The organism is Paenibacillus konkukensis, assembly GCF_023523925.1.
GTDB lineage: Bacteria > Bacillota > Bacilli > Paenibacillales > NBRC-103111 > Paenibacillus_S > Paenibacillus_S doosanensis.
In genome coordinates, this window is sequence record NZ_CP027059.1 from 2,419,819 (window position 1) to 2,535,161 (window position 115,343).

Genomic DNA, 115,343 nt, shown 5'->3' on the forward strand with positions numbered 1-115,343 from the left:
GCCGCGCGCCGTCTCTCCCTTCGCTTCGGGCAGCGTCTTGCCCATTTCGCGGGTCATCGCCGTCGCCACTTCGTCCAGACGCCGCTCCAGCGCGTTCGCCGCCTTGTATAAGAACTCTCCCCGCGCCGCGCCGGACAGTCTGCTCCATGCCTTCGCCGCTCCCCGGGCGGCCGCCGCCGCCTCGTCGAGATCTTCGCGCACGGATTGCTGCACAAGCCCGACCGTCTCCAGACGGTTCGCCGGATTGATGCTCGGCACCGTCTCGCCGGATATCGAGGCTTTCCATTGCCCTCCTATATAGTTAAGAAACGTACGATCGGCTGTTTCCGTCATTGTCCATCACCCTTTCCACAGTTTGAACATAATTCACCAGCGTCCCGATGCCGCTGATTTCAATTTCGATCCGGTCCCCGTCAAGCAGAGTAAATTCATTCGGCGGCACGATGCAGGTGCCCGTAAGCAGCACCGTTCCGTCCCATATCTCGTTGTCGCGCAGCAGAAACCCGACCAGCTCGTCGAAGCGCCGCTTCAATTGGCCCGTGCTCGCCGAGCCCTCTACGGCCAGCCGATCGCCGCGATAAATCCGGCAGACGATATCGAGCGCGTAAGGATCTTCGACCGTATCGGCGAGCCGGATCGCCGGGCCGATGGAGCAGGATCTGCGCCACATTTTGGCCTGCGGCAAATACAGCGGGTTCTCGCCCTCAATATCCCGGCAGCTCATGTCGTTGCCGACCGTATAGCCGATAATCCGGCCGCGCCGGTCGATGACGAGGCCGAGCTCCGGTTCCGGGATTTGCCACGACGAATCGCTGCGCAAGCATACCGTGCCGCCCGGTCCGACGGTGCGGGCGGCCGTTGATTTGAAGAAAATTTCCGGACGCTCCGCTTCGTACACTTTATCGTAAAACGTCGTAGCATCCAGCCGTCCGCCGGTCGCTTCGTAATTGCGCGCTTCCTTGCTTCGCTCATACGTGACTCCGGCCGCCCAAACTTCCGGAGCCGCTATCGGAGCGAGTAGTGTGAGCGCTTGCATACGATCGGCAATAGCGGGCCGCCGCTCAATTTCCCGGCTGAGCCAGCCGCTTACGGACATCCCCTCGGCGTCCGCCTTCTCCACCAGCTCGAACAGCTCCCGCTGCTCCAGCGGGTGAACCGCCTGCTCCTCGGTAACGGCTGCCAGAATGGGCTCGCCCTGCTGCAAATAACGAATGATTCTCATGAATTCGCCTCCAATTTGTTTTATAATATAAAACACAGTTTTGATAAATGTATACGAAAAACGTCCGTTCTTCCCTGCCTGGCTGCCAACCGGCACTGCCATAACCCTGCGAATCGCTATAGGCCGTGCCGCTATTCAGCCGGCCAGGCAAAGGACGGAACGTTAGATCGTCCGAAATATTCGTTTCCTCGCGAAACGGCTTGCTTTTACATTTTCACCAGACCGTGACCCAGCTGCTTCGAGATATCCTCTCCGGCGCGCTTCAGCACCGGTATCAGCGATTCGAGCTCGCGGTCGTCCACGCTCGATACGAGCGTCGAAATGCTGACTGCCGCGGCCGCTTGACCATGGTGATCGTACACGGGCACAGCCAAACAGCGCACTCCTGGCTCGTTCTCCTGATTGTCGAGAGCGTATCCTTGGCTCCGCACCCGCTCCAGCTCCTCGACGAAGGAAGCTTCGTCCGTGATAGTTCTCGGCGTGTGCGAGGTATATTCATAATGATGCAGCAGCTTCGCAAGTCTGGCCTGCGGCATGAAGGCTGCAAGCGCTTTACCTACGGAACTGCAATGCAGCGGAATTCTTCTGCCGATGCGCGAGTAGCGAATTACCGCCCGCGGTCCCTCTACCTTGTCGATATATACGCCTTCTTTGCCCTCCAGTATAACCAGATGCGCCGTTTGCCCCGTCTCGGCCGCCAGCTGCAAAAGCTGCTTGCGGGCTATTGTGCGAATGTCTAGGCTTTGCAGCAGCAAATGCCCTCTCTCCAGCAGCTTCATACCGAGCCGGTATTTGCCCGTTTCGGCGTTTTGTTCGATATACGCATGCTCCTGCAGCGTTTTGAGCAAAGAGTGCACCGTGCTTTTATGCAGCTCCATCCGGCGGCTGATCTCGGTAATTTTCAGCTCCGTGTCATGCTCGTCGAACAAATCGAGAATTTTGAGCGCCCGGTCCAGCGATTGTATGATAGGCATATGCCAGACTCCTTCGTCGTAGTTGTTATCATTCAAGTTGTTTTATATTATAAAACTGAGTTTTGCATATATATTAACTATAGACCATCTTCCATAGTTTGACAACGCTTTTTTCTCCCGGAAGCTCTTATCAGCGCGGTGTTTATGCACGGTCTTCGACCGATAGGGGTTTTCCACTCGCCAGTTAGCATAAATCCAAAGCCGCCATGCCAATATAGAAAGGCGATAAAAAAATCGCTGCGATGCCCGTCTGATCTTTCAGCTAGGAAGGGGCACCTGCAAAACGCCGAAAGGAGGTTGAAGCTATGAGCAAATCGAAAGCGCGGCGCGAAAATGCGGACAAGATCCGCAAGCAAACTCCGCATCCGCACGGCCATATTACGTCTTTGGAGGAATACGCCAAGGAATACGAGGCCGGGCAGCAGACAAAGAACGGGAAGTAGGCCTGTCCCATACCGGTATCTTCCTCTCCCCTCCCTCATAAAATGAGGTATGAACGCATAGAAGGGGATGAGTGCATGGCACCTGTGCAATGGGCTGAGCTTTTTCTCTGGATGGTCGCTTTGGCCGGTATTATAGGCGTTTTCTGCGCCTGTATGTATCGCTTCATCAAGAACGATACGACCGAATACGACATGGAATTCCTATGGGATCGCAAGTATAGACTGAAGGACCTGGAGCTAACCCCCAAGCAGCGCAAATAACGGCCTCTCCCGCTTTTCACGCCTTATAAGCCCCCGAGCCCAATGGACCGGGGGCTTACTTTGCGCCGTAACGACGCGTCCTTTCGCCCGCTACACCCCCCACCGGCTTTTCAGAAAGCGCAAGGAGGCCGGGAGCTCCTGGGCGCGGTCATGCACCGTGCATTCCACCGACACGCCGCCGTCATATCCCGCGGCCTTCAGCCGCTCCACGAACGCTTCGTACGGATACTGTCCCGTTCCCGGCGACAGTCTCCCCGTATCGGCCACATGAATATGCGCAAGCCATTCACGGTTTTCCTCCAGCGTCTCCAGCGCTTCCCGCTCTTCATCCATATGATAAAAATCGGCCAGCACTCTGATCGGCGCCCGATTCACCAATCTCGCATACTGAACGCCTTCGGCGACGCTGTTAATGATGTTCGACTCCTTGGTATTTAAAGGCTCGATAGCGATCGTAAGCCCCGTCCCCTCGCATTCGTCGGCGAACCATCCGAGCAGCTTCAGCAGCTGCTCCTCCGCGCGCGCCCGCTCCCAGCCTTCCGGCACGTGACGGGCACGGCCGCTTCCGAAGACGGCGACCGAGGAGCCCGCGCGATTCATCGTATCAACGGCTCTCGCTACATAGCCGCGGATGCTTTCTTCGTCGGCGTCAGGACCTACGAGCCGCAGTTCTCCCGGAAACAACACATTCCACGCTCTTACCGGAATGACGCTGTCCATATAACTTGGCAACGCTTTCTTTATTTGCTCTGGCGGCTGCTTCATCAGCGGCGCCAGCGCGCATTCGATATAATCGTACCCCGCAGCCCGGAGCTCCTCCGCCTGCTCAATGCCCATGCACCATCCAAATGCCGTCATCTTCCATCCTCCTAAGCGTTTGCCGTAATCAGCTGCCTTAACAAGAGAAGGTTTCTGCTTCCATTGTACTGCACCCGGCTGCCGCATTGCAGGACGTTTATTGCGCAATCGCGCTCGTTTTCCACGTATCTTGCTTATCGACGACAGAAAGCCCGGAGCTTTTCCTTAACGGAAAAGTCCCGGGCCGTGACCGTCAACGCAGGGCTTCTACATTGCGCTTCGCCGCGCCGCGTCTTCCTCAGCCGCCATTTGGCGTATTTCCAGCTCGTACAGCGGTTTGCTGATCAAATAGCCTTGAGCGTACTCGCAGCCCCAGGCCCGCAAGCAATCGAGCTGTTCCTGCGATTCCACCCCTTCGGCGATGACCTGAATTCCCATCCGGTGAACGAGACTGACGATCGATTCCACGAGCGAATCCTCTACGGATTCATTCGTAATATCCTGTACGAACGATTTATCGATCTTTAATGCTCCGATAGGGAGCCTCTTCAAATAGCTGAGCGATGAATAACCGGTGCCAAAATCGTCGAGTGCGATCAGCACGCCGTAATCGCGCAGCGTCTCCAAATTGCCTATGGCCGCTTGGAACGATTCCATCAGAATGCTCTCCGTTATTTCGAGCTCCAGATCATGCGGCGCAAGCTGCGTCTCATTCAGGATGCCGATCACCATCTCCGCAAAGTCTGGCCGCTGCAGCTGGATAGCCGAGATGTTCACGGAAATGATCGATTGCGGATAGCCGATATTTTGTATCGATTTGTTCCGCTCGCACGCGGTGCGGATTACCCATTCCCCGATCGGAACGATAACTCCGCTCTCCTCCGCTACCGGGATAAAATCGTTCGGCGAAATCGTCCCCATCTCCGGATGCACCCAGCGGATTAGCGCTTCAAATCCTCGAATGCGTCCGGAACGCAAATCCAGCTGCGGCTGAAACTGCAAGATCAGCTCGTTATGAATCAGCGCTTTGCGCAGCGCCTCCTCCAGCCTGCTTCTCTTGATCAACGCTTCCCGCATTTCGGTATTGTAGAACCGGTAATGATTTTTACCCAGCTCCTTGACTTTATACATCGCCGTGTCCGCATTCTTGATCAGCTCTTCGCACGTTTCCCCGTCGGACGGATATAAAGCGATCCCCATGCTTAGCTTCAAGTGAATTTGCTCGGAGCCGATGGCCTGCGGATAACGAAATCCGTCCTGGATCGATTGTATGCGCGCCATCAGCGGCTGGAGCTGCTCTATATGTTCGAACAGCAGGACGAATTCATCCTCGCCGATCCGCGCCAGCGTGTCCTTCGGCGTCAAATACCGCCGCAGCTGCAGCCCGACCCGGTTCAGCAATTCATCCCCGAATGCGTAACCCCGCGTATCGTTAATCAGCTTGAAGTTGTCCAGATCGATGACGACGACCGCGACCATCGTCTCCTGCTCCTGCGAAGCGGCGATCGCTTGACTCAGCTTCTCCATCAACAGCTTGCGGTTCGGCAAATCCGTCAGCGTATCGTACAGCGACAGCTGCATAATATGCCGCTCCGAGTTGCGGATTCGTGTAATATCGTAGCAAGTTCCGGTGATCGATTTGACCTGCTGATCCATTCCGATGACGGGGGACAGCGTCGTCACATAGATTCTTGCGCTGCCGTCCGCATGGCTCATTTCCTTTTCGAAGGACACCGTTTTTTTGCTGTACACCGTTTCCGTCAGCAGCTCCTGCCAAGCGGCCAAGTTATCCTTGAAGCCGAACAGGTTGAACAGCCATTGCCCCTCGGACTGGCCGGACGCAATGCCGAAATCGTTCATAAATCTCCGGTTAGCCGATAAGAGCATCCCCCGCAAATCGCAGCTGAATATCGAATCGTTGGAATTTTCGACAAGCGTGCGGTATTTTTCTTCGCTCTCGACGAGCCGGACTTCCGTTTCCTTTTTATGGATTTCATCGGCGAAAAAATAACGGATCAGCAGCATGAACAGCGGGAATAAAAGCAAAGTTGGCAGCGAATACCGGCTGATCATCATGAACGCGATAGGCCGCGGCAGCGCCGTAAACCACAGCATCTCCTGAACGGCGACAAGCAGGCCGAATACGGCGTAAACGAGCGATTGGCTGCGGAATTTGGCGCCGACGCGGTGCACGAGCAGCCCGATCGCCAAAGCCGTCACTGTCGTGCCTATTCCGACAGGCATGCCTGTACCCCCCAAGTAAAACCGGTACCCCCCGACAAAAAGCATGGCGATCCATCCTGTAATGCCGCCTCCGAACGCTCCCGCCATCGCAACGAGCACAGCCCGGAAGTCGATGATAATTCCGTCCGCAACGGTTATCGGCAGCTGCATCACCGCAATCCCCGTCAAGCCGAACAACAAGCCCCATATGACCCGCAGCCATACCGGCGGAAGCTTGAAGATCAAGGGATAGATCCAATGAAACAAGAAGATAAACGATAAAAAGATCGAAGCGTTGCCTGAAATTTCTTTTAACGTATCCAATTCGACCGGGATCACTTCGTCCCCCCCTTTGGCTCCGTGAGGCTCATTGTTTGATTCATGCTGTTCTGAAGCATCGGACAGGCTGTTATCCGCTCAACCGTTCGTAAAACCGCTTTGGGTCGGCAGGCATTCCGGAATCGCAGCACAACGTCTGCAGGAGCATCGAATACAGCTTGCGGGTAGAATGAATGCCGAGCTTCTTCATCATGTTGTCCAAATGATTTTTGACGGTTTTGACGGAAATCGTGCAATGATCGGCCAGCTCTTGATTGGAATAACCGTAGAGCAGCAGCAATGCGGCAATTTCGGCCTCCCGCCTAGTTAACCGGTTACGCTCGGCAAAAATGTTCATCGTTTTTCTTACATATTCCAAATAGTTTACTTCATACTTCAATGACGCTCTTTCCAACATCGCTTTGCTTGAACCTCCAATACGTTACGACCCGCCTATACTGTTCTGCATAAAATGACAAAGAGCCGTATATTATGGCAATATCATCCACTCCTTGTCTAATTATGCGCGAAAATTGTAAAAAAAGTTTATGGATGAATGTTAGCGAAAAGCATGTCAGATATTCATAAATTTATATCCTACCCCCCAGACCGTCTTGATGTACTTAGGCTGTTTGGAATCCTCCTCGATTTTTTTGCGCAAATTTCCGATATGTACGTCGATAGCTCTGTCATTCACGAACGAGTCGAACCCCCGCACCGCATTGATCAGTTCTTCCCGGCTGTACACCTTGCCCGGATTGGCTATGAACAGCTTCATAATTTCAAATTCGGAGAACGTCGTATCCACTTGCTGTCCGTTCACATATAGCGATCTTTTGTCAAAATTGAGAAAAATTCTGCTGACGGCAGGAACATTCTCCGGTTCCAAAGCTCTCATCTGGCGGTTATAATAGGTTCTTCGAATCATAGCCGCTATTTTGGCCGACAGCTCGCGCATGCTGAACGGTTTGCACAAATAATCGTCCGCCCCGGCGTGCAGCGCGTTGACTCTGTCCATCACGTCGGTTTTCATCGAAATGACGAGAATGGGCACCGTCGACCGCTTGCGCAGCTCCCCGCACAACTGGATTCCGCTAACATCCGGCAGCACGATGTCCAGCAGGACAATGTCCGGATTGTAGTGTTCCAATATAGCGAGCGCTTCTCTTCCGCTCTCCGTGCGTTGAACCGCGTATCCCTCCTCCGACAAGTACATCGAAAGCATGTCCCCGATAATCGTGTCATCTTCAATTATGAATACTTTGTGCATCAGCGCCCACCTTCAGCAACTTAAATAGAAATCGTCCTAATTCCAAAATGGCAAATGGTTCCTCAAACTTTCCTTACATTTTGCGTCCATTCGTTCAAGCGGTTCCCGTTTGAATCCAGCGATTGCAAGATCGACTTCAACTCCCGGTCAAGCGTCTGCAGCTCCCGTTTCAGCTCTCCCGGCTCCTTGGGTCCGCCGCTGTCCAGCTTCGCTTCGAATTTGGAGGCCGCTGCGAACAAGCCGTCCGCCGCCAAGTTGCCCGCAACTCCCTTCAACGTATGAATGCTCCGCCGGACCGCATCCCACTGCCCCTGGGCAAGCTGCTCATACAGTTTATCGGCAAAACCCCGGTATTCCTTTTGGAAATGAGATAAAATATGCAGCAAAATCGGTATTTTGCCGTTTAATCGTTGGAGCACCCGCTCCAGATCGATGCCGCTCAACCGGTCGAACATCGGCGGCTGCGCTCCCGCGGCGGGAGAATGGCGGCGCTGCTGCGGCCGCGCCGGCTTATCCGCCCATGTCTTCATCACCCGGATCAGCTCGTCGAAATCGACCGGCTTCGTCAGTATATCGTTCATCCCCAATTCCAAGCACAGCTCCCGCTCCTTAACGAGCCCAGTAGCCGTCAGCGCGACGATCGGCAGCTTATCGTACCGGCGCTCGGCCCGCAGCCGTCTCGTCGCCTCATATCCGTCCATTTCCGGCATATGAATATCCATCAAAATCAGGTCCCACTCGGCCGCTTGCGCGTAATCCAGCGCTTTCCTGCCGTTACGGGCGACCGTAACGGAGTAGCCCTCGCTCTCAAGCAGCTCCGTAGCCACCTGCTGATTCAGCAGGTTATCTTCGGCGAGCAGAATCCGCCCTCTGCATTCCGCCCGGACTTGGACCGGTGCGGCAATCGCCGGAGGCGGCGCGGCCGCGGGGAGCTCCAGCTTCTCCAGCACGGCGCGAACCGCCTGGAACAGCCCCAGCCGGCTCACCGGCTTCACAATCATCGTGTCCGGCCGCTTGTCATGCGGCATCCCCAGCATCTCCTCGCGACCGTAAACCGTCGTCATCGCGATCGTAAGCGAGCCCTTCTCCAGCGCCGCCGCTCTGCATTCGAGCCACGTCTCGGGACCGTACATATCCTCCGCTTCCATATCCAGAAGCACCAGATGGAAGCGATTGTCCGCCTGCTGCGCTTGCAGCAGCGCGCAGCCTTCGAGCCAGGAATCTACGGCATGCACTTCCAGCGAATACGAGCGGAGAAACTCGCAAAGCTTGCCGCGGATGACCGCGTTGTCTTCCACGACCAGCGCGCGGCGTATGGCGCCGCCTGCCGGCACCCTCAGCTTCTCCGCCCTGGCGTGCGCAGCCAGCGCGAACGGGATTGCGAAGGAGAAGCGGCTGCCCTTCCCCTCCACGCTGCTGACGGCCAGCGACCCGCCCATCATCTCGATTAAGCTTTGCGAGATGACAAGACCGAGTCCCGTACCCCCGTATTTCCGGCTCGTCGAGCCGTCGGCCTGGGTGAACGGACGGAACAGCTTTTGCAAATGCCGCTTGTTGATCCCGATGCCGGTGTCCTCGACCATGAACTCGATCCAAATGTTCCCCGCAGTTTGGCCCGCAATCGTTAATTTTACAATAATGAAGCCCTCGGATGTAAACTTGATCGCATTGCTGCACAAATTGAGCAGCACCTGTTCGAGGCGCAGCGGATCGCCGATGAGGGCGTCAGGCAGTTCCTCGGGCGTATCGACAATAATATCGATCGGCGATTTGCCGAGAAACACGCTCATCATATCCGATACGTTCCGCACGATTTCATTCATGTTGAAGCTGACCTTCTCCAGCTCCAGCTTGCCCGCCTCTACCTTGGCGAAATCCAAAATATCGTTCAGCAAGCGCAGTAAAGTGTTGGACGAGGCCAACATTTTGCTGCAGTATTCCTTCTGCGTGGCGCTCATCTCCGTCCGCAGCATCAGTTGGGCAAAGCCGATAATTCCGTTGAGCGGCGTCCTGATCTCGTGGCTCATGCGGGCGAGGAACAAGCTTTTCGCTTCGTTCGCTTCATCCGCTTCATGCTTGGCCAGAAGAACCTCCGACTGAATCCGCTTCTGCTCCGATATATCCCGCGCAATGACGGAATAGTAGATCACCCGCCCGGCCTTATCCCTATGGGTAACGAGAACAAGCGACATCGGCACCTTCCTGCCTGCGGTCGTCAGAAGGAATGATTCGGTTTCCCAGTATCCTTTTTCACGGACCCGGTCCAATCCCTTGACATAATACTGGAACGTCGCGCTGTCGAGGTACCGCTTGGCCCATTCCGTGCGCTCATCCAGCCGATCGATGCAAAGCAGATCCATCCCGGCCGGATTCATGTAAAAAATTTTCCCTGTGACGTCTATGGAAGCGATTAAATCTTTGGCCGCGTCCAAAATGCTTAACAAGCGGTTACGGGCTTCCTCCGTCTGCTTGTACAAGCGAATGTCGTGCGCTATGCCGACATATCCCGTGACATAACCGTTCTGGTCGCGCATCGGGCTGACATTCAAATTGACGGGAAAGCGGGTGCCGTCCTTATGAATGTAGGTCCATTCGTATTCCTCCGAAACATGATGCACCGACCGGGTCAAAAATACGGAAATATCCGGCTTTACCGGAACGCCCAGCTCTTTGGACAATCGTTCGGATCTTTCGGCGATTTCCCGCTCGTCGTGCCAAAGAAACATCCTTTCTTTATAAACGATTTCTTCCGACTCGTAGCCGAGAATTTTTTCCGCCGTTCGATTGAAATAAGTCACTTTATAATCGGTGTTAATGACGACTATGGCGTAATCGTTCTGATTAATGATCGCATTGAGCCGTTCAAACGCGTTTCTCAGATTGTCGACCATACCGTTGACCGACTGAGCGAGAGCCCCGATCTCATCCCCCGAGCGAAATAATATCGGCGAAACCTTGAGGTTGCCGCCCGCCACATTCTCGGTCACGTTCAAAATTTGCCTGATCTGATTCACTACTTTATTCAATAAGATAAACATAATGATGCCCAGCAGCAGCTCCGTCACGACAACCGTAAGCACGGTGCGCCAAAATAGCGATTGCAGCGGCTTCTCGAACGATCGGTATGAAACCTGCACCGCCATATACCACTTCGTTCCGGGTACCTCGGAATAAAAGAGCAAGTAAGGCTCTCCCTTTACTGTGGTTTCTACGAAGCCGTACCGTTTGCGGGCAAGCTCGGGAACGATCGGCTGAAAAGGGGAATCGGAATCGAGCACATTCGAGCGCAGAATTTTGTCGTGATCGGGATGATAAATAATCGTTCCGTCCCGTTCGAACAGCACAGTGACATCCGAAGGTCCGACCATAAAGTCGGTAAACCTGCCCAACACCCGGTCCGCCGCCAAATCCGCATTCAATACTTCCTTAATCCGGTATTCATTGTCGAAAATCGGAACTCGCATCGTAATCATCAGCTTGCCTGGCGTCTGGCCGGGCATAGGATTCGATACGACATCGTCGCCCTGCAGCGCATCGCTGAACCCCGCTTCCCCGGCAATCGGCGTGACGGAGCCGTCGATCTGCTTCAGAATGCCCCGCGTATCGCTAATGCCGAAGGAGGCAAAATTGCCCGACGACCGATTCCGCTCCCTTAATAAATATTCCAGCCGCTCGTTATCCGTTCCGTAACGGATCAAGTCGGTATGGCTGATCACCTTGACTTCGGCCAGCCTTGTCGAAATCCATGTCGAAAGATCCTGCGCCTGGGTCTGCACTTTGGCCCTGGCATTGTCTTTAAGCGATTGGAGGATGGTCAGCTTGGCCGCACGGTAATTGCTGGTCCCTACCAGAGTCAGTGAAATACTCGTTATTAGTAAAAACAACACACTGATTCGCACTCGCAGCGACGCCCTCATCGGCCCCTCCCTTAAATAGCGGGTCCGAACGGACCCTATATGTAGCTCGAACTTAGCCGTCCGGCCTTTTTATTATACTCTTAGCCTGTGTCGAATCCTACCTTTGCAAGTCAATTTCGACATGAAATTCGGGAACTTTTTGTTCCGGCGCAGCGCCAAATAGCCGTTCCCGTCCCGCAAGGGACAGAAACGGCCGATTAACGCCGGCTTAAATCGACTTACGGCTCCAGCTGCTGCCGGAGCAGACTCAGATCGTCCAGAGCCGCCTCGTACAGCTGTTCCCGCTGCTCTCCCTGCCCGGTTCCTTCGGCAAATTCGAGAGTGAACGAGCCGCGGAAGCCGGCTTCTCTCATCTCCTTAAGGATGCCGGCGATATGGGCGGGATTGCGGTTCAGCCGTTGAAACGTCTGGCCCGACAATCGGTACTGCACATGAGCGTGGGTAATCGACGAACCCAGGCGGCGAAACCAATCGGCCAGCGGGCCGAGACTGTGAAACGGATGCACGATCGCCTCACAGCGGTCCATCGCCAAAAGCGCCGCGGCGGCCGCCTGCGGCTCCTCCATCACCGTGCCCGGATGGCATTCGCATAGCAGGCGGCAGTCTGCCGGCAAGAGCCGCGTCCACTCGTTCCAGTTGCGGATATATGTCTGCAGCTTCTCCGGCTCCGGGCCGAAGTTAAACTTCACCGCCCGCGCCCCGAGCCGGCGGATCAGCCGGGCCGCTTCCGCCCGCTGCTCCTCCGCGCCGTCGTCGAACGATATGTAGGAATTGTAGACGGCGATAGGCAGCTCGGATCGCTCCAGCCGAGCAAGCTCCTGCTCTTCGCAGCGGGCGGCATGATTCTCCCATAGCTCAACGCCGTCAAACCCGTCCCGCCGCCAACGCGGGAGCCAATCGCTGACCCGGTAAGAAGGCTCCTTATCCGCCGTCCAGCGGTTTTGCTCCAGCAATATCGTGCCCAGATAGATTTCTCCAGTCTTCCATGTCATGCGCGTCAGCTCCTTTGGCGCAATTATACGGCTTGACGCCGCTTTCAGCATTCTTCCCTCCCATCATAGCAGAAGGAAGATGGCAGGACTACTGCAGTTTTACCGCGCCGGCCGTCACTTCCTCGCCGAGTATGACGGCCGCCGGCGCTCCAGCGGATACCGCTCGCAAGTCGATGCCCGCAGTGCGTTCGCCGGTCGCATGCAGCAATACTTCCTGCCGCGCGGGGCAAGATAGCTTCTCTATCAAGATGTCGCGGCTGTTGTGGATACGTGCCACAGGCCCCTCCTCTTTCGGCACGACGGTAACCTCGCTCATCGAGATGTTCTCCGCGTTCGAACACTCGATCGCCCGCTGCGCCTCGATGCATACCCGCTGCAGATGAATGCCGCGAATCGGCATCTCCGGCAAGCCCTTGAGCTGAATGCCCGTCTCGGCGCCCGCGCATACGGCGTCTTCAATGAAGATGTCGCGGAACCGGGGCGTTCCTTCGTTCACTTCCGCCGCCGCGTCCGTATCGGCCTTCACCTCGTAATACATATTGAAGGTGATCGCTTCGCGCGCGATATCCTTCATTCGGATATTGCGGATATACACCTGCTCGACGACGCCTCCCCGGCCGCGGGTGCTCTTGAAGCGCAAGCCGACGTCGGTGCCGACGAACGAGCAATCCGATACGAGCATATGGCGCACGCCGCCCGACATCTCGCTGCCGATTACGAAGCCGCCGTGGCCGTGGTAGACGGTGCAATGACGGACGACGACGTATTCGCAAGGCTTGCCCAGTTTGCGTCCCGCTTCGTCTTTGCCCGATTTGATGCAGATCGCGTCGTCTCCGACATCGAATACCGAATCCGTCACCTGTGCATATCTGCATGATTCAAGATCCAGCCCGTCTCCGTTCTGGGAATACCACGGATTGCGCACGGTAACACCGCGAATCGTAATATGCTCGCTCACCCAATGATGCAAGCACCAGCCCGGCGACTTCTGGAAGGTGGGCCCGTCCAGCAATACGCGCCTGCACTCGCGGAAGCTGAGCAGAACCGGACGCAAGTAAGCTTTGACCGGCTCGTAGTCAGCCAGCGCCGCCGTGCTTTGCTTGCGCAGCCGGTTTACGGTTGCGGCTCCGTTCATCGCCGCCTCGGAAGGCCACCAGATTTCGCCGTCGGCATCGACGACGCCGCCCGAGGCGGTTAATTTCCCCCATTGCAGCTCGGTCATTTTGAACTTTTTCACCGGGCGCCAAGCATCCCCGGCTCCGTCGAAAATACCGCCGCCGGTAATCGCGATATCCTCCAGCCGCTCGGCGAACAGCGGGGACATACAGCGAACGGCGGGAAGCCCTTCGAAATTCGATTCGATTAACGGATAATCGGCATAGTCGCTGCTAAAGCGAATGACCGCGCCGGGCTCTGTATGTAAACGAATGCGGCTTTTGAATACGATGGGACCGGTCAGCCAGACGCCGGACGGAATAACGACCGTTCCTCCGCCCGCTGCGGCGCAAGCCTCGATCGCCTTCGCGATAGCCTCCGTATTTTTCGTAATTCCATCGCCGCGTGCCCCGAAATCGGTAATTATAACGTTGTATTCCGGTATATTCGGAAGCTCAATCTCGGGCATGTCGAACGGCGGATTGCTCTCGTAAGCTGCATCTGAGTGCACAGTATGATTCACTTCAATTTCCTCCTGCCTTAAAATTACCGGGTATGACCGGATGTCGTTGCATTGACGGGTTTATCATAGCAACGAGTGCCGATATCCACAATAATCTTTAGCTCACATATCGGATTTAACGCCGCTGGAAGACTTTGTCCCATGAAATCGGGCAGGACACGTGCTACAATATAATAGCTCAAGGACAGCCCACCGGGATCCGATACTAGAGTCGGGCAACAACGAGCACAAGTTTCAAAAAAAACTATAAAGGCCGAAGCTTCTATATAAAGCACGGGGGACCCATTCCATGGGGTGAAGCCGCTTCTTGCGGCAGGGTGATTGCTCTTTGACCCGAATCCGTCAGCTAACCTCGTAGGCCGCGAAAAGGAGAGATTTTTCTTGAATCGTTTTCAAAAAGTGTTATTGACAGGTGTACTTACCCTTAGTCCAATTATCGGCGTTAGCGCCGCTTCCGCTGCTCCAGCGAATACGGTTACAGGTAACGATGCATTGAACGCTTTGACGCAAAAGTACGGCGTTGATCTGAATTCCTTGCTTAAAGGACAGCAAGGCAGCGGAATTGACCTGAATTCCTTGCTGAACGGCCAACAAGGCAATTGGCAAGTATTCAAGCCGGGCAGTAACAGCAACGGCAATATGTGGGCAGGCATGTGGAAGCAAGTTCCAGCTCAAACAACGAATCCCGGATGGGGATGCGACAATGGCAGCACAGGCAATGGCGCAGGCACTGTAGATAACGGTACGGACACTTCCGATAACGGAACTGGTACTGTAGATAACGGTACGGACACTTCCGATAACGGAAGCGGTACTGCAGATACAGGCACTGGCACTACGAATAACAACGGAAGCGCAGGCTCGGATCAAGGAACGGCTAACAGCTCGCAATCCGACTATGCCGCGCAAGTGATCAACCTGGTCAACCAAGAACGCGCAAAAGCCGGGCTGAGCGCCTTGACGGAAGACAGCTCCTTGTCCAATATGGCTCTTGTCAAAGCTAAAGACATGTACACGAACAATTACTTTGATCATAACTCGCCGACTTACGGTTCTCCGTTCGACATGATGAAGCAATTCGGCATCAGCTACTCTTACGCCGGCGAAAACATTGCCAAAGGTCAACGCGATCCGCAAGAAGTGATGAACTCTTGGATGAACAGCCAAGGGCATCGCGAGAATATTTTGAGCCCGAATTATACGAAAATCGGCGTTGCTTATTATAACGGCGAATGGGTTCAAGAATTTATCGCCAACTAATTTTTATAACGTAGTATGCCACAGCCTCCGGTGCGCCATGCATCGGAGGTTTTTCCTTTTATGCAGCCTCTTTTTTGCAAAATCCCGAACGTTTTGAAACCGCTTGCATATACATATGATAAGGCTTCCTCCCGCCGCTGGCTCGACAAAAGCGGGTTGCCAAGCCGGTGCGCGCCGCTTCAACGTTTTTCATCATTCGGGAGGTGTAATCAAATGGCGGTTAAAAATTTGCTCGCTGCATTGATTGGTCTCTTGTTTGTTTTTGCTCCGCATTGGATTCAATTCGCTCATGAAAGCGCTGTCGTAACCAGTGTCGTCTTCGGATCGATTCAGTTTATTGCGTCCTTGTTCGCCTTTTATTTGAAGAAGCCGGGCTGGAACTCCTGGTTCAACTGGCTGTCGATGCTGTCGGGAATCTGGTTCGTCATTTTTCCGTTCGCCTATTTGTCCGGCTTGGCAGAGTATATCATCTATATCGCGCTCGGCATTACTACGGTAATGCTGAATTATTATACGATGAACGAAGACTTGTGATGCGGCTTTGATGCAAAGTTAAGGCGAAGCTGATGCCTCCTCGAAAACGTCGGTTATTCTCCCGATGAATAAAAAGTGTATCGACGTCGATAAAAACATTCGAATGTACTTTTTGCGTACGATCCCTTATCGTAAAAGGGTGACACGATGAGAATGAGGAGGAAGAATATGGAATCCGCAGCTTCGGTATCCGCATTGTTTTTGGAAGAGAGCATTCAGGCGTTTCACAGCATGAAAAAACTGGCTGACCGCGCGATGGCTCAGCTGGGCGAAGAGCAATTTCACGTAACGCTCGACGATGAATCCAACTCGCTGGAAATTATGATCCTGCATATGCACGGCAATATGCTGTCGCGCTGGACGGATTTCTTAACCGCCGACGGCGAAAAGCCAAGCCGCGACAGAGACGGCGAGTTCGAAGCCAAGGGGCTCGGCCGCGAGAAGCTGCTGGAGCTTTGGGAGGAAGGCTGGTGTACGCTGTTCCGAGCGCTGGAGGGACTGACCCCCGGCGATACGACGCGGAACGTAACGATCCGGGGCGAAGCGCATACGGTCGTGAAGGCAATTCAGCGGCAAGTATCCCATTACGGTTATCATGTCGGCCAGATCGTGTTCCTCTCCAAGCATTTGGCGAGCAATCATTGGCAGACGCTGAGCATCCCGCGCGGGCAATCCCGCCAGTTCAAGCCTTAAACGCCCAGACAAGCGTCAAAGCCGCTACTCCACTTGCGAATAGCGGCTTTGCCTTTTGCAACTGGGACGGGATCTAGGCGTACGCTCCGGCGAGTAGATGCTTCGTGAGCATTTGCCGGAACCTGGCCCTTAAGTCAGCGGCTCCGTAACTTCCAGATCGACGAGCAGTTCTCCGTTGCACTGTCCGATGGCCGGCAGCGGCAAATCGCTCGCGGGCGAGACGAGCCCGCAGCAGCGATACCGGATCAAGCCGCCGCGAAGCTGCGCTTCATCGGATTTCCGGCGAACCAGCGATCGAATTGCGTCCAGCAGCGCTTCGTACGCTTCCCGCCCCTGCAGCTCGGACGGGTAAATATTCGCTTCCGCAGCCGACGCATCCGCCTTCCGCCTGCCGTACATCCGCGGAAATAACGTCCCAAATCAGGAAGAAGCTGCAACGAACCCCCTCCTTCAGCGTAGTACATACTAATGATTTGTAAGGAGGTGAACGTTCATGAAGCTGCTTACGGTTCAAGACGGCATAACCATCATTGAGCAGCGTATCGGGATTCCCGCGACGCATGAATTGACAACCGGCGGAATTTACCGCAACTCGTCGCCGCAAGAACAACCTTTTTACAAGATTGAATTGGAATGGAACCGAATCGGCGAACCCGAGCTGGACGAGGAAGGGCTGGTCAACCGGCATACGATCCGGGCCGAGCTGGACGCTCTGACGGGAAGGCTGGCCGCTTATTACAGACATGATCGCCGAAGCGAGGAACGGGAGCAGCGAACGGAGCTTCATTCGGAGCTGTATAATGCCGTCTATCCCCATGTTATCGAATGGATTGACAAGCTTCAGCTGCCGATTGCCCCAGAGGAACTGCAGCTGAGGAAAAAACAGGCGATCGGCAAAAATCGCTATAAGCTCGAATATGCAAGACAGCACGCAGGAATTTCCTTTGCCGCTCATCAGGCTTTCCATATCGAGCTTAGCAGCCGGTTCGAGCTGCTCCACCTCTTCTGCGTATGGGACGAATGTTCGTTTACCGATCCCCGGCAGGCCAAACCTGCGCAGCAATTCCGGCAGATGATCGGCGAAAATCAGCTGTCCCTTTGCTATTTGACCTTATTCCATCCGTCCTCGCACCCTCATTATATGTACCGGGAGGATATATTCGACGCCGAAACCGGGCAGATTCTGTATAGCGATAAAGCGGAGGTGACTGAGCTTATCCGTCTGGACCGGCCCGAGCCGGAGTACAATCAGCTTATTCAAATACATCGCAAACCGGTATTTTCCGCTGCCCATTACGATGTTCTTAAGCTGGACGACGCGGTTACAGAGGCGGATTTAACAGCTCCGCATCCTTTTGCACCGCTTCTCGAAAATTCGGAAATCGCCGCCGCCCGTCAGCTGGCCGTATCTTATTTGAAGCAATGCTACGCCCATGAGCCTTGCCAGTTCGCCTTCTTGCGAAAGGACGGGCATCACCCGATCGAAGGCATGCAGGGCGGCCAAATCAAGGTGGAAATTCACCGCCTGCGTCACGGCATTCCGATCATCGGCGGCAAATTGAATTTGTTCCTCGACCGCCAAACCCGGGAAATGACCAACGTCATGGACGCGCTGAAGCTGTTTCAATCCGGCAAGGAGCGGATAGATACCGCCGGCCTTCTTCCCCCCAGAATTACAGCCGCCGAGGCTTGGGAGCAGCTGCGAGGCTGCTTTCAACTAAGCCTGCAGTATATGCTGAAAGCCTCCGATTGTCTAACGGGACCCAAGCGCGCCGTTCTTGCTTATAAGCTCGTCGATCACGACGAAGTATGCGATGCCGTAACCGGCATGCCGTTGAAGCTGGCTTCGGAGCAAAATTAAAAACAAATAACCTGAGAGCTTTATGGAAGCACTCAGGTTATTCAGGTTCGCAGCGCCGCCGCCGACTCCTCTACAAGGAGGATCGTTTGCCCGTTGTACCGGAATCTGTAGGCCGCGGGATAAAACTTAGACGGGCCGTCAGCTTGCCATATACGCCGATGCAGAAATTGGCCGCCGGCTCGGCCCATCTTCTATATTTGACGACCAGCATGCTGATTAGCAGGCCAAGCACGAGTCCGCCCGCAATATCCGCCGGATAATGAACGCCGACATACACGCGCGCAATTCCGATCAAGCAGGCGAGGATCAGCAGAAGGCCGCCCGTGCGGCGCTTCAAGAACCATATCGGGAAAGCGAGCGCAAACGCAAACGTCGCATGGTCGCTCGGGAACGACGGATCGGCGTCATGAGACACCAGTTGATGCACCTCATGATCGACAAAAGGTCTCGGATGATCCACGATCGGCGAGATGATCCAGCCTGCGGCGACAATGGCTATCACCACGGACAAGCAAGAGTAGAACACCATCCTCTGATTGGCCGCTTTCCCGGTAATCCACAGTACGGCCAATACCGCTATCATGACATACACTAAATCGCGGGCGAAAAAAACCATCATTCCGTCAAGCCAACCCCAGCTGCCGGCCGCATTATTAATCAGTTGAAAAATGCCGTAATTCAAGCCGTCACCCCATCCAACATATTCTTGATACTGATCCCCCATTATAACCGATAAATCTTAATAATTCCTTAATATTTGCCAAATATCATGAAGTTATCATTAAGTTTCCATAAAAAAACCGCCGACCTGTCGGGTCAGCGGACGATGACGAACAAAGCTTGCTAATGAATGCTGTTTTTATCGAAATTGCCGCCCAGCACATCGGAAACTTGCTGAATCGAGATAAACGCTTTCTCGTCGATTTCCTGCACGATGCTTTTGAGCTTGGAGAGTTCCAGCCTGGTGACGACGCAATAGATCATTTGCGTATCCTCTTTGGAATAACCGCCTTTGGCGTATATGTATGTCGTATTTCTGCCGAGACGGCTCATAATCGCTTGTGAAATTTCTTCGTATTCCGAGGAGATGATCGTAACCGATTTGGACTCGTCCAAGCCTTGCACGACGATATCCATGACCTTCGAGGCTATGTAATAAGTAAAGATCGAATACATCGCGGAATCCCAGCCGAAGACGAAACCGGCAATTATAAAGATGAAGACGTTGATGAACATAATGATTTGCCCGACGGGAAGCCTGAACCGTTTGGACAGCAAGATCGCGACGATTTCCGTTCCGTCCAGCGACCCGCCGAATCGGAGCACCAGACCGACCCCGAGACCGAGAATCAAGCCTCCGAATAAAACGGCCAATATTTTTTCATTGGTAAAGGGTTCCACGTGATGCAGCAGCGCGGTGACTACGGACATGAGTGCGATGGCGTACAGGGTGGTTATGGCGAACGTCTTGCCGATTTGTTTGTAGCCGATAATGAGGAAGGGCACGTTAATGAAGAAGATGAAAAGACCTAAGGGAACTGCCGTTACTTTCGATAATACGATGGAAATCCCCGTAATGCCGCCGTCGATGACATCGTTCGGTACGAGGAATATTTCCAGAGCGACGGCCATCATGACCGCTCCTATGGAAATGAAAATAAATTTTTTCAAAAAGTCTGCAAACGTCATTTTCTTATGTTTTCGAACCATTGCCCTATCCCATCCTTTGTCTCTGATTCTCCCCGTTTAAAATATGCCCCAAAATAAAACGTTGTATAAGAACAACAAAAAACCCTTGAAAATCAAGGGGGATTACCTGTGGACGCGAGGATTTCTACGTATTCACTTTATCATTTATCGAAAAGGGCGTCATCTATTTTTACATAATAAACATACCCAATCAATATTCCATTGACAGTCGACGCTTACAATGAAAGAACCGTCCGAACCAAACAACGAAAGGCTGATGTGCTTATGAGGAAGCTATTTCTGAAAAGAACCCGGCTGCTTGTCGTTATGCTCCTGCTGGCCGTATCGATTACCGGCATGATGCAGTTTAACCGAAAATATGTTATCGTCAATCCCATACCGGCCGACCGCTTCGAATACGAATTCGACCTGCTGAACGGCTCGGTCATCGTTAATCCTTACGGTATCGGCAAATAAAAACAGCTTCAAGCAAACCCATTATAAGGACGGTAGAGAGGCAATGAGAACCGAAAGTCAAATCAAGCGAAAAATGATCGAGCTGCAAATGCAAAAACAGTCAGCGGAAGAGCGTTTGGCGGAAATCAAGCGGACCTCGCCCGAGGATGAAGCCGCAATCCGCCGCATCACCGGCGAGATCACTCAATTGGAGGACAAAATCACACTGCTGGAATGGGTCATCAACCCGCCTACGGGAAGCTATCATGTCTAATCCGTAACTTTCGGCATTCTTCAGCGGTTTGTAACCGTTCCAGCCGTCAGTTGCCGTTCCAAAAAAGGGATAAAAGGCTCCCGCCGAACGGATTCGGCGGAAGCCTTATGGTCGTCTGTATCCCCTATCGCACTTCAACGGCCACTTCATCCGGCCGGTATACAGCTACAAGCTTGCCCTCCCTGTCTGCGGCGAACAGCACCGACCGTTCGCTCTGCAGCATGAACTCGTATGTGCGTCCGGTAACCGGATCTTTCACCCGGATGGCGGCGTTTCTTGCGTATTCCGAAACGAACACGAACAATGAACCGTCCCGAAACGCCAGCTTGCGTCCGTATATGCCAGGCAGATCGCCGCCTTGTTCCCAGTCAAGCTCGGTCGTCACGCCGCACTCGGCGAGCACGTGCGCGTACAGCGCCCGTACCGACTCCGCTCTGTCGTTCAGCTCGACAGGCAAGCCCGTCCACAGCAGCTGCCCTTTTCCGATCCGCGCCTCAGTCAGGCCGTACGGCTCGTCTCCGTCCGCCTCCCGTACTTCCTTGCACAGCTGCGCTATTTTCCGCGCGCCGAACGAGAGCGGCAGCGCCTGGCCGCCGATCATGAGTTCTTCCTCACGCAGCACGTTCGTAAGCCGCCTTGGCCCGAGCTGATCCGTCAGCCGCTCTATAGGCCGCCAATGCTCGTCAAGCCCGGCCGGTCCGGTCAGCAGCAGCGTGCCTCCGTGTTCCCGAACGTGGTCGAGCAGCTGCTCCAGAGCCTGGCCGCTGAAGTTGTGGGCGCTCGGTACGACGATAAGCTTCGGCGGGTGATCCGCCAGCGCGCTCAGCTCGTATTCGCTCATGGCGCGGAAATGGACGTTCAGCTCGTAGCAGAGCACGCGCGTCAATACGCTTGTCGCTTCTACGGCCAGCCGGCGGTTGGACAAATCATTCGAATACGGGAAAACGACGGCGACGTCCTCCAACGCGCGGTCCTCGAACAAATGGCCGATGCTCCCCATAAACTTGCCGAAATCGTAAGATACGTCCGCCTCCGGCTTTTGGGTGCCGTCCGCCCGCAGCGCCCCGATATTCGATTCGTTGACATTATTCATATACATATTCGTATGCCACAGCCACTGCACCGCTCCGGCGCCGCCGGTTGAGAACGCGTAGGCGTATTTGCGCTCCAAAATGCTGCGCAGCTCCGTCTCCGACCGTTTCGCCCGTCCGTCCGGCGTTTCTACGTACATGATGCCCGTTTCCCGGATCAAATTCGGCTTGCGCGGCGTCTTCGCGAAAATGCCGTCCCATACGAGCTGATCCATAAGCCACCACGAATGGTTCGTCGTATAGTCGACCGCGCTCTCGTACAGCAGCGGAGACGGCCGCTGCGCTCCGAGCGCTTCGTCCTGGCCGACCGTAATCAGCTGGCCCGGCGCAATCGCACGTATCGTTTCGCTGAGCGCTGCCGCCCACCGGTTCAGCATGTCCATGCCGAACAGCGAGTAATCGAGCCAGCGCGTCCCTTTTTTCCCGGAATGCATATCTTGAATATCGAAGTTGATTTCGCCCGGCTCCGGCGGCGAAACGGCTTCGAAGTTCGGCAGCTCCGCGGGCGTATACCCCCACTTCTCCTGCAGCTCGCGAATTGAACCGTAGCGGGCTTTCAGCCAGTCGATATAAGCCTTCTTCTCGAAGCGGTCCCGGCTGCTGCGCGGCCCTTCGAAAATACGCTTCGGATCGAACATCGACGGCTCGTTGATCAAATCCCAATGCACGTTCGCCGTTTCACGGTGCCTCGACACGATCGCCGCGATAAACCGTTTCTGCGCTTCCACACTGCGCGGATCGAGGTACGGATTCGAGCCTTCCCACTGCTCCGGAGTAAACGCGAAAAAATTGAACGTCACCTCAAGCTCATGCCGCTTGCAGGTCAGAATGAAGGCGTCGATCGCACGAAGCGCCGCTTCCGACGGATGGCCGTCCTCGTACATGACATGACGGTAGCCGGTCCAGATGCCGGTCCGAATCATATTGATCCCCGCCCGCTTCATCTCGGCCATATCCCGATCCCATACGGATACGTTCGGCATAAAAATGAATTTGCGCGCCACGTCGGAGGTCATGTACGTCATGCCGACGATCGGCAGCGGCTTGCCGTTTTTGCGGAAATAGTCGCGATCGCAAGTGAGCGCCTCTCCCCGGGCGAGCAGCTCGCGATCGAAGCCCCATACCGCTTGGCGCAGCAGGCGGACTTCGCCCTTGTCGGAGACGGCCGTGAGCTGTGCCGTATACAAGCCCGCTTCCAGCTCGTCGGGTACGGTAACGGGAAGTAGGGTCAGCTCCTTGCTGCCCGCGATCGCAAACGTATGCGTCCACTCCGGCTCGCTTCCGTCCGCCGTCTGTTTGCCGAACTTGAGCGTGCAGCTCCAGCTGCGATTCGTCTCGACGGCCCCGTCCTCCCACGCCGCACCGCCCATTTGTTGAAGCTGGAAGCGGAACTTTGCCCGGTCCCCCGGATCGTACGAAGCATAGAGCGGCAGCAGCCACATCTCGGTGACGCCGCGGGAGCAGAAATCCGCCAGAGCGAGAACAGCGGCCTCTCCGTCCTTCGACCAGAACAGCGAGGTGAGCCGCTGATTGACGAACAGCCAGCGGGCTCCGGCGAACATCCCCTTCGCGTGCTCGATCAGGACGACAGGCGCAGCCACTTCCCGCTTGTCCGCGGATATGCCTTTGACGAGCGGATACAGGCGTACGTCCATCGGCCCGGCAGAGCCGCTTTCATGCGGAATGTCGCTGGAGCGCGTTGCGTGCATGATCAGGCTGTATGTCGGCTCCACGGTAAGCAGCCCGGTATAGGGCGCAAGCAACGGAATGTCGTCGTGCGCGGCCAAGCCTCCGATCGGAGCCGGGTCGACCGGCATCGCTTCATGAATAAGCAGCTGACGGTGATAAGCCGTCTGCTCCGATTCGCAGGTCCAGCCGTCTTCGCTCCGGTACACCGGAATCCGGAACGGGGCTCCTCCGGCGCTTATCAGTCCGCCGCCCCGCTGTAAATATTCCAGTATCGCCGGCCAGGCGTCCTTCGGGAAGTACGGCGCGTGCAGATTGACGAAGCAGCCGCCCTGCGCCGACCGCAGCAGCTCTTCCAGCCGCTCGCCGTCCGCGATCGCCGCCGAAGCGGCCAGACGTTCCACTTGCGCGGCATCCGGCCGATCGGAGCCGATCGGGAACTGCGGGTCGTAAAAAACGATCATGCGGTTCATATTCCATCTCCTTCGCGTCGCTTTTGGGGGAGTCCTTATTCCATTCTCAGCCTCTTGTACTGTCTCAGCAAGCCGTCATCGTGCAGCACCATCCAGTCGGCGAGCGATTGCCGCATTTCCGCCAATGCGCCTGCGTAACGCGCATCGCCGATCAGGTTCGTCATCTCATGCGGATCGATGGACAAATCGTAAAGCTCGTCCAGATCGCCGCAGTTGAACACGTACTTGTAATGCCCCTTGCGCAGCATGCGCTGGGTGAACATGGCCGCCTCAAGACCGGCCCCCTCCGTAACGATGCAGTCCGGCCAATCTTGCACGGCTTCGCCGGCCAGCATCGGAGCGAACGAACGGCCGTCCGTTCCTTCAGGCGGCGCAACGGCTCCCGCCAGATCAAGAATGGTGGCGTGAATGTCGCAAGTACCGACAAAGCTCGGCTCCGTGCGCGAGACTGCGGACTCCAACCCCGCGGCCGGCTTGACGATAAGCGGGATGCGGCAAGTTTCCTCGTACATGAAAAACGACTTGTCGCACAATCCGCCGTGAATACCGAGCGATTCGCCGTGATCGGCGGTGAAAATAATGACCGTGTTATCGTATAGATCGTGCTTTTTCAAGTACGCGATCAGCCTGCCGATCTGCTCGTCGATGCTGCTCATAAACGCATAGTAATGTTTAATATACGGGACGAAGTCGGCCCATTCCTTCGTATTGCCTCTCTTGATTTGGTGAATCGACGGTTTGTCGGCCCCGTCGTCGTAGAAGTTCGGCCACGGCTCCAGCTCCGCGTCCCGGTACATGTCCAGAAAACGCGTCGGCGCGACATAAGGCTCGTGCGGCCCCCAGAAGTTGAGCGAGAAGAAGAACGGTTTGTCTCTCCGGCGAAACTCGTCGATATAATGAATCGCGCGCTCCGTCAAGAAATATTCGACCGTCGACTCGATCGGGGACGTCAGCTCGGAGGCGTAATGCCATTCGAAATGGCCGGTTATTTTGTTTTCCTCCTGCCATGTCAGGCCGTTGTCCTGCAAATATTGACGGAACTGCGGGTACGTCATCCCTCCGCCGCCGTGTCCGGCAAAATCGTCGCCCTCGTAGCCGACGTCGGTCGGGAGCGACTTGAAGCCTCCGGCAATATCGGCAAAGCGGACATGCGCGAGGTTGCCCCGCAGCCATTGTCCCATCTCGGGTCCGAAGCCGAGATGCCATTTGCCGGTGTAGCCGATGCTGTACGATTGCCGCTCCAATTGCCGGCTGAGCAGCCGCGGGGTGTCGGGCAGCTCCTGCACCATGCTGCCCATGCCGTAGCTGTTCGTCTGCATCCCGTGCTTGAACGGATACAGTCCGGTTTGCATGGACGCCCGGGCCGGCGTACATACCGGGCAGCTCGCGTAGGCGTTCGAGAATACGACGCTTTCTTCCGCCAAGCGGTTCAAATGCGGCGTCCGGCATACGGCGCCGCCGTAGCTTTTCAGCGTATCGACCCGCTGCTGGTCGGTCTGGATAAACAATATATTCGGTCTGCGCCGATCTTTCCCGGCTTGTTGCTGCGTCATACGATCATCTACCTCCCAAAATGATAGTTCTTTATGTGTCAGCGGGCCCCATACCAAGCAAGGCCCATCAGCGCTCCAGCTCCATCCAATGGTACACGCACTCGGCAAACAGACTGTTCGCCCAGGCGAACCACGACCGCGTAAACCTTGCGGGGTCGTCTACATCGAAGCCTTCGTGCATATAGCCGGTATCCGCGTCGGTTGCCAGACATGTTTCGATGAGCGACCACATCTCGTCCGGATCGCTCGAGGTCAGCGCCTGCATCGACAAGGCGATATGCCATATATAGCGGCGGGGCGTATGCGGGCTGCCGATTCCTTTCGCCTTGCCGCCCTCGTAGTAGTACGGATTATGCTCGCTCAAAATAAACCGCCGCGTATTCCGTACGATCTCGTCGTCCTTATCCTTGTAGCCGAGATAAGGGATCGACAATAGACTCGGCACATTGGCGTCGTCCATCAGATTATGGTTGCCGCAGCCGTCCGTCTCGTACGCGTATATTTTACCGAAGACCGGATGCAGCACGGTTCCGTACGTTTCGATGCCGTACTCGATCTCTTCCTTCAGCGCGAGCGCGTCCCGTTTCAAATAGTTGTCCTGAAACACGGCCTCGGCAATTTCCGCCACATGGCCGAGCGCGACGGCCGCGAACATGTTGGACGGAATCAAATAGCCGAACGTGCACGCATCGTCGCTCGGACGAAAGCCGGACCACGTCATGCCCGTATACTGGACCGGCATGCCCATGCCGCCATTGCGCAGCGTGTCCGATTTCGGACCGGTGAGGCGGGTGAACCGGTAAGTCGACTGCTCAAAGTGGCGCTGCTCCGTGACCCACAGCCGGATAATGGAGCGGGCGGCCGTGCGGAACGACTCGCCCAGCGCTTGCTTTCTTCCCGTCGCTTTCCAGTACGCATAGGCGAGCTCGATCGGGTAACAGAGCGAATCGATTTCGTATTTGCGCTCCCAAACCCACGGGTTCAGCTCCGTCAAATCTTCCTCGTAACGGCGATCGTTCGCCTCCTCGTTAAACGCATTGGCATAAGGATCAATGCCGATATAATAAAACTGGCGGCGCAGCAGCCCTTCGATCAAGCTCTTCAGCGTCTCGTCGTCTTTAGCCAGCGGCACGTAGTGGCGGACCTGCGCGCTCGAGTCGCGCAGCCACATGGCCGGAATGTCGCCCGTAAATACGAAGGTCGTGCCGTCCGGCATCCGCTTCGTCGTCGTTTCGAGCGTATTCACATAGCATTGCTTGAACATGTGCAGCAGCTTCGGATGGTGCGCCAGCTTGCGATCCGCTGCTTCAAACAGCTTCTCGACTGCGTGTGGGAGTTGCATCGTCATAGTCTCCTTTGTGCGTTTGTGCAAACGGCTTGGCCTGATGGCCAAGGATTCCTGCTTAGTACGGTTGACTCTGCTTAGTACGGTTGACTCAAGCGAAGCTGACGCCCAAGGTGACGATTTCGCTGCCCCGCACGGCAAGGCTCGCTGCCGAACCTTCCACCTCGATCGCCTCGCGGCGATCCTCCAGCACGCCGCTCTTGTAAAATCCATTGGCCCCGGACGCCAGGCATCGCAAATTCCTCTCGCTGCCGGACATGTTGAACCAGCGAACCATCCAGTCTCCCGACTCTTCGCTCAGCTTCAAGCTGGAGAATGCCATCGCCTTGCCGCTCCATTCGAAAAATGAATGCACGGACGGCAGCGTTCCGGCGGCAGCTTCGGTTTGAACCGTTTGCCACGGAATCTGGTACCGGTACGCTTCCTCATAGGCGGCGTACGCATGCTCCTCCCCGCCTCCGGCGTGAGGGATAAGGCACAGCTCGGCCGTACAAGCCCTCAAGCATTGCGCCTCCGGCGTATGAAATACACCCCAGTCGCCCAGCTCGGCCGTAGAACGCAGCAGCGTGACGGCAATCGTCGAACGTCCGTCGCGGAGCACCTCATACTCCTGAAGGCCGTGATTCGCCACGGTCATGCCGCGCGCATCGTCGTATACGCCGGCAAAAGCATGCTGATGCTGGCAGTTGCTCGGATTGTTCCATTCCGCCGCAGGCTCGGTATCCCGCTGCGCCACCTCGAAAATCGAGTCGGCCCGGTGAACGGCTGTAACCGCGTCCGTCGGAACGAGCATCCGCAGCCTATGATCCTTCGCTTTGTTATCGAACGCCGCGCTGACGAGCACCCCGCGTCCTTCCGCTTCGAGCCGTACCGTCACGCGAATGTCCATCCGCACCGTCTCTTGGCTGCGGCCCGCTTCCCGCATCGTGAAAGGCGTCATTTCTTCGATTTCCGTCTGCAGCCTCTCGTCGGCCGAAACCGGAATATCCATCCTGTGCACGATCTCGAACGAAGCCCTGTAACCGGCATCCTCGATCAAGCGAATGTCCGCCGCTTGCCCTTTGGTCGTTACCGTCGCGCCGTCGGCGGTTTGCTTGTAAATATATTCGTTGCCGACGTCTCCCGTATCCTCAAGGATGCCGAGTCCGGCAAACACGAGACCGCTCGTCTTCTCCGTTACGGTCAGCGAGCCGTCGTTCTCGATCTCCACTTTCAAATACCGGTTTTCCAGCCCGCGGCCGCTTGCAGCCACCGGCTCGCAGCCGCTGCCGGATGCGACGGCGGCGGAGATGCCCGTTACCCATGCGAACGATCGGTATCCGAGCGACGGCACGCCGCTTGCGTGGAATGTGAGCCGGATTTTGCGTCCCATATAAGGCTGGCGGAAACGGTCTTCCGGCAGATCGTAACCGAACTGTACGCCCAAATCTTCGAGCGTATGGGGAACGGCCGCGCCCCGGTCGTCGACGAGCGAACCGGCAGGAAGCGGCTTCGCCTTCAGCTCGCGCGCGAGGCGGTCCGGCGCCCCGGCGCTGAAATATTTCCGCTCGATCGTAAGCTCGACGGAAACGGTGCCCGACCGTACCCAGCCGGACGTATTGAACACGACGAACGGGTGAGCCCCGCCGTCGCCGTACTCGGCGAACTTGGACGTATCCACATGCGAGACGATCGCCTGTAAACTGTCTCCCACGATATTTTCCGCCACTTGGCCGCTTTTCTCGAAGCGGGTGACCATCTCGCGATGTACTTCGTCTACGCTGCAGCCGCATATGCTGTCGTGCGGATGATTTTGCATCAGCGTCTTCCATCCGTATTCCAGCCAATGGCCCGGATACGGGTGACCGAGCGAGGAAGCGAACGCCGCCAGCGGCTCCGCGACCTTCTCAAGCAGCGTCTGTACGCGATGGTTCATCTGCTTTAAATAAATGCGCGACGATGCCGTATTGACGAGCGTATACCAGCCTGCCGTCCGCTGGCTCCGCAGCTCCCCGCGAATGACGGACAGATCGGCAGGCAAAGATTCCTTGACCGCCTTCACGTAGTCCTCGAAATTCGAGTGCACGAAGCTCACGTCGGGGTACAGTTTTTCCGCCGTACGGATCGCTTCGGACAAATCGGTTTGCACCGGCTGATGGTCGCAGCCGTTCATGAACAGCAAATGCGGCGTGGAAGCGTACTTGCCTGCGCCGCTGAGCTTCGCATCCCAGTATGCTTTCGCCGCTTCCGGATCGGTCGGCACTTCCATGCCGTTGCAATACCAGTTCGCGAACAAAATGCCGAGCACGCCGGACCCGTCCGGGGATTGCCACATCATTTCCGAATATGGCGACTCGTACTCGCCCGGTTCTCCGACCGTATTGTTGAACCCGGTCGGCGTCACGCCGCGGCCGAATACGGCCGTATCGATTCCGGCCTGAAGCAGCAGCTGCGGGGCTTGCCCCATATTGCCGAACGAATCGGGGAAATAACCGATTTTGCAAAGCGCTCCGTACTTGGCCGCATCGCGGTGTCCGTATTGCAAATTGCGGACGTTCGCCTCGCTGCTCGTCAAAAATTCGTCCTGAAGCACATACCACGGTCCGATGACGATCCGCCCTTCGGCAATGTGCCGGGCGAGCCGTTCCTTCCGGTCGGGCCGTATGGCAAGATAGTCGTCCAATATGATCGTCTGTCCGTCCAGGTGGAAGCTTCTGAACTCCGGATCGCGCTCCAGCGTATCCATCAGCGTATCCATCAGCTTGACGAGCAGATGGCGGTGCGTCTCGAACGGCAAATACCATTCTCTGTCCCAGTGGGTATGCGATATAATATGGGCCGTTTTCACTTAATGTATATCCTCCTTCGTATCCTGATTGATCCTCTGTTTCCTTGTCCGCTTTGAAGCAGAAAAGAGAGGAGAGGCCCCCTCTTTTCTTGTCGCCGGGCGATTTTCGCCGGCGAAACGGCTCAGGCTCACGCCTGTTGTCCTAGCTCCGCATACCACCGGCGAACGTCCTGCTCCAGGCGGCTAGCGATATCGGGATATTGGTCCTTCAGATTGACACGCTCGCCGGGATCGGCTTCAAGATCGGACAAGTGAATCTCGTCCGGCTGCGTCCGGTTGAAATCGAGCTTGCCTCCCAGCACAAGCTTCCATTTGCCTTCGCGCACGGCAAGCTGGCTGCCGTACTCCCAAAATATTTGCCCATGCGGCGTGGCTGCTCCTTCGGTCGCCATCTTCACAACGCTGGTGCCGTCGATTTCGCCGGCCGCCGGCGCCGGAAGTCCGGCAAATTCGAGCACGGTCGGCAGGATGTCGGCCATCATACCCGCTTCGCCGCATACTTGAGCGGACGGTATCGCCTTCGGATAGACGAGGATCGCCGGCTCGCGAATGCCGCCCTCGAACAAGGACGCCTTGTGACCGCGGAAAATGCCGGCGCTGCCGCCGTAATAAACATCCTCCGTGCCGTCCAGGAAGTTGCGCGATTCCGATGAAGGCCCGTTGTCGCTGGAGAAGAAAATAATCGTGTTGTCGTACACGCCCGCCCGCTTCAGCGCCGCAACGATGTCGCCCACGCCGTCGTCGACGGCGGAGATCATCGCCGCCATCAGCTTGCGGTCGGTCGGCAAATGACTATAGCGCTTCATATATTTTTCCGGAGCGTGCATCGGATAGTGCGGCGCGTTGTAGGCCGCGTACAGGAAGAACGGCTGCTCGCTGCCCCGTTCGATGAAATCGACCGACTTGTCCGTGATAATATGAGTCATATACTCGCCGTCGCGCCAAACCTCTTCGCGGTTGCTCCACAAATCGTGCACCGGGTTCACATTCGGTACACCCCAGTAAAAAATATGCGAGTAGTAATCGATACAGCCGGCATGGAAGCCGAAGTAATCGTCGAACCCGCGCGCGTTCGGCTTGGCGTCGTCCGCGGACCCGAGATGCCATTTGCCGTACAAGGCGGTCCTGTAGCCGGCCCCCTTCAGCCGCTCGGCAAGCGTCTTCGTTTCCTTCTTCAGCCCGCCGGTTCCGCGCTTGCCGCCGAGAATATGGCTGACCCCGGCTTTGGCCGGATACAGTCCGGTGAGCAGGGCGGCCCGGGACGGCGAGCAGACGGGCGAATTGGAGTACCAGTCGGTAAATCGCACCCCGTCCTGCGCGAGCGCGTCCAGATGGGGGGTCCGAATGACATCGGACCCGTAGCATCCCAAATCTCCATACCCCAGATCGTCGCAATAAATGATAACGACATTCGGTTTCGTCACAGCGATCACACCTTTATACGATTATTTGTTTTGGTTCCAGCGGTCGTAAGCGTCCTGATAAATTTTCAGCATTTCGTCGAGGCCCATTTTCTTAATCGTATTCACGTAGTCGTCCCATTTTGTCAGCGATTCTTGACCGACGATAAATTTCGCTTCCATTTGGTCGACGTACGTTTTGATGTCGGTTTTGACGACGTTCAGGCGCTTCTGCTCTTCGTTGCTGAAGTATACGTCCGGATAATCGCGTTTAGCGTAAGGCTCGAGCTTCTCAAGCACCATTTTGTTATAGTCCGGCGCCTTGCCGTTATCGCGCTTCGAATCGAAATCTCTTTCCTTGATAAGCGACAATTGTCCGCCTACGTCCGGAGTCAGCTTGCCGCGATATTCTTCCGCATTCACGCCGTCCGGGGCCACGAACGTCCATTTCGTTTTGGCGTCGTCGAGCCATTTGTAGCTGTTGCCGAGGAATCCGAGGCGGCTTCCTTCATCCGAATACAAGTAGTCGACCCAGCGAATTGTTGCCTCCGGGTATTTGTTCTGGTTCGTGATCGCGAATGTGCCGCGGCGAATATTCGATGCGCGCAATGCGAGCTTTTCGCTGTTGACCGGGCTTGTGAGCGGCCCGAGCATCGGGTGCTTCAGGTTGTCTTCCGGTTTTGCCACTTTCAGCACGAGGTCCGGAGCCGAGCCGGCGAATACGCCGAGCTGGTTGCTATTGCCTTTGGCGGCCATTTGCTGCGACGTTTGCACGAACATTTCATTGTCGAGCAGCTTTTCCGAGAACAGCTTGTTCAAATAAGCCAAATATTCTTTATATTGCGGCTGAACCGGATTGTAGCGGACTTTGCCTTCCTTCACCTCTACCTCGCGGCCAAGCAGACCGAATGCCGGAAGCAGCACGCCGTCGAAGTTGTTCAGCTTGACGTTGGACATCGGAATTTCGTCGGCTTTGCCGTTTTTGTTCGGGTCGCCGGTTTTGAACGCTTTGAGCAGGTCGTACAGCTCGTCGGTCGTCTCCGGCACCTTCTTGATGCCGAGGCTCTCCATCCAGTCGCCGTTGATCCAGAACCGGTTCGGCACGAAGGCGCGCGGCTGGTCGATGATCAGCGGCAGCGAGTAGATGTGCCCGTCCATCGCCGTAATCGATTTTTTAATATCCGGGTTCGCTTCCATCCGCTTCTTGAAGTTAGGCGCATACTTGTCGATCAGTCCTTCGAGCGGAATCAGGTAACCCTGGCTTCCATAAGTCACTTCGTCGTCGGGAGTCAGTCCGGCATTGAAGAAAACGTCTGGCAGCTGACGGCTGGCAAAAGCAAGGTTTTTCGCTTCCTGGTAATTCGCGGCCGGAGGCGTGTTGAACTCGAAATGGATGTTCGTCATTTTCTCCATTTCCTTGAACAGCGCCATTTCGTTCCAAGGTCCGTGAATCGCCGCTTTCGCCCCCATCATGTTCAGCGTAATCTTGTCGTTGACGATCGGGTAATTTTCGGCATTGAAATTTTTCGGCGCTCCGTTACCTTCCGTTTTTGGAGCCTCGGCCGATTTGCCGGAGCAGCCGGATAGCAGGACGGCGCCGCTTACCGCGGTAACCATGCTTACTTGAAGCCATTTCTTCATCTTCGTTTTCCCCTTCCCTTTTTGGCGAAATGATTTCATAAGATCATTCTTTGTCTATGTGAACCGTTCCCATTAGCCTTTGACGGAACCGATTAACACGCCTTTCATGAAAAACCGCTGCATGAACGGGTACACGATAATAATCGGCAAGCTCGATACGATCATGACCGCATACTTGATAATGTCGGCGATTCTCGCCTGCTTCGCCATCGCTTCCATATCGTCCCCGGTCATCATCATCGTGTCGCTCATCTGGTTCTGGACGAGAATTTCGCGCAAGATGAGCTGCAGCGGGTACAGGCTTCTGTCCTTCAAGTAAATGATCGCGCTGAAGTAGCTGTTCCAGTGGGTGACGCCGTAATACAGCGCCATGACCGCGATGATGGGCGCGGATAGCGGCAGCACGATTTTCACAAACAGCATCGTATTCGAGCACCCGTCAATTTCGGCCGACTCCTGCAGTTCTTGCGGAATATTCATCTGGAAAAAGGTGCGGCATATAATCAAATTGTAAACGGCGACCGCATTCGGGATAATCAGCGCCCAAACCGTATTCAGCATGCCGAGATTGCTGACGAGCAAAAACGTCGGGATCAGACCGCCGCCGAAAAACATCGTAAAGACAATCAACCCCATCATAACGCCGCGCCCCTTCAAATCTTTGCGCGACAGGGCGTATGCCCCTGGAAGCGTAAACAACAGGTTGATCAACGTGCCGAGCACCGTGTACATAATCGTATTGCGGTACCCGCTCCAAATTTCCGGATTTTGAAACACCCGCTGGTAGCCTTCGAATGTGATCCCTTTCGGAAACAGCCACATTTGACCCTGGTTCACATAGACCGGATCGCTGATGGAGGCGCTGATTACATAGACGATCGGATATAAGACGATAATGAAAACGACGAACAAAAACAGTTTGTTGACGCCGCCGAATATCCGGTCTGACAAAGCTTCTCTATTCATGGTTGACCACCTTCCCTTACCACAAGCTCGTTTCGTTCAACCTTTTGGCAATCCGGTTGACTGTAAGCAGCAAAATGAAGTTGATGACCGAGTTGAACAAGCCGATCGCCGCCGAGAAGCTGAACTGTCCTTGCACGAGACCGCTTCGGTATACGTAAGTGGAAATAACGTCGGACGATTCCAGGTTGAGCGGATTTTGCAGCAAAAATACTTTCTCAAAGCCGACGGACATGAAGTTGCCTACGTTCAGAATGAGCAAAATAACCATGGTCGGCACGATGCTCGGCAAATTGATGTGCCATACCCGTTGAAGCCGCGTAGCGCCGTCAATCATCGCCGCCTCATGCTGCTGCGGATCGACACCGGCCAAAGCGGCCAAATAAATGATCGTTCCCCAGCCCATACTTTGCCATACGCCGGATAAGACAAATACCGACTTGAACCATCCCGGCTCGGTCAGAAACGGCACCGGCTCTCCGCCGAACGCCTTGATCGCCAAGTTGATGAGCCCTGTTCCCGGCGATGCGAAGGCGATGATCATACCGGCCATAACGACGACCGAGATGAAGTGAGGCGCATAGGTTACGGTTTGCACCCATTTTTTAAATGCCCCGTCGCGCAGCTCGTTCAGCGCCAGCGCCAGCAAAATCGGCACGGGAAATCCGACGACCAGCTCGTACAGGCTGATGCCGATCGTGTTCTTGATCAGCGTCCAAAAATAGTAGGAATCGAAAAACCGCTTCAAATGCTCCAGTCCGACCCACGGACTGCCCCATATGCCGAGGCTGGGCGTATAATCGCGGAAGGCGATCTGCACGCCGTACATCGGAAAGTAATGAAAAATAATAAAATACGCCATCGTCGGCAAAACGAACAAGTATAGCTCCCAATTTTTGCGTATCGACTTCCATCCTCTTCGCCGCTCCGCTTGTTTCGATAGCTCCGGAGCCGCCACCCCCGTCTTGAATGTCATAGACTTTCGTCCCCCCTAGCAACTTGCGGTTTATGGGGTTTATGTTATCTCGTGTTAGCGCTTTCGTAAATTTGTTGTTCGTGTTTTGGACTTGTCGTATTTGACAATCCCGCGCGGCTCTAGGCATCCGAGGCTCCGATATGTATTTCTTGCGGCAATTGTTGTTTTTTGTTGATAAAAAAAATCCGTAAAAAAGAGACCTGCCCCGGCCCGCGCTCCCGTTTGGAACGGCCCCTGAGACAGGTCATTCGTTAAATTGTCGGAATCGGACCTCCCCCGGCAGATTGCAACTGCGGAGGCTGACTTCTGCAATTGAGTACCGGATCGCGCTTGGACGATTGGGTGCCGCAGCTTACGTATGAAGCTTGCGGTATTGCCCGAGCGTAATCCCTTCCGAATTTTTAAATTTGCGCATAAAGTTGGGCACGTCCGAGTAGCCGACGCTGGCGATAATATCTTTGATCGCCATATCCGTAGTCCGCAGGAGGCGCTTCACTTCCTCCATCCTCAGATGGGTGACGTACTCCGTAAACGTATAGCCGGTCTGCTCCTTCATGAAACGGCTGAAGTACGACAACGACATTTGAAAATGATCCGATATTTTCTCCAGATTCAGATCGTACAGCTTGAAGTTGTCGCCGATATATGCCAAAATATCGCGTCCGAGCTCGCTGTTTTTATTTTCCTTGCTGGCGTTCGCATGGTCGCAAATATCGCCGATCAAGCCGTGCATTCCTTGGCCTAGCTGTTCGAGCGACGTAAATTCGGTGAGCATTTGCCGGTGCTCCGGCTGGATCGTCAACTGCAGCTCCTTCATCGTCCGCAAAAACGTATTGATTAGATCGAAGCACATGCATCGCAAATAGAACAGCGACACTTCCTTGCCCTTCAAATCGCCGAGCAGAGCTTGCAGCGACTCTTTCGCCGCCTCCTTGTTTCCCTGCTTCATGCTCTGCACAAGCCGGATCTGCTCCTCCACGGAATACCAGTCGCTGCTTTCCTGAAGCTGCGAAATTCGGTCGAAGAAAATAATGTCGCCCCTTCGCCCCCGAACGCTGTATTCGATCGCCGCCGACGCCTCGATATACGACCGGTTGACATAGAGCAGCTCCGTTACCGGATTGCCGACTCCGATCGTCGGACGAATGCCGCTGCACCGCTCGAACAGGTCCGCTATATCCTGAACGGCCTTCTCCCGGTAATCGCGGGTGCAGTCGCAGCCCGTCTCCGTGCCGAAGAGAATGACGATCGCGTTGTCCTGGATCATCTCGACCCCGTATCGCTCCGCGTGCGGCAAAGCTGCGGTGGACAGCACTCCGAGCAGTTCCTCCCGGCTTTGTGTGGATATATATTCTCCCCCTCCTACAGAGGCGACGGCCACGAACCATGCCGCTCCCGCGAACGCAAACTTTTCCCGGGCAATAAAGGCGTCAAGCTCCTGCCGGCTCTGGAACGCTCCGGCCAGCAGCTTGACGAAAAACTGCTCGCGGATAATCGGCCGCTGCTGATCGATCTGCTCCTGCAAATGCTCGGTCGCCCGGACCGAATCGCGGATCAGATCGAGCTCGCTCACTTTGCGCCCTTCCGCTGCGGCTTTACCGCCCTGCATCGAGCGGACCTGATCCGCAATGCTGCGGATCGGCCGATACTGGCGCGACGACAGCAGCATGGCGATAACGATGCCGACCACGATGACTGCGAGACATACAAGCAAAATAAACGTCCGCATCTCAAGAACGCGGCCGAGAAACTGTCTGGTCGGCATCGCTGCAACGTAAGACCAGCCGGTGATCTCGGACTTCATGCTCATAAGCGAATAGGACTCTCCCTGAAACGAAACATCGTGAATGCCCTGCTCGCCGTTTTGCGCGAGAAACTGCTTCGCATCCGGCTCGGCCAGCTTCGATTCGCGGCTGCTGGACACGATGATATTGTTTTGCGCGTCGGAAATGTAAACACTTCCATTAAAATCGCCCAAAATCGGCCCGACCAGATCGGCCAGCACCCGTTCGCGCACAAGGAAAACGACCGTTCCGTAAGGCGACTGGCTATTGCGCGGGATCGGATACATGAAGGCGAGCAGCGTCTGCTCGCCGTCGCTTCCGGATAGGCGGGTGTCCACCCGCTGAATTCGCGGCAGCAGCAGCTCGTTCATCTGCTTCGCAAGATCCGCCGAGTCCATATCCGCGAATTGGTACGTACGCTGCGTAAACGTATCGAGCGAGTTCAGTCCGATCGACGTATAAAGCTGCGAGTCGCCATGGAAATATAACGCCAGCTCCTCGACGATCGCGTTGTTCGCCTTATATTTGGCAAGCTCCTCGATCGCTTCGATTTCTTTGTATGTGCCGTTCTTCACCATGAACGGCGTCAGCTTCGGATCGATCGATAACCGAGACGCCGTATTGTCCAGCCCTTTGGCGACCAAGTCAAACGAGTTCATGACCTGGTTGAGCTTGTACATATTGGACGACTCGATTTCGCTTTTGAACTTGACGACTGCATTGTAATAAACGACAGCGCTCAAAATGATGAACGGAATCGCGAATATGAGCACATGCGACAAAAAGATCTGCTTGAACAGGCGGGACCGGCTGAGGCTTGTTTTCAAAAGGGCTGCCCTCCTTTTTGTCTGTATTTGTCGATGTGTCTATTATAAGCGTAAACTTTCCTTTTAGTAAAACCGGCATTTGTACCTGCTCCTTACCGGACAAGGCCTCTCCCCGGTTACCGGGCTTCCCTTATGAAGGAAGCCTTCATCGGCCATGTGATCGAAAAAATTTTTATCGGTTACGGGTCTGCCCGCCGTCCTTGCATGGAACAAAAAGCCAGCGCATCTCGTTTGAATGATTATAGAAAATAAAGGAGGCTTCATCTCGCCATGCTCATTTCAAAACTGGTTGCCGCCATTATCTCCCTGGGCTTATTAACGGTAAACTGCTCCGGTAACGCGTTGATCACGCCTTCCCCTGGGATCGCAACGGACCCGGTCCATAATGCCGATGTCATTAATATTCACGGAAGCGTGAAGCATCTTGAGAGGCTCGATGCTTTTATGGATCAGATGCAGCGGCGGCAAGACGCGTCCGTCGTCATCTCGCATTATACGATTGAAGGAGATCCGATCTACCATCGCATCGAGTACCGGAACGGTGCCATGAATGTGGAATACGACACGACGCAGGACAAATTCGGATCGGGCAAAATCATCTCTTATACTTGTCAAACCATGGATAAGTCGGAGACGGACACCGAAATGAAATACTCGCTGCACGGCTGCTCGGGAGAAGCTCCCGATTGGGATGTGCTGCACCTCTCCTATGACGTGTCCAAGAGGATTACTTCGCCTTTCATCTGAAATACGGCGATAAGCTGACCAATGAAATCGATACGATTGACATGAAGCTCGTGAAAGACCTGAATAACGGGCAAATGCAGGCAGTGAGCGATTTTCAGCTGAACCGGGAGGAAAACCAACAGATTTACAAGAAGCTGGTGCTTGCGAGTTATTTGACGGAACCGTCGTTTGCCGCTTGCGGCACGCAGCCGAAATATGAGCTGAAGGTAAGGATCAACGGAGGGGAGCGGCAGTTTCAATGGTCCGAATGCGATAGCGCCGACAATAAGAAGTTCACGGAGATTGCCAAGCTGATGATCGGCATCGTAGAATCCGGTCCGATATATAAAGCGATGGAAGGAGCCCAGTAAGCCGATATGAAACGATGGATGACGATGATGACGATCATTCTGATTTTTGGTATCGCAGCGGCCTGCGCGAAGCCGGCGGATAAAAGTCTTCCTGCGTCGGCCCCGCCTCAAGCGTACGGCATGGTCGGCGAGCAGAGAATTCCGTTCATTTTGGGATCATACCATTGGAACAACACGATCGCCGACGCGCCTCCGCCGTATAAACTGGTCAACAGCGAAACTTCAGCCGTCGAGCTTGTCGGCGATGAGCTTCTGATCGAGTTCGAAGCCGAGTCGAAGCCGGAACGCGTCGCCGCGTATACATGGGAGAACAAGACTGCCGCGCCGGCGGCCGTTTCCGGAAACCGCCTCTTACTGCCCCGCGAGCCGGGAACGTATATTTATGAAGTGGTGGGAACATGGCCGCAGGGCGATGCCCGCTATGCGTTCGCAATCCGCAGATGAAATCAAGCCCGGGACGGGTCTTGACGGAATAAATTTCGTCGAAGCCTTCTTCTCTGCTGGGAGGCTGCAGCTTGCATTCCGATCAATATGACGCACTCCATGAAGTCACCCTTCTTCTTCGGCAAGAAGCTGCAGCAGCTCCTGCACAGCGGGAGCAAGCCGCGCGTTATTGTCCTTAATCGAGGCAAACATCGGCTCCGCCCGCTTCAGCAGCGCGTAGCTAAAATAATAATATCCGAAAAAATGATCCGGATCATACCCACGCGGTTCCTCGTCCTCCCACAGCAGCTCGTCTTCCTCTTCGTCCACCGGCCATAGGCAGGCTTCGTCCAGCAGACTGCCCATCGTTCCGGGCGGCTGCTCCGCTCCCAAATTTCTACCGGCGAAAGCGGAGGTTACGCTTAAGTACAGCTCGATTTCGTCTGCGTCAACCTCTTCCGGTTTCCGCCCGGCAAGCTCGCGAAGCAGCATAAGAAGCGCCCACGGCGTTGCTTGCCACAATGTGCTCTGATGCTCGATCAACCCGGCCAGCTCTTTGTATTGCCGATTCCTAATCAAACGGGGAATGTCCGTGCCTCGCCCGTACGCGGTCGTCAGCCTCCTCCATGGAATTTGATCTATCGTTTCCAGCATACCATCCATCGCACACTTCTCCTTCCTTGATCTTCACCGACTGTACATGCGAAAGCATCTTCCGATCGCTCTTGTTCCCGGATTTCTTGAATGGTTAAGCCCGTGAAACGGTTGAAATCCGGAACAAAGGCGAACGCTTCGCTTGTGCAGATTGCTCTCGCTGCTTCGTCCGCTTTTTCCCCTGACTTTTAAACGGGCCGCGATTCAGCGTGCCCTGCGGTCGATAAGTGTTCCACTCGCTATCATCTCTCCTTCCCGTTTGTCACCGCGCTTCTAAACGTTCTCCCCCGTAATGACACAGCCTTCGAGCACGAGCCAGAGATGCTCCTCGTCATAGCCGGCGACGACTCCCTCGATACGATAACCCGGGTACAAATATTGCGGAGGCGTCCTTTCCCTCAACCCGGCATCCCCGGTAACGGCATAGGCTTGCTCCCCGCTTAAGCGGATAATTGTCCCGTGCGGGTAAAACATCGCTATAACGCCCGAAACAAAGTCCCCCGGCGAATATTGCCGTTTGACCCGCTGCCAGTCCGCCCGGTAAGGCTCGGTCGCCTGAAGCCACAGACGTTCAAACTGCTCTTTGGGAATTTCGCAGTCTCCCTCCATCATTTCAACTTCCTGATCGGTCAAAAAGAAATCCGGAGCAGCGGATACCCGATACCGGTTCCCGTCAAAGACGGTGATTTGCCGGTAAGCCGTACCTTGTCCGTCGGTTTCAAAATAGTACCGCTCTCCCTCTTCCACTCCGACCGCTTGAATATATTTCATACTCCTTCACCTGCAGTATTCGCTATTTGCGGGCGGCTGGAATGCTGCCGTGCCCTAATCCAAAGTATATAGAGCCGGTTCCCGCAAAACAACCGACCGATCGGCCTAGAAAAATGGTGAAAAAGTTCGCTGCAGCACCCATTTGATCTTTCCCATTGCTGTTAAGATCGTATGGAAAAGAGGGCTTAATCCCATGTTTCATAGGAAGCCCTCTTTTTCTAGAAATCTCTAAAAGTGTGGTGAAAAAGTCCCTGTTATTACAAAATGAAGCCGTCAAAGTTACCAAAAAAACGGAACCCTGAGCATGTAGTGGAGCAAAGATACTGGGGACAGCCTGTTATCTTGGCGAGGACGGTGCAGGAAAGTGCACCGGCCCGTGGCCTTCTGGCTTTGAATCGGCACAGTCGCTTTAAATTCTGGACCATGGCCGTAAGTGTAGCTTGCTCTTGCATGCGATCAAGACCGCGGCTGCGGGCTCGATCGAGTCCATGTCTTCCTTTGGCCTCCGCAAAGGCATGTTCAATACGCGCACGCAGGGCTTGGATGTGCCGGTATGCACCATGACGCTGAATACTTTTTGCAAAATTGTAAGCCTGGATCTCCTTCTGTTTGAGACGGCGTTTGGCTTTTCGAACGGGATGCAATGCTCGGGTCTTGTAAACCGGGAATTCTTGCAGCTTGAGACTACGCAACCGGATGAGTGGGATGATGCCAAGTTCATGGAGCTGAACCAGATAGTCTGCTGACTCATACCCTTTATCTGCCGAAAGCGTTCGGATTTGGAGATGAGGATGACGAAATCGAATCGCTTGCACTTGCTTCAGGCTGACTTCTCTTTCTGCTGTACCGGATGCTAAAGAAGCCCGGGTGTCCAGGATCACGCCGGAGTGAACATCGATCAGATCATGCACCAAATAACGCAGATGAGCTTCCTGCCCTTTGCTTTTCTTATACAAACGGGCATCGGGGTCGCTGGTACTACGGTGCGTACGGTTGGAAAAGGTTTTGCCATGAAAATCTTCGTGAACAGCCTGTTCCTCTACCTCCGAATGATCGTTCCTCGTAGAGGGAGGTTTAGGGGCATCCTCCTTGTCGGTTTTCGTGTCTTCGGTATCCTCCTTGGCTTGGCGTACTAAATACGCCTCGATAGATTCGACAGGGGCCAGTTGGATTTCTGCCAAACTGTGAATGGACGCATTCGCGCGTACTTGTGTTCCGTCCACGGCCGCATCCATTTGCGGCTTAACGAGTCCTGCGATGATGCACTGGTCAACAATGTCGCGCATCAGGTCGTCAAACACCTGATGGTCCCGCCAAAACTTTCGGGTTTTCACCAGAGTGGTCCGATCCGGCAAGGCCAGCTCGGCTTCTTCGGGATGCAGAACGGCTTCAAAGTCGAGGCCGCAAAACCACAAGTAGCCCGCATGCATAGGCAGCAAATTGTACAGAGCACGCTCACTGTGGTTGAACAGATAACAAAGAACCATCAAGCGTAGCTGAAGTTCAGGATCGCTCACGGGACGACCCATATTTTCGGAATACAGAGCACGTGTACGTTCGTGAATCATGCTCCAATCAATAACACGATCCAGTTGACGAAGAAGATGGTTTTGGGGAACAAGCGCCTCCATCTCGACCATTTGAAATAGTCGAGGTTGGGTGCCTTGGCGTTTGGAAACTAGCATAAGTTTTGGCCTCATTTCTCATCGATCAGTTCCATTTATTTTACCATTTCTATTGTGTCATGACTGTACAATGCCACTTTTTCACCACGCTTCTAAGAGTCTGTCCGACGAAACAGGAAAAGCATAGTTTCGTCGCGAAACTTAACTGTAATCTGTTTATCTGGTAAAAAAGGGTGTGTGGTTTATGGCAAAATTTAAATCTTACTCCACGGAACAAGGTGAATTGTTTCCGATGTATTTGAGCGATTGGATCCCTGAAGATCATTTAGTGCGGCTTGTTAGCGACATCGTGGATCAGTTAGATCTCACGGTCATGACAAATCGGTATTCCCATCGCGGAGAAGAAGCCTATCACCCCGCCATGCTTTTGAAGTTATGGTTCTATGGCTATGCTACGGGTGTGTTCACCTCCCGGACCCTTCGTCAGGCTATGGATGAAAATATTCCTTTTCGTTGGCTATGTGGCGGCCATCGACCGGATTTCCGTACGCTCAGCGATTTTCGAAAGGATCACCTCGAATCATTACCGGGACTTTTCAAACAAGTGGTACACATCGCCATACAGCTAGGGTACGTGTCCCTCGGTCATGTCAGCATCGATGGTTCGAAGCTGAAAGCCCATGCATCGAAGCATAAGTCGATGTCGCGAGATCGGATGAACCAGGAAATCGAGCGTCTGGAAAAGGAAATCCGCGAAGCTCTCGAGCAAGCCGGCCAGATAGACGACCAAGAGAACGAAGAGCCCCTTTCGCTGTTGCCGGAATCGGTGACCAATCGCCAATCCCGACTTGAAAAAATCAGAGAGGCGCTCAGACAGTTGGAAGCTCGCAAACCGGTAGAGGAATCGAAGACACCGGACAAAGATCAATTTAACTTTACCGATCCAGATTCCCAAATCATGGATACGAAAACCCAAGGCGTCATCCAAGGATATAATCCGCAAATTGCCGTAGATGCGGATCAGGGATTCATCGTCGGACTGCAGATGAACCCTAGCAGCAGCGACCAACACCAATTCCAGCCGGTGCTCGGTTCCATCCGCAACATAACGGGAAAGGTGCCCGAGAAAGTGAGTGCGGACGCAGGGTACTTTAGTGCGGACAACATTCAGGCGGCGACGAAGGCCGAGACCGACGCCTACATCGCGGCAACCCGTGAAAACAAGCAGCACGGGAATCCGTACGATAAAACCAACTTTACGTATATCCCGGAAACGGATACCTATGTGTGCCCAGCGGGACAAACGCTGATCCACAAGTACACATACTATGAAAAGGATCCTCAAAAAGCGACTCAATGGGTGTATATGAGCGATGCCTGCCTGACCTGCCCGTTTCAAAAGGACTGCGTTAAGTCCGGATCCGGTAAACGAAGGGTCAAACGCAATGAAGGCGATCCGATCCGAGAAGCCATGAGAACCAAAGTGCAAAGCGATGCCGGTAAAGACATTTACCGGTTACGTAAAGCCATCGTGGAACCCGCGTGGGGGCAAATGAAAGAATGTCAGGGCTTTCGTCAGTTTCACCTCCGTGGCGAAGATAAGGTTGAGGGTGAGTTCGTCCTTTTGGCTTTAAGCTATAATTTAAGAAAGCTTCATTCTGCCAAATATCCCAAACCATCCACGGTGTATAAACGGGAGAGGTCTGCCCAAAAACGTAAAAAAGCGGCGTAACTCCCACAAAGGCAAAGAAAGACACAGTGATTATACTCAAATCGTGATGAAAAATCATTTGAAAACCGAGTCTTACTCCGAAGGGACCTACAAAAGTAACTCCGTCGGACAGACTCCTAAAAGTGTGGTGAAAAAGTCCGCTGCGGCGTCCATTTGATCCTCCAATCGCTGTTGAAAACGGATTCTTTGGATTATTTTCTCGTTTTTCTGCGGAGAGAATCCGTTTTCAAAGGCGAACGCTTACGCTTTTCCAGATTCAAATGGCCCCTACGCTCGTTTTTCACCGGGCTTCTAAAAGTGTGCTGAAAAAGTCCGCGCGGGAGCGCGCTCCGCGGTGCCGAACGGACCGCGCAGACGCCCCCCAGCTTGTTGCGGATAAATCAAGCATGTTCCATTCCCTTGTTCTTGCTGCCGCAAGCTCCCCTGCCCCTGCTTCGACCAAAGCCGGAGCCATTCCTGCCTTTACCCGATCGGCATCACTTGCCCGCCCGTCATTGCGATCAGCTCCTCCGGCTTCAGCTTGAACACGGCCTTCGGATGGCCGGCCGCCGCCCAAACTTGGCCGTACTGCAGCAAATCTTCGTCGATCACGGTCATAAGAGCTTCTTTATGACCGATCGGCGATACGCCGCCGATAACGAATCCGGTTCGTTCCCGGACGAAATCCGCATCCGCTTTGCCCAGTTTGAGATCGAGCGCCTTGCCAAGCCGCTTCTCATTAATCCGGTTTACGCCGCTCGCAACGACCAGCAGCGGCCGGTCCGTTTCTTTGACCCGGAAAATGATCGACTTCGCAATTTGCGCCACCTCGCAGCCGATGGCGTCGGCGGCTTCCTGGGCTGTCCGCGCGCTGTCCGGCAGTTCTACGACGGTATGGGCAAACCCCCGTCTCGATAATTCGTTTTGCACCCGGTCGGCGCCTTCGTTTAAACCGTTCATAGCCTTAAATCTCCTTTCTTAGCTTAAGCCCCGGCTCCCGCCGCTTCGACCGAAGCGTCCAGCAAGGCGGCGTTGACCGCATTCAGGAACGCATTGGCGCTCGCCTTAATAATATCGGTATCCATCGCGCGGCCGGAATACGTTTTGCCTTGATATTGAATCCGGATATTGACGCGGCCGATCGCTTCCTTGCCCCGGGACAAGCTGTTGATCTTGTAATCCTTCAGCTCGACGTCCAGTCCGGCAAGCGATTTGATGACGCTGTACAGCGCATCGATCGGACCGTCTCCGACTTCGCTGCCTTTGAGCACTTCGTCCCCTTTTCTCAACTGGACGGTAGCGGTCGGACACAGGTCGTTGGTTACGATCTGGAACGATTCCAGCTCATACAGCTGTTTGTCGCTGTTGCTGACGGTCCTGTGGCTTGTCACCAAGTAGAACACATCGTGATCGTACACTTCCTTCTTGGCGTCGGCCAGCGTCAGGAATTTCTGGAACAGCGCTTCGAAGTCCGCTGCGTCGCTCGTGTCAAAGCCCATTTTCTCAACGGCGTTCTTGAACGCGTGGCGGCCGGAGCGGGCCGTCAAAATCAGCTCCATGCTATCGGCTCCGACATCCTCCGGAGACATAATTTCGTACACCTGCTTATCCTTCAGCAGACCGTCCTGATGGATACCGGAAGAATGGGCAAACGCATTTTCGCCGGTGATCGCTTTGTTCACTTGCACGTCGAGACCGGTCAGATGAGTCACCAGGCGGGAGGCGCGCAACAGCTCCGTCGTTCGGATGTCCGTATACGCTTTATAGGCGCTTTCCCGTACTTTCAGAGCCATGACGACTTCTTCCAAGGAAGCGTTGCCCGCGCGTTCCCCAAGGCCGTTGATCGTGCATTCGATTTTATCCGCTCCGTTACGAATTGCGCTGAGTGTATTAGCCGTAGCCAAACCGAGATCGTTGTGGCAGTGCACGCTCAAAATCACTTTGTCGTCCAAGTTTTTCAGACGCTCGTTAATCCGGCGGATGAGGTCGCCGAACTCCTCCGGTACGGCAAAGCCCACGGTATCCGGTACATTGATCATCGTCGCGCCCGCTTTGACCACGGATTCGATCGTTTTCCACAAGTACTCGAAATCCGATCTCGAAGCGTCCTCCGTCGAATACTGCACGTGAGGCAGCAGCGTTTTGGCGTATTTGACCGCATCGACGCCCATTTGCATGACCGCTTCCTTCGAGCGGTTAAATTTTTTCTCCACATGAATGTTGGAGGTGCCGAGCACGATATGGATCAGCGGATTTTGCGCTTCCTTGATGCTCTGATAGACGGCGTCGATATCGTCTTTGACCGCGCGGGCCAGCGCCGTAATCGATACGGCATCCCCTACGGTGCGGACGATTTCCTGCACGGCCTGAAAGTCTCCTTGAGATGAAGCGGGGAAGCCGGCTTCGATAATGTCCACATTCAGCCGCTTCAATTGCACGGCCATTTCTATTTTTTGATGCACATTCAGCTTGGCGCCGGGAACTTGTTCCCCATCGCGCAGCGTCGTGTCCAATACGATAATTTTACGGTGCGTCATCTTCAATTCCTCCCAAATAACGGATTTTAATCATATATATGTGAAGCGGTGTTGACTAAACCCGGACTTTAGCCAACAAAAAAACCCCGTCTCTACGTATAGAGACGGGGTTGAACCCGCGGTACCACTCTAATTCATTTCCTTACCGGAAATGATCTTCTTCGATGGCAATCACCATCTATCCCTGTAACGGTGGAACTCCGGCTTACCCTACATGATCAGGCAGCTGTTCATAGACGAGTTCGAAATGACGGACGCTGCCGTTTCGCACCTGCCAACGGCTCTCTGAAAGGTCAAGTCACTTCTACTATTTCTAATCGTAACATTTGGTTTTGAAATTAATGGCTATTATAGGGCATGATTTTCCGTTTGTCAACACCCTATGTGGGAATAAATTGCCGGCTTATCTTTGCGCCTGCTGCCCGCGAGTTCTCGCGGGTAAGCCCGCCCCGCTTCCGTGCGGCTTCCGGTTTACGAAATAAATGCTGCAAACAATCAGCACCAGTCCCGCCAAGAGCGAGACGGTAAACGGCTCATGCAAAAATAATGTTCCGGTCAAAATCGCTACAAGCGGGATCAGGAAAGTGTAGGAAGCGACCTTGCTCGCTTCGCCGGAATCGATAAGCTTGTAGAACACCAGCCATCCCATAGCAATGACGAAAATCGAAATAAACAGCAGGCTGACGATAAAAGCAGGCTTCCAGCTAATATCGGACCAGCGCTCCACGCCGCTGCCGAGCAGCGTCATGAACAGCCCGCCGGTCATGAGCTGAAGCGTGACGAGCCAGATCGGATCAACGCGGGAGCCCTTTTTCTTTACATAAACCGTTCCGAGAGCCCAACTGAGCGCCGATCCGAGCGCAAGCAAGATGCCGGCGACGGAAATATGGCCCGAGAGGCCGCCTGCTCCGCTGCAAATGACGCCGACGCCGACGAATCCGAGAATCAAACCGGCAATTTTCAGCCCGTTCATCGATTCGCCGAGCCAAAGCCACGAGAAGATGCCGACCAGCACCGGCTGCAGAAACACGATCGCCGAGAACAGACCGGACGGCAAATATTCCAGTCCGATCGTTTGCAGCCCGTAATAGAGCACTACGTTAACCAATGCGGATACGAGATAAATCGGCCAAGTCGCCCGGAAGTTCAGCTTGCCCAGCCGCGGGATCGCGACGAAGAGCAGCAGGACTCCGCCGAGCAGCGTTCTTACACCGGAGAACAGCACCGGCGGCATAAAGGAAAGCGCATATTTGGATAACGGCCAATTGATTCCCCATACGATAACTAAAAATAAAATCAGCAATACCGATTGCAGCTTGCTTAACTTGCGCACATCCATTTCCCCTTGTAAATCGTTCATATGCTTTAGGCTAATAAACTACTATACGCCTCTTCCCACGAGTTATCAATGCCATTTATTGCAGGCGAAAGTCCCGTTTCGAAGCTCAAGCCTCATCCCCGCCCTAGCTCCGCAAATAACAAGCGAGCTGCAGCTTCAGCATATGCTCAGGCTCATCGAAGGAGAGCCCGAGCAGCTCCTCGATCTTCCGGAGCCGCTGGTACAGCGTATTGATATGAATGTGCAGCCGCTCCGCCGTCTGCCCCGCCGCCCGGTTGCACGCCATATAAGCAAGAAGCGTTTCTTCCAGCCGGCTGCCCTCCTGAGAGCGGAGCGGTCCGAACACTTCATAGATAAACGTATGCAGCTCTTCCTCCGGCTGATGAATAAACAACCGGTTAATGCCGATCTCCGAATAGCTGAGCAGCCCGGTCCGATGCTTCGAGGCCATGTACGACAACGCCTTGTCCGCTTCGTTATAGCTTTTGGCTACGGCCGTCAGCCCCACATAACCGGAACCTGCCCCGCCGCGCAGCGCCGAGCCTCCTGCCTTCCCCCACTCCTGAATCATCCGGCGGCATGCCTCCAGCGCATCCCCCGGAGCGCCGGACGCAGGCAGCTCCATCAGCAGCGTTACTTTGTTGCGGAATCCGAACACTACGGGAGCGCGATGCCCCAGCTTGCGCTTCGCAGTCCCGACTAACCGGTGTACCTGTATATTCATCAGCTGCATATCGGTCACGGAGGCAAGCTCCAAAATGACGACCGTCAGCAGTTGTCCGTCCTGTAGTCCGAGCTCTTCCCCTTTTTTGCGCAAAATACCCGCGTCTTTTTGCAGCAGCAGCTCGTTGAACAGTTCATTCGTCTTTTTATAATAAAAATCGGAGAGCGATTGCTTCCGCACCATTTCCAGCGCAAGCACGGCGCTGCCCTGCTCAAGCACAAGCTGGCCGATCGTCGTCAGCTCCGTTTGCAGCTCGACCAGAAGGAAACCCAGACAAGCGTTCATCGCCACGATCGGATATACGTAATGAAGCTGCTTGCCCCCGTCCGACTCCAACGTATCGTATAGCGGCGAGCGAATCGAGCCGAATCGTTTCTCCAGCTCGTCGATTTGGAATCTGTTCCGCCATCGCTGCCGCTTCGGATAATATTCGGCCTCCAGCAAGTCGACAAACACGATCGGAAGCCCGATCATTCTCCCGAGCTCGCTGACAATGAAGTCGGCTCCTTTGTTTTGCAGCGTCAGTTTCATCAGTGTGGCGTGAATTTCGTCGCGCTTGACGAGCGTCCTGTTTTGACGGCTGACATTTTGGAACAGGCGCGCGTTGGTGATCGCAATCGACACCTGATCGGCGAAGCCCAAAAGCAGCTTCAGATCGTACTCGGTAAGCAGCGGGTACGCTCCGTTCTGATACACGATCAGCACGCATTCCGTTTGACCTTCCACCGCTATCGGCACGCTGATGATCGACCGGGTATTCGTAAAATTATAGGAGCCCATCAAGTAAGCCATGTTTTGTTCGGAAATGGATGCCGAATCCTTGAGAATATCTTGTTGATTCGTATACAGCCGCGGCTTGCCGTCCTGATAAGTCATCCCGATGATTCCTTCGCCGATGCGCATGCGCATAAGACGCGTTCCCTCGCTTAATTGGCCGACGGAGGTGCGTGCCGTCAAGGCGCCGAGCTTCTCGTCGTACATCCAGAGAACGCCCATGTCGGTCGACGGAATGACCGCCATGGCGTTATTCAAAATTTGCATCAGCAAATCGTCGAGTTCGAGAATCGAGGTGATCGCCCGGGTGCTCTCCGCCATTTTGAGCATAATGTACTGCTGCCTCTCTATCATCAGCTCCGCATAATACGGGTACACGGTTATGAAAAGCCTCGACCGGTCCAGCTCCGTAAGAGACACCGGACGGAATCTGCGAAATACGAGGCATCCCCGGTTAGGGTAGGTGAACCAGGTTTCGAGCACCTCGCCGTCGCTCCTCTCCTCTATAGCTCCTTCCGTTTCGGAGGGAATGCCGAGAGGCGGGCTTTCCGCTTCTCCCCCTTTGCTGTGCAGTAAGCGAAACGGTTCTCCCCCCAAGCTGAACCAAAGCTGGCATGAATCTTCGGGTAAAATTCGTGTTATATTTTCTATCACCGTGTTTAGCGCTTCCATTCATTTCATCTCCGTTTTCAATGTATAAACTTCTATATTAATTAGAGTAATTATATATTTTTATACATTGAGTGAAAAGTCTGAATTATTGTATCTTTAGTTTACGGAAGTTTTAGTAACATTTTATTACACAATTCCGCCAAGGAAGGAAGAAGCCCATTATGACATCCGTAAACGCTGGAAAGTGGAAGTACATTATCCTTCTGCTGCTGTTCGCGGGCTGGTCGCTAGGCAATCTTGACCGGTCATCAATTATGCCGTGCTCGGCATTACGAAAGATTTAGGTTTGAGCGCTTCGGCCACGGGCGTGCTGCTCAGCAGTTTTTTTGCCGGGTATGCTCTTATGCAAATTCCCGGAGGGTATTTGGCGGACCGTTTCGGCTATCGAAACGTGATTCTGATCTCGGTGCTTATGTGGTCCGTCTTCACCGTTCTGACGGGCAGCGCCTGGTCGCTTACTTCCATGATCGTCATCCGCTTCTTGTTCGGCATTGGTGAAGGCGGCTACTTCCCCTCCGGATCTAAAGCCCTTGCCAGTTGGTTCCCGCAAAACGAGCGGAGCCGCGCCATGTCGTTCATGCTCGCCTCCGGAGCGATTATGGGCGTAATCACTCCGATTTTATCCACCCATCTGATGACTTCCGTCGGCTGGCGGTCGATGTTCTACATGATCGGCGCCTGTGGCATCGTGATCACGCTGCTGCTGTTCTTCTTCCTGAAGGAACGGAAAGCGGATGCGCTGCCGGGGATGGCCACAGAGCAGGCGGCCGTCAAACCGAAGGCCCCGCTCAAAACCGTGCTGAAAACGCCGATGATTTGGAACTTGTTTCTCGCTTATTTCAGCGTATACGCGATTAACTGGGGACTGAATTCCTGGATGCCGACGTATTTGGTTAAAGCCCGCGGCCTCGATATGACGTCCGTCGGTTACTTGTCGGCTATCCCGGCCTTCGTAGGCATATTCGGCATGCTGCTGAGCGGTTACATTCTCGATAAGCTGCCCGCCGGCAAAGACAGGCTTGCCGCCGGCATTCTGGCGCTCGTTACCGGGGGCCTGCTCTATCTGATGGGATCGGCTTCGAGCATTCCGATGTTCATTGCGTATCAATGTTTGGTCGGCGTCTTCTTCGCCTTTATCTCGACGCTGATCGCTTCGGCCTCGCTCAAATCGATGCCCGCCGAGCTTGTCGGCTCCGCCAACGGCTTCATTAATACCGGGGCGCAGGTCGCCGGCGTGCTGACGCCGATGCTGATCGGCTTCATGGTCGACGCCTTCGGCGGTTCGTACAATGCCGCCTTCATTATGCTCGTCGCTTTCGCCGCGCTTTGCGCCGGAGCCTTGTTTACAGCCAGGGCGAAACCTGCGGCTTTCTCCGGCCTCCAAGCGCGTACGGCGGCTTATGAGGAATCGACGGGCGGCACGAATATTTAAAATATGAGCTTTGTTTTCGCCAAGCTTATAAAACCACCTTGGGAGGGTATATCTGATGGAAACTTTAACGCAGCTTATTTCCGAACTTGTCGATCGTAAAAGCGCCGTATTTACCGAGGTCAGCGACCGCATATGGGAATTCGCCGAAACCCGGTTTGAGGAAGCGCAATCCGCTGAGCTGCTGGAGCAAACATTGCGCAGCGAAGGATTCGAGGTCGAGCGCGGCGTCGCCGGACTAGATACCGGCTTTATCGCCAGCTTCGGCAGCGGCGCTCCGGTCATCGCGATATTGGGCGAATACGACGCTTTGGCCGGGCTCAGCCAACAAGCCGGCAGCGCGGACTACTCGCCGATAACGCAAGGCGGCAGCGGACACGGCTGCGGGCATAATCTGATCGGCGGAGGCGCCTTAACGGCGGCCGTCGCCGTCAAAGACTACATGCGGCAGCACGGTATCGCCGGCACGGTGCGCTACTACGGCTGTCCCGCGGAGGAAAGCGGCTACGGCAAAACGTATATGGCCCGCGAAGGCTTGTTCCGCGACGTCGACGCGGCGTTCTCCTGGCATCCCGGCCCGGTAAACGCCGTCATGCACGGCTCCTCGAACGCCGTCACTCATGCGACGTTTCACTTCCGGGGGCGCAGCTCTCATGCCGCCGCATCGCCGCATCTGGGGCGCAGCGCGCTCGACGCGGTGGAGCTCATGAACGTAGGCGTCAATTATATGCGCGAGCATATGATCAGCGAGGCCCGGGTGCACTATGCCATTACGAACAGCGGCGGCTTGGCCCCGAATGTCGTACAGCCTGAAGCGGAAGTCACTTATTTGATCCGCGCCCCCAGAACCTCGCAAGTACGCGAGCTGTACGCCCGCGTACAAGATATCGCCCGCGGCGCAGCCTTAATGACGCAGACGCAGATGACCTGCCGTCTGGAGGGAGCCTGCGCCAACCTGATTCCGAACGCGGCGCTGGAGCGCGTAATGCACAAATATATGACGGAGCTGGGCGCCCCGGCCGCTACCGAGGAGGAAATTCGCTTCGCCAAGGCGATCTACGATTCGACTTCCGCCGAGGATAAAGCGTCGGCCGCCGCGCAAATCGGCAAACAGCTGGCTGCCGAGCTCTCGGAACGGCCTATCGCTGAATTTATTGCGCCTTATGTGGAAAAACTGTCCACCATGGCCGCCTCCACCGATGTCGCCGACGTCAGCTGGAATGTTCCGACCGCTCAGTGCACCACGGCGACGTGGGCGTTCGGCACGCCGTTCCACACCTGGCAGGCCGTCGCTCAGGGACAATCGTCTTACGCTCATAAGGCGATGCTGCTCGCAGGCAAAGTAATGGCCTGCGCCGCAATCGAAGCTCTGCAAAGCGCCGAGCTGCTCGCGCAAGCCAAAACCGAGCTGCTGGAGAGGCTGGACGGCGAGTCTTACGACTGCCTCGTGCCATCCGACTGCAGGCCGCCGCGGCTTGCAGAGCTGGCCGAGACGGCAGCCCGTCTGTTCGCTTAACGAAAATCAAATTCTTCTTATGTTTCGGAGACGATGACTCATGCGATTTAAAGATGTCTTTTCCATTATCGGTCCGGCGATGGTCGGACCTTCCAGCTCGCACACGGCGGGCGCCGCACGGATCGGCCGGGCGGCCCGTCAGCTGCTCGGAGAGCCTCCGGGACAGGCGCTCATTACGTTCTACGGCTCCTTCGCCGCAACCTATGCGGGGCACGGCACCGACCGCGCCATCGTCGGCGGGCTGCTCGATTTCGCGCCTGACGATCCGCGGCTGCCGGATTCGCTCATCATCGCCGAGCAGCAGGGCATCCGCATCGCCCTCGAGCAGGGGAAAGGCTTGTATCCCCATCCGAATACGGCCAAGCTCGCATTATCGTGCCCGCTGAACCAAAAACAGCTGACGGCGGTAGGAACGTCGATCGGCGGAGGCAATATCGAAATCGTGGAGATTAACGGCTTCAGCGTGAAGATGACCGGCATTTATCCGACGCTGGTGCTGCGCCATTACGACTGGACCGGCGTCATCGCCGACATTACGCAGCTGCTCCGGCTTACCGGCACCAATATCGGCTATATGTCGGTCGACCGCAAAAGCCGCAGCGGCGACGCACTCACCGTCCTGGAGCTGGACGGCGAGGTGCCGCCGGAGCTGATGGAGCAGCTGCGGCGGCTGCCCGCAGTCCAAACGATCCAGCTCGTCAATTTGCAATAAATGATAGATAGGAGGTCCTCATCATGAATTTTCGTACCTTGCAAGAGCTGGCCTCCCTGTGCCAAGCCAGAGGGCTCGGCATCGGACCGTTAATGCTCGAAGAGCAGGCCGCCGAATCCGGACGCGACGCCCGTCTGGAATTCGCCAAGATGGCCGATTACTACGCGGTGATGAAGGATGCCGTTCAGCGCGGGCTGCACGAGGACACGACCTCCCGCAGCGGCTTGACAGGGCTTGACGCCCAGCGGGTCATGGCCTACCGCGGCATGTCCGATCCCGCTCTCGACGCCGATGCCAGCCTGGCGATGGCATACGCGCTCGCCGTCTCGGAGGTGAACGCCTCGATGGGCCGCATCATCGCCACGCCGACGGCCGGCTCCTGCGGCATCATCCCCGGCGTCTTCGTCAGCTGCCAGCAGCGCTTCGGCTGGAGCGACGAGCATATGACCTAGGGCTTGTTCGCCGCGGGCGCCATCGGATATGTAATCGCCAATAACTCGTTCGTATCGGGAGCGGAAGGCGGCTGCCAAGCCGAGGTCGGCTCGGCCATCGGCATGGCAGCGGGTGCGCTGACCGAGCTGCGCGGCGGCACGCCCGCGCAAGCGGTGCACGCCGTAGGCCTCGCGCTCAAAAACTCGCTTGGGCTCATCTGCGATCCCGTCGGCGGGCTCGTCGAAATTCCCTGCATCGTACGCAACGGCTTCGGTGCGGTGACGGCGCTCGCCGCCGCCGACATGGCGCTGGCCGGAGTCCGCAGCGTCATCCCGTCCGACGAGGTGATCCAAGTCATGCTCGAGGTCGGCTCGGCCATGCCGGAGAAGCACCGCGAAACCGCCGGCGGCGGTTTGGCGCAGACGCCTACCGGCCGCCGAATCATGAGTGAGCTGAAGGGCAAATAGGCGAAGCCTCTTCCGGCTCCTCCCGCAATACAACAAAAATAAGCAGACCGCTCCCTCGCTCAAGGAACGATCTGCTTCTTTTGTTTATTCGCGAAACTGCGGCTTATGTAATCCAATATATAGGTTTTCATAGATTCATTTAATAGATTTGGGCGATGGTATAATCCGCCGAATCTTTGATCATCTCGGGGGCTTGTCCCTTTTGCACGCGGGCCGCATCATACGTCGTGTCTATCGTGACCCATTGCCCGCTGTCCTGCAAATAAATTTGATTCCAGGCGTGATATACATCGGGAGCATCGGCGGCATATCCCATAACCAACCGGGTCGGAATATGCTGGCTTCTGGCCATCGCCGCAAACAGCGCGGCATAGTCGTAGCAAATACCTTCCGCCGTATCGTATACGGTGTCCAGGTCGGGGAGATAAGCGGTTGTAACGGAACGGGCTTTCTCATTATCATACCGGATGGTATGCGTAATATAAGAATAGATCGCCTCCGCTTTCTCCTTATCCGTCACGGCGTCTTCGGTCAGCTTCGCCGTCTCGGCGACAGCCCTCGTCTTTCCATTCCAGTCAACGAGCTGAATCGGCTGTAAAAACACTTCGTTTGCGTCGGTCATCTTAAGCTCAATGCGTTCTTGCCCGACGACTCTATATTTATTATCGCTTATGAACTGGGCGATCAGAACGTTATACACCCCGTTGCCCCATTGCAGCGGGTAACGGGCTCCGTTCGCCAGATTGTAGTCGGATGTATCGTCGCCTTTCGTTATTCTAACGATGGCTTTCGTATCGGTATTGCCGGTATAGTGAATCGTTATGATCCCTTTGTCCAGAGAGCTCCGGTCAATGACATAAGGTTCGGCGGCGGCGTAAGCTCCCGTTGGCAATGCCATCAGCACAACGGCGATGAACAGCATCGCCAGCATCTTTTTGAACATAAAAAAGCTCTCCTTTCGGTAACTGGCTGCCAACTTAGCGAATATCGCTAAGGAAGGCCCTTTAGCTTTGCGTCTCCAGCTTTCGCTGGATTTGCCTTTATCGGTTGAAAGCACCGAAAAAATATTTAATATAGTAAAATTATAGCATAGTTGCGCAGTAATGAATAGGCTTCACTGCTTCTCTATTAATGTTCCCTTAACCACAAGACGATGCGTCGGGTTTTCCATAGGATGACAGGTGAGCAGCGAAATTTCTTTATCTTTGCCGTTGCCCTTCAGTACCCAGACATCCTCCGGGAGCACGTACAGCTTCTCTTGAACTTGATATCTGTACTTCTGCTTGCCCGTATCGACCTCGATTACATCTCCCTTATCCAATTCGTCCAGCCTGTTGAAATTTTTCCCGTACGTCAGGTTTCTATGGCCGGCGATGGCATAGTTCCCTACGGCTCCCGCCTTTCCCGTGCCTGCAATGCTGGCTGCGGAAAGCTTCAGGTGGCCGGGAGTCGCATCCGTTATTATCGGCAGCTTCAGATCGATCTTGTCGATGATCAAAATTCCTTCGACCTGCTCCTTAAGCAGCGCGTCCTGCAGAGCCTCCGGCTCGTTCTCCGAAGATTGCGGCTGACGGCTCGCTTCCGTTTCGTCCGCCGGCGTTCCGTCTGTGGTCGCCGGAGCCGGAGCGATAACCGCGGATATCGGAACTGGGGCCGCCATAGGCTTCGTACTGGCCATATCGTCCGCCTGATCGATCTGCTTCATCGTTTCCGTCCACTGCTTCAAAAGCTGCTGCTGCCGGTAAGTCTCGTAACGATCGCTCACCGTCGGGTACAAAAAAACGATTATTCCGAGGCAGATGCACAGCGTGGGCAGCATTTTTTTGATCATCCGAGCCTCCTTTCCGGAAAGCCTGCGGTTTATTACGCAATAGGCGTTGCTCGCTAGATGTTCTTAGTCAGCTTGCGCCGCAGCACCAATCCGACAAGGATTAGGATAAGGCCTGCAATTTCAATGAAAACGGGACTTGCTTCGCCTGTTTTCGGAAGCGTTTCTTTCGGTTTCCCATCCTCCGGCGGATTGCCTAAAGGCACTTTCTGATTGACCTCGATCGTGCCGTTCGTATCGCTGCCGTCCGAATTGTCCGGCTTGTCCGAGTTTGCCGGATTGTCCGGTTGGACCGTCTCTTCCCCGCTATCCGGCTGCCCGGTCACCGACGGACCGCCCAAAGGCACTTTTACATCGCCGTCAATCGTGCTGCCCGGCTGCGACGGATTGGGATTGGCCGGATTTTCCTCCGCTGGCGTCGGCGTTGGCGTCGACGGTGTTGGCGATGACGACGAAGACGAGGACGACGATTTGCGGATTCTCAAGTTCGTTACCGTCAGCGAATAGTTATCCGACGTTTGAAGCGTCACCGGGTACTCCTTGGCATCAAGCACATATCCTGCCGGAGCCGCCGTTTCCTTCACTACGTATTCCCCTGCAGTCAGCTTATCGAAGACGATCATGCCGTTTGCATCCGTCGTTTTTGCGCCGACCGGGGTTAAACCTGTCCCTGTCTTAGCGTACAGCTCGAAGACCGCTCCGCTCAGCAGCAGATCGCTTCGCACCGAATCCGTCTTTTTCACCGTGATTGAGCTTTCCGCAACCGGCGTTGTCGGCGGATTAGACGTAACGTCCTTGTTATTCATGACGGTGAATTGCACGCTGCCCGACGTTTGAAGCGTCACCGGATATTCCTTGGCATCAAGCACATATCCTGCCGGGGCCGTCGTTTCCTTCACTACATATTCCCCTGCTGCCAGCTTATCGAAGACGATCGTGCCGCTCGCATCCGTCGTTTTCGCGCCCATCGAGGCTAAGCCGCTCTCCGTCTTCGCATACAGCTCGAAGGTCGCTCCGCCGAGCAGCAGATCGGGTTGCTCCGAATCTACTTTTTTCACTGCGATCCAGCCGTCCGAAGCAGGATTCGTCGGCGGATTAGGCGTAACGTCCTTATCGTTCGTAACGGTTAGCTGAACGTCGGCGGCGGTTTGAACCGTCACCGGATGCTCCTTGGAATCAAGCACATATCCTGCCGGGGCCGCCGTTTCTTTCACTACGTATTCCCCTGGCGCCAGCTTATCGAAGACGATGATCCCGCTTGCGTCCGTCGTTTTCACGCCGGCCGGGGTTAAACCTGTCCCCGTCTTCGCGTACAGCTCGAAGGTCGCTCCGGCGAGCAGCAGGCCGCTTTGCTCCGAATCTACTTTTTTCACCGTCAGCTTGCCGTCTGTGTCAGGCGGGTTAGGCTTAACGATCTTATCGTTGGCGATTGTCAGCTGATAGCCGTCCGCGGTTTGAATTTTCACCGGATATTCCCGAGAGTCGAGCGCATATCCCGCCGGGGCCGCCGTTTCCTTCAGCACATAATCCCCAGCCAGCAATTTCTTGAATACCGCCTCTCCGTTCGTTCCGGTTGTCAACGTGCCGACCAGCAGCTGTTCCGAGCCGGTTTTGCGGTATAGTTCGAATGTAGCTCCGGCGAGTTTAACCGCAGGGGCAGCTCCGTCTACTTTCGTCACGGTGAGAGTGCCTCTGATGCCGCTAATCGTCCCCGAACCGCTGGTCACTCCGACCACGACGCTCGTTGACGTATCCTTCGTTACCGTAATTTCGTTGTTGCCGCTAAATGCGATTTTGTTGGATACGGTATCCTGGTCCTTGGCGACAATTAAAGATTGATATTCCAGAATCGCCGCCGTAGCGAGCTTCTTGAGGAAACTTAGCTCGAAGCTCTGCTTTCCGTCGTCATCCGTCTTGATTTCCAACTTGTAATCCTTATCCTTAACGAGCTCGGCCGCCTTGTTCACCGTGCCGTTAGCGTCCACTTTGGTCGTAAACAGCTTGAACGTGCCAGGCAGCAGAAGCTGGTTGTCCGACGGCGTATCGATAATTTTGGCGTCGGTCACCGTTGACTGCGTGCGGTTGATAAGAACGGTCCAGTCGATTTTATCGCCGTTTTGCTTGCCGTTCTTGTTCACGTATTCGCCGCCGTTAGGGATGCTGACGGAAGCCGTCAAAGGATTCGATACCGGCGTAACGCCGTCCAGCAAGCCGGCCGTATTGCTTACTTTATTATCAATAATTTTCCCGTCGAGGCTTGTCTTAAAGACAACATAGTACGGAGCCGAAATCGGCTTCTGGAACGTCACGGTCAGCTTATTGTTCTCGTCGACCGAGTAGTTGTAATACGTGCTGTCGACGACGGAGCCTAAAGACGGATTGCCGTTTGACGCGATGTTCATCCCGTATACGGCAAGCGAGTCTGCGACCAGCTTCTGACCGGATTCAAGCGTATCTTCAACGACCGCTTCGGCCAGCGTCTTGCCGTTATAGTTCACGCCGACCGTCCATGCAATCTGCTTCGACGACGCATCGTAAACTCCGCTTTTAAGCCCGTTGTTTTTCGCTTCGTTCCGCGGATCGAACGTTGCGGTAACCGTCTTCGTCTGTGCATTGGAAGCACTGTCGATCCAATCGACCACGGCCTCGTTCAGAAAATTTACCGCTCCGGCGCTGAGCCAGTCCATATTGAACTCGGTGTTGTAATAGATCGTCACCGGAGAGTTGATCGTCCGATGGAATGTAACGGCAAAGCCTTGATCCGGCGCTATGGCGGGATCTACCGTATAATCGGAAGGGCTCATCCGTTGGCCGCCTTCATACACGGTGAATGCTTCGGGAATAAACCGGAGTCCTTGATGAAGGAATTTATCCGTAACGACCACACCGCTCATCGTTTCGCTGTCGCGGTTGATCGTAATGCTCCAGGCTGCCGTTTTGGCCTTATAGTCGACCAGCCCGACGCCCTTGGCGATCACCACCTGATTAATGCCCCGCGTCGCCGTTTTACTGCCCCCGCTGCCGGAAACGACCTTATTCGTAATGACAGCGTTATCGATGACGCGATGAACGGCCTTCGTTTGGTACTTGATTTTATAAGCGGACGAAATCGGGTGTGCGAACTGCAGCTTGAAGCCTGTGCTTCCGGCCGCCGTCTCCGGCGTCACGCTATATTCCGCTGCGGGCAATTCAGCGCCGAGCGTCTCTGCTCCCTTGGCATCGACCGTCACCGGGTAAACATGGAGCGAACCGGCGACCAGCTCCTGCGAATCATTAAATAAATCCGCCAAAAAAGCTTCGGTTTGGGCAATGGTTTTCTCGTTGTAATTGTACTTGATTTCCCAATCGATCGTTTGCGTATCGGCATCGTATTTCGTCGACACCTTGTCCAGCGCCGTACCGCGCTGTACCGTAACGGTAGCCGTCGCGCTTACCGGCGTTTGGTTGCCGCCTTGAAGCGTAGCCTTGTTCACAAACGAGGTTTTGTCCCCATCCGTTACCGGCGTCGTGTACTGAATGCGATAGGCCGTTCGGATCGGATTGTCTGTGAAGCTGAGCGTAAGTACATTGCCTGCCGTGTTGACGATGTATCGACTGCCGTCGACCGGCGCTCCCTGAACGACGGTGCCGTCCAGATTGACGCCCAGCTCGTATACGGCAACGGTCACCGGAGCTCCCAGCCCTGCGGGAATCGGGTCGGTTACCACCGCGTTCTGAACTGCAGCCAGCTCCTTGTTCACATCAACGGTCCAATCGATTTGCTTGGCGTTGTAGCCGTCCGGCACGCCGCTTTTCCCAATGGTCGAATCGACGTTCGGTTTAAAGCGGAGCGTAAAAACTTGTTCCCCGCCGTGAACCGGAATTTTAATAATCTGCGTCGTGCTTCCTTGGATAACATCCATATCGAACACGGTCTGGAACGTCAGCGTTCCTCTCACATCCGACAAATTTTCAATCGACTCCATCGTCATAACCACTTCATGGGAGTCTTTATTTAATGTAAATTTGCCTATCGCTTCGCCGCTGGATATGAGGGGCTGCGCGGGAATATCGTTGTAAAACTTGAACTCATCCGGCAGCTTGAACGTGAAGGTGTCCCCGTTCTTGTAATCATGTCCTCCAGGCAGGGACCATGTGTAGTCCAACTGCACCTTCGAGCCCGGCTCATACACATTTTCCGTCACGACGTGGCCGGATTTGTCGTACACCGCCATCGACACGCTGTCGATAATATTATCGGTAATCGCCGCTGCGTTTGCTTGAGGCGAAAAACCGAAAGCAGACAGCACCTGCAGAATCATCAATAGACCGATGAGCAGCGTGCTGATCTTTTTCTTGGCCATATCTTCTCAGCACCTCCATTCTGCATAGATTTTCAACCGAAATCCAAACCCTGTATTCCACCAGAATTTCAATAATTTACCTATAGAGAACGAACTTCCCCCCTTTCCGTATCGTTGCACTTCATCTATCAGCCCGCACAAGCCGTCTGCATAGTGAAGTGTGGTATGAATTCTTTCCGGACATTGCAAAAAAAATCGAGAGCCCGGCGCAACCGCAGACGGATCGCACTATCTCGATGAACCGGAAAGTCTTCCATATCAGTTTACCATAATTATCTGAACAAAATCTAAACAAATTTGCAGGCATATCAGCAACGTCGTCGCCGTCTATGTTGGATGCCTTGACCCCATTCGCCAAAACGCGGGATTTGATAGAAATGCTTAAAAAGGCCGAAGGAGAGCCTGCTGCCGCTCCCGCATTCGACCTTTTTGATGGCTAGTTTTTATGCTTAACGGGCAAACGGAACGTCACTGTCGTCCCTTGACCGGGCACGCTGGCCGCGGTTATGTGCCCGCCGTGCCGGACGACGATCCACCAGGCGATCGACAGTCCGAGGCCCGTGCCCCCGCTGCTGCGGGTTCGGGCCTTGTCGCCGCGATAGAAGCGGTCGAAGATTCGCGGCAAGTCTTCGGCGGCAATGCCCGGGCCGTTGTCTTCTACCGCGACCTCGACGCTGTGGCCGCTGCGTCCGGCGCGAAGCCGGATCGTCCCCTGCTCCGGCGTAAATTTCACGCTGTTGTCGAGCAGGATGACCAACAGCTGATGCAGCCGTTCGCTATCTCCCATAAGCTGAAGACCGCTTTCTACTTGCAGCTCCAGCCTCTGCCGCTTCAGCTCGGTCAGCGGTTCGAATTTACGCGCCGCCTCCCTGATCAGCGAATCGAGCCCTAGCGGCTTAAGCTGCAGCTCTTCCTGATTCGAATCGGCTCTGGCCAGCGTAAGCAGCTGATTCGTAAGTTTCCCCATCCGTTTCGCTTCCGCAAGCACCATGGACAGCGGTTCGCTCATGTCCAGAATGGAACGGTCCGGATGCCGGAAGACGAGCTCTGCGTTCGCCTGAATGATCGACAGCGGCATCCGCAGCTCATGGGATGCGTCGGCGACGAATTGCTGCTGACGATCCCAGGAACGCCGGATCGGCTGAAGCGCCTTATTGGCCAAGTACAGCCCAGCGAGAACCGTCAGCGCGCCTCCTCCGAAGATGCCGAGCAGCATGATTTCCAGCAGTATGTTCAGCATATTTTGCTCGGAATCGACGATACTGACGGCTTGCGCGGATACGATCCGGACCGCTTCCCCGTCGTCTGAGGGATAAGGCGGGAGGATATCCCCCTCTTTCGGCGGTAATTGCCCCGTCATGATCTTCACATTCATCGAGACAGGCTGATCGTAATCCAACGTATACAAACGGTAGTAATGACCGTCGATTTTCACCGTCTCAGGCTCGCGTAGCGGCCGGTACGGCCGAAAAGCCTCGGCGGTTTTGCCGTTATCCGTTCCGAGCATAAGGGGGATGCCTTTACCGCTCTCATCCCAGAGCACCAGGAAAACCCGGGGATCGATCCCTTGAATTAATATCATGCTTTTCTTCATGCTTTTATCATCGCTCGCCGGGTTGTATTCCGTGAAAAATTGGGCCTTCACATTGACGGACCGGAGATCCTGCGCTCTCGTCCGCAGCGATTCATCGACCTTAGCATATAACTGGTGGCGCAATTCGCAATAAACGATCAAACCGATGCAGGCGAGAATAATGAATAAGACCGCCGCATTGAGCACCGTCAGCCGGTTTCGGATGCGGTTGAACATGAGGCTTGCTCCTTTATCATATAACCGACGTTTCGGATCGTTTGAATGATATGATCGCAATCGAACGCCTTTAGTTTTTTACGCAAATAATATACGTAGACATCGACGACATTCAATCCGACATCGGAATCGAGACCCCAGACGCGCGCGCAAATCTGCTCGCGGGTCAGTATTTGCTCCCGGTTGCGCAGCAAATATTCGAACAGCTCGAACTCCTTTTGCGTAAGCTCTACAGGTATTTCGCCGATTCGCGCCTGCTTGCTTCGCGTGTTCAGGACGATCCCGCGATAGACAATCGTTCCGTCACGGTCCGCCGGCGAGCGTCTTCGCAGCAGCGCTCTTACCCGGGCGAGCAGTTCCCGCACTTCGAACGGCTTGGTCATATAATCGTCGGCCCCGCTATCGAGGCCCTGAACCATATCCTCCACCGTATCTCTGGCCGTCAGAAACAAGATCGGCGTCGCCGCCTGTTTGGCCCGAACGCTGCGGACAATCTTCAGTCCGTCCATCCCCGGCAGCATCCGATCGAGCAGCAGCAGATCGTAATCGCCCTGCTCCGCCATATAACAGCCTTCTTCGCCGCAATCCGCAGGATCGACTTGGTAACCTTCTTCTTCCAGCAAGGTTCGGATCGTTTGGAGCAGATGAAGGTCGTCCTCCACAACGAGAATTTTCATCGAAGGCAATCCCCCTTTTTTCACGTGCGAGTCGAAATGATTATTTGTAGTATAAAACGAAAAGCTGAAGGACAGATGAAAAACCGCCGCCCGAACCGGTTAATCCGTCGTGGCGAACCAGTCGATCTTCTTCGCCGCAAGCAGCTTGAGCTGTCCGTTAAAGGAGTCGTATACGCTTAACTTATAAGTTTTGAGCGTCTCCAGTTTGTAGATCAGATCCTGATCGGACTCCTTGATCTCGAACCGGGTCTTTTGGCCCGCGCGCAGTTTCATATCCTTCGTTCCGTCATTCGGCTTAGCGGCTTCAAAGTCTTTGAAATCGTATTCGCGGGTAAATGTTTTATTACCGTTCTCATCCTCAAAAGCGATGACCAGCTTGCGGCCTTCAATATTGGTTTCCATCAGCCGATCTTTCTTCAATTCATAGTCGAACGAAAGATTCAGCTCGCCGAGAACTATTGCCGTCGTAATGCGATTCATCGAGAGCTCGTAAGGCACCAAGTCGATATGGAGCAAGTCGTCCTGCACAGTAAATCGTTCCGTGGGCAGCCAGAAGGCGGCGGCACCAATATACCCGTCCGCTTGTTCATCCCGGGAAGCCAGCTTGCCGCCCGCAATCGCTTCGCCGATCATGACATGCATAGTTGAGGTCGGCGTCCCCTTCGGCAAGGATGCGGTCAGGAACAGGAGCGCTTTGCCCCCGGGGCTTAGTTTCCCGCCGATAGCGCTAACGACAGCCGGGAAGATCGTCCCGTCCGCCGACTGAACATTAGCCGCCAGCCGGGTCACATCGCTGTAGCGTTTCTCCAGATTGGACGCCTCCAGCATAATCATGAACGTATCCGAGCTATCCCCTCTGTAAGTCCGGACATCGCACACCTTGTAGCCGGCGCTCCGACCGGCATGCTCTGCCGTGTACGTCTCGCCTTCGTTGTAGTACGGGACGTTCAGCAGCTCGGCGCCGCTCGTGAAGGAAAGCAGCTCGCCGGTCCCGGTGTCGCTTTCTTTTTCTTCAAGTACAAGTTTGACTTTGGAAAATGCGTACGTATAAGGCAGCTTCCCGACGAGCTGGAAACGGGTCGATGTCCCCGGAGCCAGCCCGATCAGCTGATCGGGCTGAATCAGCGTCGCCTCTATTTTCACCGCATCGTCCAGCTCATAATATCCCGTCATGTCCGGGATCGGCAGCGACAGCTCGCTATTGTTGGCGACGACGATCTCCGCGGTCAGCAAATCCTGATCCTCCCACGGCAGACGGCGGATCGAGGCAATTTCCGCGGTATATACTCCCGCATCGTTCGCGAACGTATACGGTTGTCCGAAGCTTCCCCCGCTAGCGGAAGAAACGGCGGGCAGCTCGTAAACAGCGACGGAGACGTTAAGCTTTAGATCCTGCGGGTATTCGCTTAACACAAGCTGCCACCCCTCGGATGACACGGAAACCGGAATGGAGCCGGTAAGCTCGATTTCTTGAGTGACCTGAGGATCGATCGTCATATCCTTTCCGTTTTTCGAGTCCAATGGATACATAAAACCTTCGAGCGTGCGGATCGCAAAGGAATACGCAGGTACGGCTGCGCTTTTCGCGCCCGCATTGGTCATTTCATATACGATCGTCGTATGATAGTTTTTCTCATCCTGGCGCATCGATCTTTGTTTGATGACCGTTCGCACAGGTATGTCCCCCATTCGAACTTCGCGGGATGACCCGGCTGCGGTAACGTAGCCGGCGGGAACGGCAATGGCTCCGAGACGCCGCTCAAAATTCGGCCGGCTGAAGTCCCACTGGATGAATTCTACGCTTAGCTCGGATAAATTCGTTTGATCGCCGACCGTCGCATAAAACCGGATATTTTGCGCCGAATGCGGCGCAATCCGGTCTATCTCTTTGTCTTGAAGCCATACGTTGAGCGTAATCGGGCTGCCCGACGGGGTCAGCAGATGCACCCAATAGTCATGAAACATCAGATCGGCGGCGCTATCGTTATGCACCGACACGGTGAAGGTAATATTGTTCGCTCCGTTATCTGCAAGGACGCTCCAATCTTTCAATTCAAAATACCGGTTATCCGCAAGGCTCACGGTACCGACGGAGGGAGAAGCCGCAGCTTCCTCCCCTTCGGCTGCAGTCTGGTCTATAGTCTGATCTGCAATCCGGTCTGCGGCCTGAATAGCGGCATTCGCCGGCAGGGCTATGCTGAAGAAGCAGCACATCAAGATAAGCAAAAGTTCGGAAAGGCGCCGCTTACGCTGGCACGGCTTCATGATGCAGTCCTCCTGGTAACGAAAATATTTTGCATGCCGGAACGGTTGAATCCTCTAGGTCCGGACATTATTCCTGCAAGTAGATGCTTACTTTGTTTTGGATTGTCTTGGCGGCTTCCTCCGCCGTTTTCTGTCCTTGGAAAAACGGCCCGGTTTCCGACGATACGATATCGGAAATTTTCAAGTCGCTTTCGGCATACTGCTTCACGTTATCCAATGCATTCATGATGGCGGCGATATCCTGATCCGCAGCCGGCTGAAGCGCCAATTCCTTGCCGTTGACGTTGAGACGCATTCCTTTCCCTCCTCCGCCTTCTCCTGTCCCGAGCGTCTTTAAGCTTTCCGCTTGAGCCTTTGCCCCATTGCGGTTAACGGGAAACCCGTTCAATTCCCGGACCGACTGCATGTCATCGGTCAGCAAAAATTTTACGAATTCCCAAGCTTCTTTCTTATTCGCCGATTTGCTATTGATCGAGACCGGCATGTTCGTCGTAAACGAAGCTCCTCTACCGTCATTCTCGGAAGGCGGGTTATAGTACGCCGCTTTGCCGTCAAAAAACATTTTTGGCATGGAATACATATCCATTGCCATCATAATGTTCGATTTCGGGTTAAAGACGACATTGTTATTGTCCGTATTGTCGGCGGGGATGATCTTTTCGTCATACATCGACTTGGCCAGCTTCAGCATTTGAATAAATTCGGGCGAATCGAATTTCGCTTTCTTGCCCGCATCGTCGACGAATTTGGCGTAATTTGCACCGAGCATCATGGCGATCAGCGCATTCGGCTCGATATAACCAAGCGGGTATACGTCCGGCTTGCCGTCGTTATTGCGGTCCGTCAGCCATTTGGAGGCAAGCGATTTGAAATCCTGCCATGTCCAGTTGGCGTCGTCAATAGTCTCATTAGCCAGCAGGGCTTGGTTCCCCAGCCACTTGTTCAGCCCGAACCGGATCGGGACGGTATACAAAGCGCCTTTATATTTCATCGCATCCAGGATGTCGGTATAATAATCGCTCTGCTGAAAAGATTTGTCCCGGCTCATCAGGTCGCTTATATTTTCCAAGAGCTTCTTATCGGCATATTTCTTATAAGGCAGTCCGTTCATGACGATGATGTCCGACGCTTTGCCGCTCATCAGCTCCGTGCCTACCGTACTTACATATTTCTCCGTATTCTTCGGGTCCGGCTTGGTGATGATCGTCGTGTTCGGCCCCTTCATCCCCGTATCCGGCGCCGCTGCATATTCTTTGATGTCAATGTTGATATCCGGATGGCTTTCTTCGAATTTTTGCTTGGCAAGCTCCAGGAAACGATCGGAGGTCATGACCGATAACGAGACGGTTTTCGTTCCGGAGCCCGCCGCTCCGCCGTCTCCGTCATTGGCAGAAGGCGGTACGGCTCCGCTCCCCGTGCAGGCGGTCAAGCTTAGAAAGGAAATTATCGAAATTACGGCCAAACAAGGCTTACCTAAAATTCTCGACATGGGAAAGCTTCACTCCTTCAAGTTCAGATCGGTTTGCAAGGCTATGAGCATGAATCACGGCGACGATAAAGAAAGCGCCGGTAACCGCATATTCCTGCGGATCGATCCGGTAATCGACTCCCGCCCAGCGGGCGGCGCCATAGGCGATGGCCGCCACAACCGGAATGCAGAGAAACAAACGCTGCAGTTGTACCGGCAGAAGCACCCGCTCGGCCGCCCATAGACGGGCGCCAAGCAAAAACAGCGGCAAGCCGAGCAGACTGCCGGCAAAACATAACGCGTCCGCCAGCCGCCCTGTCGCATGCGCAAGCCGTTCATGAGGCGCGGGAACATATCCCGCTTCCGCCGTCTGCTGCTGCCACAGCTCACGCAGCTTATCGATATAAAACGATACGTCGATGATTTCCTTCGGCACCCAGTCCGGCGGAATGTACAGGCGAAACCGGATCATCTCCCACAATCCGGCCGCGCCTATTGCCGTCGAGGCCGCGGCAAGCGCACAGCTTAGAAGCAGGCGACGCTCGCTGCGAAGCGCATCGGGCCAGTCCTGCGCCGCGAGCCGGGCCTGCATGGCCGTGCAAGCCTTGGCCAGCCGCCGGATCGTCAGACGAGCAAGCCCGTAAATTGCGATCGTCCCGCATCCGAACAACAGCATCAGCCGCAGCTGCGAAATCCGCGTATGAACGAGCACATCGTTTGTAATCCGAAATGACGACGGATTCAGCCCCGCCTCCGTCATCGCTTGCTTGACCGCAGTCTCCCCGCGGATCGCCGCATCGGGCTTCGCCGCCAGTTGGACGATGCCGATTCGCGCATCGGGATACACATCCAGCATCGCCGTGACCGGGATAAATACATCCACCGAGCCGTCATCCGACATTTGCTCCACCAGGGAGCGTTCATCCTCGAACACGCCGATAACGGTAAAGGGAACTCCGTACAGCTCGATCGTTTTACCGGTGACCCGGGTCGAATGAAACAGCTGATCGGCGAGCTGCGCGCCGATTACCGCGACGCGGCTGCGCTGATCGACCGCAGCTTGCGAGAGCGCCGCACCGCCGATCATCTTGAATTCGCGGAAATCGCGGTAAGTCCCGTTCACACCGAACAGATTGCACGAAACCGACAGCTTGCCCAGAACGGCCTGAGTTTGCATCAGTGCGGCATAAGCGACAGACAGCGGGTTCCACCTCCGCGCCAACCGCTCCGCCTCCTCAAGCCGCAGCCCGCCCGTGCTTGAAGAATCGGCGGTACGGTCGACGATTGCCGTCAGCTTTTGCAGCCGGTGGGAGCCGTTCTCTTGCTCCCAACCGGTCGTAACCGACGACAGAAGCCCGATACCGCCAAGTACAAGCAATACTCCTGCAAACACCATGAACGAGGCTAATCGGGAACGGCCCCTGAGCATCCGCGCTCCCTCCTTTCCTATGAAATGCTAAACGCGCTCAGCTGCCGGGCATTACCCGATCCCCTTCCGCAACCGGCTTGCTGCTGGAGACAACCACTTTGTCGAGAGGCGTCACGCCGTTCTCTATCGATGTCTTCCAATCATCCGCGTCGCCGGCCTGTACGGAGGCGCGCTGCAGGACGTATTCGCTGCCGAGCGGCCCCTTCTTCTCCTTCATAACGAGGACGTATTTCCCTTTATCGTCTTCGCGGACCGCATCGCTCGGCAGCAGCGAGCGGAATGCGTCCGTCTTCTTAATGATCCCAAATTCGCCGGTTTCGCCGCCCTTCAGTCGGCTGTCGTTCAGCGAGAACGTAATTTCTTTGCCTTCGCGCTTAGACGGGGCGGACGATCCGGACGCCGACGTCTGCGAAGACGCTTCGTACAGATCGCGGATATCGGTAACTGCGGCCTTCACCCGCGCATTGCCCAGCGCGGCGAAGATTAGCTCGGTTTCATCGCCCAATTGGACATAAGGGGCCTTAGTATCCGGGATCGTCGCCTTAAGCCGCTGTCCCTTGGCGGCGTCGGCGATGCGCACGGCCGCCTTCCCGCTTGGCACCGGCGCTCCTTTCGCCGCGTTCACTTCAATGACGGTTCCGGCGACCGGAGACGCCATCCGCCCAAACTCGGCGAGCTGGCGCTGCAGATTGGCGATTTGCCGCTCCAGAATCTGCAAATCCAGCTTTGTGCTGTCAATGTCCCGCGCTATGCCGCGCATCTGCTTCTCGTCGCTGCTGCGGGCGGCATCCATGTAGCTGTCCTGCAGCTTTTGCAGACTCAACTGCTTCTGTTCGTACCGGGCCTGATTATCTTTGAGCGAATCATCGGCATCTCCGGTTTTCAACGTAAACAGTTCTTGACCGGCCTCCACGGTATCGCCGGTCTTGACGGCGACATCGCCGACCGGCCAGTTGACTTCTACATAAATATCCGCCGTCTCCGCCGCTTCTACCTTGCCCGAGCCGGTCACCTCATGCGACAAGGGGCCGCTTGCCGGCTGCTGAACCGTCACCTCCGCCAGCGAGAGGGTCAGCAGCGTATTGGAAAAAAACGTTAAAACGATCATGACCAGGACAAAGACGAGGATAGCCCGCCGGATCGCTTTTTTCTTGACGTCATCCTCGCGCGAGGCGGCGATCGTGCCGTCCATGGAGCATGTCCCCTTTCTCTTGCTTCCCTTACCCTTTGATTCCGGAAAGCTGGATACCTTCGATCAAATATTTTTCCGCATACAACGCCACTAACAGCAGCGGCAGCATATACATCGACGATGCGGCGAAAGCGATTCCGCGCTCTCCCTCGCCGATCTGCGACAAGTAAACGGACAGCGGCTGCCGGCTCGCCTCTTGCAGAAAGATGAGCGGCTGCTCCACCATGTTCCAATTGTCGATGAAAACGAGAATGGAGAGGGCCGCCACTCCCGTCCCGCACATCGGCAGGACAATTTTTGCAAAAATGTACGCGTGGCTCGCGCCGTCCACTCGCGCCGCCTCGATATAGCTCGCCGGCACGAACATCATGAACTGCCGCAGCAGGAATACCCCGAAGGCGCTGAATATGCCCGGCAAAATAATGGACCAATGCGAGTCCAGAAGCCCTAGTCTGTCAGCAACGATGTAATTCGGCACGAGCGTCACCTGAAACGGCATCAGCATCGTCACGATATACATGAAAAAGAGCGGCTCGCGAAACCGAAAGCGCAAATGCGCGAACGCATAAGAAGCAAGCGATGCGACGAGAATTTGGCCGGCAATAATCGGTACCGTCATTTTTACGGAATTCCAGAACATAAATAAAAATTGCGGCCTCCCTACCAGCACTGCATACAGCTGGGACAGCGTTACGCGGTACGGAATCCACTGCAAGCGGACGAATTCGCTCCCTTCCCCACCGTCGCCCCGGCCCTCTGTAAAAGCGGCATAAATATCCGTAATCTCGCTTTCCGACATGAAGGATTGGATTAACGTCAGAACCATCGGAAATAAAAACACCGCCGTCAAAAGCGTAAGCAGACCGACCAGTGCGATCTGCCCGGCTCTTCGTCCTACACGGGCCATAATGACCCGAGCATTTCGGACTGCCGCCCGAGGCTGAAATTTAGCATGCTTCCGCACAGCGCTTGCGTCCGGCTCCGGTTGCGGCTCGCCTGCTGTCATAGAGCGTTCCCCCCTTATCTATTGACCAGAACGTCGGGCCGGATATGCGGCCGAAATTTCGCCTAGCCGAGCGATTTGCCGATACGCCGTTCCGTCAGGAACAGAATCCAGACCAGCACGACGATGACAAGCGCCATCAGGAACGCCGCCGAGGTCAGCTTTTGATAATCCAGCGATTTGAACATGTTGTTCATATAGTGCTGCAGCATATAAATGCTCGGGTCCGGATAATCTCCGGCCAGCAGGTACGTTTCTCTGAACACCTTGAACGAGTTGATGATCGACATGATGAACACGAAAAACGCTGTCGGCGTTAAATACACCAGCGTAATCGACCGCCACTGCCTGAATTTCCCCGCTCCGTCAACCGACGCCGCTTCGTAATAATCGGCCGGGATGTTCTGCAAACCGGCGAGAAACAGCACCATGTTGTAACCGATGTTTTTCCACAAGTAGACGACGAGCACAACCCCCAGCGCGGAAGAGCTCTCCAGCCAATCTTTCGGGGAAGCGCCCCGGCTCCAGCCCCAATCGGCGATCCATCCGTTCAGAACGCCATGCTGATCAAACAGTGCCTTCCAGACTAACACCACGGACGCTACCGGTACGACGAGCGGGCTTAAGAACGATATGCGGAACGTTTGACGCAGCGGCAGCGGCCTGTTGAGCGCCATCGCCAGCCCCAGGGACAGCAGCATGTTCAGCGGGACACAGATAACGGTAAACAGGAACGTGTTGGCGGCCGCCCGTCTGAACACCGGGTTCGCCAGCAGCTCACGGTAGTTGTCCAGCCCGACGAACGTCCCGTCCACAGGGCTGTCCATCAGCGAGAAGCGCAGACCCATCGCAAAAGGAATCGCGAAGAAGACCGCGAACCCCGCAAGGCTCGGCAGCAGAAACCATAGCGCCGTCATCCCTTCGTGATTATGTAGACGTCTCAGCACAAGCGAATCGCCTCCTTTCGTCTGAATCCATTTTCGCATCGTTAGATTAGAATTCGATTAGAAATGACGCCGCGCAAGACGGTCGGTCACGAATTTGGCTTGCCGACGGGGAAAGGCTCGGTTATCATGGGAAGAAAACGGAGGCCGGCGATACCGATGATTTACTGAAGCTTCAGGAGGTGCAGGTCTAAGGCAAGAAATAATACAGACGGGGAGGATGTATATGCAAGGAACCAGATTCAATCCGGAATTTCGCGAGTACCGGGATCGGCTTTCCGGGCGACGCATCGTGCAGCTGACCGATTATTTCGCCCACAGCAACCATCTGTACTTTACGAACGAAACGTTCTACCGCGGCGACATTATCTTCAAATCGCAGCGGGGCAATGCGAGCAATCTGTTCCGGCTGCACATGGATACGATGCACATCGTGCAATTGACCGATCTGCCGCAGCCCTCCTACGACGACCGGTATTTCGACCGCCTGCTTCTGTCCTATGTGCACGAAGGCAATGAGGAAGTGTACATGTTTTACCTCGGCCAGGTGCTGGCGCTGAATCTGAAGACGCTGCGCCAGCGCGTGCTGTATACGGCTCCGGACGGATATTATTTAAGCTCCGGATCGCCCAGCGCCGACGGCAAATATGTCGTGGCGTCCATCAACGAAAACAAGGTGCACCGTGAATTCGAGGGGGGCTTCTACGAAACGTGGGCCGCATATCCCGAGACGCGGCTGATCCGCATTGATATCGAAACCGGCGCTGCCGATACGGTCTATTCGGAACGGTATTGGATCAAGCACGTCAATATGTCGCCGGCCGTGCCGAACTTGCTTACCTTCTGTCATGAAGGTCCCTGGGACAAGATCGATCATCGCGTATGGCTGCTCGATACGAACACCGGCGCAGCGTCCAAGGTCGTGCCGGATCAAGGCCCGGACAAATCGGTCGGCCACGAGTACTGGTTCGCCGACGGAATCCGTCTCGGCTATCACGGCCGCAAGGTGCGGCCGGACGGGCAAATCGACGGCTACTTCGGCTCGATCCGCTATGATAATACGGAGCAGACGGAGGTTGACTTCCCGTTCCAAAGCCATCATTTTCACAGCAACGACCTGGAGCTGATCGTCGGGGACGGACAGCCAATGACGAATCCGCATGTGCTGCTGTGGAAAAGAAACGGCGCGGGCTTCGATCAGCCCCGCGTCCTGGCGTATCACGGCGGCATGGCGATTAATGCCGCCACCCACGTGCATCCGCGCTTTACTGCGGATACCAAGCAAGTGCTGTACACGTCCGACCGCGGCGGGTACGCAAATCTGTACCTCGTCGAAGTGGGAGACGTGGAGGAGCTGCCCTCGCTTGCCGAGGTACAGGCAGGCAAGCGGTTATAGCCTCGTAGCTGGACAATACGATATATCGTTTGGCAAAAAAAGGGTTATTCCCCGAGCAGCCCTATTCGGCTGCCTGGAGAATAACCCTTATGTCTTGCAAGATCATTCCATACGCTGCTACTTGCCGCTTTGGGCCAGCAGGTTCAGCAGTACGGTGACCGCCTCGGCTCTCGTTGCCGAGGCCGCAGGCCCAAATACGTTGCCGTCCCGGCCTTCAATCAGCTTTTGCTGCTTCATGGCCGCAACGGCGCCCTTCGACCATGCCGGAATGTCCTGATCGTCGGCAAAGCCGGCTGCCGCATCCGCTTCGATCTTGAGGCTTGCCGCTTTAGCGATCATCACGGCCATCTCGGCGCGCGTAATCTCGGCGTTCGGCCGGAAGCTTCCGTCTTCATAGCCTTGAACGACGCCCGCTTGAACCGCCTGCGCGACCGCCTTCTGCGCCCAGTCTCCAATCTCCGCGCCATCGGTGAAAGTGAGCTTCGCTCCTTCTCCCTGCGCCTTCCGCGCGTTCATCAGCATGACGGCGAATTCCGCCCGCGTCACCGTGCGGTTCGGCTTGAACGTGCCGTCCGGATAACCGCTCACTATCCCTCGGTTCACCGCCTGCTTAATATTCCCTTCCGCCCAATGTCCGGCAATATCGCTTAAGGCGACAGCCGGATTCGGCTTCTCCGCCGCCGTGTCTACGGCGAATACGGCAAACTTCGTAAAGTGATCGACCTCGACGGAAATCTTATTTCCGTCGATCTTGCCGCCGGCCACTTCCACCCAAACCTTCTTCGCTTCATCGTAGTAGAAGACGGCCGCCGTCTTGCTCTCCGGCAAACCGGCCGTATCGAATGTGAAGGTCAGAGTGACCGGGCTGCTGAAGTTTTCCGAAATATTTTTCAAAATTTCAAATATCGGGCTGACCAAAATCTCATGATTCGCAAGCAGCGCTTGCAGGTCGGTTACCTTCTCGATCGTTATTTTCAATTCCTTGTTCGATGCGTTGGCCGGAATGGAGACGACAATCCCGTCGCCCAGGCTGACTTCTCCCTGCTTACCTGCCGGAAGCGTCAGCTTGCCGTCCGTTCCCGTCACCTTCGCATCGCCTGGAGCGGTACCTGCACCGCCGCCGCTGCTTCCACTGCCGCCGCTGCTGCGTTTCACGAAGCGGGTCACGGTTACGTTGTACGTCTTCGTCGTGCCGTCCTGCGCCGTCACTGCGATCGTCACCGGATTACTGCCGAACTGCAGCGGAACGGCTTGGCTCGCCTGGCCGCTTGCGACCGGCTTGCCGTTCACGGTCACTGCGGCGCTGCTGTCGCTTACCGCAGCCGTTACCGTCAGGCTCGATACGCCGCTGTCCACGTTCGCCGTATACGCCGTCGTACCGGGTGCAAACGCCGGGCTCAGGCTCCCGCTCGACAAGGTCAAGGAGCTTAAATCCGCGTTGCCGCTCAGAGCAGCCGCACGCTGCACGGATACGGTATACATTTTCGTCGTGCCGTCCTGCGCCGTCACTACGATCGTGACCGGATTGGCGCCGACCTGCAGCCGGACGGCTGGACTCGCTTGACCGCTTGCAACCAGGTTGCCGTTCACGGTCATCGTTGCCTGGCTGTCATAGACGCTGGCCGTTACGGTAATATTCGATACGCTGTTATCTACAGCTGCGGCGTAAGCCGTCGTACCGGGCGTGAATGCCGGAGTCAGACTGCCGCTCGACAAAGCCAAGGAGCTTAAATCCGCATTGCTGCCCAGAGCAGCTGCCCGGTTTACCGTCAGTCTGTACGAATTGCTCGTGCCGTCCTGCGCGGTAACCGCAATATCAATCGGGTTGGACCCGAACTTCAAACCGGAAGCCTTATAAGCATATACATCGCCCGTTACCGTGCTGTATACGGCTCCGGTAACGGATATCGACGCCTCCGGCTCGGCCTTGGTCACATAAAGATGGAGGCTGCTCACGCTGCTCGGCACATCGACCGTATAACCGAATTCCGCCGGCGAGAATGCCGGAGAAAGCGTGCCTTGATCGACAGACAAGCCGGACAGCTTGGCATTGCCGCTGTAAGCGACCGTAATCTCATGCGTGCCGGAAGCTTGCTGAAGCATGCCGGAGGAAACAAAGGCACCGTCGACCGTCGTTGCCGTAATGGTAACTTGCCCCGCCGCTACAGCCGTTACTTTGCCGGTTGAATCTACGACCGCAACAGCCGGATCGCTGGATTTCCAGATCACATCCGTCACCGTCGCCGTGCTTGGCGTCAGCTGCGCCTGAAGCCGCGCGCTGCCGTTCGGGCTTAAGGATGCCGGTCCGGATACGGCGACTCCCGCAGGAGGCGTATACGGCGGTTCCGTCTGCGGGAACAGAGGGCGCAGACGCCAATAATTATTCCATGCGTTGCTGGAAGAACCCGTCATATTGCCGTTGCCGGCGATTCTAATAAACCGCGCCTGTACGGGCGTATCAAAAGTAAACGTCTGCAAAACGTTCTCTCCGGGCGTTCCCGCAAGCACCGTAAGCGAGTTCATGTACGTATCCGGCTGCGTTTCCCAGGCGACCGGCGCCGCCGAAGTTTCGCTGACGACCGTACCGCTCGGAACGGCCGACCAGTTCTGCCCGTCCGTTGAATATTCGATTCTCAGCTTATACGTACGAGGGTTCGACGCATGCTGGACAAACCCGATCTGCACGCCTTGAACCGTCTTCGCCGTTTCTCCCAAGTACATGCGAATCCACGCCGCGCCGCTGGCTGCCCAGCGAAGCGAACCGGTGCCGGCATAATCGCCGGGGTTCAGCACGTTGACCGCATAGTTGGAATTGCTCGAATCCACTTGCTCGTCGCTTGCCGTGACGATTGGCGATTTGGGAATGACGGCAAACGCAACATTATAAAAGTTTTTCACGCCTTCGGCATCCGTCAGCGTAATGAGCGCCGTTCCGCCGCTCATCTCTTGCGGATAAGCTACATCGACGCGGACCCCTTGCTCCGCTTGAGCGGTAATCTCCGCTTTCTTGGAATAATCGTAATCGAGAGGAAGCGTCACCGTATAGCTGTACACATCCGGCGAAAATCCGGATACGGCCCGTCCGTCTACTTGAAGACCGGTGAGCTTGGGCCGTTTGTCGCTCGATTGATCGTCCATCGGCGGAACGGTATTCTCGGCGATGATAGACGCCGCTTGCGGGCCGTGGCTATTGATCAGCTGCTGAACATACAGGCTTTCCGGCATATGATCGGCCGCAGGCGTCACCTTTTGCGTCACGCTGTATTCATATGCATCAAAGTTAGGTACCTTGCCCCCGTTCAATCCTGCGGCGGCCATATTCGCCGAATCCGACTTGTCCGGTTTTTGCCGTCCGGTCGATGAATCGGTGGCCGATCCCAAACGGTTGCTGGCATTGTCGAATTGATGCCCGATTACATAGTTCGGCGAAAGCTGAGGCTGGGTCGCTATGAACGGGCCGGTGAAGTTATACAGCATATAGTTAACCCCCGCCCAACCGTGCGACGTCCCCATGTCCCAGCGGTTTTGCAAGTAGATGCGCGCTGCGACATTGTCGTACAATCCGCCGGACGACCAGCGGAAATGCGGCTCCGACGCATTGGACGTGTACTCGCTGGAGTTATTGTAAAATACGTTAGGGCCGGAAGTATACGAATCTACGATGAAAGCATGCCGCATATACCGGGAATACACGCGCTGCGTAAACATGAACGCGGATTTTTTATAATAGATGGAATAACGGCGTTCACCGGCATTCATAAGGCTCACAGGGTCCAGAACGCTGCCGTCCTGCACCGTAATATTCCGCGAGCTGCCGTCCGTTACAAAGGCGCTGTCAATATGATATGTCGTAAAATTGCGCAGCCATCCGTCGCGGACGTTGACCATCGCCACAAATACTTCCGCGTGGTTCTCATCGTTATACGACTTGAAGTTGACTCCGTATCTGGATAAAGACGGCTTGGTCGTATTGTAGAAATGCGAGATGCCCTGGATGTTTTCTGCGCCTACGTTGCTGATGCGTCCGCCTTCCGCCGTCTTGACGATTTTGGAGACGCCCCAGCGCATATCGAGATTATCCGAAAGCGGCTCGGCCAGCGTGATCGTGCGGGTTGCGGCGTCGATGCTCTTGATCGTACGCTCCGCCGTGAACGGCGTGCCGGCAAATCCGCTCTCCAGATTGCCGCCGGGCAGCCAGTTGCTCGCTCCGTCCACTTTGTCCATGTACATGGCCTTGACCCAATTCGCATTGATCGCCTTCTGTACGGTGACCAGATCGCCTACGGAGAAACCGTCCAGGCTCGCCACATGGATGGAGTACTGCCCGGCTCCCACATACTGATCCGTGATATCGGTCGATACGGACTTGCTTACGCTTTGTCCGGTAAAATTGATTAAGGTGCTGCCGGATTCTTTCGTATACGGACTGCCGGTCGTCGTATCGTGATTGGCCGGAGGGGTATACGACTCCGCAATTTTCCATGTGGAAATCAGCTTCGTCACTCCGGGCTCGGCGCTCTCGCTGGCGATTTGCTCGTCATACGGATTGCCGGCCGTACCGTCTCCGACAACGGGCGTAACCGTCCCCGCTCCCGCTCCGCGAATGACGACGCCGGATACGTTAACGTTCAGCGGCTTGCTGATGCGGAACACGCCGGCTTCCAAATAGACGGCTCCCCGGAAGCCGTCTTCCTGGACGGGATACAAGGAAACATAATCGATCGCGTCCTGGATCGTCTGCCACGCATCCTGGGTATCGTCGGCAAGAGGCGCTACTTTGACGCGAACCGGCACATTCGGAATCGCTGTGCCGCCGCCCTTATAACCGACCGCCGAGTAATCCATCACCTGATTGCCTTTGTAATCCGGCACATAAGTGAGTTGGCCGGAGCCGTCCATCTGGATTGCCGGATAAGCGCTGTCCGCCCAATCATCCGGACTCTTATTAGCCACGTCGGCATTATTCGAATTTTGAACGTTAGGGATCGATCGGTAATTCGCAAAATCGTCGATGGCCGTAAAATAGTAGTTGTCATACAGCGTATTTCCGCTGTTGGTCAACGTGAACGCCGCCCTGTACGTTCCCTTCGCTAGCGCGACGGAATCGGGAACAGACATGACCGCATTGCCGCCCGCATCCGCAGCTGTCGGAGGGAAGCTGTAAGCCGCCGAACCGTCAGGAGCGATGAGCGTTCCGGCAACTGTCGTTCCTGCAACCGCTTTCGTAACTTGGAAAACAGGAAACTTGCCGGATGCCGATTGAGCGTCGATCACGGCCGGACGGCCGATCGTAAGACTCATTCCCGGATAACTCGGCGTGATGATGGCGTATCCGCTGCCCGGATCGTTCAAGTACGTATCGGCAAAAGCGGGAGAATCGTCCGTCGCAGTGTTCAAAATTTTCAAATTCGACATGCCGATAGCGCCCGGATTGCCGGGAATAACCGTGAAATGGATCATCACGTAGCGCGCCGTCACAGGAGCCGTGAATGTTCCGGTGGTTGCAGCCGTCCATGTAGATTTGTTGTCATTGCTGGGAATCGATGAATTCCAGTTCGGATCTCCCGCATCGCTCGCCGGAACACCGATTTGCTTGGCAAGCGACCAGTCAGCGCTCCACGTATAAGCGGTCAGTCCCGAGTTCGACGTCCCAGGAAGCGAAGCCCAAGCGTTATCGGCCGACGTATAGAGCACTTCATAATCCGATATCCGGGTTTTCACGTTGGAAAAGCCGGCGGGAATATCGAAGCTGACTTCGTCAAACGTCTTCTCCCCTCCCAAATCGACGGCTATCCAGAGCGAACCGGTCCCGTCAGCCGGAAACACCGCTGTCGCGTTTCCGCCGAATTGCCAGTAGTCTTTTCCGTTATGAGCGGCCGCAAACGCCGCTTTTTTAGTGCTATTTTCCGAGCTTACCTTCACATTGCCGCCGGCGCCCGTCTCGAGCGTCCCCGGCACAACGTCAACCTTGGCTGATGCCGCATGAGCGGCCTGTTGAGGTACAAAGAACAGACCAATAATAAAAGTGAACACCAATAAGATAGACAGAGCCTTGTTCAACGTCTTTTTCAATAGTAGGACACTCCTCCAAAATCACTTTTGTTACCGTTTTCATACCAAGCCAGAACCGTACTTGTTTCTGCTACAGCCGTCGCTCACCCCCAACTCTCATATGCTTTTACATTAACATAAATTGCAAATGTCCAGTGTCGATGCATCATGAAAAAATGTCGTTATATTACGATACAAATCAAAAAAGCCCTCAAAGGCCGAAAACGCCTTGGAGAGCTACACTGATCATTGATGAAGCTGCTCTTGCGCCGCAACGGTATGCTCAGAGCCCGAGCTTTCGGTCCAATTCGCTCTTCTGGCGCAGATGATGACGGAAATGCATGTCAACGAGACTGTACCACTCCCTCGCATTCAACCATCCGAATCCGCCGTGCTTGACTTTACAATCCGGGTTCGTCTCATCCAGCTTTATTACCCATTCCGCCATTCTCCGCTGAACCTGCTCAAGCCCGCGCAGCAATTCCTCTTTACTGTCCGAATTGCTCGGCGAGTTTGCGGGACCGTCCGGCAGCTTGATCTTCACCGGAGGAAAGCCTCCGTTTCGGAACACCTGCTCGCCCGCTTCGGTCTTCCCGAGCGTCTGCTCCGCCACAGCGGTGCAAACCGCCGCTTGATCCAGATAATCCAATGCGGCCAAGATCAAATGATTGTACATCTGCGATAGGGACCAGCCTCCTTCCGCCGGTTGATACCTTAGCTGCTGAAGCGAATAACCGGATAAATATTGTTTGTACGCCTCGATCACATCGCGTTCGCTCATAGGGATCACACTCCTTGGACGTTATCGCTTCATTGCGCGGAACATTGCCATTCATCAATGCGTTATTCGCCGTCATTATTCGCCGGCAGCTGCCCCAAGATGCGGTTCAATGCTTGAATGACTTCGTCCGGCTTGCGCTCCTCCGCCAAAGCGTCATGCAGCCCGATCTGCAAAACGGACGAAATTTCCGAATACTGCGCCACCCTCGGCCGAAAGCGCGCGTGCTTCAGTACGGATTCTATTTCGGGATAGTACGGATTAAACGCTAGGACATCGGGATCATGATACGGCCGATTGGCCGCAGGCATTCTGGAATCGTTCATGGCAATTTGCTTCTGAGCCTCTTCGCCAATCAAAAATTTAAGAAATTGAATGGCCGCCAATCGGCGCGGCTCCGTAATATGGGCGTTCATACCGATGCTGAACCCTCCCAGTCCCGCTCCGCCCAGCGTTCCGCGCGGCCCGACGGGCAGCGGCGCAATGCCGATTTTGCCTTGAACGGGATAATTCCCGTTTTTCGCCAAGCCCCATACGATAGGACCGCTGCGCAGAAAAGCCGACTTCCCTTGCAAAAACCATTCTCTGGACTCCGTTTCCTTTAAGCTCAGCACTCTTGGCGGGGAAATCCCTTCCTTCAAGAGCCGCTGCATAAACGCCAGCGCTTCCACAGCTTCGGGATCGTCCAATGTCCAACGGCCCGCGTTTTCAACAATATCCCCGCCGTTATTCCACACTTGTTCCAAGAAGTTGAGCGTCAAGCCCTCATATGCATTTCCCTGGAATAAATATCCATATTCTGCAAGGCCTTTTTGCTGCAGCAGCTTGGACTGTTCTATCAGCTCCGACCAAGTTCGCGGCGGCGGTTGCCCGATTTGTTCCAGCAAATCTTTGCGGTAAAACAGCATCCCCATATCGGCATACCACGGAAGGGCGTACATCGTTCCTTGCGAATAGACGCTTTCAAGCGGAATATCGCTAATATCCTTCAGATCGTCTTGACTGAAATAAGGGGTTAACGGGGCCAGCCATCCGGCGGAAGCGAATTCCTTAATCCAAATGACGTCCATCGCGAACAAGTCGATATCTTTATCGCCGCTTACCAGCTTATTCACATACTCGTCATGCATGGAAGAAACCGGCGGCAATTGCGTAATGTTCACTCTAATCTCCGGATGAAGCCGCATAAAGTCTTCCGCCAGTCTTTGCGCGGTTCCCGTCCCCGTCTCCGGCGCGGAAAAGGCAATCGTCGTCACTTGCTCCGGTGCAGGCGAAGCTTCCGGCCTGCCCCGGGATTCGCAGGCGGTCGCTGCCGCCAGCAGCAGAAGCGACAAAGCGGCGGCGAAACCGAATCGTACGTAAAGCCGGCGCCTTAACCTCATCCTTGCCTTACCTCCGTTTCTTGAGCCGAACCGGCCATAGCTTCATAAGCAAGCCGCTCCCGCCATTCCTTCGGAGTCGCTCCCGTGTGCTCCTTGAAGCAGCGCGTAAAATATTTATAGTCGGAAAATCCCACCTCGTAGGCAACTTCATACATTTTTTTACGGCCTTCTCTTATGAGCTCCATCGCCCGTTCCATTCTTTTTTCCATCACGTATTCCAAAAAGGTCTTGTCCAATGCTTGCTTGAACAAGGCGCTGAAATGGCTCCGGCTGAGCTCCACATGCTCGGCTACATCCTGCATCTTCAATTCTTCTTGCAAATGCCGCTGAATATATTGGACGGCCTTCTGAATTTCCGGACGCAGCGAGAAGCCGCCGGAAGCTTGCACCCGCTGTTCCCATGCGTCGATTTCGCGCCCGATCCGGCTAACCAGCTCGGACCGCTTGCTCATCCCCCGCAGCTCGGAAATGGCCGCTCCCATAGGGGAAGATTGCGGATCGCCGCATTCCAGCCGGATCATGTCGATCATGGCGGCCGCCATCTCCTTGACGGAAGCGGACGACACGCCGGGCTTCCATAGAGCGGATAACTGTTGGAGCTCCGCTCTTACCTTTTGCGGCGAGCGTGTTCGAAGCGCCTCAAGAAACTGCTGGCGGCGGTCGGCGGTAAACATTGCGCCACTCATTGCGCCTCTGTCCTCCGCTGCGGCGTACGGCGCTTCACCGGTATAAAAGCTCCTTTCTCCCTCGTCGTAAAAGAAAGCTTCCGCGCCCCGGCCCGCTTCTTCCAATGCTTGCCGGGCCGTCGCCAACGATACGAACGGGGCCGATACGCCGACGTACAGCTCCTCCCTGCCGCAATCGAACAGCTGAAGCAGACGGCCCGACCATATGTGCCCCGTCCGCTGTATTTCCAACGAAGACGGCGTTCCGGAATACTTCAGCACGGTCAGCAGGCAGCCTTCCTCATCCAAGGCGCCGTACCAATCGCTCTCGCGGCCGTACAGCTGCTCAAGCTGACGGCAGCCCGCGAACAGCGCGCCGCTTCCCGCCGAATGTACGGGCTTCGCCATAAGCAGCAGGAAGCAGCCCGAATCGCCGGCAGAACGCCCGCTTATTGCGGCGGCTGACGCGGACGGCAGGTCGCTTTTGAATGCGGCGCGCAGCCCGGCCTGCCTTTCCAGGCTGCGGACCTGTTCGGCCTGCCGCAGCAGCGCGTCCACGCTTTTCCGCTTTTCCAGGCTTTGCCGTACTTTGCTTAAAGCAAGATCCACTTCCGTTTCGTCCATCGACGTTTTCAATAAATAATTGACCGCCCCTAAGTGAATCGCCTCTTTGGCATAGGCAAAATCGTCATGACAGCTTAAAATGACCGATACCGTTTCCGGATAAGACTCGCGGATCTTTTTGAGAAAGGTCAGACCGTCCATATGCGGCATGCGGATATCCGTGATGACGACGTCGGGCTGAAGATAGGCCATAGCTTCCAGCGCTTTCGCGCCGTTGGAGTAGTCGCCGACCACCTGCATATCGTATTTGGACCAGGGGATGGTCAAAGAAAGCCCCCGGCGCACAAGCACTTCATCGTCCACGATAATAACCTTCCACATTCCTCATCCCTCCTTTACGGGCAAATGGATGATAATCTTCGTTCCTTGCCCGATCTCGCTCATAATGCTGATTCCATAAGGACTTCCGAACAGCCGCTTGATTTTCTCCGCCACATTATGAATGCCGATGCCGCTGAATTTTCCGGGGAATGCATCGTCCTTGGCCAGCAAGCCTTCGATAGCTTCGGGCGTCATTCCGACTCCGTCATCCATAACGGATACCATCAGCGTCTGCCCTTCCCTGCGAGCTTGTATCCATATATGCCCGATTCCGTCTTCCAGCCCGTGAAAAATGCTGTTTTCCACCAGCGGCTGCAGAATCATTCGCGGAACGATGCAATGCTCCGTATCCGCGTCCGTGTCGAAGGCAACGGATAATTCGGGCCCGAACCTGTACTGCTGAATGGAAATATAATGGCGCAGCTCTTCAAGCTCTTCGGACAGCGTCTGGAAAGGCCCCTTCTTGCCTAAGCTCGATTGCAGCAGCTTGATTAACGAAGTAATCAGCTCTTTAATTTGGGGGACGCCGTGCAGGACGGCGAGCCACTGAACCGAGTTCAGCGTATTGTACAAAAAATGCGGATTAATTTGATACTGCAGCGCTTTCAATTGGGCGTCCTTTTTGGCGCGCTCCTCTTCCTGAACCCGCTTGAGCAGCGATTCCAGCGTGTTCAGCATTTCATTATAGGAGCTGCTGAGCTCGCCGATTTCATCATTGGCCAGCACCTTGACCCGCGATTGAAAAAAGCCGGTTTGAATGTGACGAATCGAGTGGCTTAACAGCTGAAGCGGTTTCAGCACATGTTTGGAGAGGGCGACGGCAAGCGCCAGCCCCAGCAAGCAAGCGATCGCCGTAATGGCGAGCGTGACGTCGCGCGTCTCCCGGGTGGACCGGTACAGCTGGTCATACGGGATGCTGGCGGTCAGCGTCCAGCCGGTAACGGGCGAAACATGAGAGATGATCAGGCTCTCGGGCGACGGGGCCAGCACATCCCGGGAGCCGAGTATTACCTTGCCCTCCTTATCGAGCAAGCCGATCTTCTCCCCCGAAAAGCCGATGCCGTTGGAAAATTCGCCGAGCAGCAGGTCCGCGGACATATGTACAAAAACCCACTCTTTATCCTTCGCTTTCAAAGGATACGGAATGGGATAGAACATATCGATGCTCTCGGATACAGGGACGCCGTAATCAAAATAATCGGCCATATGCGGCGCGACAAAAACGCTGGCCGTCTCTTCCCGCAGCACTTCCGGCCACCACGGCTGTCTGACGATCAGATCCGGCTTCAGGTCGACATTGGTCCCTGAGCGGACCAAGAGCTGCGACCGATCGTTCATGGAAAGAATATGAATGCCGTCAATATACGGGCGGCTGCCCTTCTGCGCGGTTAAAAAATGACGGATATCCAAATCGTCTTTGTACCGTTTTTCCAGATTGGCCGCCGTTTCCCCGGACTTCTCCAGCGGAGCCTGATGCAGCCAATCGGAAATGGAGCGGTTGAGCACGACGACTTTGGCGATGGACTCCATATCCTTCATATAAGTATCTACATTGCTGCCGATTTGCCGCAGCGACGCCTGGGCGGAAGCCGTCGCCTGACTCTCGCTGCTGCCGGCGAATTTATGATAAACAAATACGTTTACAACGCTTAGCGGCACGATCGCCATGCCGAGAAAAGACAAAATTAACCTTACGCGAATTTTCACGCGAACCTCCACGCCCGGATGTCATATGCAATGCTGTATGTCCAAAGTCTATCCCTTTACGGCTCCCGAAGTCAATCCGGAAATAATTCTCTTTTGGAACAGCAAAACCATGATGACGAGCGGAATTGTAGAAATGAAGGAAGCGGCGGAAATTTGCCCCCACGGCACGTCGTAATCGGACGGCATCCCGACAATCGCGACCGGCATCGTTTTGAACGCGTCTTTGGAAATAAACGTAACGGCAAACAAAAATTCGTTCCACGCCGATATAAACACAAGAATCGCCGTCGTAAACATGCCGGGAGCGACGAGCGGCAGCAGTATTTTATAGAAGGTTTGGAACGGCGTGCTGCCGTCCACCTCGGCCGATTCGTCCAGCTCTTTCGGAAGCTTCCGGAAAAAGGTCGTCAAATTCCACAGCGAAAACGGCAGCGTAAACGCGATATACGGCAAAATCAGCGCCGCGTAAGAGTTCATCAAGCCAAGCTTCTGAAGCAAAAAATAAAGCGGCGAAATGATGACCATTGCCGGAAACATCGAGATGGCGAGCACAAAATAAAGCACGAATTTGGCCCCCGGAAATTTGATTCTGGCAAGCGCATAGGACGCTATGGAGGAGACGGCAAGCGCGATCAGCATGCTCATGCTCGCTACCATAAAGCTGTTCAGCATATTTCGCAAAAAATTTCTTTTTTGAAAAATATCGATATAATTCGTCCAATAGGTGAAATCCGGGAACCAATGGATATCGTTAACGTTATACAGCAGCCGTTCATTATGAAATGAAGCGTTCGTAATCCAATAGAACGGAAAAACCGTAATGAGAACGGCTGCGGCGACAACGGCGAATAAAGCTGATCTTCCCCAAATGTTAGTCTTCATGTCCGTCCCTCTTTTTCCGATAAAGTCCAAATGTACACGCTGCTGATGAGCGCGATCACAATAAGAATCGATACGGCGATCGTCGATCCGTATCCGAAATCTAAATTTTTGAATAACGTCTTGTAGGCGTACAAGCTGGTGACTTCCGTCGCATTCCCCGGCCCGCCCATCGTCATGACGTAGATCAAATCGAAAACGCGGAAGCTGTCGAGCGTCCGGAACAGAACGGCGACAAGGATGGTCGGCTTGATCATAGGCAGCGTGACCGCCATAAATTGACGAAACCGCGAGGCCCCGTCTACGAAAGCGGACTCGTACATATCTTTGGGAATCATTTGAAGCCCGGCCAAGATGAGCAGCGCCATAAACGGAGTCGTCTTCCAAACGTCGGATATAATTACCGCGCCAAGCGCGCTGTCCGTATTCGAGAGCCACGCGTGAAACTGGCTGATCACTCCGATCTTCTCCAAAAAGATATTGATAAAGCCCCACTGATCGTTATACAGCCACAGCCACATCGTCGCCGAAACTACGGATGGGATCGCCCACGGCACTAATGCCGCCGCCCGGACGACTCCGATATAACGAAACGGCAAATTCATGATAAGCGCCAATATTAGACCGAGCACCAGCTCGCAAAATACGCTGGCCAGAGAAAACAGGCATGTATTGAGAAGCGAATTCCAAAACCGGGTATCGTGAACGAGCGTATCGTAATTTTTCAAACCGATAAATTTCTGATCTTGAACGGCGAGCAGCGAATATTCGTAAAAGCTAAGTTTTACCGTCTGCACTAAGGGGTATACCGCAACGAGCAAAATCAGTATGATCGCCGGAGCTACGAATACGCAGCCCCATAATGCTTTTTTCCTCTCCAAATGAGTTAACGAGGCTTTCATCCTATCATCTCTTTCTTGCCAAAGATGTCCCCCCTGCTATCAGGCAGAGGGGATAGTTCATAAATGCTATTTCTGAATTTCTTCCAGCTTCTTCTGCATATCGGCAAGCGCCTGCTCCGGCGTTTTTTTATTGTTAAATGCAAGGGACAGCTCCTGTTGAATCGTTTCGCTCACCTTGCCGTAATTGGCCGACTTAGGACGGGACACGCCGTTAATCAGCACTTGATAGAACGGGATGAACGAAGGATTCTGGGAAATGATCTCCTGATCCTGGTACAACGTAACGTCCGTCGGAAGACGGCCGCCTTCCATCGCTTTCACCTTCTGCTGCTTGGCGTCCATCAGCCACTTCATAAATTCGAACGATTCCTTCGGATGCTTGGAGGTTTTGGTAATCCCCAGATTCCAGCCCCCCAGTGTAGAAGCCGGCTTGCCGTTATCGCCCTTAGGCAGCGGAGCAACGTCCACTTTCCCCTTCACCGCGCTGCCCTCCTTCTCTACGAGCGGCCATGCGCTGTTCCAGGATCGCAAGAATACGGCGTTTCCGTTCAGGAACGCTTCCTGGCTTTCTTTTTCCACATACGTATTTACCCCTGCCGGCATAACATCCTTAAGCTTCAGCATCATCTGCAGCGCTTTGAGGTTCTCGGGCGAATTCACGACAACCTTGCCGCTCCCGTCCAGGAAATGGCCGTTGTAGGATTCCATAATCTCCAGCGCATTGGTGACGATCGCTTCATGCTGCTTGAACTGGCCTACATATCCGTTCATCTTGTATTTTTGACCGAGCTGCTTGGCCTGATCGTACAGCTCATCCCATGTTTGCGGCGGCCTCAGACCTTCTTTCTCCAAAATATCTTTGCGATAATACAGCATTCCCGCCGTGGAGTTCCACGGGAGAGCATACCAAGCGCCGTTCACATTCATCGCTTCCGACGGCCCTTTCAACAGCCCGGTTGTCGCCTTGGTCTTGAAGGCGTCGTCCATCAACGGGTCAAGCGGCTGAATCCAGCCGGCCTTGGCAAACTCGCTGATCCAGACGATGTCCAGCCCGATCACGTCCAGCGAATCGTCGCTCGCCGCCAGCCACGTCGTCAAGCGGTCCTTGTATTCGGAGTTCGGAACCGGCTTATAGGTCACCTTCACCTCGTTTTGCGATTGGTTATACGCATCGACCAGCTTCTTGTCGACCCCCAGGCCGTCGTCGAAGATGGTAAAAGTAATTTCCACCGGCTTCTTCCCGTCCTTGCCGGCTCCGGAAGCGCCCTGATCCTCCGCATTGCCGCATCCGCTTACAACCAGACAAGCCAGCAGCGCTGTTGCCGTCCATTTTTTCATAGCTTGTACTGCCCCCTTCATAGTATGTGCAATCGCTTACAAAATGGATTATAACCGTTTTGGCGGATCGCTAACACGGAGCAATCATCCGATTTGGGGGAACAATCATCCAATCGCACCCCGCTCGGCACGCCGTGCTTCCCGCAAAATGGTGACGATCATCCGATTTCGGGGGTTAAATGTCCGAATTCAGGGCAGGCAAAAAAACGCTTGGAAGCCCAAGCGTTTCATTGGCAATTAGCCGTTCATATTCCGCTGTCTACTGTTTCATCGAAAATTTCATCTTATCCAGGTTACCTACATACATGAGGCTGGATGTCGTCGATCCCTTGAATACGACGCAGACGGTTTGCTTGCCGCTCACCAGCTGGTTCAGCCGGCCGCCGGCCGTATTGTAGGTGCCCCAGCCCGAGCCCGTATTGGGCAGGCTCAACGTGCCGATCACCGGGCCGTCCTTATCGTTCAAACGGATTTCGGCTGCAACATCGGCAGGCGCTTTCTGCGAAGGCGCGTCGTAGACGATCTCCAGGTAATTTTTCCCTTTCGTCCCGAAATCGACGTCGTTGTAAGCCATCCAGGCGCCGTTAAACGTGTTGCCGACGGTCGTCCCGCCGTTGTTGCTTTCCGTTTTTAACGGGTTGTTATTGAACGTGTTCACCGCCGTCGTCCAGGCGGAACGGGCTTCAAATTCCACGGTCACATCCTGCTCCGGCGCCTGCTCGCTTAAGGTAAAGCTCGCATTGTCGAAATTGCCGATATATTTATACGTCGAATCCGTCGTACCCGTCAGCACGAAGTAAACGTCCTGCAGTCCGGTGACGATTTGCGTCAGCTCTCCGGTAACCGTACGGTAAGTTCCCCAGGAGGCAGCGGTCGGAGGCACGGCAATCTTGCCGACCAGCAGGCCGTCCACGCCGCCCAAGCGAATTTCTACAGCGGAATCGGCCGCGCAATTCGTACTGTTGCCCGAATACTCGATGGACAGCTCGTTCACGCCGCCGCTGCCGAAATCCATCCTCTTATAGGCAAGCCAGGCGCCGCTGAACGTATTGGCAACCTGCTGGCCGCTCTTGCCGTTCTCCGTTTTCAGCGGACTGTTGTTCGCCGGATTGGAAGCGGTAGACCACTCATCGTACGTCTCCAGTTCAAGCTTGGCGAAGTCGGTTCTGATTTTCTGGTAGCCGAAGGTCATCCGGTCAAAGTTGCCGATATAAGGCAGCGCACTCGTCGTGCTGCCTTTCATTACGATCACCAGCCGCTGCTTGCCGGTAATCGTTCTGCTTAGCTGGGCTTGCGTCGTCTTATACGTTCCCCAGCCGCTGCCCGTATTCGGCAGATCCACAGTTCCGACCAGCTCGCCGTCGACCGCGTCCAGACGAATTTCCAGCCGGCTTCCCACCGGCACTTTATTCGTCGGCGCATCATATTCGACCGTCATCTGATTGGCACCCGGAGTGCCGAAATCAAAGTTATCATAGGCAAGCCAGGCGCCGGTAAACGTGTTGGCGACGACCGTCCCGTTATTGCCCGCTTCGGTTTTGAGCGGATTGTTATTGAACGTGTTTACATCGGACGACCATTCCGTGCGGTTCTCGAACTGAAGCGTCAAGCCGTCATCCCCAGGCTGGCCGGGCACTTCCGGAACCTCCGGAACGTCCGGCTCCTCCTCCGGGAGCGGAAGGGGTTCCGGCAGCGGCTCTTCGACCGGCGGCTTCGGCTCCGGTTCGGTTGCCGGCTCCGGCTGCGATACGACCGGTGCCGCGAGCCACAGCGAGTCATAGATGTTGCCGTTATAGGCGTCGACCAAATACACGTTCATCTGGTACTTGCTCGCATTGACGTTGAACAGCTGAGAAAGCTGGAAGCCTCCGGTTTCCACAGGCACGGCATTGGACATCAAGGCCCGTTCGTTGCCGTCCATTAATTGAAACACGACCACGGCGGAATCCGCATATTGGCCTGTCAATGTCCCCTTGACCTGAACATCCATATTGCCGCTCCGGTTCACATCCACCTGCAGATCGTACACATCCCACTGAATGTCCGAAGTGTATCCGGCATTCGAGATCAGTTCTTGACCTGCCGTGCGCCCGGAAGCTTCGTCCGCCTTCACGCGCACCTGCACCTTGCCCGCTGCAAATTCGAGCGGACCTACCGTTTGCGGGTTCGCCGTCACCGGCTTCCACTTCAAGCCGCCGTCCGTACTGTACTCGTATTCGGACGGCTGCTCGAAGCCGGGAACGAACGTCCACCCGAAGGTATTCGCCTTATCGTCCACGACCGGTTCGGTCGGAGCGTCCGGCTTCATCATCCGCTTCACCGCTTCCAGGCTGAACTCGAAGGCGATGTCCGAGCTCGTCGCATTCACCTGATGCACCTCGGCGGAAATGACATTCGTCCCCGGCACCAAATACGCAGGATCGATCTGATACGCATTGCGGTCCCGCTCGTCATTGACCGTCGCGTTCGCGTACGTATTATAGTTCACCGGACCGGCGGGCATATTCGTACGGATCACTTCATGACCGTTCAAGTAGACGATAGCCCCGTCGTCGCGGATGAGACCGGCGTCCAGCTCGAGAATATCGCTCGCATCGGATACCTCGAAGGTTTTGCGGAAATACGTCGTCGGATACTTGTTGTTGGCATCCGGTCCGTAGCTTACCTTCGTCTTGACCTTGCCGGTATTGTCGTAGCCCAGCATAGCCTGGCCTTCCGCCCAGCGGCTGTCGTCGTATTCCGGGCCGTTCCAGCCGCTGCCGGCGTATTGGCCCTTGTCGTAATATTTCCATACGGATTGCTCGGCGATCAGCGTTTGGCGCGTCAAGGCGTTGTCCGCTTCAGCCGTAAAATCCATGGTCGGAGGCGCTGCGCTGGGCGTTGCTCCCCAGCTCGTATTCGGCACGGCATCCATATCGAATTCCAATGTGCCGCCCGACATCATATCGCTGTACTTGATCCACGATTGGTTCAGGTTATTTCCGTTCAAATGCGCGGATTGAATAAAGCGGTTTTTGCTGGACACATGGTTAGCTTTAATCGTAAACGTCTTGCCGTTGTCCAGATGCAGCTTCACCTCCGAGAAAATCGGAGAGCCGATCAGGAAGCTCGCTTCGCCCGGATTGCCCGGGAACAAGCCGAGCGCGCTGTACACGAACCACGAGGACATGCCGCCGGCGTCGTCGTCCATCGATTGCAAGTATCCTTCCGGATCGTCGCGGTACACCCGGGATTTCATCGGATAGGCGTAAGGCCCGTGGTTATGATATTTTTGCGTAACGACTTCCGTCGTATACTGTCTTGCATAATATTGGGTTAAATACGGATACCCCAAATAATTGAACAAATAAGGGACATGCAAATCCGGTTCGTTGATCGCCATATACTCGTTGATTTTGAAAAAATGCTGCAGCTGCTCGGCCATTTCTTTTTTGCCGCCCATCAGGCCGGCCAGCCCGTTAATGTCTTGGGGCACGGACCAGCGGTACGTCCACAGATTGCCCTGATAAGCATATTTATCTACTGCCAAAATATCTCCCTTGCTCACCGTCTGTCCGTTCGGAGTAAAGAAGCCGCGCTTCTCTCCGTTCTCGTCGACCTGATTCGGGTTCCAGAGCTGCTTGTAAGACAGCGCAAGCCGTTTGTACTTCTCGTACGTATCGCGGTCCCCGATCAGCTGGGCGAGCTTCATCGGGAACGAGGCGCTGTTGGCCTTCTCCAGCTTGCCGGAAATTTCCCCGTCGCTGATCGAGAAATTGTCCGCGTCAACGGCCATCCCTTTGAGCGCTTTGTACACGTCAAAGTCCGTAAAGCCTTTGGCGTACGCATCGAGAATGACCGCGCCGTTGAACTCGTTTCTCACTGTAGGACTCGGCCAATAACCGTCGCCCCATTGCGTATAGGAGCCTCTTGTACTATACAAATCGACAAGAGACTTGACCATGTTCTCGTATTGTTTCGGAGCCAGCACGGAGAACAGCGAATATTTGCGGAAGTCGTCCCACGTCGTCCAGCCGTTATAATACTCGAAATCGCCGCCGAACTCGGAGACTTGACGAATCGTGTTCTCGTCTCTTCCCGCTTTGAAGGTGTCGTTCGAACTCGTCACATTATTCGGATGAAGAAACGTATGGTACAGCTGCGTATAGAAGACCCGCTTGTTCTGTTCATCCGCATCGGTGATTTCCACCTTGCTCAGCAGCTCGTCCCAAGCGTTTCTCGACTTGGCCTGCTGCGCGTCGAAATCCCAATTCGCGATGTCGTGGTCCCGCTCGTACTTCGCCTGTTCGACGCTGATCGTCGAGAGGCCGACTCTGGCTTGAATCACTTGATGATCCCGCGTATTGAAATTCACCCATACGCCGCTGTTCGAGCCGCTGCGCTGAGCGACCTCTCCTACCGCGTCTGCCTGCCAGGACGTGTAGGAATCGAAATCATGGTCAAACTGGATGGAATAATACATCGTATAGTATCCGTGGCCGCATACATTTTGCGATTGGATCATCCCGGAAATTTCATCGCTGCCTTCCACCGTCAGATTGGCGTCCACCATGCCCGCATAGGAATTGGACAGGTCGACCAGCACCGATCCGGTATCGGCGTCAGGGAAGGTGTAACGATGGAAGCCTACATTATGCGATGCCGTAAGCTCGACGCCGATGCCCGACGCCAATTGAACGCCGTAGTAGCCGGGCGAAGCTTGCTCGCTGTTTTTATCGTACCGCTGCTTGTACTCGTCCCGGTTTTTCGTAAATGCGCGGGTTTCCGGCATCATTAGGATGTTGCCGCCTGCGCCGCTGCAGCCTACGCCGCTAAAGCGCAAATGGGAGAAGCCCTTCAAATATTTATCCTGGTAGTAATACCCGCTGAAGGCTCCGCCGTCGCTATCGGGTCCCAAGGAAACCAGACCGAAAGGCGTCGTCGGCCCCGGGTTCGTCTGTCCGTTGTCCCCCAACGTGTTAATAAACGGGTCTACATAATCGACGGGAGCAAGGTTTGCGGCCGGGTAGACCGGCTGCTTGTCACTGTCCGTTCCGTAAATTTCCAGCTCGTACAGACGAACCGTATTGTTGTCGTAGGCTCCTTTATCGACGTACAATCTTACGTACTGAGCCGTAAATGTCGGCACATAGCGCTTAACGATCGTTTGCACGTTATTTTTGACCGTATCGACATCGAGCCATGTCTGCCCGTCTTGACTCATCTGCAAACGAAAGTCTTTGGTGTTCCAGAACGGGCTGTTCGTCGATTCGCCGATGGCGGCGTTTTTGACAACCCATTCGTTCATATTGTATTCCTGGCCCAAATCGAGCATTAACCATTTGTTCGCCGTATTCGAATTGTCGCACCACTTCGTATCGTTCTTGCCGTCAACCGCTGCGCTTGCGCTCTCATTGGCGTTGCACTGCCCCGATGCCGTGACCTTGGCGTTGAGCGCCACGTTTCGGGTCTCGGCGACCGGAAGCGCATTGTCGGGCGCTGCCGATACGGTTCCCATGGCAAACGGAGTCAGCATGCTGTAAACGAATACGCCCGTCATGACAACTGAAATGATTTTTTTCCACATTGCGATGGGGTCCTCCCGCTTTCGATTTATAAAGATCCTTTCGGCAGCAGCCGGTAGATCATAACGGCCACCTCGGCCCGGGTAACGGATTGTTTCGGATGAAACCGAACGCCGTCCCCTTCAATTAATCCTTTGGACCAAGCTTCCTTCACGGCCGCCTCCGCCCAAGACGCTACCTCGTTCATATCCGCGAAGTCGGGCGCCGCTTTCGCCGCTGCGGTCAGATTGAAGTAAGGAGCCGCCTGCACTAAAACGATGACCGCTTCTTCTCTCGTGATCTTGTCGTTCGGCCGGAAGGCGCCGTTATAGCCCGACACGATGCCGAGCCATGCCGCTTCCGCCACGGACCGGGAATAATACTCGCTCGACCCTACGTCCGAGAACGGATTCGCCGCTGCCGCCGGAGACGCGGTTCCCTGCCATTTCAACGCGCGCATGATCAAGGTCACGAATTCCGCCCGCGTGATCGCCCGGCCCGGCTCGTAATGACGGTCGTCGACGCCGTCCACAATGCGCTTGGCAGCCAGCGAGAGAACGGCCGGCTCCGCCCAATGCCCGGATACGTCAGCAAATGCTTTGTTATATTCAAGGAGCGTATAATACGAGAAATGCGCCGCCGCAAATGTGAGAACGCCCTGACGGATCGTGCCGCCCACATATTCGGCTTGCTTGCCGTCTACGTAATAAACTCCGGCCCGCTCGGTCGAAATCGCCCGCTCCTGCTCCGGCGTCAGCCGGATCATCACGGCGGCGGGCTTATCCAGCTCGTGGATTTCCGTCATGCTATCTCCGGATATCGCCTTAATGACGACGGACAGAATCACTCCGGTACCGGTATAATCCGGCTGGTTCTTCAGCGAACGGCTCAGCAGGTCTTTCGCTTCTTCCGTCCACGCGAAGTTCAGTTCGATGCGAATCCGAGACTGAACTTCGTCCGAGAAAGCGGCAATGGAGCCCGCCGGAAAACGAACGGTATGATCGCCGTCTTGAATGATCAAATCGAGGTTCTTGTCTTGAAGATCCTGCAGCGATTTGGCAGGGAACTCCAACGCTTGGCCCGATACGCCGGCCTCTGCCGGAAGCTGAATCGTTACGGCATCCTTCGCTTGCGCTATCGCCTGCGCCAGCGTATCGCTGCCGAAAACATAACGCCCGTCTTCGGAGCTGTCCGGCTGTACGACGCCGTCAGATGCTTTCCCTGCGCCGGACGGAATGCCGCCCCCATCCGCTGCCGTTTCCGTACCGCTCGAACTCTGATGAGGACGGTTCGGCTTTCCTCCGCTGCCTGGCGTTTCCCCTCCGCCGTTGCCCGGATCGGTACTGCCACCCTCGCCCGGATACGTGCCGCCTCCGTTACCCGGGTCGGTACCGCCACCATCGCCTGGATTCGTGCCGCCTCCGTTGCCCGGGTCGGTGCCGCCACCATCGCCTGGATTCGTACCGCCTCCGTTGTCCGGATCGGTACCGCCTCCGCTGCCGTTCGGGTCCACGATGACAAACGTCCGGCTTTCCGTCCGGCCCTTACTGCCCGCCGCTACTTTATACTCGCCGTATGGAGCGAAATTTTCGTCGTCCGGAATCTTCACCTTGGCGGAATAGCTCCCCATAGAAGGAGCTACGGAATCGATATATAAGATCGTTTGGTTCGGCCTGACAATCTTCACCACGACATCGGTATCATCGCTCTCCGTCGTCCCGGAAAGGATGATTTCACCGCCTCGCTGCACTTCCTTCGCGCTCAAATTGAGCGTAAAGGAAGCCGAAGCCGCGTAAGCCGGCAGCGTAGAGAGCATGAAGATCAATGCCAGAAGGGCCGCAGCTATTTTTTTCAACGGATTCCATCCTCACTTTCATTGCAGCGTAATAGGTCTTGCCAGCTGATTCGGCACATTCAAATCGCTTGTAAATCGGTCGATCACGAATACTTTGACCTTATAATTTCCGCCCGTCACATTGAAGTACTGAGTGAACGTCAGCTTGTTTTGCTTGACCGGAACGGCATTGACCAGAATCGGCGTGTCTCCGTCCAGCAGCTCGAATACCGTATAGGCGTCTGCTGCGTATTCGGCCATCGGCTCCAATGCGACGTTAACCTGCAGCTGCCTCGCCCGCTTGATCTCGCCTGTAATCTTGTACGTATCGAGAATATGATTCACGGTGAACGGCTTGTTCGAGACGAGCGCCAAGCCCGCCTCCGCTCCCGTGGCGGCGTTCGCTTTCACACGCACCTGCACGGCTCCGGCAGGATAGTCGTCATCTCCGACCGGCTGCGGATTGGCGGTTACCGGAAGCCATTGCTTGCCGCCGTCGATACTGTACTCATAGTCGGCCAACTCGCCATACCCGGGGACATTCGTCCAGCCGAACGTATTGTATCCGTCATCCACAAGCGGAGAAGTTGGCGCCGCAGGCAGATTGCCCGAAGTGCTTATGATGCTTGCCTCCGAATTGTCCCGTTTATCGACGGCTTTGACTGCGAACTCATACGTTTCGCCGGGAACGGTGCCTGCCGCAATGTATTGATAAGCGTCCCTGCCCTTCTCGGCCGGAACATAGTCGCTCCAGTTCATACCGAGCTTGCCGCTCGTTTCATAAATTCTAAAGCCTCGCACTTCGTCCGCTTCATCTGCGGGCTGCGGCCGGTTCCAGGAAAGAACCGCTTTGCCGTCCCCCGTCTTGCCGGCCGTCAGTTGGCCGACCGGGTTCGGCTTACTGTCCGTTCTGACGATGGTATACGTGTCGAACGGTTTGGCTTGTCCCGATTTATAGGACTCGATGGTAAAGCTGTTATCCGTCATTTTGATTCCCGAATAAATCGGTTCGTACGGCTGCTCGTATACCGCCGCGTAATAGCGGTCAACGCCGTTTTTCAAATCGTAATATTTGGTCCCTGCGGAGTTGTTGATCATATACAAGGTGCCGTCCGGATTGAGCGCGTTCCCATTCTCGTCCTTCTGCACGTCGGCGACCGGCTTATCGTTATACATTTGATAAGATCTCATAAACGTATGGTCATGCCCTTGCAGCACGACGTCGATCCCGAGTTGATCGAAGACAAGGTACAGCATTTGTCTCATATCCAAAATATCCGTATCCAGCGCGTGGTTGCCGAGCGAGTAGATCGCTTTGTGGAACGCTACGATCTTCCACTTCTTATCGGTTTGGGCCACTTCCTTCTTCAGCCACTCGACCTGCTGGCGGAACGATTCCTTCTGGCGGTCGTCCCAGCCGATATCCATCGTATTCAAGACCATAATATGCGCATCGCCGTAGTCGTACGAATACACGCTGCCCGGAGGCAGAGGATTCTGAATCGAGTCGTTCGGGTAGTTAAAATGGTAATAATAGTTATCGTTATAGGGACCTTCATGATTGCCTACTGCGGCCATGATAGGCAGCTTGAGGAACATGTTCTGCGGCTTGCCGAAATAATCGAGCCACTGCGATTCCAGAGAGCCGGCATCCACCTGATCCCCGGTCATCACCATAAACTTGGCGTTCGGGTAATGCTCAAGACCTTGCTTCAGCGTGTTAGCGAACACTTCGTAATCTTGCGAATTGGAGCCTTGAGAATCCGTCATATACAAAAACTCATAATCGTTCTCGTTCTCCGCTTCCGTCATAAAGCTGCCCTCGGGGCTCCAGTTGCCGGCGCTGCCCACCCGGTACTTATAGGCTGTCCCCGGCGTCAGCCCTTCCGCCAGCACTTTGTGGCTTATGAAGGAACCGCTTGTCGAATTCGTAATTTTGAGATTTAAAATTCGCGTATCTTCCGGTTTCCCGGCAAATCGCTTCACGGAGGCCGAGTTAAAATCCTGATCCGCCGCCACGATCTCCACGATGCTGTCCGTCGCGTTCGCAGGTGCGTTCTGCGGCTTCTCGTAGCTTGTATACCAGGCAAACGAGCGGTTCGTCTTCGGGCTGCCGTAGAACGACATAGCAATGGCGATCGGCGCGTAATTGACTACTTCGGACGCATTCGCCGGGTTGAACTTAAAGCTTGCGACAGGGGTGCCGCTCGCATATTGCAGCGCTCCTTGTCCGTCGTAGGCGACGTTCACTCGCTGACCCGGCTTCACGGTGTCGGCCAAATTCAATCGGAGCACCGCAGAATTTGCACCTTGCTCTACCGATTGAACTGCGATGGCTTGACCATCCGCCGTTACGGCCCAATGCGGCGCTAAACCTGCGGGTATTGCGCCCAAGTCCGCCGTCATCGCGAGCGAGATGCTTGACCCTTCCTTCGGAACGGCTGCCGATGCCGGGCCGGTATATCCTTGCGGCAGGAAGAGCGCATCGCTTGGAACGATGGACTTGCTCATGCCGGGCGCCGCCCAGCGCAAATACAAGTTCGAACCGCCTGAATCTTCGAAATATTCAATCTTCAAATTGTATTTCTTACCGCCTTCTAATGAAACCGGGCCGCTAGTTTGTTCTTTATCCCAATCGTTCACCCAATGGTCAATGACCGGCTTGTCGTCGACCCAGAGGCGGAACCCGTTGTCCCCGATCATATAGAACGTGTAATCATCCGTTTGCGGCGGCATGATTTGACCCGTCCAACGAATGTTGACATGATCCTGCTGGCCCGTCCAGGTTTGCAGCGCCGGTTCCAGATTGGTGAAATTGATCTCTGGATCGACCGTCGTCGCTTTATAATCCCCGAAGCCAAAATCGCTTTTGCCGGTGTAATATTCGGCAAGCAGCCCCTGATCTTGCGTCCGGGCGGCGGCCAAAGATGCCAGCGGCGCCGGCGCTGCCGGGGATTCTATCGTGCCGTATGCCTGAAATTCATAGATTTGGGCCGTATAGCGTCCAGTCGATGCATCCGCGTCGCCGGGGTTCGTAATGTTCAGCTTGAAATATCTTGCCGTGACCGGCGATTCCAACCGATGCGTCGTCACGGCGTATGTATTCCCCGTTACCGTAACGACGGGCGTCCAGTTCACGTCATCGTCGCTGGTCTCGATAGTGAAATCCCGGGTATTGTAGCCTGCCGGTTCACCGGCGGAGCCCGCATGCGCAATCATAAATTGATTGACCGAAGCTTCGACCCCCGCGTCGATCTTGAGCCAATACGGATTTCGGGTATCCGGCAAGCTCTCGCCGCCCTGATAGACCCATTTGCTAGATGTAAGATTCCCGTCAATCGCCTGCGACGGTTTGTACTTGTCGGATACATAACCGTACGCCGATGCCGTTACGGAGCTTGCCGCAAAGACATTCGCAGCCGCCGGCTCGGCATAGACGGAACGGCCCGGCGCAACGCCTGCGGAGAACAGCGACGTCCACAGCAGGACTGCGGCAAGCGCGCGAGTAAGCAGCGCAAAACTCTTTTTCACTTCTTTCTTCCCTCCCAAAATCAATATCTCGTACATTAGGGAACTATACCTACTAAATAATCGTTATACAATACAATTAACAAAGAGAAAATATTTTGATTTTGTTAAAAGCAAGCCAAAAAAGCCGACATCGGCAAAGACGCCGTCGTCAGCTTTTACAACCTGAGCCTCATATTCAAGTAATCGGAGCAGGATTGAACAAGGCCAAATCATTGTGGATTCCCCACTGATCCGCCCATGTTTTCTTTCTTCCGCCGGCCACGTCCAAAATCAGACGGAACAGCTCCCATCCCACCTCTTCAATCGTCGCCTCCCCCGTTGCAATCGTTCCCGCGTTCAGATCGATCAGATCATGCCACTGCTCGGCGAGCGAAGTTCGCGTGGACACCTTGATGACCGGCGCGGCCGCCAAACTGTACGGCGTCCCTCTTCCCGTGGTGAACACCTGCATGTTGATGCCGGAGGCCAGCTGCAATGTGCCGCATACAAAATCGCTGGCAGGCGTCGCCGCGAACAGCAGCCCTTTCTGCGTCGCCCTCTCGCCGGGGGGAACAACGCCCATGATCGGGCTCGTGCCCGACTTGACGACGGAGCCGAGCGACTTTTCCACAATATTGGAAAGCCCCCCTTTTTTATTCCCGGGGGTCGTATTGGCGCTGCGATCCGCCCAGCCTCTCCGCAAATAATCATCGTACCATTGCATTTCGCGAATCAAAGCGCGGCCGACTTCTTCGCTCGCTGCCCGCGGCGTCAATAAATGAATGGCGTCCCTGACTTCGGTTACCTCGGAGAACATGACCGTAGCTCCCGCGCGGACCAATAAATCGGCGGCAAAACCGACGGCCGGATTGGCCGTAATCCCCGAGAAAGCGTCGCTGCCGCCGCACTGCAGGCCAACGACCAAGGAAGATGCGGGACAGGTGATACGCCGCCGCTCGTTCAGTTTAACAAGCCGTGCTTCGGCCATCTTCATAATCGCCTCGACCATCGGGATAAACCCGCGGTTATCCTGCAAGGATACAATCTGCCCGGCATCGCCGTCCGGCACTAATCGGTCGGGAAGCAGCTTCTCGCAGCCCAGCCCGACAACCATCAGCTCGCCACCGAAATTCGGGTTCCGCGCAAGGTTCTGCACCGTGCGAATGGGAATGACGGCGTCCGGCGCGTCGATCGCCACCCCGCATCCGTAAGTATGCGTTAAGGCGATGACGTCCTCGACGTTCGGATAGCCGGGCAGCAGCTCCGCCTTGATGCGTTGGACCGCATACTGCAGCACGCCGGCGACACATTGCACGCTGGTCGTAATGCCGAGAATATTTTTCGTGCCGACGCTGCCGTCGTCGTTCAAATATCCTTCAAACGTATACCCCTCCAGGGGAGGCAGCGGGTCCGGCACATTGCAGGCGAGCGGCAGCTCCTCCAACCTCGGCGGCGTCGGCATCTGCACCGACGACTCGTCGACCCGGCCTCCTCGGGCAATAGGATGAGCCGCATAGCCGATCACTTCTCCGTACCTTATAATGGCTTCGTCTTGGCCTATATCCGTCAGCGCCGCCTTATGTCCTTGGGGAACATACTGAATCAGTTCAAGTCCGCAAGGAAAACGCGTTCCTGGCGGAAGCCCCCCGGGATTCGCAATGATCGCGATGTTATCCTTCGGGTTCACTCGAATATACAGTGGCTTTTCTTCCGATAGCGGCTTGGCATTCATCGTCACACAACTCCTCCTCTCGATAATGAATCACTTCCGTATCGCTAAGGTTGTCGTTTATACAAAAACATCGTAATCTGAATGTACTCGTTAGTAAAATTCATTGTTGTTAGAGTTCTCTTAATTTTATTAAGAGTATAATGGAGGCCGATTGCAATGGACCTGAAGCAGCTGGAATATATCGTAAAAATTGCCGAAGAGAACAACATTACCCGGGCCGCGGAGAAGCTTTTTATTACGCAATCCGCGTTAAACCAACAGCTGCTGAAGCTGGAAAAGGAGCTCGGCGCGCCGCTTTTCGTCCGTTCCCGGAACAACTGGCATTTGACCGAAGCCGGGGAAATTTATGTGGACCATGCCAAAAGGATCATGCGCCTCAAAAAAGACGCCTACAGCCGAATCAAGGACATTATCGGCGCCAAAGAAGGCAAACTGACGATCGGCCTGACTCCCGAGCGGGGCACCGACATGTTCGCCGCCATTTACCCTGCCTTTTACAAACTCTATCCCCACGTAAAAATCGAACCGCTCGAAATGCCCGTAAAACAACAGCAGCTTGAAATCTCCCGCGGTCAGCTCGATATCGGTTTCTTAACCTTGCAGGATTTTCAAAAAACGGATGACTGCTACATCCCTATCGGCTGCGAACCGATTATTTTGGCCGTGCCCCAAGCGCATCCCCTCGCGCATAAGGGAGGAAAGCTGGGCGAGGCGCTGCCGCCGATCCCTCTGTCCGCGCTGGCCGCGGATTCGTTTGCCATCATGCAGCAGGGGTCTACCTTGCGGGAAATATACGACCGGCTGACCGCCGAAGAAGGCGTCGAGCCCAACATCTTGCTGGAATCCAGAAGCTGCCGAACTTTATTCGAAATGGTCGCCGAAGGGATCTGCTGCTCGGTCATCCCTATGAGCTACGCCAAGCCGGACGCCGGCGTCTCCTTCTTCGCCCTATCGCCAAATCCGGTTTGGGAAGTCGCCGCCAGCTATAAAAAAGGCAGCTACCTCTCCCTGGCAGCCCGAGAGCTTATCGCCCTCTCGGCCGGTTATTGGTCCGGCAGGCTGACGGGCCAAAGCTAATACCGGTTAACACGCGCTCAAAAGCTCCAAAGTACACTTCCTCACAGCGCAGCGGCATCACGGCAAAATGGGGTCAGCCCGAGGATTTCGCCGATGTCGCAGCGTTTTTAGCCTCACCAGACAGCCGCTGGGTGACCGGGCAATGCAAGCGGAGGCTCGCATTTGTAATTGGTAATATTCCAGAGCTTGCGGAACTGAGCCCCGCACCTTCCAGATCATAAAGAAAGAGGCTGATCACAAGGAACAACCTCTCTCTTATTATGGTAATAAAGGTGTTATTTTACCTAACCCCTCACTATGAACGTCACGATCTTTACAATCGCTTTTTAATTCTAATGATTGCACTTTGCGGAATTGTCGCATCATGATATACGACAAAAGCTTCATTAAAGTGCTGCACATAATCGGATTCGTGGGATTTGGGAGACAAAATAATCATTTTACGTGCCAGTTCCTTTTGATACAGCAAAAATACTTTGGACTTTCTGCCTTCATCCAGCGCACTGTCGAACTCATCCAAAACAATATATCCCGGATTGGCCTGAATCGTTTTCAGCAAAGCCAATGCAAACAGAAGAGACCCTAGAGATTCCTCTCCACCGGAAACGCCTTTGCCCACTCTCCCGCCTCTGCCTTTCATGCTGATTTCCTCAAGCGCTCCTCTGTGGCCTTGCTTGCGCGCTTTAATATTAAGAAAATACTTCATGTTTCCTTGCTTCAGCTCCTGCATATCCCAACTGACCTCGCCGTCGAAGGAAAACATGTCCATGTAGCGTACAAACATCTGATTCACCCGATTGACTTCATAATGAATCGTTCTGACTAGCTTCTCTTCCAGTTCCTTCAAACTGTCCTCCAATTGTTGAAGCAGCGAACGGGCTTCCTGTACTTCCTGTGCTCCCCGTTCATACTCTTGTCTTACTTTTTCATAGTTTTCCAATGCGTTCTCATCTACCGTCTCGCTGCAAGCAAGCTCCAACCGCACTTGTGCTTCATGCTTTTCATGTTTAGCCTGTTCTTCATTCCAATTCGCAGCAGATGGGAAATCCGGATGCTCTTGGACGATGGCTTCCAGGACGGCAGGCAATCGAGCCGACCATTCCCGATAAAATTGTTGCTCCGCTGCACAGTTCTGCTCCATAACGCCATAACGCTCGGCTGTCTGCTTTTGCTGGCGAGTCAGATCATCTATTACCCTTTGAACGTCGGCAATAAACTGGTTTTTTTCCCGCATCCGTCTTGCGGTAGAGTCAATGGAACGATCCAATTGATCCGCTTCTGCATAGAGATCCTCTAATTCCCTCTCCGCCTGCTTTAACTTCTCCTTCTGTTGCTCCAACGCTTCGCCAAGCTGTCGTAACCGCTCAAGCTCGAAGCTCTGCTCCCGCGCCTCGTTATAAACGTCCATGTATTGCTCCAGTATCCGAATCGTCATCTTAAGCTCCGCCAATGGCGCGTTCAAGTCCTGCCCTTCGGCACGAAGCCTGTCCCGATCCTGCAACTGCTCCTTCTGCTCAGCAACAGTACGTTCCCATTCCGTTCGAATCCGATCCCGCCGAACAACGTCCCGAATGACCGCTTCCGCTTCTCTGATTTGGTGAAGAACGGACCGTATCAGATTGAGCCGTTTTTCATCATCATTGAACTCGCTGCGTAATGCTTGCAATTGTCGTACCTGTTTCTTGATCTCTTCCTGAAGTTGTTCAATTCGTAAAGCAATGCCCCTGGGATTCAGCAGCCATTGAAGCTGCTCCTGCGCTCCCCGCCGCCCCCAAGCATCCAGCAATTGTCCGTTTCTTAGCCCTCTTTTTCCATCCTCAGCGGCAGTCAAAAGTCCGTGAAGCCACCATAACGCTTTTTGCGCCGCGGCATAGCTTGTATCATCAAGCCCTTGCTTCACCCGAAGACCGAGCTCTCTCAGCTCATCCAACGTTCTTTCGGGAATAACAGTCGGTAATTCTACATGATAGAGGTCCGTAGGAGCGACAAAATTTTTGCCATCTACAAACAGCGTATACTTGATCGGCTCCAGCTTCTTCTCCTGTTCCAACGGAGAATGTTCATCCATCTCCAGTAAATCGCGTATCGTGAAGACGGTCAGGCCCAAGCGTTCCAAATAACGAATAGATGTATCCTGCCTTAAGCTTCTAATCTCATTGCGGGTCAGCGCATCCAGTTCTTCCTCCAATAAACGAATCTTCTCGCACAGCCCCCGATCACGATCCTGCTGATCGCTTCGTTTGCATTCTAAAGTCTCGGCTTCATGCTCCAGTCCGGCACTGCCCCCGTATTGTTCCAGCATGGTTTCCGCTTCAGCAAGCTTGCGCCGGTCTTCCTCAACCTCAAATTTTAATCTGGCTACCTCATCCGCCAACCGATCCAGTTCGGATTGCGCTTGACGATATGCCCGATCGATTTCTTCTTGTCTGCTTTGCAACTCTGCTTCCTCTGCCTGACCGCGAGCAAGACGCTCTCTTGCCTCAGTTTCGGAATAAGGCACTGCTTTAATTTTCTCCGCCAACTCCTGCAGCATATCCGCCAATTGGCGATGCTCCGTTGTCATGTCGACATGCCGGTGCCGAAGCTCGGCCGTCTCTCTCTCCAAATTCTGAAGCTGCTTGTCCAGTTCCTCCTTTTGCAACGTTTTTCGGTTCATTTCCTCCTGATGATGCTTTCGCTCATCCTCCAACTTCTTCCACCTGTCTATTTCTTCATCGTTACGCTCTTTCATCTCCTCGAGCTTATCCTGAAGCGTTCGGCATTCCTGACGATACTTTTCGCGGAGTGCGGCCGATGCAGTTAAAGCGTGCTGCAAGCCGAGCTTGCGACGTTCATTGCGGCTGATCAAACGATCCCGTTCCTGCTGCCAGTTGCCCAAATTCAACTTATGTTGATGCTGATTGCTCTCTGCCGTCTGAAGTGCCAGCGATGCCTCGCGACGTTCTTCCTTCACTCTCTCCCAGTTGAGCTGCATCTGCTCTATCCCGGTCATCTCGCTAAAAATGCGAAAACGCTCCTCCGGCCGCATAACAGCGAATTGATTCACATCCTGTTGATACCAGATCAGATAGAAAGCTTCCGGGTCCACCTTGAATTTGTGCTGCAGTTGATGCCGGTATTCATGCAGATGATAGGTTCCGTCTCCGGGCGTGTAGCGCGTTTCCTTATGCCATTGCCACGGCTGCTCCCCCTCGCAAATCCAGAATTCCTTGCGTATCGGGTCACCTGGCTTCTGCTCCAAATGAAGCCGAAAGCCGACAAAGGCGGCCGCATCTACAGGATGGTCCCCGCCGTTGTCAAATACAAGCTCAATCGTTGCTCTCCATACTTTGTCTGGCGGCAAGTTACGCGAACGCAAACCTTCAAGTTCTACCTTGGAAGAAGCAAGAACGGCCCCCATACAGAATGTAATTGTTGATTTGCCCGATCCGTTGGGGCCACCAATCAATACGTGATCTCGAGGACTTCCCAAATCAAGTTGGCTATCCCTAAAGTCGCGAATACCGCTAAATCGCATTCCCCATGGAATCAATTATTCACACCTGCCTCCAGATTGTAGCGTTTAAAAAACTTCAAGACATCTTCCATATTAAGCTGTTGAGAATGACTAAATTCGGCAAACCGTTTGAGATAGGAGTCGGAAAAAAGACGGCTCCCGATCGCTGTAAGAGCAAACGCCTCTTCGTTGGAGGGATTATCATATTTGCAAACCGCGCCAATTTTTATCAAAGCATCGAGATTCATCAGTATTTTGCGTCTTACATCGAGAGATTCATGACCGAATGCCTCCAGCAATTGAGCAAACAGAGTGAAATCGTTCTGAAGAACCTCCTGATGGTAAAAGATAAACATCAACAGCGCCAAACTCTCCGAAGATAACAATTCTCGAGCCTGCCTGGCGGGTACATGAATCAGCGCAACAACACGATCTCTGCGCTCATCGTATACAATCTTAAAATAACGGCTGACTGCCTGATTAATCCTTTTCAGGAAAGAATTCAGCCCTTGCTCATCCTCCTGCTTTAATTTCAAAATCTTCATGACTTCGCGGCGAGTCAAGCCATAACTGTCGCTACGCACTGAGGCTGAGGATGAAAACATAATTTGAACAAATGCATACTCTTCATCCGGACTCAGTACTGCCGTCAGCCGTTCCATCGCTCCTAGCGGCATCTGGCTGTACGTGTGCTCCTGATCTTCGAACGACATATCTTTTCTCTCCCTCCTCCACAATCTCCCATTCCTTTATCGCATCCTCCGTCCCGGAGTCACCGCCTCTTCTTGCTTTCCCTGTCTGCCCGATAACTGCCCGCCCGCTCCCGGCAAGCGCAGATACAGCCAACAGTGCATTGACGGCATCTGTCCAATGAGAAGAACCCGCCTCCCATACAAGCTCGTCTAAGCCAAGCTGCACTTTGTCCTCCAACACCCGCTCCACTTCGTCCGTACGGATTTTCGCTTTGGTCATATGCCATTGAATCTCATCCAGCCGCGCTCCCAATTCCTCTTCCGTCCATTCCTCCGACTCCCGGTAATCCGGCTCCACTCGCTCTTCAATCGGTTCTGTAGATGGCACATAATGCTCCAGATAGTTGACCGTGTCAGCCAGTTGGCGGTTGGAGACGGGGGAAGCAAACTGAACAGGAACCCACATGCCGTCCAAACGTTCACCCGGATGACGATCCTGTTCCAAAAAGCTTAAGATCTCATGACCGCTGGGCAAATCGGAATCGGCTCGTTTCAGAAACGATTGAATGATGAATTGACGGATCATGATCGGTGAAATCTCCTGCCCTACTTCCGTTTGCTGCAAATGTGCGAATTTCAGAAACTTATTTAACGTTCCTAGCGATACCTGCGTACCCTCAAACATAATTTCCGTCCCCTTCTTTAATAAAGGAGCAAATGAAATTCCTTCTTCGAAAGTCGCATATTGAGCTAAACGCTCGTCCATCCGAGCATTCAATTCCTGCATGAGCTCTACAATGATCTGAATCTGCGGCAATGCGTGCCTGTCGGCCAAAAATTCCAGCTGCCGCTCCTTCAGCTTGTCCACGGCGTCCTCTACATTGCGAATCATGCTTGCCAGGCGATTGCCGCCTGAAATCCCCTTGTCGTCGTAAGCTTCGCTAAGATCGGCGTCCCTTCTTGCCTGAAACAAAGAGCGGGCTACTTCATCCTGCATATAATAAGCTAGTGAATCGTTAACCAGACGGATCAACATATCCATCATTCGTTTGCCTACATCCATCATCGTCAAACGTCTCTTGCCACGGATAATCCAGTTGTATTTCTGCAATATATTGAGCAAGCGCTCCATCGGAATGTTCGGATCATAACCGTAGCGATTACGGAAACGATAAAACAAAGCTTCTTCATCTTCCAGCGGATCATCTAAGCCGAGCGCTTCCTGCTGAATTAAATTCAGCATTTTCAAAATTTCCAGTACCTTGAGCGGCTCTTCAAAATATTCCCGCAGCTCCGTAAGCACGCCAGCCAGCTTCACCATATCGCGCAGCGCTTCTTTCCGAAGGTGTTCCGGGGTATCGGAATAAAATATGGAGATCAAGCTTCCAGCCATTGTATCCAACGCTCCATCCCTCCCATTTCAGCCTCCTGCTCGCCCACGGCTTTCATCTTAAGCCGGCTTATCATGCGTGCCTCGTAGCTTGACCAAGTGTGTACTTCATTCTTGAAAAACCCCCATTGAGCAAAATCACTTTCCGGTAAAATCCACTTTGCCTTGATCTCCGGGACTGCGTCCAATAAAACACGAGCATGTCCGGCAATAATAAATCCGGCTTGATCCGCGTCGCACCAAACTAATATCTGCTTCAACTGCGTCGAGCGCCCCAGCACGTCAGCAATCAATTTACGATGGCTGCTTCTGAGTTGCCCGTCCAGTCCGATTACCAAGCTGTGGGCAGATTGAAGAAAATCCCCTTCTGTGGCCATTCGTGTAAGCACCGCACGATTCTCCACAAGCCATAAATGATGACAATTCGTGGAGAATTGGGTCCTGAAGACCGTTAGATCGGTTGTTGCATGCAGAAATCCTTGTGGATATTGGAAACCGCCGATTCCAGTTAACTCTCCTGCAAAATAAATAGGCGTAATTGTTCCCTGACTGGATAGACCGATCAGTTGCAGAGGGAAACCAAGCCTCTCCTCCAAAGCATCTGTGAACGCTGTCTTGTAAGCATCAAATCGCTTGGAGCCGCCAATTTCCCGATAGTAGCGCGCTCCTATTTCTTTCCAGTCAAACTGGTCTTGAATGGCTGTAATTTCTGTTAAAGCTACGATAAAATCTCCATATTGCATAACTTTTTTGTCCGTCCATTGTTCACTGCCGCATTGGAGAACTTGAGTAATATCGTGAAGAGTAGCAGATTTCCGCAACCCTTCGGAAACATCTTTAACAAACGCCCCAAACAACACTCGATAATACCGGGGATCGTCTGAAGCCGCGATAGGCCCAGCAGAGGGCTTGGTGTCTATTGGCAACCCTAAAGCAGCCAACGCAGTCTGCAATCTGCTGCTCCATTCTACAGAACGAGCCTCTATCTTTGTTTCCCTGCTCCGTTTTTGCCGTTGCAAATACGAATAAAGCTCGTATCCCATCATATATTCCGTACGTGTTTCCGTTCTTCCGTCTGAATCGTAAAGCACCCTGCGCAGCACTGCCCCCTGAGCAATCCACGCTTGCAGCGCAGACTCTGTACCTGCTGCCCCTAATGCTTCGTGTCTATTTTTACGGACACCAGGGCTATAAAATAATTTCGCAGCCTGTTCCAACAAGCCCGAAAGAGGATCGTCCATCAAGAGAGACTCCTCGTTATGACCCGGTCCGCTCGTCAAACGTGCAACTCTTTTACGATTCCTGGCCGATACTTGATAAATGTCCACCTCATACCCTACACTGGATATCATTAACGAATCGAGCTCAAGTTGCCAGTTCTTTTTCAAGTAATTCATATGAATAAAATCAATAATTTCACGGTTAATCAAGCTGCCCCATCCTTTTAATAGACTCATCAGTTATATCATACCATTTGCCTTGTCTATCGAAAACATACTGCATTTCCTTGACCGCGTTTGGCTGGGGGACCCACATATTTCCGGCTGTTTTCGAGGGTTTTGCGACCACGCCAGAAGTTTGAAACTTGAACTGTCGCCAGTTACCCGTGACTGGAAATTTGTGTTCGTGATATAATAATTAATGATTGGAGTTGATGTCGATGGAATTGCTTGATCCTCGTAACACGGACAAAGATGCCCCTCAGGATAAACAATCCATTCTTGATATCAAGGCCAAGACAACCGAAGGCAAGCTGATTAACATCGAGATGCAACTATTTAACCCATATCATATGGAGAAGCGTACGCTGTTTTATTGGAGCAATATGTACTCCCACCAGATCAAGAAAGGCGGCAACTACAGCGAATTAAAGAAATGCGTGACAATCAACATCCTTAACTATTCATGCCTTCCCAAGTCGATTCCAGTGGATGGCGGATTGATCAACTGGTTGTTATTTTTAAGAGGTGTGGAGCACGATCAATGGGAGGTGTTGACGATGAACGAACCGATGCTGAAAAAAGCGATGACTACACTTGAGTTTCTTAGTCAGGATGCTCAGACACGGATGGAGTACGAAGCTAGGTTAAAGTATTTACGTGACGAGGCATCCAGAACCGAAGGAGCGAAAGCGGAAGGCATCATGCAAGAGAAACGCCAGACAGCCCGGCGACTTCTTGCCCGCGGCTACGACATATCGACTATTGTAGACATGACAGAACTTTCCCCAGAAGAAATCAGAGCTTTAATACAAGAGCACTAACAAAAACGTGCCGCGGCATAGGTTAATGCGATTTTCGCACGGACAAAAGGCATTGGAGCCATAGAATTTAATTCACATCCGGCCAACCGAGCCTGAGCAAACATCGTCTTCGAACATTTATGTATTTCTTGATAAGCCAACCTTACACACATCGAGGTTGGCTTTTGCTATTGTCCGAGACATGCAAAAGGTTTTGGGCCTCCTTTAAATCATAAGAAAACCGCCTTGTTGAAAGGCGGTTCATGAAGCTATCGTGCCTTTCGTTTTAAAGTCACAATCTTAAAATCATTAAGTCCTCATCGAAATACTGTTCATCAGACTTTAATGCATATGGTTCTACACCGTAAACTTCAAACCCCAGCGAAACATATAAGCGTTTTGCTGATTTGTTATTAGACACAACCGTCAAATGAATCTGTTCCAACCCTTCACATTCTTTTGTTGCTCTTTCAATCAAGGCTATTAGAAGGGTTTTACCTAACCCCCGTCCTCGAAATTGAGGCTCTACGTTTGTACACTTGGGCATCAGAATCATTTAACAGACGAATGTTCATTAGTCACTTCCGTTCATTTATCGAATTGTTCTAAATAAAACTTGCGGATTGACCATTAAAGCGATCCATCCATTTCTTCAAACGGCTATCAACAACAAAGTTACCTTTACTCCTCTTTAGCAGCATTGCCCCAGCGTATCGCCCAATTTTCCATCTCCTTCAGCGCCGCTTGAAAGTCCCTTCCTTTTTCCGTTAAAGAATATTCGACGGTTATAGGGACGCTCGGGTATACTTCGCGATGCACGATCCCGCTATTTTCCAGATGGCGAAGCACATTCGTCAATGACTGTGTGCGCACAACGGCTACATCCCGAAGCAGCTGCTGAAATCTTCGCGGCCCTTTGTGCAGTTTTGCGATGACAAGAAAAGCCCATTTTGCCCCCAATATTTCCAACACCGAGCAAATGTGAGGATATTCGGATTCACTCTTTTGCCTTTCCTCGTCTGGGAACCGCTGTTCATTCGTTAAGTTTTCCATTTTGCACCTCTTTTCACTTACCGAATGGTAAGTAGGTCAATTTTTTTGGATTACATCCATTTGATTTGCGTACTTACTTAAATAAAGAAACTAAAATATAATACATAAAAAAGAACGAAAGGGATTGATCTTCAATGAAAACAACCGCATTATCCATCTATATTCTGGCTGTCGGCGTGTTCCTCACCGCAACGTCTGAATTAGTTGTATCTGGCATTTTACCCCGAATTGCCGAGGATGTAAATATTTCCTTGGCTGTTGCCGGGCAACTCATTACCGCCTACTCCTTGTCCTTCGCCATTGCTACCCCGCTTCTCATTGTGCTGACGAGCCGAATGAACCGGAAGCCGCTGCTCATTGGTTCGCTGGCCGTTTTTATCGCCGGGAACGCGTTGTCCGCCCTTAGCTTAAACGCCGAGACATTAATGGTTTCCCGCGTGCTGCTCGGAGCAAGCTCAGGTATTTTCCTCGTCGTTTCACTAGGCATCGTCGCAAAACTTGTGCCGGCCGATCAATTAGGCCGTTCCATCGGAACCATTATTTTGGGCTTCAGCAGCGCGATGATACTGGGCGTACCACTAGGCATTGCCATAGCCGACTGGATGAGTTGGCAGGCCATCTTTATGATGCTGGGCGCGCTGAGCATTGCAGTCGGTACAGCCATTCTTCGCCTCTTGCCTGCTGTGGAAGGCGATGACCCCGTTCCATTATCGAGCCAGTTAAAGCAGGCAGGGAGCGCGGTTATTGTTACTGCCTTTTTCATTTCGCTTTTTCGTGAAGGAGGAAATTCCGTTTTCTTAACCTATATTTCACCATACTTGCAGCAATTATTGAGCTTCGATACGGCGGATATTGCTTTTATGATGCTTGCTCTAGGCTTGATTGGCGCTTTCGCCTCCCGGCTCGGCGGCAGTTTGGTCGATCGCTGGGGAACCTCGCGCACGCTCGGAACCTGGCTCGTCATTCATCTGCTTGCTTTAGCGCTGCTGCCCGTCTTTACGTTCTCAACCCCGCTCGCAGTCGGGCTGATCGCGATCATGTTTGTCGCGTTGTTCGCCTCCGGCCCGGCCATACAAAGTTATATGATTCAGCAAGCGCCTAAGTCCGCCAACTTCGTCTTAAGCTTGAACACCTCCGTTATTCATCTCGGCATTGCCGGAGGCGCGGGTGCAGGAGGCTATTTGCTGAACGGAACCGCCTCATTGCAGCATCATCCTTGGCTTGCAGCCGCGCTCATTGCGCTCGGCTTAGCAGCGGCGCAGATTAGCTTTGCGCTGAGCCGGAAGAAAATGAACTCCCCAATTGAGAGGAGCTTGACGTAATCCTGTAAACCTTACGGCTGCCTAGCGGTAGATTCAAACGCCGTGCTCATCCGCTTCACTCTCTCCGCACGGGCAAATAATAAAGCGCCGCTACGTTAATCGTAGTGACGCTTTATTTTTAATGCTGCTCTACTGCCTTTTGCCGTAAAGAATCCGAATGATTGTAACGGCCTCTGTCCCGTCCCCCGTTACAACTCCGATTCCATCTGAGATAACAGCTTCACAACCAGGGCCGATGCCGTCTGTAGTTGTTCAAAGGCCGCTTGAGCACCCGTTTTGTCTCCAGCCTCATGTCGCTCAACAGCTTGCTTCGCATAATGGTGTACAGCTTTATGAGGCTCTTCAAGCTGCTTAAAAGCGGACTCGCTTTTGATTCGGGCCGGCAGCTCCCCATAGTACCACCTTCCCAGCCTGCAGTTCTCGTGGGAAGATACTTGCTCCAAAGGAATAGTCTCCAAGCCTAACAGCAAATTGTAAATCTTCCACTTCCAGAGAAGATGATCGGTCTTGGCTACCCTTATAGTGTCTTTATAACTTAATTTTACGTTAATGGAAAAGAAGGTGTTGCGGTACGCCTCCATTTGTCTGCTTAGCTCAAATACAATTTTGGCCGTTTGCCGTGCAATTTCTTGAGAATCGGAACTGTGATCAAATATGATGGAGTTCCGGTGAGCGATATCCATCACGGAGGACGTCTGCTCTTCGCTCATCGCTGCAATCTGGGTAGTCGTTTCATTGATTCCCTGAATAGCGGCCACAATCTTTTGCAATTCCGTATCCGCAACCTGAGCTTCGTTAACGCTTTCCTCAACAAGCCTTCCCGTTTCCCCTATTTTTTTCGTAAACTGGTTCGATACTTTTTGCAGCGATGACATACTTGTTGTAATCTGATCGATCTGCTCTTTGGTATGCTCGGCCAGCTTGCGCACCTCCGTAGCGACGATGGAAAAGCCCCTGCCATGCTCTCCTGCCCGGGCAGCCTCGATACTTGCGTTTAACGCCAGCAAATTGATTTGGTCCGCTATTTCCTTAATGATCTTAACCACTTCTTGCGTATGCCCGATTTCCTGATTAAGCCCGTTGACCTGGTTCAAAACCTCAGCATAGACAAGCCCGACTTGTTGTATTTCATTCAAAGCCTGGTTGATGACTCGCTTGCTCTGCTCTGCAGACTGAACGGCCTCGTCCGTTCCCTCCGCCACCTTGACCGCATGGTTTGCTACCTCAAGGATAGAAGCTGACATTTCCTCTGTTGCTGCCGAAACGCTTTGGCTCTCTTCAATTTGCTTGTCCATTCCTTTAATCAATTGCCCGGTATTGTCCAGTTGGGTCATGTGATTGAGCATGTCGGAAATACCGAATAAAAAAGATTTAAACGTCTCCTCCATGTATACCTCTACAATCAGCTGCTGATCAAAGGTGGCCAATTTCTGTACGGCTAGAACGGATTGCATCATCCGATCCGGTTTATGATGTAATTTGTCCATTAAAACGGCCGTCATGATCTGAATTAATAATTGATGGGCGGTAATAAAATGATCCGCCGTCAAATGAATGCGGCTGTGCACTTGTCCGATAGTAATTCGGGTCATCACATATTCCTGATTGACTTCCGCTTGCAGGAATTGTTCAAGATATGTTTCCATCGTTTGTCTCAAACGGTCTAACGTAGAGTTTTGGACAATAATTTTCTGCAGATGATCAACGGAAGTGATGGATTCGTAAAATTGATTGATCATCTCTGACTTATGCGGGTAAAGAATATGAGCAGCCTCTTTAATATGTGTAAGCGTATCCCGGTTGACGCCCATAAAAGCAAGGCGCTCCTTGACCCTTTCCCCCACAGCTGATATATCGGTTGCGCGCGCATGATCCAGGTATTCCGTCCACGATTTTGTTTTTTGACTAAAAAAGTTCATATGCTCAATTCCCCTCAACCTATTTGGTCTATTTTGCTGCGGGCAAACCGCTCAAGTATTTTTCAAAATCATGACCGGACAGCGGCTTGCTGAATAAAAAGCCTTGTCCCTGGTCGCAGCCGTCCTCACTTAGAACAGCTAGCTGCTCTTCATTTTCGACACCTTCGGCGATGACGTTGAGACCCAGCGTTTGGGCAATCGTCAGGATCGCCTTGACAATCGCATGGCTTTCCTTGTTTTGATGAATATCCCGAATGAACGAAGCATCGATTTTCAAGGTATCTATGGGAAGACGCTGAATATAACCGAATGAACTATACCCTGTTCCAAAATCATCAATAGAAGTATGTATGCCTAAATCCCGGATTTTCTGCAAAATAGCCGCCGCATTGTCCATATCCGAAAAAACGCTTTCTGTAACCTCAAGCTCCAGCCATTGCGGCTCCAGTCCGGTTTGCTGCAAAATTTCTTTGATCTTGACTAACAGATCGGATTGATAGAATTGCCGAACGGACAGATTCACAGATAGCTTCAACGGAAGGTAGCCTTGGTCTTGCCATTTTTTGTTTTGCTCGCACCCACGGCGAAGAACCCATTCCCCGAGGGGAAGAATCAATCCCGTTTCTTCCGCTATAGGTATAAACTTGTTAGGCGGTATTCTCCCTAATTCCGGATGATTCCACCGTACAAGTGCTTCCATGCCAATTAATTCTCCTGTTGCAAGATCGAGCTTGGGCTGATAATCAATATGGAACTGCTCCTGCTGAATAGCCTTCTTCAGTTCATTTTCCAAAAGAATACGTTCCAGGGAGCGCTCTTCCATATCTAACCGAAAGAATGAAATTCCGTTTCTGCCGCTATCTTTTACCGCATATAGAGCCATATCGGCCCTTTTCATCAGTTCTTTGGGCTCCCTTCCATCCACTGGAAAGATAGCGATCCCCATACTGCATGAAATATGAAATGACTTCCCACTGAAGCCGATGGGTTCTTGCAGACTGGTTTGGATTCGCCGGGATATGGATTCGACTTCCTCCGAGCTTGATATATTCGTTAATAATACGATAAACTCATCGCCTCCCAATCGAGCCACCATATCATTCGATCGAATGCATTGACTAATTCTTTGAGCCGCTTCAATGAGAATCAGATCGCCAGCCTCGTGACCGAGCGAATCATTGATGTTTTTAAACCGATCTAAATCAAGAAACATGATGGCCAGCTGCAACCGAAGCTGCTTGGCTTGATGGATTTCTTTGCGCAAACGATCCATAAATAACCTTCGATTCGGCAAATCAGTCAGCGTGTCGTGATAAGCCAGGTGGCGGATCTTTCGTTCCGAGCTTTTCCGTTCGGTAATATTGCGCATAACCAGAATCAAGCTGCTTACAGTCCCCGATGGATCGATAACGGGATTTATTCTGGTTTCCATGTCGTAGTCATCGTTATGCTTCGTATGTATTCTAAACTCTAACAGCAGCGAGGATTTTCCCGTGATCCGCTGCTCTTGAACCGCCTTGTGAAAAGTCTCCCGATCTTCTTCATGAATCCACTCGTACATGTAGCGCCGTTCAAAATCAGACAACTCGTATCCCAATAAACTATGGTGAGAGGGAGACACATACAAAAACCTTCCCTCCGCATCAATGATCGAGATCAGGTCCGATGAGTTTTCGGTGATTAGCCGGTACATCTCCTCGCTTTTCCTTATGTCTTCCTCCATTTTTTTTAGCAGGCTAATATCGTTTCGAATCGAGATGTATTGATACGGTTTTCCCTGTTCAGTCAGAAACGGAACGATCGTCGTATCCACCCAGTAAAATGAACCATCCTTGGCTTTATTCCGTATTTCCCCCCGCCAGACATTCCCGGACCCGATCGTCGCCCACATGTTTTTAAAATAAGAAGGGGGGTGATACCCGGAATTGAGTATGCGATGATCTTGACCAAGCAATTCTTTTCGTTCATACTGGGAGATTCTGCAGAACTGGTCATTGACGTAAAGAATAGTCCCGCGCGCATCCGTAATGGCTACAATCGAGGATTGGTCCAAGGCATATCTAACATCGGCCAATTCCTTCAATGCCTCCTTCAAGCTTTCGTCCCTATCCAACAAGGCGGTCTTCAAAAAAGGATATGCCCATGAATCGCACGCCGTACCCAAATCTTCCTTTCTCATGCCTCATCACCTGCTTCATATTATAAAATAACGTTCCTAT

General features: G+C 54.1%; 77 protein-coding genes, 4 pseudogenes, 2 riboswitches and 1 other annotated feature (1 of these 84 running past the window's edge). Of the genes and pseudogenes, 21 read left to right on the top strand and 60 right to left on the bottom strand.

Features of this window, described 5'->3' with window-relative positions:
* From gucD to SK3146_RS10415, 3 genes are all read right to left on the bottom strand, one after another.
* Window positions 1-333, bottom strand: partial view of an alpha-ketoglutaric semialdehyde dehydrogenase GucD gene (gucD, locus tag SK3146_RS10405; protein WP_249865009.1) — the start only. It extends 1,131 nt beyond the left edge of the window; 333 of the gene's 1,464 nt are visible here — the first part of the coding sequence; its start codon is at window positions 331-333; its stop codon lies off the left edge, out of view.
* Window positions 302-1,222 (bottom strand): fumarylacetoacetate hydrolase family protein, encoded by a 921-nt coding sequence (locus tag SK3146_RS10410; protein ID WP_249865010.1) that lies wholly within the window; start codon window positions 1,220-1,222, stop codon window positions 302-304. Before SK3146_RS10410 ends, gucD begins: the two co-directional genes overlap by 32 nt.
* Window positions 1,223-1,428: 206 nt before the next feature.
* Window positions 1,429-2,196, bottom strand: coding sequence for an IclR family transcriptional regulator (locus SK3146_RS10415; protein ID WP_249865011.1), 768 nt, complete (start codon window positions 2,194-2,196; stop codon window positions 1,429-1,431).
* A 305-nt stretch (window positions 2,197-2,501) separates the two neighbouring features.
* Here SK3146_RS10415 and SK3146_RS10420 point away from each other — a divergent pair, with 305 nt between their 5' ends.
* Window positions 2,502-2,639 (top strand): DUF6254 family protein, encoded by a 138-nt coding sequence (locus tag SK3146_RS10420; RefSeq protein ID WP_249865012.1) that lies wholly within the window; start codon window positions 2,502-2,504, stop codon window positions 2,637-2,639.
* Window positions 2,640-2,714: 75 nt separating this feature from the next.
* Window positions 2,715-2,900 (top strand): hypothetical protein, encoded by a 186-nt coding sequence (locus tag SK3146_RS10425; protein ID WP_249865013.1) that lies wholly within the window; start codon window positions 2,715-2,717, stop codon window positions 2,898-2,900.
* 90 nt (window positions 2,901-2,990) lie between these two features.
* Here SK3146_RS10425 and SK3146_RS10430 read toward each other — a convergent pair whose 3' ends face one another.
* The 7 genes from SK3146_RS10430 to SK3146_RS10460 all read right to left on the bottom strand — a co-directional run bounded on the left by SK3146_RS10430 (window position 2,991) and on the right by SK3146_RS10460 (window position 14,096).
* Window positions 2,991-3,758, bottom strand: a complete 768-nt coding sequence (locus SK3146_RS10430; RefSeq protein WP_249865014.1) for a sugar phosphate isomerase/epimerase family protein — start codon at window positions 3,756-3,758, stop codon at window positions 2,991-2,993.
* 207 nt (window positions 3,759-3,965) lie between these two features.
* Window positions 3,966-6,260: an EAL domain-containing protein gene (locus SK3146_RS10435; protein ID WP_249865015.1), complete on the bottom strand. Its 2,295-nt coding sequence runs from the start codon at window positions 6,258-6,260 to the stop codon at window positions 3,966-3,968.
* 70 nt (window positions 6,261-6,330) lie between these two features.
* The gene (locus tag SK3146_RS10440) at window positions 6,331-6,657 is read right to left on the bottom strand and encodes a helix-turn-helix transcriptional regulator (RefSeq protein WP_249865016.1); all 327 of its coding nucleotides are present in this window, start codon (window positions 6,655-6,657) and stop codon (window positions 6,331-6,333) included.
* A 156-nt stretch (window positions 6,658-6,813) separates the two neighbouring features.
* A complete protein-coding gene (locus SK3146_RS10445) occupies window positions 6,814-7,509 on the bottom strand; it encodes a response regulator transcription factor (protein ID WP_249865017.1) in 696 nt (231 codons plus the stop codon).
* Between the two features lie 62 nt (window positions 7,510-7,571).
* Window positions 7,572-11,426 (bottom strand): response regulator, encoded by a 3,855-nt coding sequence (locus tag SK3146_RS10450; protein WP_249865018.1) that lies wholly within the window; start codon window positions 11,424-11,426, stop codon window positions 7,572-7,574.
* A gap of 218 nt (window positions 11,427-11,644) precedes the next feature.
* Complete coding sequence (locus SK3146_RS10455; RefSeq protein ID WP_249865019.1) at window positions 11,645-12,418, bottom strand: sugar phosphate isomerase/epimerase family protein; 774 nt, start codon at window positions 12,416-12,418, stop codon at window positions 11,645-11,647.
* A gap of 88 nt (window positions 12,419-12,506) precedes the next feature.
* A complete protein-coding gene (locus SK3146_RS10460; RefSeq protein WP_249865020.1) occupies window positions 12,507-14,096 on the bottom strand; it encodes a glycoside hydrolase family 28 protein in 1,590 nt (529 codons plus the stop codon).
* A gap of 241 nt (window positions 14,097-14,337) precedes the next feature.
* Window positions 14,338-14,472, top strand: a riboswitch (cyclic di-AMP (ydaO/yuaA leader).
* A gap of 5 nt (window positions 14,473-14,477) precedes the next feature.
* On the opposite strand from SK3146_RS10460, the gene SK3146_RS10465 reads away from it, so the two are divergent.
* From SK3146_RS10465 to SK3146_RS10475, 3 genes are all read left to right on the top strand, one after another.
* Window positions 14,478-15,356 carry a CAP domain-containing protein gene (locus SK3146_RS10465; protein WP_249865021.1) on the top strand — a complete coding sequence of 293 codons (879 nt, stop codon included), beginning with the start codon at window positions 14,478-14,480 and terminating at the stop codon, window positions 15,354-15,356.
* A 213-nt stretch (window positions 15,357-15,569) separates the two neighbouring features.
* Window positions 15,570-15,890 carry an SPW repeat domain-containing protein gene (locus SK3146_RS10470; protein ID WP_249865022.1) on the top strand — a complete coding sequence of 107 codons (321 nt, stop codon included), beginning with the start codon at window positions 15,570-15,572 and terminating at the stop codon, window positions 15,888-15,890.
* A 168-nt stretch (window positions 15,891-16,058) separates the two neighbouring features.
* Entirely contained in the window at window positions 16,059-16,583 is a 525-nt protein-coding gene (locus tag SK3146_RS10475; RefSeq protein ID WP_249865023.1) for a DUF1572 family protein, read from the top strand.
* Between the two features lie 129 nt (window positions 16,584-16,712).
* On the opposite strand, the gene SK3146_RS10480 is transcribed toward SK3146_RS10475, so the two are convergent.
* Complete coding sequence (locus SK3146_RS10480) at window positions 16,713-16,982, bottom strand: hypothetical protein (RefSeq protein WP_249865024.1); 270 nt, start codon at window positions 16,980-16,982, stop codon at window positions 16,713-16,715.
* Between the two features lie 94 nt (window positions 16,983-17,076).
* On the opposite strand from SK3146_RS10480, the gene SK3146_RS10485 reads away from it, so the two are divergent.
* Entirely contained in the window at window positions 17,077-18,444 is a 1,368-nt protein-coding gene (locus tag SK3146_RS10485) for a hypothetical protein (protein WP_249865025.1), read from the top strand.
* 70 nt (window positions 18,445-18,514) lie between these two features.
* On the opposite strand, the gene SK3146_RS10490 is transcribed toward SK3146_RS10485, so the two are convergent.
* Window positions 18,515-19,168: an undecaprenyl-diphosphatase gene (locus SK3146_RS10490; RefSeq protein WP_249865026.1), complete on the bottom strand. Its 654-nt coding sequence runs from the start codon at window positions 19,166-19,168 to the stop codon at window positions 18,515-18,517.
* 119 nt (window positions 19,169-19,287) lie between these two features.
* Window positions 19,288-20,154: a YitT family protein gene (locus SK3146_RS10495; protein WP_249865027.1), complete on the bottom strand. Its 867-nt coding sequence runs from the start codon at window positions 20,152-20,154 to the stop codon at window positions 19,288-19,290.
* 264 nt (window positions 20,155-20,418) lie between these two features.
* Here SK3146_RS10495 and SK3146_RS10500 point away from each other — a divergent pair, with 264 nt between their 5' ends.
* Together SK3146_RS10500 and SK3146_RS10505 are read left to right on the top strand one after the other, a co-directional pair.
* Window positions 20,419-20,610: a hypothetical protein gene (locus tag SK3146_RS10500; protein ID WP_249865028.1), complete on the top strand. Its 192-nt coding sequence runs from the start codon at window positions 20,419-20,421 to the stop codon at window positions 20,608-20,610.
* Window positions 20,611-20,653: 43 nt separating this feature from the next.
* Window positions 20,654-20,863 (top strand): hypothetical protein, encoded by a 210-nt coding sequence (locus SK3146_RS10505; protein WP_249865029.1) that lies wholly within the window; start codon window positions 20,654-20,656, stop codon window positions 20,861-20,863.
* 124 nt (window positions 20,864-20,987) lie between these two features.
* On the opposite strand, the gene SK3146_RS10510 is transcribed toward SK3146_RS10505, so the two are convergent.
* From SK3146_RS10510 to SK3146_RS10550, 9 genes are all read right to left on the bottom strand, one after another.
* Complete coding sequence (locus SK3146_RS10510) at window positions 20,988-24,113, bottom strand: alpha-amylase family protein (RefSeq protein WP_249865030.1); 3,126 nt, start codon at window positions 24,111-24,113, stop codon at window positions 20,988-20,990.
* A 35-nt stretch (window positions 24,114-24,148) separates the two neighbouring features.
* Window positions 24,149-25,666 carry a sulfatase family protein gene (locus SK3146_RS10515; RefSeq protein ID WP_249865031.1) on the bottom strand — a complete coding sequence of 506 codons (1,518 nt, stop codon included), beginning with the start codon at window positions 25,664-25,666 and terminating at the stop codon, window positions 24,149-24,151.
* Window positions 25,667-25,733: 67 nt separating this feature from the next.
* Complete coding sequence (locus tag SK3146_RS10520; protein ID WP_249865032.1) at window positions 25,734-27,008, bottom strand: glycoside hydrolase family 125 protein; 1,275 nt, start codon at window positions 27,006-27,008, stop codon at window positions 25,734-25,736.
* 94 nt (window positions 27,009-27,102) lie between these two features.
* Window positions 27,103-29,838: an alpha-mannosidase gene (locus SK3146_RS10525; protein WP_249865033.1), complete on the bottom strand. Its 2,736-nt coding sequence runs from the start codon at window positions 29,836-29,838 to the stop codon at window positions 27,103-27,105.
* A 128-nt stretch (window positions 29,839-29,966) separates the two neighbouring features.
* On the bottom strand, window positions 29,967-31,262 hold the full coding sequence (locus SK3146_RS10530) for a sulfatase-like hydrolase/transferase (RefSeq protein ID WP_249865034.1): 1,296 nt from the start codon (window positions 31,260-31,262) through the stop codon (window positions 29,967-29,969).
* Window positions 31,263-31,283: 21 nt separating this feature from the next.
* Entirely contained in the window at window positions 31,284-32,918 is a 1,635-nt protein-coding gene (locus tag SK3146_RS10535; protein WP_249865035.1) for an extracellular solute-binding protein, read from the bottom strand.
* Window positions 32,919-32,951: 33 nt separating this feature from the next.
* Window positions 32,952-33,845: a carbohydrate ABC transporter permease gene (locus SK3146_RS10540; RefSeq protein ID WP_249865036.1), complete on the bottom strand. Its 894-nt coding sequence runs from the start codon at window positions 33,843-33,845 to the stop codon at window positions 32,952-32,954.
* Window positions 33,846-33,861: 16 nt separating this feature from the next.
* Window positions 33,862-34,818 (bottom strand): ABC transporter permease, encoded by a 957-nt coding sequence (locus tag SK3146_RS10545; RefSeq protein ID WP_249865037.1) that lies wholly within the window; start codon window positions 34,816-34,818, stop codon window positions 33,862-33,864.
* Between the two features lie 352 nt (window positions 34,819-35,170).
* Complete coding sequence (locus SK3146_RS10550) at window positions 35,171-37,429, bottom strand: helix-turn-helix domain-containing protein (RefSeq protein ID WP_249865038.1); 2,259 nt, start codon at window positions 37,427-37,429, stop codon at window positions 35,171-35,173.
* 270 nt (window positions 37,430-37,699) lie between these two features.
* On the opposite strand from SK3146_RS10550, the gene SK3146_RS10555 reads away from it, so the two are divergent.
* Genes SK3146_RS10555 through SK3146_RS10565 form a run of 3 tightly spaced genes read left to right on the top strand, consistent with a single transcriptional unit; the run spans window position 37,700 to window position 38,970 of the window.
* A complete protein-coding gene (locus tag SK3146_RS10555; protein WP_249865039.1) occupies window positions 37,700-38,176 on the top strand; it encodes a DUF4362 domain-containing protein in 477 nt (158 codons plus the stop codon).
* Between the two features lie 41 nt (window positions 38,177-38,217).
* Window positions 38,218-38,526, top strand: coding sequence for a hypothetical protein (locus SK3146_RS10560; protein WP_249865040.1), 309 nt, complete (start codon window positions 38,218-38,220; stop codon window positions 38,524-38,526).
* Window positions 38,527-38,532: 6 nt separating this feature from the next.
* Window positions 38,533-38,970 (top strand): hypothetical protein, encoded by a 438-nt coding sequence (locus tag SK3146_RS10565; RefSeq protein ID WP_249865041.1) that lies wholly within the window; start codon window positions 38,533-38,535, stop codon window positions 38,968-38,970.
* A 105-nt stretch (window positions 38,971-39,075) separates the two neighbouring features.
* Here the strand turns inward: SK3146_RS10565 and SK3146_RS10570 are convergent, their stop codons facing one another.
* The 3 genes from SK3146_RS10570 to SK3146_RS10580 all read right to left on the bottom strand — a co-directional run bounded on the left by SK3146_RS10570 (window position 39,076) and on the right by SK3146_RS10580 (window position 42,059).
* Window positions 39,076-39,612, bottom strand: coding sequence for a hypothetical protein (locus SK3146_RS10570; protein ID WP_249865042.1), 537 nt, complete (start codon window positions 39,610-39,612; stop codon window positions 39,076-39,078).
* 264 nt (window positions 39,613-39,876) lie between these two features.
* Entirely contained in the window at window positions 39,877-40,374 is a 498-nt protein-coding gene (locus SK3146_RS10575) for a hypothetical protein (RefSeq protein WP_249865043.1), read from the bottom strand.
* A 257-nt stretch (window positions 40,375-40,631) separates the two neighbouring features.
* Window positions 40,632-42,059 carry a transposase gene (locus SK3146_RS10580; protein WP_434006817.1) on the bottom strand — a complete coding sequence of 476 codons (1,428 nt, stop codon included), beginning with the start codon at window positions 42,057-42,059 and terminating at the stop codon, window positions 40,632-40,634.
* Window positions 42,060-42,243: 184 nt separating this feature from the next.
* Here SK3146_RS10580 and SK3146_RS10585 point away from each other — a divergent pair, with 184 nt between their 5' ends.
* Window positions 42,244-43,731: an IS1182 family transposase gene (locus SK3146_RS10585; RefSeq protein ID WP_249860275.1), complete on the top strand. Its 1,488-nt coding sequence runs from the start codon at window positions 42,244-42,246 to the stop codon at window positions 43,729-43,731.
* Window positions 43,732-44,193: 462 nt separating this feature from the next.
* On the opposite strand, the gene SK3146_RS10590 is transcribed toward SK3146_RS10585, so the two are convergent.
* The 4 genes from SK3146_RS10590 to SK3146_RS10605 form a co-directional block, all read right to left on the bottom strand.
* Window positions 44,194-44,670, bottom strand: a complete 477-nt coding sequence (locus SK3146_RS10590) for a YbaK/EbsC family protein (protein WP_249865044.1) — start codon at window positions 44,668-44,670, stop codon at window positions 44,194-44,196.
* 23 nt (window positions 44,671-44,693) lie between these two features.
* Complete coding sequence (locus SK3146_RS10595) at window positions 44,694-46,247, bottom strand: 2-isopropylmalate synthase (protein ID WP_249865045.1); 1,554 nt, start codon at window positions 46,245-46,247, stop codon at window positions 44,694-44,696.
* Between the two features lie 97 nt (window positions 46,248-46,344).
* Window positions 46,345-46,577 (bottom strand) — a binding site (T-box leader).
* Window positions 46,578-46,650: 73 nt separating this feature from the next.
* A complete protein-coding gene (locus tag SK3146_RS10600; RefSeq protein ID WP_249866258.1) occupies window positions 46,651-47,580 on the bottom strand; it encodes a DMT family transporter in 930 nt (309 codons plus the stop codon).
* A 130-nt stretch (window positions 47,581-47,710) separates the two neighbouring features.
* Window positions 47,711-49,738 carry a helix-turn-helix domain-containing protein gene (locus SK3146_RS10605; protein ID WP_249865046.1) on the bottom strand — a complete coding sequence of 676 codons (2,028 nt, stop codon included), beginning with the start codon at window positions 49,736-49,738 and terminating at the stop codon, window positions 47,711-47,713.
* A 179-nt stretch (window positions 49,739-49,917) separates the two neighbouring features.
* Between SK3146_RS10605 and SK3146_RS10610 the strand changes: the two are divergent.
* From SK3146_RS10610 to sdaAA, 4 genes and pseudogenes are all read left to right on the top strand, one after another.
* A pseudogene (locus SK3146_RS10610) lies at window positions 49,918-51,188 on the top strand (MFS transporter).
* Window positions 51,189-51,243: 55 nt separating this feature from the next.
* Entirely contained in the window at window positions 51,244-52,701 is a 1,458-nt protein-coding gene (locus SK3146_RS10615) for a M20 family metallopeptidase (protein ID WP_249865047.1), read from the top strand.
* Between the two features lie 40 nt (window positions 52,702-52,741).
* Window positions 52,742-53,413 carry an L-serine ammonia-lyase, iron-sulfur-dependent subunit beta gene (gene sdaAB / locus SK3146_RS10620; RefSeq protein ID WP_249865048.1) on the top strand — a complete coding sequence of 224 codons (672 nt, stop codon included), beginning with the start codon at window positions 52,742-52,744 and terminating at the stop codon, window positions 53,411-53,413.
* A gap of 23 nt (window positions 53,414-53,436) precedes the next feature.
* Window positions 53,437-54,312: pseudogene (gene sdaAA, locus SK3146_RS10625) on the top strand (L-serine ammonia-lyase, iron-sulfur-dependent, subunit alpha).
* A 139-nt stretch (window positions 54,313-54,451) separates the two neighbouring features.
* On the opposite strand, the gene SK3146_RS10630 reads toward sdaAA, so the two are convergent.
* The 11 genes from SK3146_RS10630 to SK3146_RS10680 all read right to left on the bottom strand — a co-directional run bounded on the left by SK3146_RS10630 (window position 54,452) and on the right by SK3146_RS10680 (window position 71,271).
* Window positions 54,452-55,255 (bottom strand): transglutaminase-like domain-containing protein, encoded by an 804-nt coding sequence (locus SK3146_RS10630; RefSeq protein WP_249865049.1) that lies wholly within the window; start codon window positions 55,253-55,255, stop codon window positions 54,452-54,454.
* A 14-nt stretch (window positions 55,256-55,269) separates the two neighbouring features.
* A riboswitch (cyclic di-GMP riboswitch) is annotated at window positions 55,270-55,361 on the bottom strand.
* Window positions 55,362-55,426: 65 nt separating this feature from the next.
* On the bottom strand, window positions 55,427-56,143 hold the full coding sequence (locus tag SK3146_RS10635) for a class D sortase (RefSeq protein WP_249865050.1): 717 nt from the start codon (window positions 56,141-56,143) through the stop codon (window positions 55,427-55,429).
* A gap of 53 nt (window positions 56,144-56,196) precedes the next feature.
* The gene (locus SK3146_RS10640) at window positions 56,197-60,483 is read right to left on the bottom strand and encodes a SpaA isopeptide-forming pilin-related protein (RefSeq protein ID WP_249865051.1); all 4,287 of its coding nucleotides are present in this window, start codon (window positions 60,481-60,483) and stop codon (window positions 56,197-56,199) included.
* 436 nt (window positions 60,484-60,919) lie between these two features.
* Entirely contained in the window at window positions 60,920-62,293 is a 1,374-nt protein-coding gene (locus SK3146_RS10645; protein ID WP_249865052.1) for a sensor histidine kinase, read from the bottom strand.
* Window positions 62,266-62,970, bottom strand: coding sequence for a response regulator transcription factor (locus SK3146_RS10650; protein WP_249865053.1), 705 nt, complete (start codon window positions 62,968-62,970; stop codon window positions 62,266-62,268). The genes SK3146_RS10645 and SK3146_RS10650 overlap by 28 nt, the downstream gene beginning before the upstream one ends.
* A gap of 99 nt (window positions 62,971-63,069) precedes the next feature.
* The gene (locus SK3146_RS10655) at window positions 63,070-65,235 is read right to left on the bottom strand and encodes a hypothetical protein (RefSeq protein WP_249865054.1); all 2,166 of its coding nucleotides are present in this window, start codon (window positions 65,233-65,235) and stop codon (window positions 63,070-63,072) included.
* 67 nt (window positions 65,236-65,302) lie between these two features.
* The gene (locus SK3146_RS10660; protein WP_249865055.1) at window positions 65,303-66,724 is read right to left on the bottom strand and encodes an extracellular solute-binding protein; all 1,422 of its coding nucleotides are present in this window, start codon (window positions 66,722-66,724) and stop codon (window positions 65,303-65,305) included.
* Window positions 66,705-68,099, bottom strand: coding sequence for an ABC transporter permease (locus tag SK3146_RS10665; RefSeq protein ID WP_249865056.1), 1,395 nt, complete (start codon window positions 68,097-68,099; stop codon window positions 66,705-66,707). Before SK3146_RS10665 ends, SK3146_RS10660 begins: the two co-directional genes overlap by 20 nt.
* A 70-nt stretch (window positions 68,100-68,169) precedes the next feature.
* Window positions 68,170-69,324, bottom strand: a complete 1,155-nt coding sequence (locus SK3146_RS10670; protein WP_249865057.1) for an efflux RND transporter periplasmic adaptor subunit — start codon at window positions 69,322-69,324, stop codon at window positions 68,170-68,172.
* A 28-nt stretch (window positions 69,325-69,352) separates the two neighbouring features.
* Entirely contained in the window at window positions 69,353-70,231 is an 879-nt protein-coding gene (locus SK3146_RS10675) for a carbohydrate ABC transporter permease (protein WP_249866259.1), read from the bottom strand.
* 161 nt (window positions 70,232-70,392) lie between these two features.
* On the bottom strand, window positions 70,393-71,271 hold the full coding sequence (locus SK3146_RS10680; RefSeq protein WP_375295548.1) for a carbohydrate ABC transporter permease: 879 nt from the start codon (window positions 71,269-71,271) through the stop codon (window positions 70,393-70,395).
* Window positions 71,272-71,497: 226 nt separating this feature from the next.
* Here SK3146_RS10680 and SK3146_RS10685 point away from each other — a divergent pair, with 226 nt between their 5' ends.
* Window positions 71,498-72,667, top strand: a complete 1,170-nt coding sequence (locus SK3146_RS10685) for an oligogalacturonate lyase family protein (protein WP_249865058.1) — start codon at window positions 71,498-71,500, stop codon at window positions 72,665-72,667.
* 117 nt (window positions 72,668-72,784) lie between these two features.
* Here SK3146_RS10685 and SK3146_RS10690 read toward each other — a convergent pair whose 3' ends face one another.
* The 12 genes from SK3146_RS10690 to garD form a co-directional block, all read right to left on the bottom strand.
* The gene (locus tag SK3146_RS10690) at window positions 72,785-78,739 is read right to left on the bottom strand and encodes a cadherin-like beta sandwich domain-containing protein (protein ID WP_249865059.1); all 5,955 of its coding nucleotides are present in this window, start codon (window positions 78,737-78,739) and stop codon (window positions 72,785-72,787) included.
* A 262-nt stretch (window positions 78,740-79,001) separates the two neighbouring features.
* Window positions 79,002-79,499: a DinB family protein gene (locus tag SK3146_RS10695; RefSeq protein WP_249865060.1), complete on the bottom strand. Its 498-nt coding sequence runs from the start codon at window positions 79,497-79,499 to the stop codon at window positions 79,002-79,004.
* Window positions 79,500-79,561: 62 nt separating this feature from the next.
* A complete protein-coding gene (locus SK3146_RS10700) occupies window positions 79,562-80,878 on the bottom strand; it encodes an ABC transporter substrate-binding protein (RefSeq protein ID WP_249865061.1) in 1,317 nt (438 codons plus the stop codon).
* A complete protein-coding gene (locus tag SK3146_RS10705; protein ID WP_249865062.1) occupies window positions 80,875-82,488 on the bottom strand; it encodes a response regulator transcription factor in 1,614 nt (537 codons plus the stop codon). Before SK3146_RS10705 ends, SK3146_RS10700 begins: the two co-directional genes overlap by 4 nt.
* A gap of 3 nt (window positions 82,489-82,491) precedes the next feature.
* Window positions 82,492-84,195: a cache domain-containing sensor histidine kinase gene (locus tag SK3146_RS10710; RefSeq protein WP_249865063.1), complete on the bottom strand. Its 1,704-nt coding sequence runs from the start codon at window positions 84,193-84,195 to the stop codon at window positions 82,492-82,494.
* 48 nt (window positions 84,196-84,243) lie between these two features.
* Window positions 84,244-85,077: a carbohydrate ABC transporter permease gene (locus SK3146_RS10715; protein WP_249865064.1), complete on the bottom strand. Its 834-nt coding sequence runs from the start codon at window positions 85,075-85,077 to the stop codon at window positions 84,244-84,246.
* Window positions 85,074-85,976, bottom strand: coding sequence for a carbohydrate ABC transporter permease (locus tag SK3146_RS10720; RefSeq protein ID WP_249865065.1), 903 nt, complete (start codon window positions 85,974-85,976; stop codon window positions 85,074-85,076). The genes SK3146_RS10715 and SK3146_RS10720 overlap by 4 nt, the downstream gene beginning before the upstream one ends.
* A gap of 66 nt (window positions 85,977-86,042) precedes the next feature.
* Window positions 86,043-87,314 (bottom strand): ABC transporter substrate-binding protein, encoded by a 1,272-nt coding sequence (locus tag SK3146_RS10725; protein WP_249865066.1) that lies wholly within the window; start codon window positions 87,312-87,314, stop codon window positions 86,043-86,045.
* Between the two features lie 259 nt (window positions 87,315-87,573).
* Entirely contained in the window at window positions 87,574-92,880 is a 5,307-nt protein-coding gene (locus tag SK3146_RS10730; RefSeq protein ID WP_249865067.1) for a glycoside hydrolase domain-containing protein, read from the bottom strand.
* 26 nt (window positions 92,881-92,906) lie between these two features.
* Entirely contained in the window at window positions 92,907-94,712 is a 1,806-nt protein-coding gene (locus SK3146_RS10735; RefSeq protein WP_249865068.1) for an S-layer homology domain-containing protein, read from the bottom strand.
* Between the two features lie 18 nt (window positions 94,713-94,730).
* Window positions 94,731-98,222, bottom strand: a complete 3,492-nt coding sequence (locus tag SK3146_RS10740; protein ID WP_249865069.1) for a PA14 domain-containing protein — start codon at window positions 98,220-98,222, stop codon at window positions 94,731-94,733.
* 175 nt (window positions 98,223-98,397) lie between these two features.
* Window positions 98,398-99,933, bottom strand: a complete 1,536-nt coding sequence (gene garD / locus SK3146_RS10745) for a galactarate dehydratase (protein WP_249866261.1) — start codon at window positions 99,931-99,933, stop codon at window positions 98,398-98,400.
* Between the two features lie 156 nt (window positions 99,934-100,089).
* Here garD and SK3146_RS10750 point away from each other — a divergent pair, with 156 nt between their 5' ends.
* A complete protein-coding gene (locus SK3146_RS10750) occupies window positions 100,090-101,010 on the top strand; it encodes a LysR family transcriptional regulator (RefSeq protein ID WP_249865070.1) in 921 nt (306 codons plus the stop codon).
* Between the two features lie 65 nt (window positions 101,011-101,075).
* Window positions 101,076-101,178: pseudogene (locus SK3146_RS10755) on the top strand (short-chain dehydrogenase); the annotation flags it as partial.
* A 145-nt stretch (window positions 101,179-101,323) separates the two neighbouring features.
* Here SK3146_RS10755 and SK3146_RS10760 read toward each other — a convergent pair.
* From SK3146_RS10760 to SK3146_RS10775, 4 genes are all read right to left on the bottom strand, one after another.
* Entirely contained in the window at window positions 101,324-104,368 is a 3,045-nt protein-coding gene (locus SK3146_RS10760; RefSeq protein ID WP_249865071.1) for a chromosome segregation protein SMC, read from the bottom strand.
* Window positions 104,369-104,538: 170 nt separating this feature from the next.
* The gene (locus SK3146_RS10765; protein WP_310944324.1) at window positions 104,539-105,168 is read right to left on the bottom strand and encodes a hypothetical protein; all 630 of its coding nucleotides are present in this window, start codon (window positions 105,166-105,168) and stop codon (window positions 104,539-104,541) included.
* A complete protein-coding gene (locus tag SK3146_RS10770) occupies window positions 105,134-106,591 on the bottom strand; it encodes a hypothetical protein (RefSeq protein WP_249866263.1) in 1,458 nt (485 codons plus the stop codon). The genes SK3146_RS10765 and SK3146_RS10770 overlap by 35 nt, the downstream gene beginning before the upstream one ends.
* Complete coding sequence (locus tag SK3146_RS10775; RefSeq protein WP_249865072.1) at window positions 106,576-108,018, bottom strand: Toprim sub domain-containing protein; 1,443 nt, start codon at window positions 108,016-108,018, stop codon at window positions 106,576-106,578. The genes SK3146_RS10770 and SK3146_RS10775 overlap by 16 nt, the downstream gene beginning before the upstream one ends.
* Before the next feature lie 221 nt (window positions 108,019-108,239).
* Between SK3146_RS10775 and SK3146_RS10780 the strand changes: the two are divergent.
* A pseudogene (locus SK3146_RS10780) lies at window positions 108,240-108,851 on the top strand (Rpn family recombination-promoting nuclease/putative transposase); the annotation flags it as partial.
* Between the two features lie 271 nt (window positions 108,852-109,122).
* Here the strand turns inward: SK3146_RS10780 and SK3146_RS10785 are convergent.
* Both SK3146_RS10785 and SK3146_RS10790 read right to left on the bottom strand, forming a co-directional pair.
* Entirely contained in the window at window positions 109,123-109,308 is a 186-nt protein-coding gene (locus tag SK3146_RS10785) for a GNAT family N-acetyltransferase (protein WP_249865074.1), read from the bottom strand.
* 203 nt (window positions 109,309-109,511) lie between these two features.
* Complete coding sequence (locus SK3146_RS10790; RefSeq protein WP_249865075.1) at window positions 109,512-109,802, bottom strand: winged helix-turn-helix transcriptional regulator; 291 nt, start codon at window positions 109,800-109,802, stop codon at window positions 109,512-109,514.
* 215 nt (window positions 109,803-110,017) lie between these two features.
* On the opposite strand from SK3146_RS10790, the gene SK3146_RS10795 reads away from it, so the two are divergent.
* Window positions 110,018-111,205 (top strand): MFS transporter, encoded by a 1,188-nt coding sequence (locus tag SK3146_RS10795; RefSeq protein ID WP_249865076.1) that lies wholly within the window; start codon window positions 110,018-110,020, stop codon window positions 111,203-111,205.
* A 188-nt stretch (window positions 111,206-111,393) separates the two neighbouring features.
* On the opposite strand, the gene SK3146_RS10800 is transcribed toward SK3146_RS10795, so the two are convergent.
* Window positions 111,394-113,124: a methyl-accepting chemotaxis protein gene (locus SK3146_RS10800; RefSeq protein ID WP_249865077.1), complete on the bottom strand. Its 1,731-nt coding sequence runs from the start codon at window positions 113,122-113,124 to the stop codon at window positions 111,394-111,396.
* 28 nt (window positions 113,125-113,152) lie between these two features.
* Entirely contained in the window at window positions 113,153-115,303 is a 2,151-nt protein-coding gene (locus tag SK3146_RS10805; protein WP_249865078.1) for a bifunctional diguanylate cyclase/phosphodiesterase, read from the bottom strand.
* Window positions 115,304-115,343 lie beyond the last annotated feature (40 nt).

What these genes read in the sequence shown, in the direction of transcription:
- SK3146_RS10490 (WP_249865026.1), bottom strand. Translation starts at nt 19,168, where the DNA reads ATGGGGGATCAGTATCAAGAATATGTTGGATGGGGTGACGGCTTGAAT.
- SK3146_RS10670 (WP_249865057.1), bottom strand. Translation starts at nt 69,324, where the DNA reads ATGGACGGCACGATCGCCGCCTCGCGCGAGGATGACGTCAAGAAAAAA.
- SK3146_RS10630 (WP_249865049.1), bottom strand. Translation starts at nt 55,255, where the DNA reads ATGTTCAAAAAGATGCTGGCGATGCTGTTCATCGCCGTTGTGCTGATG.
- SK3146_RS10480 (WP_249865024.1), bottom strand. Translation starts at nt 16,982, where the DNA reads ATGTACGGCAGGCGGAAGGCGGATGCGTCGGCTGCGGAAGCGAATATT.
- SK3146_RS10685 (WP_249865058.1), top strand. Translation starts at nt 71,498, where the DNA reads ATGCAAGGAACCAGATTCAATCCGGAATTTCGCGAGTACCGGGATCGG.
- SK3146_RS10515 (WP_249865031.1), bottom strand. Translation starts at nt 25,666, where the DNA reads ATGACGCAGCAACAAGCCGGGAAAGATCGGCGCAGACCGAATATATTG.
- SK3146_RS10730 (WP_249865067.1), bottom strand. Translation starts at nt 92,880, where the DNA reads ATGTGGAAAAAAATCATTTCAGTTGTCATGACGGGCGTATTCGTTTAC.
- SK3146_RS10420 (WP_249865012.1), top strand. Translation starts at nt 2,502, where the DNA reads ATGAGCAAATCGAAAGCGCGGCGCGAAAATGCGGACAAGATCCGCAAG.
- SK3146_RS10520 (WP_249865032.1), bottom strand. Translation starts at nt 27,008, where the DNA reads ATGCAACTCCCACACGCAGTCGAGAAGCTGTTTGAAGCAGCGGATCGC.
- garD (WP_249866261.1), bottom strand. Translation starts at nt 99,933, where the DNA reads ATGAATGCCAAGCCGCTATCGGAAGAAAAGCCACTGTATATTCGAGTG.
- SK3146_RS10475 (WP_249865023.1), top strand. Translation starts at nt 16,059, where the DNA reads ATGGAATCCGCAGCTTCGGTATCCGCATTGTTTTTGGAAGAGAGCATT.
- SK3146_RS10495 (WP_249865027.1), bottom strand. Translation starts at nt 20,154, where the DNA reads ATGGTTCGAAAACATAAGAAAATGACGTTTGCAGACTTTTTGAAAAAA.
- SK3146_RS10635 (WP_249865050.1), bottom strand. Translation starts at nt 56,143, where the DNA reads ATGATCAAAAAAATGCTGCCCACGCTGTGCATCTGCCTCGGAATAATC.
- SK3146_RS10440 (WP_249865016.1), bottom strand. Translation starts at nt 6,657, where the DNA reads ATGTTGGAAAGAGCGTCATTGAAGTATGAAGTAAACTATTTGGAATAT.
- SK3146_RS10700 (WP_249865061.1), bottom strand. Translation starts at nt 80,878, where the DNA reads ATGAGGTTAAGGCGCCGGCTTTACGTACGATTCGGTTTCGCCGCCGCT.
- SK3146_RS10425 (WP_249865013.1), top strand. Translation starts at nt 2,715, where the DNA reads ATGGCACCTGTGCAATGGGCTGAGCTTTTTCTCTGGATGGTCGCTTTG.
- SK3146_RS10510 (WP_249865030.1), bottom strand. Translation starts at nt 24,113, where the DNA reads ATGAACCGCATGATCGTTTTTTACGACCCGCAGTTCCCGATCGGCTCC.
- SK3146_RS10805 (WP_249865078.1), bottom strand. Translation starts at nt 115,303, where the DNA reads ATGAGAAAGGAAGATTTGGGTACGGCGTGCGATTCATGGGCATATCCT.
- SK3146_RS10540 (WP_249865036.1), bottom strand. Translation starts at nt 33,845, where the DNA reads ATGAATAGAGAAGCTTTGTCAGACCGGATATTCGGCGGCGTCAACAAA.
- SK3146_RS10615 (WP_249865047.1), top strand. Translation starts at nt 51,244, where the DNA reads ATGGAAACTTTAACGCAGCTTATTTCCGAACTTGTCGATCGTAAAAGC.
- SK3146_RS10665 (WP_249865056.1), bottom strand. Translation starts at nt 68,099, where the DNA reads ATGGTGTTTGCAGGAGTATTGCTTGTACTTGGCGGTATCGGGCTTCTG.
- SK3146_RS10445 (WP_249865017.1), bottom strand. Translation starts at nt 7,509, where the DNA reads ATGCACAAAGTATTCATAATTGAAGATGACACGATTATCGGGGACATG.
- SK3146_RS10705 (WP_249865062.1), bottom strand. Translation starts at nt 82,488, where the DNA reads ATGTGGAAGGTTATTATCGTGGACGATGAAGTGCTTGTGCGCCGGGGG.
- SK3146_RS10800 (WP_249865077.1), bottom strand. Translation starts at nt 113,124, where the DNA reads ATGAACTTTTTTAGTCAAAAAACAAAATCGTGGACGGAATACCTGGAT.
- SK3146_RS10715 (WP_249865064.1), bottom strand. Translation starts at nt 85,077, where the DNA reads ATGAAGACTAACATTTGGGGAAGATCAGCTTTATTCGCCGTTGTCGCC.
- SK3146_RS10555 (WP_249865039.1), top strand. Translation starts at nt 37,700, where the DNA reads ATGCTCATTTCAAAACTGGTTGCCGCCATTATCTCCCTGGGCTTATTA.
- SK3146_RS10415 (WP_249865011.1), bottom strand. Translation starts at nt 2,196, where the DNA reads ATGCCTATCATACAATCGCTGGACCGGGCGCTCAAAATTCTCGATTTG.
- SK3146_RS10545 (WP_249865037.1), bottom strand. Translation starts at nt 34,818, where the DNA reads ATGACATTCAAGACGGGGGTGGCGGCTCCGGAGCTATCGAAACAAGCG.
- sdaAB (WP_249865048.1), top strand. Translation starts at nt 52,742, where the DNA reads ATGCGATTTAAAGATGTCTTTTCCATTATCGGTCCGGCGATGGTCGGA.
- SK3146_RS10505 (WP_249865029.1), top strand. Translation starts at nt 20,654, where the DNA reads ATGAGAACCGAAAGTCAAATCAAGCGAAAAATGATCGAGCTGCAAATG.
- SK3146_RS10675 (WP_249866259.1), bottom strand. Translation starts at nt 70,231, where the DNA reads ATGGCCCGTGTAGGACGAAGAGCCGGGCAGATCGCACTGGTCGGTCTG.
- SK3146_RS10485 (WP_249865025.1), top strand. Translation starts at nt 17,077, where the DNA reads ATGAAGCTGCTTACGGTTCAAGACGGCATAACCATCATTGAGCAGCGT.
- SK3146_RS10645 (WP_249865052.1), bottom strand. Translation starts at nt 62,293, where the DNA reads ATGTTCAACCGCATCCGAAACCGGCTGACGGTGCTCAATGCGGCGGTC.
- SK3146_RS10765 (WP_310944324.1), bottom strand. Translation starts at nt 105,168, where the DNA reads ATGGAACGGCTGACGGCAGTACTGAGTCCGGATGAAGAGTATGCATTT.
- SK3146_RS10660 (WP_249865055.1), bottom strand. Translation starts at nt 66,724, where the DNA reads ATGTCGAGAATTTTAGGTAAGCCTTGTTTGGCCGTAATTTCGATAATT.
- SK3146_RS10470 (WP_249865022.1), top strand. Translation starts at nt 15,570, where the DNA reads ATGGCGGTTAAAAATTTGCTCGCTGCATTGATTGGTCTCTTGTTTGTT.
- SK3146_RS10585 (WP_249860275.1), top strand. Translation starts at nt 42,244, where the DNA reads ATGGCAAAATTTAAATCTTACTCCACGGAACAAGGTGAATTGTTTCCG.
- SK3146_RS10565 (WP_249865041.1), top strand. Translation starts at nt 38,533, where the DNA reads ATGAAACGATGGATGACGATGATGACGATCATTCTGATTTTTGGTATC.
- SK3146_RS10650 (WP_249865053.1), bottom strand. Translation starts at nt 62,970, where the DNA reads ATGAAAATTCTCGTTGTGGAGGACGACCTTCATCTGCTCCAAACGATC.
- SK3146_RS10640 (WP_249865051.1), bottom strand. Translation starts at nt 60,483, where the DNA reads ATGGCCAAGAAAAAGATCAGCACGCTGCTCATCGGTCTATTGATGATT.
- SK3146_RS10795 (WP_249865076.1), top strand. Translation starts at nt 110,018, where the DNA reads ATGAAAACAACCGCATTATCCATCTATATTCTGGCTGTCGGCGTGTTC.
- SK3146_RS10750 (WP_249865070.1), top strand. Translation starts at nt 100,090, where the DNA reads ATGGACCTGAAGCAGCTGGAATATATCGTAAAAATTGCCGAAGAGAAC.
- SK3146_RS10455 (WP_249865019.1), bottom strand. Translation starts at nt 12,418, where the DNA reads ATGACATGGAAGACTGGAGAAATCTATCTGGGCACGATATTGCTGGAG.
- SK3146_RS10725 (WP_249865066.1), bottom strand. Translation starts at nt 87,314, where the DNA reads ATGAAAAAATGGACGGCAACAGCGCTGCTGGCTTGTCTGGTTGTAAGC.
- SK3146_RS10535 (WP_249865035.1), bottom strand. Translation starts at nt 32,918, where the DNA reads ATGAAATCATTTCGCCAAAAAGGGAAGGGGAAAACGAAGATGAAGAAA.
- SK3146_RS10770 (WP_249866263.1), bottom strand. Translation starts at nt 106,591, where the DNA reads ATGGCTGGAAGCTTGATCTCCATATTTTATTCCGATACCCCGGAACAC.
- SK3146_RS10590 (WP_249865044.1), bottom strand. Translation starts at nt 44,670, where the DNA reads ATGAACGGTTTAAACGAAGGCGCCGACCGGGTGCAAAACGAATTATCG.
- SK3146_RS10430 (WP_249865014.1), bottom strand. Translation starts at nt 3,758, where the DNA reads ATGACGGCATTTGGATGGTGCATGGGCATTGAGCAGGCGGAGGAGCTC.
- SK3146_RS10450 (WP_249865018.1), bottom strand. Translation starts at nt 11,426, where the DNA reads ATGAGGGCGTCGCTGCGAGTGCGAATCAGTGTGTTGTTTTTACTAATA.
- SK3146_RS10410 (WP_249865010.1), bottom strand. Translation starts at nt 1,222, where the DNA reads ATGAGAATCATTCGTTATTTGCAGCAGGGCGAGCCCATTCTGGCAGCC.
- SK3146_RS10695 (WP_249865060.1), bottom strand. Translation starts at nt 79,499, where the DNA reads ATGAGCGAACGCGATGTGATCGAGGCGTACAAACAATATTTATCCGGT.
- SK3146_RS10580 (WP_434006817.1), bottom strand. Translation starts at nt 42,059, where the DNA reads ATGCTAGTTTCCAAACGCCAAGGCACCCAACCTCGACTATTTCAAATG.
- SK3146_RS10500 (WP_249865028.1), top strand. Translation starts at nt 20,419, where the DNA reads ATGAGGAAGCTATTTCTGAAAAGAACCCGGCTGCTTGTCGTTATGCTC.
- SK3146_RS10560 (WP_249865040.1), top strand. Translation starts at nt 38,218, where the DNA reads ATGAAGCTCGTGAAAGACCTGAATAACGGGCAAATGCAGGCAGTGAGC.
- SK3146_RS10570 (WP_249865042.1), bottom strand. Translation starts at nt 39,612, where the DNA reads ATGGATGGTATGCTGGAAACGATAGATCAAATTCCATGGAGGAGGCTG.
- SK3146_RS10655 (WP_249865054.1), bottom strand. Translation starts at nt 65,235, where the DNA reads ATGAAGCCGTGCCAGCGTAAGCGGCGCCTTTCCGAACTTTTGCTTATC.
- SK3146_RS10595 (WP_249865045.1), bottom strand. Translation starts at nt 46,247, where the DNA reads ATGACGCACCGTAAAATTATCGTATTGGACACGACGCTGCGCGATGGG.
- SK3146_RS10720 (WP_249865065.1), bottom strand. Translation starts at nt 85,976, where the DNA reads ATGAAAGCCTCGTTAACTCATTTGGAGAGGAAAAAAGCATTATGGGGC.
- SK3146_RS10575 (WP_249865043.1), bottom strand. Translation starts at nt 40,374, where the DNA reads ATGAAATATATTCAAGCGGTCGGAGTGGAAGAGGGAGAGCGGTACTAT.